The organism is Alphaproteobacteria bacterium LSUCC0684 (genome assembly GCA_041228335.1).
Lineage (GTDB): Bacteria > Pseudomonadota > Alphaproteobacteria > Puniceispirillales > UBA1172.
In genome coordinates this window covers 402,351-517,693 of record CP166130.1, presented here as the reverse complement: position 1 = coordinate 517,693, position 115,343 = coordinate 402,351, and the positions used below count along the sequence as shown (strand labels likewise).

Sequence of the window (115,343 nt, the reverse complement as noted above, 5' to 3'; positions counted from 1 at the left end):
GATCACCCTGATCCGGCGTTAGTTGCCCCGCCCGAGCGGAGCCGTGAATTCGGCAAGCCAGGCCTCCGCCCTTGCATCACCGCGCCGCGCCACAAGGGGGCTGATCTCCCGCCGCACTCTTTCGTGATACGCATCAACCCATTCAGTCTCCGCCTCGCTCATCAGTTCAGGCCGGATCAGGCGCCGGTCAAAAGGCACCAGCGTGAGCGCTTCAAATTCAAGATTGCCGTCGTCGCCCTCGACCACAAGAACAAGATTTTCCGTCCGGATGCCGAAGCCACCCGTCACATAGTAGCCCGGTTCGTTTGACAGCACCATCCCGGGGCGGATCTGGGCGGCGCCTCGCCTGGAAATGCTGGCCGGCCCTTCATGCACGCCGAGGCAGCACCCGACCCCATGACCGGTGCCGTGATCGTAATCCATGCCCTGCTGCCACAGCGGCGCGCGGGTGATGGCATCGAGCTGCATTCCTGTCGTGCCATGGGGGAATCGCGTCCTGTCAAGGGCGATATGCGCGCGCAGAACATGGGTATAGGCCTCCGCCATCTCGTCGCTGGGTGTACCGGTCGCCACCGTCCGGGTGATATCGGTGGTGGCATCACGATACTGGCCGCCGCTGTCAATGAGGCAGAGATTGTCCCTCGGAACAGGCTGGTCCTGCCCCGCTACAGCCCGGTAGTGAACAATCGCGCCATTGGCGCCACCGCCGCAGATACTGGCAAAACTGGGGCTGAGAAAGCCGTCTTCCTGCTGCCTGAATTCGATCAGTTTCTCCGCCACCTCGGTCTCTCTTGGCTGGGCTTGCCGGAGGGTATCGTCAAACCAGGCAAGAAAGCGGATCATCGCCACGGCATCACGTTGATGGGCGGCCCGGAACCCGTCGGCTTCCGCGCTTGTCTTCTCGGCCTTCATCGCCACGATCGGCAGCACCGCTTCGATGGGCGCTGCACCGAGCATCTGCCAGATCGCAACCGGGCAGGTGGATGGATCAACCATGACGCTGCCCTTCTGCCCTGACAAGATCGCCGAAAGCTGGCCAGGTGCGGCAAAGGCAAGATGGTCCTGATCGATCTCATCGAATCGCCCGGCATCGGCAAAGATCGTTACCTCACCTGAAGCGCTGAGAAGGGCAAAGGCCAGGATAACCGGGGTATGGGCAAGGTCGCCCCCCCGGATGTTCAGGAGCCACGCCAGCGACGCCGGATCACTGATGATCATGGCGGCGGCGGCGGGATTCGCCTTCTTCATGGCGTTGATGGTCCGCTCGATTTTCTCGCCCCGGCCAGCCCCGGCAACAGCGGGTGAAAACCCCCAGGCCTTGCTGGCGGGAGGCGGCGGCCGATCTGCCCAGTCAAGATCAATCGGGTTGGCGGAAACCGGCCTGAGACGGATCCCTTCAGGCTTGAGCGCGGTTTCATACATGCGATGCTGGTCCACGGTCATGAGCCAGGGGTCAAACCCCAGCCTGCCGCCCTTGACATGTTCCCTGATCCAGTCCGTCGTCGAGCGTTCCGGCACGGTAAATGTCTGCCAGTCATCGGATGTCTGCACCTGCATCTGGAGCGTATAGCGGCCATCGCTGAAAAGCGCCGCCTGATCTGGGGTGACCACCGCCGTTCCGGCTGAGCCCGTGAACCCGCTGACATGGGCAAGGCGCTCGTCGGAAGCCGGCACTTCCTCGCCGGAAAAACAGTCCCCGCGCGGGATCAGGAACGCATCAAGGCGTTCTTTTTTGAGCCTCTCCCTCAATGTCTTCAGCGTTCTGCTCATCTTGCATTTCTTCCGTGTTCCATCACCAGCGCGGACCAGCCGTGAAAGATCACCTCATCTTTGAGCTCAAGCCCATGCCCGGCATGTGCCTTGATAACCTCTTCTGCCTGATCTTCGAGCAATCCAGAGAGGATCAGCACGCCATCCGCGGCAAGGCATGCCGCCGCATCAGCGGCCATCTCGACAAGCGGGCCCGGCAGGATATTGGCCAGGATCATATCATAAGGGCCTGCCCCCTGCACCAGATCATCCCTGTAGCCATCGGAGACACCTGCCGTGATTACGCCATCCACCGCGTTATCCCGCGCGTTCTGGGCTGCGACCTTCACCGCAACCGGGTCATTATCCACCGCAATGACCGTTGCCCCGGGGCGGAGCTTGGCGGCGGCCACGGCCAGAATCCCGCTGCCGCAGCCGATATCGGCGATGCGCGGGGCATTGCCCGCGGGCAGATGCTTTTCCAGCATGGTGATACAGCCATGGGTGGTTCCATGGGTGCCGGAGCCAAACGCCTGACCGGCATCAAGACAGATCCCGATCTTTCCATCCGGCACCGGCACTGTTATGTGACTGCCATAAATCCAGAAGCAGCCGATATCGAGCGGCGGGAAGGATTTGCGATTCTCGCTCAGCCAGTCTCTTGCCGGCAGTCGGGCAATTTCAAGGGCGCTGGCAGCCTGCCCCGTGATGGCGGCGGCGGCGTCAAGCGCTGCTTGAACTCTCTCTCTTTCCGGTGCTTCGGTAGAGATGATGCAAATCATCCAGGGGTCTTCGTCGCGGGCACGATGAAGGGTCACGGCTTCGGTTTCTGCCGCGGCCTCGACCATTTCGGCAAAAGCATCGGCCTGATCCGACACCGTAAAGCTGATCTGCCACAACGCCGACATCAGCCCCCCTTCCGGACCAGGGTGACAAATCCTGCCACCACCTTTTTATCTCCCGCCTTGTCAAAAGCGATGCTGAGCTTGTCGCCATCCACCGACATGACATCGCCATTGCCGAATTTCTGATGAAAGACGCGGTCACCAGGCTGAAAGGCAGATGCGCCCACAAGACCGGGGCTGTGTTCCGCCGGAGCCCGCGCCGGGGCAAGGCCGTTGCGCTGGCGTTCCTTGAGCCGCGCCCATCCGGGCCCGTATCCCGATGCCGCTGTCGGCGTCAGTTGTGAAAAATCGGTATTGATCGCCGCCCCCGTTGCCGGGATCATGCCCTGTTCGGTCTCCTCGCGGATATTTTCTCCGGGGAGTTCGGCCATAAACCGAGATGGAACAGCGCTTTGCCAGAGCCCGTGCACACGTCTTGAGGACGCATAGGAAATATGCAGCCGGCGCCGCGCCCGGGTGATGCCGACATAGGCAAGGCGACGTTCTTCCTCAAGGCCCGCACCACCTTTCTCGTCGAGGGTGCGCTGGGAAGGAAAGATACCCTCCTCCCACCCGGGCAGGAAGACAACATCGAACTCGAGCCCTTTGGCGGCGTGGAGTGTCATCAGCGTGACCTCGCCTTCGGCACCGGTATTCTCGCCATCCATGACCAGCGAGATATGTTCAAGAAACCCGCCGAGACTGTCAAAACTCTCCATGGCTGAGACAAGTTCCTTCAGGTTTTCGAGTCTGCCTTCGGCTTCGGGGGTTTTCTGGGCCTGCCACATGGCCGTATAGCCGGACTCGTCCAGCACCTTCATCGCAAGCTCGGTATGCGGCAGGGTTTCGGTATCCTTTCTCCAATGCGCGAACATGTTGACGATCAGGGCAAGGTTGCGCCGCGCCGCCGCCTTGAGCTCATCGGTGCCGAGCAGCATTTCCGCCGCCGCCAGCATCGGCATCTGCCGGCTGCGGGCAAGTTGGTGAATGGTCTGGATCGTGGCGGCGCCGATGCCGCGCCGGGGCGTGTTGATGATACGCTCAAAGGCCAGGTCATCCGCGGGCTGCGCAATCACCCGCAGATACGCGACCGCATCACGGATTTCCTGCCGTTCATAGAATTTCGCGCCGACAACGCGATACGGCAGGCCGATCTGGATGAACCGTTCCTCGAATTCCCGTGTCTGGAATCCGGCCCGGACAAGGACAGCCATTTCATCATAGCCGGCCTCACCCTTCCGGATGAGGCTTTCGATCGTATCGGCCACACCGCGGGCTTCGCTCATGCCGTCCCAGTACCCCGATACATCGATCGGCTCGCCTTTCTCGATGCTGGTATATAGAGATTTGCCAAGCCGGGTCTCGTTATTGGCGATGAGGGCAGAAGCCGCTTCGAGAATATGCCCGGTGGATCGGTAATTCTGCTCAAGCCGGATCGTCACCGCTTCCGGGTAGACCTCCCCGAATTTGAGCATGTTGCCGATTTCGGCCCCGCGCCAGCCGTAAATCGACTGATCATCATCACCGACGCAGCAGATATTGCGGTTTTTCTGCGCCAGAAGCCGGATCCACAGATACTGGGCAAGATTGGTATCCTGATACTCATCGACCATCAGATGCGTGATACGGCCGTGATATTCCGCCAGAATATCCGGGTTTTCATTGAAAACCGTCAGATTATGAAGCAGCAGATCACCAAAATCACAGGCATTGAGCTCCAGAAGTCGGCGCTGGCACTGGCGATAGAGATCAATCCCCGTCCCTTCGCCAAGCTCGATTTCTTCCGCCGGGCTGACTTTATCCGGCGTCAGCCCCTTGTCCTTCCAGCGGCTGATCGTGGCCAGCAGCATCCGCGGCGGGAATCGCTTCGGGTCAAGCCCGGCCGCCTCCAGCAGTTGCTTGATCAGGCGAAGCTGGTCATCGGTATCAAGGATGGTGAAATTTGATTTCAGCCCGACGCATTCCGCATGACGCCGGAGAATCCGCGCCGCAAGGGCATGGAATGTGCCGAACCAGACCTGCTCGACCGCCGGGCCAATCATCGCGGCCACGCGCTCCTTCATTTCCCGCGCCGCCTTGTTCGTGAAGGTGACGGCAAGGATATTCCAGGGCTTGGCAGCACCCGTGGCAAGAAGATGGGCAAGCCGGGAGGTCAGGACGCGTGTCTTGCCTGTTCCCGCGCCCGAAAGCACCAGAAGCGGGCCATCAAGATGCTGAATCGCCTCAAGCTGCGCGGGGTTGAGCCCCTGAAGCCAGGGGCGGGATATATCATCGGAGACTGCCGAAAGAACATCTTGAACCATACATGTTATGTAGCACGCCAGGCAGGGTTGGGGTAGCCCTCGAGGAAGCAAATCAGCACAGATAATCTGCCTTTGAAGTTGATTTTGCGGCATTGATTGCATAGGCTATCGACAGATCAGGAGGGCGATGCCGTGCGGCAGATACTTCTCACGCTTATAGCAGGGTTAACCTTGTCTCTGGCTGGTTGCGCCGGAACACCGGACAATCTTGTGAGCGATTCCCGCGACCCTTATGAAGCCACCAACCGCAAGATCTACGCCTTCAACATGGGGGTGGATGACCTGGTGCTTGAACCTGCGGCAAAAGGGTATCGCAAACTGCCTTCCCCGGTGCGCACCGGCCTGACCAACCACGTCACCTGGACATCCTATCCGGGCACGGCGGTGAACTCCGCCTTGCAGGGCAAGGTTGAAAACGCTGCTCTTGCCACTATACATTTCCTCATGAACAGCCTGACCCTCGGCTTTGTCGATCTTGTCGAAGATGACGAACCCGAGCGGGAGGATTTCGGCCAGACTCTCGCCTTTTGGAGCGCCCCTGAAGGCCCGTATATCATGGCCCCCCTGTTCGGCCCGGGCACCGTGCGGAGTCACACAGGTCTGATCGTCGATATCCTGACCAACCCGCTCGGCCAGCTTGGTGAGCCGGCATTGGAGACGGTCCAGCTCATCGGTGCACCCGCCGGCGCGGTGACGTTCCGGGGCAATAATTTTGACCAGATCAATGAGGTCAAATACAACGCCCTTGATCCATACGCAAAGACGCGCTCGATCTTTCTTCAGTTCCGGGAAGGCCAGATCAACGACGGCGATACCTCCGCCCCGAGCGCGGCCGATACCGAATTTGACCAGTTTTTCAGTGATCAGAAAGAATGACAGAGTCGTTTCCAGCAACCAGTCTTTTTCGATTTGGCCGGGTGATCCTGCTGGTGGCCACCGCCCTCTCTTTCTCTGCCATGGCCAGCGCCGATTCCAGGCTGGAAAAAAGCGTGGAACTGGTCGATGCGCTGGTCGGCGATATCATGACGGTGGTGGGATCGGACCCGACCCCGGCGAAAGTCCGGATGGAAACCGAACGCATCATCGACACCTATTTTGATTATGACATCATCGCCCGTTTTGCCGCGGGCAATGCCTGGCGCAGCGCGACCGATGCGGAAAAAACAGCCTATCTCAAGGCATTTCGTGAAATTCTTCTGTCTCTCGCCGAAACCCAGTTCGACTATTTCAACTCTCTTGAATACGCATCCAGGGGCGCGACAGAAAAGGGCAGCAAACTCGTTGTTGTTCACGGGGAGATCCGCGACAAAACCGGTGAACTTCCCAATACGAACGTCTCCTGGCGCATCCGGACACGGCCGGATCAGCCGCCGCGCATCATTGACATCGAAGTTGAAAATATCTCCATGCTGATCACCCAGCAGCAGGAAAATACCGCCATCATCAACAGCAATGGCGGGGCATTTCAGGCCTTGATCGACAGCCTCAACACCCAGGCCATGGAGATCAGGGCCGCCGCCGCTTCAACCCCGAACTAGATCTTATCTGCTGATCGGCTTGTACTTGATCCGGGTGGGTTGATCCGCGCTGGCCCCGAGGCGGCGACGCCGATCTTCCTCATAGGATTGCCAGTTGCCCTCAAACCATTCGACATGGCTGTTGCCCTCAAAAGCCAGAATATGCGTCGCGATCCGGTCAAGGAACCAGCGATCGTGGGTGATCACCACCGCGCATCCGCCGAATTCAAGCAACGCTTCTTCAAGCGCCCTAAGCGTATCGACGTCAAGATCATTGGTCGGCTCGTCAAGAAGCAGCAGATTGCAGCCGGATTTGAGCATCCTTGCGAGATGAACCCGGTTTCGCTCACCGCCGGAAAGCTGCCCGACACGTTTCTGCTGATCGCTGCCCCGGAAATTGAATTGCCCGACATATGCCCTTGAGGCCACCACGCGCTTGCCCAGTTCGATCTCGTCATGGCCATCTGAAATGACTTCCCAGACCGTCTTGCTGCCGTCGAGCGCGTCCCGGGACTGGTCCACATACGCCATCTTGACGGTTTCCCCGACACGCAGCTCGCCCGCATCCGGTTTGTCCTGCCCGGTGAGCATCCGGAAGAGCGTTGTCTTGCCGGCCCCGTTCGGGCCGACCACCCCGACAATCCCCCCGGGCGGCAGGCGGAAATCGAGGTTGTCGATCAGCAGTTTCTCCCCGAATGCCTTGTTGAGGCCGCTGGCCTCGATCACGACATTGCCAAGCCTTGGCCCGGGCGGAATATGGATACGTGCCGCCTCGCCATGGGCTTCATGCTGCTGTTCAAGAAGCTGTTCATAGGCCTGCAGACGTGCCTTGGATTTGGCCTGCCGCGCCCGCGGTGCCGAACGCACCCATTCGAGCTCCCGGGCCAGAACCCGGTTGCGTGCCTCTTCGGTACGGCCTTCCTGTTCGAGCCGTTTCTGTTTCTGCTCAAGCCAGCCTGAATAATTGCCCTGATACGGGATGCCATGGCCGCGATCAAGTTCGAGAATCCAGCCTGCCACCTCATCGAGAAAATACCGGTCATGGGTGATGGTGACCACGGTGCCGGGAAAATCATGGAGGAAACGCTGCAGCCAGGCGACACTCTCGGCATCGAGGTGGTTTGTCGGCTCGTCGAGCAGCAGGATTTCCGGCGCGCTCAGCAGAAGCTGGCAGAGGGCAACACGCCTCTTCTCCCCGCCGGAGAGGTTTTCCACCCCCCAGTCCGATGGCGGCAGCCGCAGGGCATCCATGGCAATCGACGCCTTGCGCTCGAGGTCCCAGGCATCGGCGGCATCGATCTTTTCCTGAAGCTCACCCTGCTCCATGATGAGCGCGTTCATTTCATCATCGCTCATCTCTTCGCCGAAACGGGCGCTGATCTCGTTAAACCGGTCCACCAGCTGCTTTGCCTCGCCCATGCCGAGCATGACGTTTTCAAGCACATTGAGCTCCTTGTCCAGCTCCGGCTCCTGCGGCAGATAGCCGATCTTGATCCCGTCCGCGGCCCAGGCTTCACCCTGATATTCCGTCTCAACCCCGGCCATGATCCTGAGCAGGGTGGATTTCCCCGCCCCGTTGATCCCGAGCACCCCGATCTTTGCCCCGGGCAGAAAAGACAGGGAAATGTCCTTCAGCACTTCCTTGCCCCCGGGCCAGGTCTTGCTCAGGCGGCTCATGGTGTAGACATATTGGGGATTGGCCATGGAAATATTTCCTCCGGGAAAACTGAAAACTGCCTTTAGGTTATAGACCAGTCAGGATGGCTTCGGGAACAAGAATCTCCTTGATTTCCCGGCGAATGCCGATCCATCGCATATGGATGGAGTTGCGAACGATCTCTTCATCCTGCGCCTTGAGCTCATCGGCAATCGGCGCCCAGCGGATCAGGGCATCAGCGCTTGACTGGAACGCATTGGCCCCTTCCGCCATGTCGATCCAGGCGGCGACGCCGGAACGGGCCTTGCCGCGGGCAATCATGGCATCGAACTCCTCCGGCGCGATGTCATCCTGCTCATAGCCCGAAAGTATCCCGACAATGATCCGTTCAGCAAGTTTTTTTGCCTCTTCCGGGCTGGCCTCCCCGCGGCTGACCATCAGCCCGCCATAGAAAATGGCAAGGTCAGCCACCGCCGCCCCGAAAATATGCCAGCGGGCCATTTTCATGGAGACAAGATAGGTTTCATTTTCAAAAAGTTTCGGATACTGCGTCCCGGCCCGGGTTTTGATATAGGTATAGAGCGAAACCTGGGAGACAAACGCCGCCTGCTTTTCGGTATAGGCGACCAATTCGTCCAGCGACCGGAGCGGCGCCGGCGGCGTCAATCCCAGATATCGTTGAATTTTCCTGAAAAGTTCAAAAGCCAACTTGTCCCCCGGGGCCGGTTTTACGCATTTTTCTTGCTATTCCTTCATATGTGTAAGATATTTATCTGATCTGCAATAGCAGAATTCGTCTACATAATCTCTTGGGGGAGAGATCATGCTAGTCTTCCCCTCGGTTTATGTGTTGGTGCCCTCACGGGCGTGTTAACATGGGGGAGGACAATGAGTAAATCATCCTCAAGTGATCGCGAACTCCACTGGCAGAAAACAAAGCTGCTGACCGTGATCACTCTAATCATCTGGTATTTCTTTTCGTTTGAAATCCATCTCTGGGCTGACGCACTGAATACCGCCGGCTTCCCCGGTGGATATTTCATGGCTGGCCAGGGTGCACAGGTTGCCTTTGCTATTCTCGTCTTCTGGTTTGCACGCCAGCAGGACAAGATCGACGCCGAACATGGCGTAGCCGAATAAGGGGGAAACAATGCTGAAACTCGATGGTGGTTTTATCCAAAACCTTGGCCGAGTCTACGGGTTGTATACCCTTGGATTTCTCGGCTTCGTAATCCTGATGGCGATCCTTGAAGTCGCCGGTGTCTCCAATACAGTAATCGGCTGGCTTTTCGTTGCCTTCACCGTGGTCATCTACGCCTTTATCGGCGTCTTGTCGCGGACGATGGAATCAAGCCAGTATTATGTGGCCGGACGTGAAGTCCCTGCCGTATTCAACGGGATGGCAACAGCGGCGGACTGGATGTCCGGTGCGTCGTTCATCGCGATGGCCGGCGGGATCTATCTTAATGGCTATCCCTATATGGCATTCCTGGTGGGCTGGACCGGCGGTTACGTGCTGGTGGCCTCGCTCATCGCGCCATTCCTGCGCAAGTTCGGCTGTTACACCGTGCCGGACTTTATCGGTACACGTTATGGCGGCAACCTTGCCCGTCTCTTCGCCGTGATCATTCTGGTGGTGGCTTCCTTCACCTATGTGACGGCACAGATCACCGGCACCGGGATCGTCGCATCCCGTGCGCTCCAGATTCCATTTGAACTCGGGGTATGGATCGGTCTTGCCGGGATCCTGTTCTGTTCCATGCTTGGCGGTATGCGCGCCGTGACATGGACTCAGGTGGCCCAGTATATCGTGCTGATCATCGCCTATGTCATTCCGGTGTTCTGGATGTCCAACAAGCTTGGCTATGGTCTCATTCCGCATCTGGCCCAGTTTGATGCGGTCAACCGGGTGCAGGAACTCGAAGCCCTGCACAGCGTCAAGACCCTGCTGCCAACAGCTGATGCCCAGGCTCAGGCTGGCGGACTTGCAGCACTGAAGGTCGGGATCAACGATGCCGCAGCAACACCGATGGCCAAATGGAAGTTCTTCACCCTCGTGCTCTGCATGATGGCGGGAACGGCGTCACTGCCTCACGTGCTGATGCGTTACTTCACGACAGCTTCAGTCCGGGCTGCACGTCAGTCCGTGGGCTGGTCGCTTCTCTTCATCTGCCTTCTTTACCTGACGGCACCTGCGCTTGCGACCTTCACCAAACTGTCGCTGCTGGACCCGACTGTTGCAACCAGCATCATCGGCAAATCGGTGGCGGAAGTCTCTAATCTTGAGTGGATCCAGAAATGGAGCAGCGTCGGCTTCCTGAAGATCATTGACGGCAATGGCGATGGCCTGATCCAGATCAATGAATTCTTCATGAAAGGTGATATCGTGGTGCTGGCCACGCCTGAAATGGCAGGTCTGCCTTACGTGATCTCCGGGCTTGTTGCCGCAGGTGGTCTGGCCGCAGCCATGTCCACGGCGGATGGTCTGCTTCTGGCTATCGCCAACGCCCTTTCGCATGATCTCTACTACAAGATCATTGATCCGAAGGCGGAAACCAAGACTCGCCTGCTGGTGGCCCGTGCGCTGCTGCTGGTGGTTGGTGCCGCCGGTGCCTTTGTGGCTTCCATGAAGCTGACAGGTATCCTCGGTGCGGTGGCCTGGGCGTTCTGCTTTGCCAATTCCGGTCTGTTCTTCCCGCTGGTCCTCGGTGTCTGGTGGAAGCGGGCCAACCGTGCCGGTGCGCTGGCCGGGATGATTGGCGGCTTTGGTGCTGGTGCTGCATATCTCTATTATGTGCAGTTCGCCGGCGGCACACCCTGGCTTGGCCTTGATGGTCTGCGCTTCGGGATGATCGGCATGCCGGTCAGCCTGATCCTGATGATCATTGTCAGCCTGATGACCGAAGAGCCGGATGCCGAAACCCAGAAGATGGTTGAAGAAATCCGTGTTCCGGGTGGCAAGACTCTTCTGGACGCCGATCACTAAGCGATCGATTTCATGAATCTGGCCGGGGCAGGAATTTCTTCTTGCCCCGGTTTTTTATTGCCTGCTATCAATTAATCAGAGGGATTACCGGGGGGAGTTGAAGATGGACAGCGTATTTCCTTTATGGCTGATGCTCATGGATTACGCGCTTGGCGCCGTGATGTGGACACTGATAGGCCGTTTCGGCATGTCGATCTTTCTTGCTGAAAACTCCAGCTTCTTCTTCATGCGCATGTTCGTGCTGGCGACGAACCCGATCATCCGTCTGGCCCGGCCGATCACCCCCGCCTTCCTCATTGACCGGGTGGTGCCGCTCTATGTAGCCTGGTTTGTGTTCATGTTCCGGTTTTATGTGCTGCCGCTGATGATGGGGTATAGCGTCATGGGCGTGTTGTCCTTCCCGCTGGAAGGCGATATTGCCAAAATCATCTACGATATCGGTCAGATTTTCCGCTAGATCTAGCGCGCAACGAACCCGTATCCCGGCCCCGGGGTGATGGCAACCCGCCCCGTGATCTTGCGATCCTTGAGGTCAAGCAGCAGAATTTCCCCGTCACCGCCAGCCCCCCTGAACCTGAGAACGAGCTGGCCGTCTTCGCCCATATTGGCTTCCTCAAGCACCATGCCCTCGGGATGCTGGAATCCGGCTTCAACCACGGTATCGGAAAGACGATTGCCGACGCCCGTGGCAAGGCCGTAAGCCAGCAGCGCCAGCCCGAAGACGATGAGAATTGACATCACCACCACCGCCGCCTTGACGGGGCCGACCCAGGCCGGCATCGGCCTGTCTTCTGCCGCCGTGATTTCGGGCTGGCGATCTTCGCCGGGATTGTGCATATTGGCCGCCATGTCCGATCCTTTCATCATCACCTTGAGCGTACCGGCCGAAGCAAGCCCGGATCGTCTCGACCGCTGGCTTGCCCATCAGCTTTCAGCCTCTGCATCTGATAGCCCAGAGCATATCGAAGGGGCAAGGGATTTACCAGTCTTGTCCCGCTCGCGGATCAAGGCGCTTATCCTTGATGGCATGCTCACCCGTGATGGGGAAAGCATGACGGACCCGTCTTCTATGGTCTCCCCCGGGCAGAGTTTTGAGCTCTGTATTCCGGCACCTGCCCCGGCCGCACCGGCGGCGCAGGCCATACCGCTCGATATTCTCTATGAAGATGCGCATATCATCGTGATCGACAAACCCGCCGGGCTGGTTGTTCACCCGGCACCGGGCACGCCGGATGGCACCCTTGTGAACGCCCTCATCGCCCATTGCGGGGATCAGCTCACCGGCATAGGCGGGGAGAAGAGACCCGGCATTGTCCACCGGCTTGACAAGGATACAAGCGGCGTCATGATGGCCGCCAAGACAGATCAGGCGCACCAGCAATTGACCGAAATGTTCGCCGCCCATGATCTTGACCGTGTCTATACCGCCCTCGCCTGGGGTATCCTGCGGGAGCGGGAACAGACGATCGACGCCCCGATAGGACGCAGCAACCGCGACCGCAAGAAAATGTCGGTGACCGAAAAGGGGCGTGAGGCGATCACCCATCTTCACCTCCTCCGCTCCCTGCCACCGCTCGCCAGTGTCGTGGAATGTCGGCTTGAGACCGGACGCACCCATCAGATCCGCGTCCATCTTGCCAGTATCGGCCATGGCATTATCGGCGATGCGTCCTATGGAAGACAGATGCGGTCAGGCCAGATGCCGGATACGGCCATGCGTGATGCGCTGGCAGATCTTCGCGCCTTTCCGAGACAGGCCCTGCATGCAAGCCATCTTGGTTTTGCTCATCCCGTCACCGGTGAGATGATGGAGTTTACCACCCCGCTGCCGGAAGACATGCAGAAACTGATCAGGGATCTCGAAAGCGCCATCCGGGCCCGCGGCCATCTTTAAAACATAATCCGGCACTACTATATCTTATCCATGGACACGAAACTGACCAAATCCCAACTCCCCGCCACCATGCCCAATATCAGTCCTGAGGGCAATCTGGCGCGATATCTTGATGATATCCGGCGCTTTCCCATGTTGTCGGCCGAAGAGGAATACACCCTCGCCAAGGACTGGCGCGATCACGGCAATATCGAAGCCGCGCACAAACTGGTGACCTCCCATCTGCGGCTGGTGGCCAAGATCGCCATGGGCTATCGCGGCTATGGGCTGCCCATGGGGGAACTCATCGCCGAAGGAAATCTCGGCATGATGCACGCCGTCAAGAGGTTCGAGCCTGAAAAAGGCTTCCGGCTTTCCACCTATGCCATGTGGTGGATCAAGGCCAGCATCCAGGAATATATCCTTCGCTCATGGTCGCTGGTCAAGATCGGCACCACCGCCGCCCAGAAAAAGCTTTTCTTCAATCTTCGCCGCATCAAGGGGCAGATCAGGGCAGTTGAGGATGGTGATCTTTCAGCCGAACAGGTGGAACGCATCGCCGATGAGCTGAACGTCCCCGAAGATGAAGTGGTGAGCATGAATCGCCGCATGGCGGGCGGGGATCACTCGCTGAACGCCGCGGTCAGCAGCGACGGGGAGAGCATGGAATGGATGGACTGGCTGGTCGATGACCGGGAGACCCATGACGTCGCCTTTGAGGAAGCCGAGGAATACGATGCCCGCCGCAAACTTCTTGTTGAGGCCATGAAGGATCTGAACGAGCGTGAAATCGCCATCATCCAGGCCCGGAGATTGAGCGATACACCAGAGACGCTTGAAAACCTCTCCCAGCGTTTCGGGATCAGCCGTGAACGTGTCCGCCAGATTGAATCCCGCGCCTTTGAAAAACTTCAGCTTGCCGTACGCAACAGGGCAAGTGAGCAGAAACTGATCGGCTGAACCTGACCTTTACGCGCAGGTGTTATCCCTCGAACGGATCACGCACAAGTATGGTATCGTCACGTTCCGGGCTGGTGGAAACGGTGGCAACGGGAAGAGACGTCAGCTCTTCGAGACGCTTGATATATTTCACCGCCTGCGACGGCAACTCCGCCCAGGAACGCGCGCCCATGGTGCTTTCCTTCCAGCCTTCGATCTCCTCATAAACAGGCTCTACCCTCGCCTGTTCAGCGGATGCGGCGGGGAATCGGTCGATCTTGACGCCATCAAGCTGATACGCCGTGCAGATCTTGAGCGTATCAAACCCGTCCAGCACATCAAGTTTGGTCAGCGCCATGCCATCTATACCGGCAATCTTTCCGGCCTGCCGAACCATCACCGCATCAAACCACCCGCACCGACGCTTGCGGCCGGTAACGGTGCCGAATTCACGCCCGCGCTGGCCAAGGGTTTCGCCATCCTGCCCGAAATCCTCCGTCGGGAACGGGCCTGAGCCGACCCGAGTTGTATAGGCTTTGGTGATGCCCAGCACGTAATTGACCGCACCGGGGCCGGTCCCTGTTCCGGTTGCTGCCTGCCCCGGAACCGTGTTTGATGACGTCACAAAAGGATAGGTGCCGTGATCGATATCAAGCATCACCCCTTGCGCCCCTTCAAAAAGTATACGTCGGCCCTGGCGGCGGGCATCATCGAGGCTGGCCCAGACTTCGCCAAGAAAAGGGATTATCCTTTCGCGCATCTCTTCCATCGAAGCGACTATTCCATCGGCGTCCATGGGGGTTTCACCCGCGGCTTTCAGCCAGATATTGTGGTGCTCGAGCAGCGAATGTGTTTTTTCCCGAAACGAACCCATTTCCAGAAGATCCGCCATCCGGATGCCTCTGCGGGCGACTTTGTCTTCATATGCCGGGCCGATGCCGCGGCCGGTTGTGCCGATCTTTGCCGTTCCGCGCATGACTTCACGCGCGTGATCAACCCGTTGATGCACCGGCAGAATGATCGGGGCGGAAAGAGAGATCATGAGGTTTTCAGGCGTTATCTCAACCCCCTGCCCCATCAGCACATCCATTTCCTTGAGCAGGGCCTCGGGATCAATCACCACCCCGTTGCCGATGATCGACCTTTTGCCCGGCCGGACAATACCCGAAGGCAGAAGGCTGAGCTTGTATTCCTTGCCATCAATAACCAGCGTATGACCGGCATTGTGCCCGCCCTGAAACCGGACAACGATATCGGCTTTCTCCGAAAGCCAGTCAACGATCTTGCCTTTACCCTCATCCCCCCATTGGGAGCCGATCACCGCGACATTAGCCATCGCCAAGCCTCCGTTAAAACCCTGCTATTCATCCAGTAAAATCACTTTGCCGTCACGATATATCCTGCGGCAGGACATTGCTTTTGCTTCTTCGGTGCGGGCGTTGTCATCGCCTGCCTCCGAGGTGCCGAAGCGGCAGGTTTCCCCTTCTTCCACCAGCCGGACGAGCGTCTTAAGACCAGCTGCGTGAGGAACATAAACAGCCATGCTCTCCCGGCTTTGCGGCAAGGCCCGCATCACCCGTTCAAGATAGAGCGTAACGCCGGTTGAATCTTCCCCGCTGCCATTGACCGTTGTTGTGCGATATCTCCCGCCACGGCCAAGCTCGCCACGAATGCCCGGGGCAAAGATCGAAAACCCGATCCCGTGGTGATAATCAAAACCTCGGGACTCGAGCGGGTCCAGCGTAACCGAAACCTTCGGCGCGGCGCTGCGAATAAGGCCCGCGACCTTGAGCAGACCGGCGATCATGTCCGCAGCTTCCGTTGCAAGCCCTTTGCTGCGCTCCCGGGTTTCCTCATCAAGTTTCCCGGGCGAAATCATCGGTATATCAAGAAGGGATGTCAGGATATCTGCAAGCCTGCCCCCATGACGCCGGACAAGGGCGTGATCCTTGGCCGCAACAGCCTGGGCGAGTTTATCATCCGGCTTCTCACCGGCAATCGCTTCAAGAAGGCGGGGCACGCCAAGGTCAATGGTCAGGTGTGCGATACCGGCATGATCAAGCGCATGAAGCGCGGCAACAGCCAGTTCCGCATCATGGTAGGCGTTGCTGGCCCCGATCATTTCCGCCCCGACCTGGGTCAGCTGCCGTTCGGGGTTGAGCGGGTCCGGGCGAATACGAAGAACATCACCGCTATAGCAAAGCCGCAGCGGCCGCGGCATATGATGAAGGCGTGTCTCTGCAATTCTGGCGATCTGGGCCGTCATATCGGCGCGTATCGCCATCATCCGGCTTGAGAGCGGATCCATGACACGGAACGTATCCGCGGCAAGCGCGACCCCTGGTCCATCAGCAAGAAGGGTATCCTCAAATTCCACCAGCGGCGGTTTTACCCGGTCGTAGCCAAAGGCAGCAAAACTCGCCATGATCTTGCCGATGGCTTCGGCCTCGCGCCGGGCATCACCGGGCATGAGATCACTCAACCCGGCTGGCAGGAGTCCTTGAGATCGATTTTCGGGCGCATCTGCCATCTATGAGTTCCGGGGCTGAAGAAAATCTCCCCCATGTCCTACCCCAGCCCCTTGTATTCTGCAATCCCAAAGACGGTTTTACGCCATTATGGAGCAAACCGGAGGCGGTCAGCCCTGACCACTTGGGGCAATTTCCTCAACGCCTCAATGAAGGTATCATCGGCGCCTTCATCAATTTCCACAAGCGCGATGGCTTCGCCGCCGACTTCGCGCCGTCCAAGATGGAACGTGGCGATATTGATGTTGTTTCTGCCGCAGAGTGAGCCCAGATCACCGATGAATCCCGGCTTGTCATAATTTCTGAGATAAAGGAGATGCTCCGGAAAATCACTTTCAACAGCGATATGCTGAACTTCAACAATTCGTGGCATGGTCATTCCGACAAGGGTTCCGGCGATTGTCCGGTTTTTCTCGATGCCATCGCGTCCTTTGTATTTTACCGTGACCCGAAGCTTTGTCTGGTAATCGCATGGGCGCTCATGTCGGATCGCGGCGACATTGATGCCGCGGGAATGGGCCAGCGTAGAGGCGTTGACGATATTCGCCGCCGCCATGATCGGCTCCATCAGTCCAGCCAGCGTCGATGCCATGACAGGTTCGATATTCAGCGCCGAAGCCTGTCCATCAAATTCAACGGCGACCTCGGTGATGCCGGAACGTGTCACCTGGCCAAGAAAGGAGCCAAGTTTGCGGCCAAGATCCATATACGGCATCAGGATAGGGGCCTCCTCGGCGGTGACATTCGGCAGATTAAGCGCGTTCAGCACAGCTCCTTCAAGCAGATAGTCAGCAATCTGATCGGCGATCTGGACCGCCACTTTTTCCTGCGCCTCCGCCGTGCTGGCCCCGAGATGCGGGGTTGCAATCAGATTGGGGGCATCAAAGAGAATGTTCTCTCTTGCAGGTTCAACGGCAAAGACATCTACCGCCGCACCCGCGAGATGGCCGGTTTCAAGGGCGCCACGCAAGGCAACCTCATCAACGAGGCCGCCACGGGCACAGTTGATCAGCCTTGCCCCTTTTTTCATGCGGCTGATCGCATCGGCATTGATGATATTCCGCGTATCATCGGTGAGGGGTGTATGCAGCGAAATATAGTCAGCCCTGGCCAGAAGATCATCAAACTCCACTTTCTCAACACCGATGGATCTCGCCCGATCTTCGGTCAGGAACGGATCATAAGCCATGACCTTCATTTTAAGCCCCTGCGCACGGTCCGCCACGATTGTACCTATATTTCCGCAGCCAATGAGCCCGAGCTTCTTGCCGGTGACCTCGGTACCGACAAAGGCCGACTTTTCCCATTTCCCGGCAATGGTTGAGATATGCGCCGCCGGAATCATCCTCGATGAAGCCAGCATCATCGTGATGGCATGCTCGGCCGTTGTAACCGCATTTCCATGAGGTGTATTCATGACGACTATTCCCGCGGCCGTCGCGGCACTGACATCGATATTATCGACACCGATCCCTGCCCGGCCGACAACCCTGAGCCTGCCACCCCTGATTTTCTCAAGCAAATCCGGTGTCACCCTGGTGGCAGAGCGAATGGCAAGGCCATCATAGTTGCCAAGGATTTTCTCAAGCTCCTCTGGCGAAAGGCCCGGGCGATAATCCACCTCAAGCCCACGGTCTTTCATTATCGAGACGGCGGTCTCACTCAAACTGTCGCTGATCAATACAGATGGCATGGTGCTAATCCTTGGAATTTTCGTGTTGAACTTCATCCCGGACAATGGCCAGCGCCCAATCGATCCAGGGGAACAAGGCTTCAAGATCGCGGGTTTCCACCGTCGGACCTGCCCAGATCCTCAATCCGGGTGGAGCATCACGATAGGAGTCGATATCTCTTGCAACATCTTCCTCATCAAGCAATGCCGTGATCTTTTTCGCCAGCAGCTTCTGTTTGGCGGGTTCCGCCTTCGTGAACCAGTCAGCGGTGATGCGGATGGTGACCGAGGTCGGGGAGATGGTTGCAGGGTCTTCGGCAAGGAACGCCAGATCAGGATGATGCAAAATCCAGGTGCTGATTGCCTTAAAATTGGCCTCAACCCGCTGGAAAAGTGCGTCTCTGCCGCCGATATCCTGCGCCCATTTGAGCGCATCCAGCGCATCCTCAACACAAAGCATCGATGGCGTGTTGATCGTAGCACCGGCAAAAATATCGCGCGCCAGCACGTTGTTTTTGGTGAGCTGGAAAATCTTGGGGACCGGCCAGGCAGGTTGATGGCTTTCAAGTCTTGCCACCGCCCTCGGGGAGAGAACAATCACGCCATGCGCACCTTCACCACCGAGCGATTTCTGCCAGGAGAAGGTGATGACATCGAGTTTTTCAACTGGCATGGGGAAGGCAAATACCGCCGACGTGCTGTCCGCAATGATGAGGCCGTCGCGATCATCAGCAATCCAGTCAGCGTCCGGAACACGAACTCCGGCAGCGGTGCCATTCCATGTCAGGATCACGTCACGATCAGGGCTCGCCATTCCCAGATCAGGAAGTCTGCCATATGGTGCTTCAAATACACGAATATCGGAAAGTTGCAGTTGGTCCACCGCGTCCTTGAGCCAGGTTTTGCCAAAGGCTTCCCAGGCAAATATATCCACCCCCCGCGCGCCAAGCAGCGACCACATCGCCATTTCAACAGCCCCCGTATCAGAGGCTGGAACGATGCCGAGATAATACTCATCCGGCAACCCGAGCAGGTCACGCATCATCGTGATACAGGTGTTGAGTTTTTCTTTGCCTTCGGAAGATCGGTGGGAACGCCCCAGACATGCCTTTTCCAGAGCCTGAAGCGACCATTCCGGTCTCTTGCTGGTGGGGCCACTGGAGAAATGCGTGTTGCGGGGACGCACTAAAGGTCGTGGGAGCGACGTCTTACGGTCAGGTTTCATGAACCCCATCCTTCAATATGTTGCCATCCGTTGGGGGATGACGGCCCGGGTGCATTTCTAGTCGTTTACATGGCATTGTCAAGCCTGTTGTTATGTTGGCTATGCAGGGTAGACTTGGGAAAAAAACAAGAAAGGTCACGATATGACGGAACAGGCAAAACCCCGGCTATATGAACTGATTTCAACCCATGGTCTTGCGCTGAGCCCCTGGTGCTGGCATGTCCGGATGGCTCTGGCCCATAAGGGGATTGAGGCAGAAATTATTCAGGGAAGATTTACTGAAAAAGCCCCGCTCGAAGCTCTTGGTGGCAAAAGCTATCCTCTTTATCAGGAAATGGATGGACAGGTTTTCGCGGATTCAAACGAGATTGTTATGCATCTGGAAGATATCAGGGCTGACCCAACTCTCTTTCCGGGTGGCGATAGCGGAATAGCGCATTATCGTTTTCTGCATAGATACGCGCAGACCATGCTTTTCCCGACACTCGCAAAAATGATTATAAAGGATATTCCTGATCTTCTGGACGGGGAGGACAAGAAATATTTCATCACCTCAAGAGAGGCACGTTTCGGCAAACCTCTTGCCGAGGTTTCTGCCGGCCGGGAAGAAATGCGGTCAACACTGGAACTTCAACTTGATCCGTTCCGCAAAGCCATGGCCGGAGGTGGATTTGTCAATGGTTCAGCCCCTGCAATGTCGGATTATCTTCTGTTTGGCATCCTGCAATGGGCACGTGTTTCATCAGCTTTTCAACTGCTTGATGAAAGTGATTCCATTACACCCTGGATGGAAACGATGCTTGATCTTTTTGAGGGGCTCGGGCGAAGCGTACCAGCACGAAAGAGCCGTTAATTCACCAGATCAGAAATTACACCCGCCAGATTTTCCGCGGTTTTTTCCATCAACCGCTGATCTTCGGCTTCAACCATCACGCGGATAAGCGGCTCTGTTCCTGATGGGCGAATAACAATACGCCCGGTATCGCGAAGCTTCTCCTCGGCATCAGTTACCGCCAATGCCAGATCACCATGGCTTAGGGCTTTCTGAATAGATTCTTGTGAGGTGCAATCAATGTTCACAATTTTTTGTGGCAAGGGCGTGAAGCGGTGGAGGCTTTCGCTTGCCGGGGCATCGCTCATCTTGAGAAACATGAGCATCTTGAGCGCCGCAATAATACCGTCGCCAGATGTGGCATGGTCAGTCAGAATGATATGCCCTGATGGTTCACCTCCGAGATTCAGTCCGGCCTCACGCATCCTTTCAAGGATGTAGCGGTCTCCAACCTTGGTTCGCTCCAGATTTATGCCTTTTGCTGAAAGATACTGGGCCAGCCCGTGATTGGTCATGAGTGTGCCGACAACCGTCCGGCCGGCGAGCTCTCCCTGCGATGCCATCATATCCGCAAGAACAGCAAGACACTGGTCCCCATCGATGATCTGACCCTTTTCATCTGCCATGATGAGCCGGTCGGCATCGCCATCGAGGGAAATGCCAACATCTGCCCCGTTTGCCACCACCGTTTCCGCCATGTATTCAGGATGAACGGCGCCACAACCCGAATTGATATTGATTCCATCAGGGTCAATACCGAGGGGAATTACTTCGGCCCCCAGCTCAAAAAGCACATCAGGCGCGGCGCGGTAGGCTGCACCATTGGCACAATCCACAACCACCTTCAGGCCTTCAAAACGCATAGACCGTGGAATGGCTGATTTGACCTGTTCAATATATCGACTGACGCCATCCAGCATGCGGCGCGCTCGACCAAGTTCCAACGCGTCCGCCAGAGGTATATGGCCAGACATGATCGAACTGATCTCATCTTCTGCTATATCCGGAAGCTTGAATCCATCTGGCCCGAAGAGCTTGATGCCGTTATCTTCATGTGGATTGTGGCTGGCTGAGATCATCACTCCCAGATCCGCCCGCAACGTTCGGGTCAGATACGCAACCCCCGGCGTTGGCAAAGGGCCAAGCAGGCGAGTATCCATACCTATTGAGGCAAAGCCAGCCTGCAAGGCAGCTTCCACCATGTAACCTGAAAGACGGGTATCCTTGCCGATCACCACCAGAGGGTGACGCGATCTTTCAATACCCTTGTTTGAATTGCGGAAATATTTGCCAGCTGCAAGAGCCAGCCTGATTATGTTTTCAGCGGTCATAGGACCTGTATTGATACGAGCCCTTACACCATCCGTTCCAAAAAACCGTGACATGGTAGTGTGTCAGCCTTTATCCAATTCGTGAATAATCTACACCAAGACCATGTTTTGACCTAGTAACAAAACCTAAATATTCAGCATCGCCTCGGCATTGGCTAGCGCCTGCATGGTTTCAGGAACATCATGCACCCTGAAAATCTGGACACCCTGAGCCCGGGCAAGCGCAGCAAGAGCCGTCGATCCGGGTTGCCTTTCCTTGGCAGGTTCATTTTTTGAAAAATGGGCAATGGTTGATTTCCGGCTCACACCAAGAACGATGGGAACACCAAGACCATGATAAAGGGCAAGACCGGACATGATTTCCATATTATGCTGTGGAGTTTTCCCAAAACCAAATCCAGGATCCACGGCCAGATTGTGAATGGGTATTCCATTTTCTGTCGCAGTTTTTATACGTTCTTCTAGCCAGCAAAATACTTCCGTCGGGGCATGGTCATAGCGGGGTGATTGCTGCATCGTACCCGGCTCTCCCTGCATATGCATCAGGATCGCCGGGGCATCTTTCCTGGAAATCAGATCGATGGCTCCGTCTGCTCTAAGGCCGCCAACATCGTTGATCATTGCGGCGCCCGCAGCAAGCGCATCCTCCATAACCGGTGCATGTCTTGTATCGGCAGAAACACAATATCCCTCTCTGGCAAGCGTGCTTATGACCGGCAAGATCCTTCGGCGTTCCTCATCAAGGCTGATCTCCCCGGCACCGGGCCGGGTAGATTCCCCCCCAACATCAAGAATTCGAGCCCCCTCCATGGCCATCCGGCGTGCCGAGGAAATTGCTATATCGGCTTCCGCGTGATCTCCACCATCAGAAAAACTGTCAGGCGTGGCGTTGATGATTCCCATGACATGCCAGGTATTCATCGCAAGTCCGGCAAAATTCTGACGCGGGCTTGTCACTCGTTCCAGCATCTGATGAGCCAGTTCTTCAACTTGCTCACCACCAGCTGATGCTTCCCTCAAGAGATGATCTGCCCTGATTCTGGTAACGGTCATTCGCTCCTGATGTGTTTGCAGCACATCAAAATGAGCAAAGGCAAATGGGCCACCTGCAAGTGGAAGAAATCCTGAATCAAGGCAATTCAATCTTCGCGAAGTTATGCCAACAGGCATAATCCAGGTGCAACTTTTTCCACCTTCACGCCTATCATCATCGAAAGGAGGAAAGGCAAGATTTGCCTGACGCATAAGGGACATAAGGTTTAGGCCGTGGTATCCGGCGACTGATCCTGTGATGGCTTGCGAAGACCGCCGGGAATACCTGTGCGGGATTTAGCTCTTGGCGCCTCGGGAACATCATCCATGTTGCGAACTATTGTGCCACCTTCGATAATTGTCTTGATTTCGTCTCCAGATAATGTCTCATATTCAAGCAGAGCCTTGGCCAGCATTTCAAGTTGATCCGCGTGTTTCTTTAGAATCTTGGTTGCATCTTGATAAGAATTGTCCACGATCGATCGAATTTCACTATCAATGGCAGAGGCTGTTGCATCAGACATGTTTTTCTGCTGTGCCACCGAACGCCCAAGAAAAACCTCTTGTTCATCAGCAGAATAGGCAAGGAATCCAAGCTTTTCTGAAAGTCCCCATTCGGTAACCATCCGGCGGGCAATATCCGAAACCATACGAATATCGCTTGATGCGCCAGTAGTCACCTTTTCAGGACCAAAGATCATTTCCTCGGCGATCCGGCCTCCACACGCCACTCTGAGATCCGCGAAAAGCTTGTCTTTGGCCATCGAGACGCGATCGCCTTCAGGAAGGCGCATCACCATGCCAAGAGCCCGACCACGAGGAATAATCGTCGCTTTATGAATCGGATCGGATTCCGGCTGATGCAGCGCCACAACCGCATGACCTGCTTCATGATAGGCAGTCAGTTTCTTTTCTTCATCGGTCATGACCATGGAGCGCCGTTCAGCCCCCATCATGACCTTGTCTTTTGCTTCTTCAAATTCGGCCATGGATACGGTACGGCGGTTTTTGCGAGCCGCCTGAAGTGCTGCCTCATTCACAAGATTGGCAAGATCTGCGCCCGAAAAACCTGGCGTACCACGTGCAATGATACGGGCTTCGACATCGTTTGCCAGCGGAACCTTGCGCATATGGACTTTGAGGATTTTCTCACGGCCAAGCACATCAGGATTAGGTACCACAACCTGACGGTCAAACCGGCCTGGACGCAAAAGCGCCGGATCAAGAACGTCCGGACGGTTGGTGGCAGCGATCAGGATAACACCTTCATTTGCTTCAAACCCGTCCATTTCAACAAGCATCTGGTTCAGTGTCTGTTCGCGCTCGTCGTTGCCGCCGCCCAACCCGGCGCCACGATGCCGCCCGACTGCATCAATTTCGTCGATAAAGATGATACATGGAGCGTTCTTCTTGCCCTGTTCGAACATATCACGCACACGGCTTGCGCCAACACCAACGAACATCTCAACAAAATCAGAACCTGAAATTGTAAAGAAAGGCACATTGGCTTCACCAGCAATCGCCCGCGCCAGAAGTGTCTTACCTGTACCCGGAGGGCCGACCAGCAGCACACCTTTCGGGATCTTTCCACCAAGACGCTGGAACCGCGAGGGATCACGCAGGAATTCAACAACTTCTTCAAGTTCGGTTTTCGCTTCATCAATCCCTGCGACATCTTCAAATGTCACTCGGCCGTGATGTTCGGTGAGCAGTTTGGCGCGCGATTTACCAAAGCCCATGGCACCATTGCGGCCGCCACCCTGCATCTGCCGCATGAAGAAGATCCACACCCCGATAAACAGCAACATCGGGAACCAGCCAAGCAGGATCGAGAAAAGCCCGGGCGTGTTGCTCTCATCCGGACGCGCCAGAATACGGACATTGTTTTCCTTCAGCACCGTCACCACATCCGTGCCATCGGGCATGTAGGAGTTCACCGGAATATTATTCTGTGTAACGCCATAGAGGTTGCTGCCTTCGATGGTGACCTCGCGCATATCCCCGGCTTCCACCTGTGCGAGGAAATCAGAATAGGCGACAAGCGATGAACGCTGACCGGAGGTGTTGTTCTGGAACATGTTGAACAGCGCCAGAAGCACCACACCGATAACCATCCAGATAATCAGATTACGGGCCATGTTATTCATTGAAAAGCCTTTCTTCCGTGCATCCTGCCGGGAAAATCATCAAGCCATGCCCCCGATGAACCCTGCGTAAAGCCCGGTTTTCCGAAAGCTGTATAAATCGTTTCTCTTGAATATCAGATGGGGAATGATACCGTGATCGTCAAGGGTGAGTAAACCCATATCCGCAGGAATATCAGATATCCCCGTATCCGGGATAAAGACAGGCATGCTCCAGAATGCCCGTGCCGGCACATAATCCTTGTCCGAAAATTCCGGTAGTGCGCGCCGAAGCGCGGCATATCCCTTCGCGCCCAGAGCCTGAACCCGCCCCGGGCATGGCGCGACAACATGCCAGCGCCCATCAAAAATACCGTGACGGGGAGTGCCATTTTCTGACATGAACTCAATGGGTTGAAGCGACCTTTCCGCCTCACGGCAGAGAACGAACCACGCCGTGCCCCATGGTCGCCATTCGCACCCGCCAAGAGTTACGCTATCCCCTTTCATCAGCCGTGCACGCAACCGGGCAAGTTGATCTTCCCTTGGCGGCGTTCCAGCCGCCCTCATTTCGCGGTACATCCTTGCAAGAAAGGCAAGCCCCGCCCGGAAAGGCAAGTCCGATAAAAGATCACGCTGAAACCATCCCCATCCCCCCAACTCCAGACAAGCGCGGCCAGCAATCGCTTGATCAATACTACGCTCGAAGGCCTGATCAATACGGCCAGCCAGCTCACCCAGCCGCTTTAAGGCAGTCGGACCGGCACCTGCATCCTCAAGCGCTTGCATATCCTCGCGAAAACGGACCCGGGTGAATTTCCGGTTACGGTTCGAGGGATCATCCACCACCGGGACTATTCCATCTGCCAATACCTGATGAAGCTCATCTCGCGACACGCTGAGAAAAGGACGCGCAATCCTGAGCCCGTCGACTCTGGTCAGCGGCTTCATTCCGGCAAGACCACGAAGACCCGAGCCTCGTTCAAGCCGCATCGCGACGGTTTCGATCTGGTCGCCTGCGTGATGAGCGGTCATGATCACGGCATCATCAGGAAGGGCATGATTCACCAGTGCCTGATACCGGTGCTTCCTTGCCCATGCCTGGACACCGCCCTTTGGTGGCGTGTCGGTAATCCGGTGGACCTGCGCCTTTATTCCCATGTGGTTGAGCGTTTCGGCCACCATCGCGGCTTCCTGGCTTGATTCCCGGCGCAATCCGTGATCCACCACCATTGCGGCAAGCGGGAGCGATGTTTCGGCGCGCCCATGCCATGCTTTCACCACACGAGCCATGGCCATTGAATCCGGACCGCCCGACACAGCAAGAAGTATCCTGTCTTTTTCAGATTTCAGCCCAAGGGCATCAATCCTGCGCGCAAGGCCAAGGCACGTCTCATCCGGTGCATTCGGATTTGGTTTTGAGTTTTCCAAGACGATCAAAGAAGCTTTCTGTCGGGTTTTCCACCAATGTTGGGAGGGATTCCAGCAAATCGCAGACTTCGCTTTTCGCCGCGAAGGTTGAAATCGCCTCGGCGATCCAGAGTGTTGTTTTCTCCAGTCGTGAATCTGTTGGCCAATTGGTGTTGAATTCGGTGAAGGTCATTGCCGCCGCCTCGTAAGAGCCTTTCATGAATTGAACACGTCCAAGCCAGAAGGTTGCATCCGCCAACCGACTGTGCTCGGCGTTTTTTGCAACAAATTCGCGGAAAGCCTCCTCGGCGGTGTCGAGATCGTTCTGCAAGGCCTTGCCCAGGGCGAAACGATATTGCTCATCGGGGGAGGCGTCGGGCAGCACGGATTTCGGTTCAGCCGCGATTTCGGCTGTAGCCTGTGTTTCGGCTGGTGTTGCTGCTTCATCCTCCCTTGCGAGAGATGCCGTGGTGGTTTCCCCGGAATCGTTTGAGGCGGTTTCATCTGCGGCCGTTTCCTGCATCGCCTCTTCAAGTTTGCTGGCCTCGATTGTCCAGGCAGCCGATGTATCCTGTTCCGCATTGAGGGAGGCTTTCGGCACGTCGCCGGCGCCTGTTCCCGAAGGTGAGGTAGCGGCAGCAAGATCATCCTCGATGCCAAGCCGCATCAGGCTTTCAAGTCTCTTTTCCATGCGCAGCAGGCGGAATTCATTATCGCTCGCCACTTCAAGCGTACGCTCAAGCCTGTTGTTGAGGATGCGTATTTGGTCAACCAGTTTGTCGATCTGGTTTTCAAGCACTTCCATCCTTGCCGGGTCAGCCTCGCCCTTCTTCTCAAGATCCTGCCGAAGCGAACTCAGATCTTCCTCGATCACCCCGCGCACATCCTTGAGCCCTTCTTCCAGCGCCTCGATACGGCTTGCAAAAATCTCGATAGAAACGCTCTGCGCCTGCGCCATGGAGACAAGGCCGCAGATCATGAGCGAAAACACAGCGAGCCGGGAAACCCACCGGCCAGAAAGATAACTCGTATGTAGCAACATTTTATCCATCACCAAATTCAATCTGAAACAAGCTTATATCCTGTTTCGGTCAGAAATGTGGCAAAAAATTTAGTCAGGCCCCTGGCAGAATCCCGAAAGAAACATGGCCGCGAAAGGTAGGGCCATGTCATTCCGGCCCGGGCAGAACCTGCCCCCGGGGCGTGCTGCCCTGATCTATATGAACTCGAAATTGGTAAAGTCAAACTCATAGGCCCCGGTATTATCCATCGTCTGGTCAATAATCATGACCAGTTCCGTATTATTGGCGTTGTTCGGGTCGACCCAGATGATGTGGGTATCATGGAACATTCCATCGTTGGTATCCCGTGTATTCGACTCATATTTGAGCCCGGTATTATCGGTGAAGTTGGTCGATGTAATCTTGGTTGTATCCACCGTATCCGCCACATCAATAACGATCTTGTCTTCACCTGCGGTAAAGGAAATGACCTTGTCGGCGGCACGTTCATTGGTGCCGGTTTCAACGAGGAACCGGTCAACTATACTGCCTCGACCCAACATGTCATCAGCACCGGCGCCACTGTCGTAGAGATCATCTTCTGTCGTCTCTGTTGTATCGGTGCCCACATTGGGTGCTTTAAGATTGCTGTAGACACCGAGATACACATTCTGGCCCGCACTTGTTGCCCCGCCCACGTCAGTGGCTGTCACGGTGAATTCATAATATCCCTTGGTGGGTGTCACACGGTTATCATCTGCTTTCAGCCGGATTGTGTTTCTTTCGCCGATCTCAAAGGAGGCGGCATCGGTACCGGAAAGCGACAGCGTGTGTTTTTCGAACGAATTGGGATCGGTAATTGCCGGCATATAGGCACGTACCCCGGAAGTTTTTTCCTCGATCGTATCCGGTGCCTCCGAAGTGATGATCGGCGCGGTATTCCCCTCAATGGTGATGGTCATATCGATGACACTGCTCAACTCGCCATCATTGATCGTGACCTCATAGGTGGTGGTGAGATTATTTCCTGCGGTGAGGCCTTGCACCGCCGAATTCTCGTTATCAAGCACGAATCTATAGGTGCCATCCGGATCCATGTTCAGGAGGCCGTAGCTTGTCTCACCTGATTTGAGGGAGAACGAATAGGTGAGCGCGTCATCATCGCCATCGGGGTCAATCCCCGGCACTTTGCCCCTCATGATACTGGTATCCCCGGCAACGATCGTCACCCGTGATCCTGCCTCAAGGTTGATCCGCTCGGGATGGGTGTAGCCGGTGTCCGGATCAACCACGGGCCGGAACCTGAACTGCGTGCCCTGGTCGGCGTCGGCATCAAAGCCAGCGGTCACCCGGACATTGGTGATATATTTTGATGCAAGGGCGTCATTGTTGAGGTAATTCGTGAGTTGCTGCAGCGTACGCTCTGTACCCTGGACACTGGCCAAAATGGTGAGCCCTGTGTCATCGTCAAATTCGATCAAGACAGGATCAGAGCCTGTCCCCTGCCTGACGATCAGGGAGGTTTGGGTAGGCTTGACGAGATCAAAGGTCAGCCCGTGAAGGACAAAATCCTCCTCAAAAGTGCCGACGGTCGGGGCTTCCTCACTCCGTCCCTCGATGGTGATGGTGATATCATGGGGGATGGAGTTGCTCTTCAGGACGTCCTCTGCCGTGACGGTATAGGTGGTGGTAAGTGACTGGCCGTCATTGAGCGCCTGCACCGCCGCCACGCTGTTATCAAGGGTAAAGATCCATTCACCGGAGGAGGAGATATCGAACGTACCATAGGACGCCCCGGATTTGAGCGCCGCCGACCAGGTGATGGCATGGTTTTCGGCATCATTGGCAAAGACCCGCCCGCGGATCTCGGAGATGGTGTCTTCCTTCACCGTTGGCGTGGTGTTCTTGCCTTTCAGGGTATAGCTCTCGCTATGGGCGGGAACGGGGTTACTCGCGGTCAGGAACGGGGCATAATTGGTGAACAGCTCAAGATCAATATCGCCTAAGTTGTAGTTGTAATACCCAGGATCGTCGCGGTCCGTATCAAGGTAGATATCGTCATTTGGCGGGGAGGGATTAAGCGATGCCGCCTTGATGAATTCCCCTGCAACCGCATCGGTATTGAGCGCATTCAGCACGGCGTCCCAGGTATCCTCAGCGCCGCGAACAGAGTGGAGCAGCTTGACACGCGAAGCGCCCTGCGCATCTGTCTCTTTCGTTATTGTGACCGGCCCCGTTTCAGAATTAGCGCCTGATCTGTTGGCGACTTCAAACGTGACATCGACATCCTTTTCGGGATAGATGAAGAGCACATCACGGATCGAGAGCGGCAGCACATTTCCTTCGATCATCGGCGCCGTGTTGCCCTCAATCTCAATGTTGAGCACTTCGGTTGTGGTAAGAGCCCCATCCGAGACCGTGACCCTGTAACCCGTCTCGAGGGTATCTCCGACGGCGAGATTTGCAACATCGGTATGCGCGGTATCGACGGTGAAGGTCCAGTTGCCGTTGGCCGTGATGGAGAACGTGCCATAGTTTGCCCCGGAGACAGGCGTGGATTCCGCCGTGAACGTGGGGGTAATACCATTGGAGGTAAAATCCTCGGCGCGGATCGTGCCGGAAATCGCCTCCGTCGTATCATTGCCAATCGCAGGCCGCCCCGGGACTTCTGTTATGAGATTGCTAACTGAGCCATCAGGAAGTCTTAGTCCGTCAAGCCGGTTGTCGATAAAATCCAGAAACCGTGCGGTTTCGTTCACCTGCGCATTGGTGAAATATTTTGTGGCAATGGCGCTGGAATTGAGCGCATCCACCATATCCTGCCAACTCGCCCAGTCACGGTTGTTGAGCCCGTTTGTGGTGGTATCACCCCAGTAGGTGACCGTTATGGTGCGGGTGGCGGCATCCTCCGTGATATCGACAAGCTTCCCGGCGGGTCGGCCGTCTATAAAGACGATGGTGAAATCCTCCCGGGTTATCACCTCGAAGGTCAGCCCCGAGATTGAGACCTGCTGGCCGATATCCCGGAAAGCAGGCGCGCCGTCGGTGCGGCCTTCAATCGTGATGTCGATATCCCTGCTGTCGGTGCGGCCGGACTGGTCCGTCACCGTCACCGTGTAGGTGGTGGCAAGCGTGTCGCCGTTGTTAAGCCCGTTCACCGCCGCGTTGCCATCATCAAGGGCAAAATTCCAGTTGCCGCTGGCATCGATGGTGAAGGTGCCGTATTCCGGCGTCACCGTTGCCTGATCACCATCGTCATCCTTGAGGGCGGCACTGTAGGTGAGCGCCGTGCCGAGCGCGTCATCCTCGGCATCGCTGGCAATGACCTGGCCCCAGGCATCAAAGTTGACTCCGACGGCGAAAGTTGAATGGACGCGATCTTCCTGCACCGGGATGGTCGTGTCGATCCCCGGCACCTGGTGGGTGCGAGGGGTGCTGTCGGGAGCCGGATCGAGCGTGCCGCCGATAAGCGAGTTCGGATCATATCCATCGGACACACGGACATTGGCAATATTGTCCTGGAAGACCGCCTGGCCAGCGTGCCTCAAATTAGTGGAACTTACATTCCTGATGAAATCCACCATTTCCTGCCAGGTGTCGGCCGTGGAGTCGGAAAGATCTCCCTGATAACCAATGGCTGGCCGGACGAGCGCGAAGATGGGTCTGGTAGCGCTTAATGTCCACCAGAACTCGAGATTGAAATCCGTCTCCGAGAGCACATCAAAGGTGAGCCCGTGGAGAATATGCGAGCCGATCCCGGCCCGGTGGACACGGGAGATTTCCGGCGCCTCATTGGTATAACCATGGATGGTGAAGGCCAGATCCTGCGTGACCGGATCCTCGACCTGGGCATCGGTCACCGTCACCGTATAAGTGGTGGTGGCCGTCTCGCCTGTATCGAGATCATGGAGGGCGCTTGAGCGGAGATCGAGGGCGAAATTCCAGTTGCCGCTCGCATCGATGGTGAAAGTGCCGTATTCCGGCGTCACCGTTGCCGAATCACCATCGTCATCCTTGAGGGCGGCGGTGATGACAAGATCGGAAATCCTCGTATCGGCATCTGTTATCTCAAGCTTGCCCTTGGCATTGACACGGCCGGGCAGATACCAGGTCGTGCCCGCCGCATCATTGGCCGGCGCAAGAGGATCAACCGTGACGAAATCCTCTCCAAGGTCACCGGTGCCGACATGTGTCAGATTGTCTATATAGGCATTCTGCCCGGAAATCGCATTGTTCAAGGTAATCGCGCTCTTGATCGCATTAACCAGCTCTTCCCAAAGGGCATCGAACTGACCGAGCTTATCGCCATAACTGATCTTGAACCCGTTCCCGCCGGACAGGGCTTCAGTGCTGACCTCGTCAAGGGAGGGCGTGTAGACCACCTGGATCTCAAAACTGTCATCGGAAACGATAGTGAACCCGAGCCCGTGGACATCTGACGTCTTGATCGTGCCCCGGACAGGGTTAGGGGTCCGGTTGGCGTATTCGTAAAGAGCGGCATTCGTGTTCCCGGCGGTATCGGTGCCGATACCGCTTGAGGTAATCTGGGGCGCGTGGTCCGTTTTCCCGTCAATGGTGATGACAAGATCTTCGGTGGTGATGTTGCCCGAACTGTCGGTCACCTGAATGAGCCAGGTGCTCGTGCCCTGCTCATTGTCATCAAGATCGAAGAAATCAGGCTTCGTATCATCAAGAAAGAAGGTCCAGTTGCCGTTGCTGTCAATCGTCAGATTACCATAGTCTTTCGAGCCGGGTTTCAGTGCCGCCGCATAGGTGAGGGGCGTGTTTGTCGCATCATCCTCGGTATCCGTCGCCGCCACCGTGCCGGTGAGACGTATCGATGCCTGAAGATTTGTCAGGCCCGAGACGGTATCCGTCCCGGCCAGCGTACCTTCGATGACATCCGTTGCCGTGGTACCTGAGGCCACCTCGACATTATCAACATATTTCTGCGCCCGGCTGTCATCATTCAGCAGATTGACAATGTCCTGCCAGGTGGCTTTCCTGTTCTGGTCGTTGTTGGTGTTACCGGAACTGTTGTACCAGATCACCAGGCCGCCATCATTGGCTTTCTCGCTGTTGATCGAGGCGATACCCCCGGTCTGGGGAGCAAACTCGAGGGCAAAATCACCTGCCGCCACCACATCGAAGGTGATGCCGTGGATGGTCTGGCTGGCTATGTTGAGCCCCGCATTTTCGGTGAGTGTTCCCGATGGCTGACCGACACCCGAGATCGCCGGCGCATCCCCGATCTGGAACCGCACATCGACGCTGATCTCATTGCTGAACTGAAGCCCGTCATGCACCTTGACATCGACGCTGAGCCTTCCACCCGTCACCTCGGATTCCGCAACTGTAGCGTCCTTCTTGACCCCGAGCCGCATAACCCCCGGCGATGTTTCCTCAAGATAGAACCGGCTGTCCGATACAATCCCGACAAAGGCATTGTCGGTTCCATCGCCGTCGGTCACCAGAATCTCAAGGCCGGTATCGGTATCTGCCGCCGCCGCCGAGCCTGTCTTCACGACCCCGGATTGCAGGGCCGGGCCTTGGGTGATCACCGGCACCTCATCGTTGAAGGCCAGAACCCGTACCGTCACATCACGGCTTGTTGTCGACACGCCGTCGCTCACCTCGACCGTGATGGCATAGCTCGCCTTGGTCTCCGCGTCGGGATTGCCGGTAAGTGTCAGCGCCCCGGTGGCGGCATTGATGCTGAAATCACCCGCATCATCGCCGCTGAGGCTCCAGGTCAGGGGCAGAAGCGTGGTGCCGTCCGGCCCGGTCCGTTTCGTGCTGGCCAAGAAGGTGGTGAGCACCTGGCCTGCGCCGATTTCCTCAAAGACGACAATCTCATTCGCACCGGAGCGGCTGAAGACATGCTCCCCGTCAAACCTCTTGCCCGAGCCGATAACATCCCGGGCCAGTTTTTCATCTTCACGATAGGTCTGGCGGTCAAGCGCCTCAAGCTTGAGGCCAGTGATATCACGAAGATCACCGAAACTGGTAAGTGCAACTTCCTGACCGCCGCTATTGACGGTGTGGGTTGTCCCGAGGGCCGTGATGATCTTCTGCGGGGAGGCAAATTCTATCGCGCCGAGCCCGCGTGAACTGTTGAATCCGCTAATAGCCAGCGTCTTTTCGGCTTGCTGGACATAGATCCCGAAATTGTTCCCCGAGCCCGTGAACAACCCGAAATCCACCTCATACGGCCCGTCCGTGCCGAAATCCAGTTGATGCTGGTACTGCTGCACATCCACCCCTTCCCCTTCGGTAACGGTGAACTGAAGCCCGTGCACAAAGAGCGTATGCTGCCGTGGCAACTCATCCATGGCCAGGAGCGAGGTGTATACCACCTCAACCACCTCCGTGGTTGACCCGGCCCCGCCGGGGACGCTCCCCCCGCCGGGGACGCTCCCCCCGCCATCAGGCAGTGAACTTTCCGAACTCGCCGTCACCTGCACGAGCAGGTTCTGCTCTTCGGGAAGATTTGCAAACGCACCATCGGCAAAACGCACCTCGCCTGTCGCCGCGTCCACCATGAAGTGCCTGTTGTCGCCCGCCTCCGGATCAAGGCTGTAGCGAACGATATCCGTAGGCGCCTGCCCGGCAACATTGTCCCCGTCCGTCGCCGTCAGGGTAAAGAGGACACTGCCGGTCTCGCCTTCGCCTGCGCTCTGGCTGGCGCTGATCTGGCTGATCCGGCCGTCGCTGCCGGCGCTTTTAAAAACGAGGGTACCGTTGCCATCGTCGCTGACATCGCCAAGGATGAAGAGCTCGCTAGGGAAAAACTCCAGATTGTTGTAGTTTGTCCCGTCAATGGTTTCCCTGCTTTCGTCGAAGGCCATGGCAACGTACTTACCGTTCGCATCAAGGGCAACAACGATCTGCCCTCCATCTGCCACGGTCAGGGCCGTGCCATCGAAGGTGATCCGGTCCTTGCCGGCGGCGTAGATCACCCCGCCCGTGACGGTGGCGCTCGTGCCGCTGATGGTCACCTCCCCGCCGGTATGGTCGAACCGGCCGCTGTTGCCGGTGGAAGCATAAACCGGGGGGAAGAAGGGGGAGACGGTGGTGAGGCCGAATTCGATCCAGCTTGCGCCTGTTGTGCCGTCAATCCCGCCTGGCAGAGGGGTGAATTCCGGCGCGATATCGTCCACATTTGCAAGATTGAAACTGTAATCCTGGATGATCCATTCGTCGCGCGGGGCCGTGATCTGGGTGAAGTCGTGATTGCTCACCGCCTTGGTGTTGTCAACGACCTTGAGCGAGCCTCCCTCTGATACCACCTCCCCGATGATGACGTAATCCACCCCTTCGGTCCCCGTCGGGGTGCCTGATGTCTTCAGTCTCCATCGAGGGAGGCCGTTCTGCGTATGACCTTCATCCTGAAAACGGATGATATCGCCAGCCGACGCGGAGGTGATTTCCTCGTGATGGAAGGTTATCTTCCCTGACCTGCCATGAAGATAGATATCGCCGTTAAATTGTTCCAGTACCACCGAGCCTGTTGAAATATCGACATTGCCGCCAGTGTAATAGACATGGCTGGTATTGGTCTGCCCCGGGTCCACCGCCTCGGAGCCGTCAATGCTGACAACCCGGCCGGTGAACCCCGTCACCGCCGCGGTCGGACTCGCCGCCGAGGTTCCTAAAACGGTGATGTCAAGCGTATCGCCTGCCTCGAAATCCCCCGTATTCTCGCCGGTAAAGGCAAGGCGGTTGATGTTGTTCCCCGACCTCGAGATGGTGAAATCGGCGTTGTTCCCCTTCACCGGGTCATTATTCACCAGCATGAAGAAATTTGAGCCGTCCAGATCGCGGAGCTGCCCGACATACTGCCCGAGCAGCTTATCCGCATCCGGGTTGGGGCCTTCGGGGATCAGCAGCTCATCCGAGCCGGAGAAATAGCGCACATCATCATTGATGATCTCCACCACCTCACCCTCGACAAAGGGGATCAGGGGGCTGATGCTCGTATCAAGATGCGGGGAGTTCTCACGCGCCTCCAGAGGATTGCCCTGCCCCCCGGCGTGGTCCCGGCCGCCCGCCGGCGTGCCCTGGACGCGGATCACTGTCGTATCCAGCGCCCCGAGGACGGCGGAGCCGTCGCTCGCCACCAGCCTGATCTCAAAATCAAGGGCCTCTTCGGCGATCACTTTCTCAAGCGCGGCAACGATATCCTCCATGGTTGCGGCCTTGTCCGCGGTGACCGTGAAGCCGGTGCTGGCGGAATAGCTCGCCTTCACCTCGCCGTTGTTGCTGCGGATCCAGTTCGCCCGGTTGCCCCATGTTGTGGCGGCACCGCCGCCATTGACATTGACAATCACCTTGTCGGCCTCATCAATATTCAAGGCACTGTCATCCATATGTGCGATGATCGCATCCTGGATCTGGCGGCGGTCCACCCGGCCGGATGCCGGCAGGTCGACATAGAGCACATGCTCGATCCCGGTCGTGTCAAGATAGATGGAGAAAACCGCATCCACCCCCGGGGTGCCGGCCTTGCTTTCAATCGTGCGGGTGATGGGCAGGACACCTTCAGGGAAGGTGATCTCGCGGCCCATCCGCACCTCGAGCGCCCGGCCCGGGGTGGCCGGGTAAAACGCCATGTTCTCGTTGGACGAGCTATAGTCCCTGAAAACCATGGAATCGCTGGCACTGGCATCGAGTTTCATGGTGATCTGGATGTTATGGACTTCCGTCTTGCCCGGGTCAGGGATTCCAATCCCCGGACGCCCCGTGAGCTCGAGCACATTCCGGCCGGGATTGCCGAAATCCGGATCGAAGGTGAGGCTGATCGGCTCCGGCGTTGCAAGATGGAACACCTCCATCGGCGTTGCGACAAAGACACTCGTGGTTTGCGTGATTTCCACCTCCCGGGTCAGGCTCAGCCCGCCCTGATCTGTTGCCGTGATCTTGAAATTGTAGGTCTCGCCCGGGTCTTTCAGGTCAAGACTGCCCCGCGCCCAGAGCTCGTTGCCGTTGCGGACCTCAAAGAAATGCCGGTCCGGGAATTCGTTCACCGGATCAAGGCGCACGACCTCGAAAGACATCGCATCTCCCCCGAATCCGTCATCGATCGCCGACAGCGTGCCGATGAGCGCCCCGTTCGATGGAACATCCCGGGCCCCGAGGGTGGCATGATCGAGCAGGATCGCCGTCGGGGCGCTGTTCCCGGTAAGCTCAACCTCCTCATCTTCCACCGTGATGGTGAAATTCTGGGAGACCTTTTTGCTGGGAGCCCCGGATATCTGGCCCTGGGCCGTACTCGACACCACCTCAAGCTTCAGATCAAGGCTTGCGGCCGTCTCATAATCGAACGACCTGTCCGCCAGTTTGACGATCTCGAAATTGTCCTCGAAAAGGCCGAAGACATTACCTTGATGGGCACGGAAAACAACATCATTGCTCCCGAAGACCCGGCCATCGCCCTCTCTTTTGAGACCGAAATCATCATTCACCGTGTCGTCGGCATTCCTGAAGACGATGGTCACATCAACAGGGCTTCCCTGCTCCGGGTCGGACGTGAGGTCAGGATCGTTGACCTCATCCTGAATATTGACGCTGATCCCGACCTCGACCGCATCCGTAACATTCTCCCGCACCACCCCGGAGGTCTGCGAGAGTGTCAGCACCGGCGGGTCTTCATTTGCGTGAACCGGCACCGTAAGCTCAAGGGGGTCACTGGTAACTGCCGGGAATTCCACAAGGTAGCTCCGCACCTCGAGGACATCCTCGTCATTCTTCCACAGCCCCTTGAACCCGTCTCCATCCTTGTCGAGCTCATAGGCCCAGGACCCAACGGAACTGATGGCGAATGTCCCGTAAAGACCCTTGATAAACACCGATGGACCAGTCTCAACCCGGATGTACTCACCGCCCAGGTCCCTGTGCTTCACCTCAAGTCCGGCGGTGAAGCCGCTGATCCCGGTGGAGAAGGTGACCAAAGCACCCGGGGCGAACGTACCGAGGTCCGTCGAACCCGAATCCCCCACGGGATTGGCATTCCCGCCCCCGCCGATGGCCGGGGTTTCCAGACTGTCCCCGATATGGATCTTGTAATCCCGGCTTGAGACAGCACCTTCGCTGTCCTGCGCCGTCAGCGTCAGGGTGATCTGCGATCCCTCAGCCTCGGTGATCGTCTGACCTGCCTTGAGGAAGATATCGTAACTGTCAGAAAGCTCGCCCGTATGCTTGATCTCAAACCGGCCGTCGCTGAGATGAAGACCCGTTGTGCCCGCGCTTGATTGCTGCGCCTGCTCATCGCTCGAAAGCGACACCACGTCATCGGTGATCGTCACCGTGGTGATCAGGGTGCGGGTTGTCTTCACGCTCCCGCTTGTCTGCCCCACCAGCGCCACCACCGTGCCATCGCCATCGGTCCCGCCGCCACCGAAGGAATAATCCCGAATGTATGTCGGCTTGTGAGTTCCATTGGCGCCAGGCTCCAGCGTGGCGACGAAATTCTCCTCAAACGGGCTGACATCATATGTAAAGAAGCCCCCACCTGTCTCCCCCTGTTTGTTCCCGTCCGCATCGCCATGCAGGAAGACAATCAGCTCATCATAGGTCTTGCCGCCGCTGCCCTTATTGATCTGGAGATAGAGACGCGGCACATCCCCCTCATAATTGTTGATAAAATACGCACCGCTGAAGCCGTTTGAGGCATTGAACAGGGTCAGCGTCAGATCGTTATGCTCATCACCGCCATGGCGGGAGGTGATCAGCAGCCCTTCATTGTTATTGTTCTCGTTCCTGATCACAGCAAATGCCTTTGTCTGGCCTTCGGAAATCACCGGCGCGTCGTTGCCATGGGCGCTGCCCGTCACCGTGATGTTGAACTCCGGACGATTGTCGCGGTTTTGCAACCCGTTGAAATAATACACCGTCTCGGTCACCGTCACCCCGTCCCGGATACCTTCCTTCGCCTGGTAGCGGAACTCCCCGCCCCGCTCAAGGGCCAGATACCCGTAGCGGGTCTCGATCATCCCGCCGACGGCGCTGTCATCACGCCCCGTCCCCGAAAAGAAGTGCCGCTCGTCGATCTGCTTGCTCCCGGGGATCGTATAGAACTCATCACGGATGCCATCGCCATCGAAATCAAGGGAGAAATTGCCGTCATTGTAATCATTCTCCGTGATACTGGAAAACCCGTTCGTCAGCACATTCGTCATCTCACCCGAGATGACGCTGGCCGCGTCATTCACGGGGTCCGTATTTCTGTCAAAATCCTCGTAGTCCGGCCGGGGAGCATAGGCGAGCCAGAACGTCTCCTCGCTTTCCAGGCCGTGCCCGTCCACCAGTTTGAACTCATGGGCGAAGAGGACATCTCCATCCCGGTGATACTTGGGCAGGTTAGCTGCCCGGCCAGCACGGCCGATATATTCATCAGGCGCCTTGACATGGATATCCACGAAATCTCTCCAGATATAGACACGATCCTTCTCAAGCGAGGCACCGTTGAACACATACTCCCCAAGATGCGCGTTCATCCTCTCGCCCGTGTACTTGAACCCGTAATAATTCTGATGACTGAAGCCGTGGAGCACCTGAAGTACCGGGCGATCACCCGCAGGCAGGGTATTGATTGCTGCCCAGTCATCATCCACGGGCTGGACGCCATGGAACTTGCCGTAGGTGGAGCCGTCATGCTGCACATTATACGACAGGAAAGTGCCCTCCCGCTGGGCTCCAGCGGTCTGACTCCCCACGTCAAGGTTAAGGGAGATGATATTCGTCTCCCGCGGAAGGCCACTGAAAAGACCGCTGAAGGTCGGCGGATCGTTGCGATCAAGCACATTCACCGTCACCTCAACCGGCGTCGGGAACGCATCCCCGTCCCGCACCGAAACCTCGAAGGTCAGCTGCCCGCCGCTCCGCTCGTAATCCAGCGCAACGCCCTCACGCTTGAAGAGCCGGTAAATCTCCGCGCCATCGTCTTTCCTGATCTCAAACAGATCACCATAGGGGTTGAAATCAAAACTGAACTCATTGCTGCCGGAGCGGCCATCGGGATCAACCAGCTCGAAGATAATGCCCGTATCCACCGCCGCAAGATCATTCTCATAAACATATCCCTTGAAGGTGGACGTGCTCTCACCCAGTATCTCGATCTCCCGGAAATGCTGGTTATCACCGGCAAAGACAAGCTCGACCTTGTTGAATTCCGCCGTCTGGTCGGTGAGCGCAACGCTGATCGCCTTCACCGTCCCGTCCTTCGAATCAAGCTCCAGCTCCTCGATCTTCGTGTCATCCTTGTAGAAAATCACCTTCGAGCCATTAATCCGCTCAAGGGTCTCCTCCGATGCAGCCGTCCGGTTATGGAAGATGAACCCGCCTTGCGTGTAGGTCTCATCAAACTCGAAGGTGATCTTCTTGCCATCCGCCTCCAATGGATGAAACACGAAATCAGGAGAACCGGAATAGGGATAAAGACCCGCATCCCGGGAAGTGGACTCGGAAATGTTGCCATCGGTGATCGCCACCAGCTGGCTGCTGATCGCCGCCGCGAAATTCGCATCGCTCGATTCCACCTTCTCGAAACCGGTATCATCCGCCCCGGTATAGCCGGCATAGGCCGTAATATCCGTGGTGATCGTCGCCAGCGGCGCGATATTGTTCCGCGCATCGAAATAAAGCTGCGGCGGTGCCACCTCACCCATGAGCTCGATCTCAAGAATATGGTTTGGAACAGAAGCATCCGCCGAACTCGCCTTCGGCGGCAGGGTCAGCACCAGCTGGTCGAACTGCAACTCCGAAAGCTTCTTGCCGCCATGGCTCATCTCGCCAAGGTCGATCCGGTGCGCCGAACGCGTCGCCGCATCGCTGGAACCGGTGGCCGCCTGATCCCGGTCAGGAAGATCGATCTTGTCGGTGACCGACCGGCCATCGATGAAAAGCTGGATCTTGGCGCCGTTGATACGCGACAGATCGGCCGCCGTCGCCGAATCCTTGACCCAGATCACCAGCTCATCGGCAAACGCCATCTGGTTGAGGTCAATCCTGATCTCATCCCCGTCGCCATTGCTCCAACTGCCGCCGTAATCATAACTGCCGGCAGAATTCGCCGTCTCGCCATCGGAAATGAAATCAAGAATCCCGCGATAACTCCCCGAATGCGCATCTCCCACCCCGCTGAACGTGATCTGGTCACCGGTATCATTGTAAGAGAGCCGCGTGCCCGAAAGAGTCACCAGATTTTCACGGCTTGCGCCTGATGTACTGGCGCCGGGTACGGCATAGGAAGTGGGAGAGGTATCCGGCGGATCAAAAACACTGCCTACCTTCGCGCTCGCATCCGTCCCCGGAGTCAGGCGCGCATTTGCCCCGAGTTTGGCGAAATCCGCATCCGCATTGAGCTCGTCCACCAGTTTCTGCCAGGTGAACGCATTGTCATTCTCATAATACAGTATCCTGTTGTTTGCCTGATCGAAGACATCGATGGCTTTCGAATATGTCCCGTGATTGCTGAACTCAAGCGTGAAATCATCTTCCGAGACAACATCAAAGACAAGGTTGTGGATCGTCCGGGACTTGTCCTGAAACTCAACCAGCACCGGGGCGTCATCATCCCCGTTGATGGTGATGGTGACATTCCCCTCGTTTGAGACGACCGGATTCTCCGGGGTGCTGTCGGATACATCCTTGATCTTGATCTTGAACGTCTCTTCTTGCGTATCCCCGACATTGAGCGAATTCACCTTCGCGTCGTCAACCTCATAGGACCAGCCGTAAATCCCCGCCACATTGTTCGACACAAGGGTCAGCGTGCCCCATTTCCCCTCAATCTCGGTCGGCGTGCCATCTTCCGCGCTTGTCCACACCTTACCATCGATCTCGATCTCGATCACCAGGGTGTTGCCCGCATCCTCACGATCGATATCAATGATATGGATCGCATCGGTGACAACCGTGCCATCGCTTTCGCCGATCGCCGTGGTAAAGTTGTAGCCCGCCGTATCCTTGGCGGCGTCACGGCGGATTTCGGCGGCGTCATCAACCGGCGTGATATGAAGATAGAACCCGCCTTCGACCCCGGACGTATTGCCATCGGAGATGGTAAACCGGAACACATCCTGCCTGATCTCACCTGAATTCGTCGCCACATCGGTCTGCCGATAGCGCAGCCTGCCATCCCGCGCGCCCGCGCTGTTTGCCAATTCTCCCCAGATATCTGTTTGCGTGAACGTGTCCCCCACCGCAAGCGCATTCCAGACAGCGGTGTTGCCGCTGCCGGCCCTCAGCTCGAGCACGCCATGGGATGGGAGCTGCGTCAGGGTGTAGACCTCGTTATTCGTATCGTAGTCTTCGGTATGGAAATGCGCCGGATGCAGCACCGCCGTGCCCCCCTCCGCCACGTCCTGCCCTCCCCAGGCACCGAATTTGCCCCCCACCTTGCCGTGGAGGTTCTCGCCGCCCGTGATATTGAGGTAATCCCCTTGACGCCAGACCGTATCCACCGACGTTTCCGCCGCCCGGAGATCAAACATCGCGTTGAACAGTTCATGATTGGTATTGACCGTGAGCGGAACCACCCCCGTCGGCAGACTGCCGGCATCGGGCGCCGCCGCAAGATCAGCGATGAGCTGCGCAAAATCGGCATTCCCGTCCGGATCAGCCCCCTCCCGGCTCCGGATAACCACCTCGCGCTTCGACGCATCAAACACCTCGATGAAACCGACATCCGCCCCGTCGGCGGGCTTGAACTCAAACGTCCAGCCAATCAGGCTTTCCCCGGATATGGCGATGAACTCAAGCCCGTGGATGGTGACAATGTCGCCCCGCACCCCCGGCAGGGTGACACGTTCCACCAGGTCACCGCCGCCCGTATAGGTGAGGATCTTGCCATCAGGCCCGTCCTTGTCACTAACCGGATCAAGGACATGACCCACCACCGCATCCGGATCATACCCTTCGGTGACACGAACATCCGTGGCATAGGCCTTGAAAGCCGAACTCGCGTTGATGACATCCACTATCGCCTGCCAGGTCACCGCGGAATCCTTCCCGGAATAGTTGAGCCGATATTTTTGGCTGAAGACCTCCTTTTCGTACTGTAAGTTACCAGTGAAGGTGGCATGGTTGGAGACAATGAGCTCAAACCCATCAAACGAGCTGACCGTGAAACTGAGCCCGTGGATCACCACCACGTTGCGCTCCGGCGTATCCACCTCCTTGAGGGCCATCACCGGCGCATCGTTGAACGACGTCACCTCAAAGAAAAACTCCCGCGGCGCGCTCTCCAGACCGTTCCTGTCAACAACACTCAGCGTCAGGTAGGTCGGGGCGGGATTGCCCGTGTTGATACTCTCATGGATGATGCTGGCCTCGCTGTCATCGTGGACAAACTCCACCAGGCCCGCGCGCAGATCCTGCATCGAGAAGGACGTGGCCACCGCACCCCCCACCTCGACATGCCCTTTCACCGCCCCCTTCACAAGGAAGGTGACACCGTCGGCTGACGCATCACCCGCATCGGGATCGGTGATGCTGAACATCGTCTCGGCCAGTGCAAGCCGGTTATCCGTGGTGGCCGGATTTCCATCATCTTCCCGCACCGTGCCCAGCACATGATGGGGCGAGACAACCTTGTAGACACTGCCTTTAAGATTGAAGAAGGAGGTACGCGAGGACGTCAGCGGCACCGGGAATATCGGCACAAGTTCCCCGTTCTCGAAAACAACATCATCCCCGAACCCTGCCTTTTCCGTGCCAGCATACCCCGGCGCAAGGCTGATATCGAACCTCTTCTGCAGCTCGGTGTAATCATGATATGAGTAGCCAGCCGTCGTCGCAGGACCTTTCAGACCGAAGAAAAAGTTAGCGTCGGTCCCGTATTGCCCACTACCGTTGAGAAATTCATTAAGCGTATAGGGCTGACTCCGGCTTTCTATATTGAGCCGCAAGACCGGATCGCCGTCAATCATCACCGTATGGGCAATAAAACTCGGGGAGGCGGCGCCCACATAAGTTTCAAAAAAGCCGATATAGCCTGAATACTTGTCATCCGGGTCCTTGGCCTCAAAACGAAGACCATGGATATCAAGACGCGGCCGCTCAACCGGCACCGCCGCGCTGTCAAACTCAGGCACCTCATTAACATCCGCAAGACGGATAGTGTAGATTTCCGTCTGTGTCGTACTCCCCCCCGAGCCATCCGGCACCGTCAGATCTATACTTAAGGTCCTAAATGGGTTCGCCTCAAAATTTCCTGAATCCGCACCCGTAAAGGTCAGCACTCCACCCGTAGTGAGGCTGAACAACCCGTTATCCGTATTCGTCGCGCCGCTGGTAAGACTATACGCGGTCGCCCCCACATCACTCCCCAGCGTGCCGATAGTAATCGCCGAGCCGCTGCCATTGGCATTCTCATCCAAAAGGCCCATGCCATCCCCGTCTACCCCGCCCGAATACACTTTGACGCCATTTTCCTCAATGAAGACAACACCTTCAGTGATGATGAACGACTCAACACGGCTCAGCGAGTTGTCGGTCGGGTCCGTCGCCGTCAGCTCAATCTCATAAAACTCACCGTTCGACTTCCGGGTGGCGCCGGATTTGAAACGGAGCTCGATATCACTGCCATTCGCAACAACCTCAAACGTGTTTTGAGACGCCCCGTCCAGCGTGATATTCCCCGCCGTGTAGGTATCCCCCGCATCCTGATCCGTCACCGTGATCGTGCCGACCACCGTATCACTGCTGGACACCGCGGTTGAACTCAGGCTGATATCGGCGGGCGGCTCATCCACATCCGTCACATTCAGGGTGAAGGTCTCTGTCAGCTCCGGGTTGGCGCTCGCCGTCACCGTCACCACATGGCTGGCGGCGCTCTCAAAGTCCAGCACGTTCCCGTCTTTAAGCCACAACTCCTTCATGCCCGCGGTGGCACCGTCACGGATCTCGAACAGCGTTGTGTCACTCACCGTCGCCGTGTTCGCCCCCGCCGTGTCTTCATCCGTGAAACTGATATCCGCAAGCTTCTGTGCCGCCGCGGTTTCCGCCAGCGTCGCCTCACTTTCCGAAAGCGTCATCGCCGTCGGTATATCATCCGCATTCGCAAGATAGATGAGGTAATTCTCCGTGATCTCGTTCCCGTTGCTCGCATCCGTCGACGTGATCCGCACCGTCAGCGTATCACCTGCCTCGTAATTCCCCGAATTCTTCCCCTTGTAATAGAGATTGCCTGAAGAGATCTCAAACTCCAGGTTGTCGTTGCTCGGGGCCGTCGTTGCAAGCGAGAAGACCGTGTTTCCATTGTCATGGGTCAGCGCACCAAGATCGATCCAGACCGCGCTGCCATCGGCATTCTCCGCAAGAAGCCCGTCCACGAAAAGAGAGGTGATATCCGAATACCCCGTCCCTTTCCCGCCAACCTTAAGGCCGCTCGCAGTGACCGTGAAATCCTGGCTGATGGTCAGCGAGCTGTTATCCGGATCCGTCGCCGTAATCCTGATATTGTAACTCGCCGGAGGCTGGGCCGCAGAATTCTCGGCTATTCGCAATATCGTCTCGCCGTTGCCCAGTTCCTCAATGCTGAAGAGCGATGTAATCGTACCGTCAGCCAGCGTCACGCGCAGATCAGAAAGCCCGTAGAAAGCACCCCGACCATCTCCCGCATCCGGGTCCGTCACCGTGATCGTCCCGATCCGGCCACCTGCCTGGGAGAACAAAAGATTGCTCAGGCTGATATCCGTCGGCGCTTCATCCACATCAATCAGCCGGAAGACAACGCTGATATGTTCCGGGTTCTCCAGCACCTCGATCATCTGGGTCGCATCATCCGGGTCTTCAACCATCACCGGCTTGCCCGCTCGCACCACGATGCTGTGCGACGCATGCGCCTCGAAATCAAGCTCCGAGACATACTCCCCGGATACCTCAACCGGCTTCAGGTAGATCGCCCCCGTCGCCGCATCAACACGGAACGGACCCCCGATCTCCTCATTGCCGTCAGCATTCACCAGCTCATACTTGATCCTGTCATTATCCGCGTCGCTCGCCTGAACCTGATACACCAGCGTATCCGTATCCGTCTGGGCCACCGTCCCCTCGGCCAATGTAGTTACAACCGCATAGGTCCCAAGCTCATTGTTGTAGGTCCCTGGTACGGTATCCGCATCGTAGAACCCTTGATCCACATCCTCCTTGGTGACCTTATACGACGTCGCCCCGCCGTTCAGACGCTCAAAGCCGGTCTTGTCCGCGTTGATCTGGATCAGCTCATAATCGGTGATATCCTCCGATGTCGTATACACCGTCACATCATCCGACGGGTCCTGCGTGCCCATGTGATACGTCGTCTCTATATCCGCCGACGCTACCGCTATGCTCCAGTTCCCCTCGATATCCTGGTAAAGATAGAAAATGTCATTCGCATCGTAATCATCCGCCGACAGCGTCAGACCGCTATACCCCACAACATGGCCATTGATTAGATCCGACTTGACATAGCTATCGATTAGATCCAGTTGGACATAGCTTGGGGCATTGATTAGATCCGGATCGACTCCCGTGCCCGTCCGACCCGTGAAAAGGTCTTCACTTGCCGGAAACTCATCGTTAACAGACACAAACCGGTAAATCTCAAACACACCATCCGTGAAGGTCAGCGTACCATCCGGACCCATCGTGATCGAACCCGCAATCTGATAGCTCAAGAACTCCTCGATCTTGACATCGGTCCCCGTCTCTGTATTTGTTACCGGGTCCGTCCACGTTAACGTTACCGTCGTCGGCTCCTTGTGGACGAAATGCTCCCAGACATCCGCCTCCGTCTGATCCGCATTCTGAACCAGATTGGCAGCATCTACCGCAATCAACGGCGCATTGTCGTTAATATTCGCAAGACGGATCACGTAGATTTCCGTCTGCGTCGTCTGCCCCCCTGAGCCATCCGGCACCGTCAAATCTATGCTCAGGGTCTTGATCGGGTTCGTCTCATAATCCCCTGAATCTTCCCCCGTAAAGGTCAGCACTCCACCCGTGGTGAGGCTGAACAACCCGTTATCCGTATTCGTCGCGCTGCTGGTAAGACTATACGCGGTCGCCCCCAAATCATTCCCCAGCGTCCCGACAGTAATCGCCTTGGTGGTGCCATCGGCGTTCTCTTCAAGAAGACCGTCGCCATTCCCGTCCACCCCGCCGGAATAGATCTTGACGCTATTCTTCTCAATAAAGATGTTCCCTTCTTCCGTGATGAAGAATGTCTCAACATGGGTCAGTGAACTGTTATCCGGGTCCGTCGCTGTCAGCGATACTTCATAAACCGAACCGCCCGGCCTCCGAGTGGCGCCAGATTGGAAACGGAGCTCGATATTACTGCCATTCGCAACAATCTCAAACGTGTTTTGAGACGCCAAGTCCAGCGTGATATTCGACGCCGCGTAGGTATCCCCTGCATCCGGGTCCGTCACCGTCACCGTGCCAATCACGGTATCAAGGCGGGAAACCGAGCTTGAACTCAGGCTGATCCCCGTCGGCGCTTCATCAACATCGGTCACATTCACCGTAACCGCCGCCTGGGTGCTATTGCCTGACGTTGCTGGCACCGCCTCCACCGTCAGATCATAGCTCTTGGTTGACCCTTCGAAATCCTCACCTGTGCCCGTATAGGTGATCTCACCTGTGTTCGCATCAATCCGGAAATTCCCGGAAATCTGCGTCCCGTTATCAAAACGATAGGTGAGCGGGCTGTCTCCGGCATCCTCATCAGTCGCACTCACCGTGCCAACCACCACCGGCCCGCTGGCATTCTCCGCAAGCGTGAACGCATAGGATGGAGCACCAAAAACCGGAAGATCATCCACATCCGTCACATTCACCGTAACCGCCGCCGTCCGGGTGCCATTGCCTGACGTTGCTGGCACCGCCTCCACCGTCAGATCATAGCTCTTGGTTGACCCTTCGAAATCCTCACCTGTGCCCGTATAGGTGATCTCACCTGTGTTCGCATCAATCCGGAAATTCCCGGAAGTCCGCGTCCCGTTATCAAAGCGATAGGTGAGCGGGCTGTCTCCGGCATCCTCATCAGTCGCACTCACCGTGCCGACCACCACCGGCCCGCTGGCATTCTCCGCAAGCGTGAACGCATAGGATGGAGCACCAAAAACCGGAAGATCATCCACATCCGTCACATTCACCGTAACCGCCGCCGTCCGGGTGCCATTGCCTGACGTTGCTGGCACCGCCTCCACCGTCAGATCATAGCTCTTGGTTGACCCTTCGAAATCCTCACCTGTGCCCGTATAGGTGATCTCACCTGTGTTCGCATCAATCCGGAAATTCCCGGAAGTCCGCGTCCCGTTATCAAAGCGATAGGTGAGCGGGCTGTCACCGGTATCCTCATCAGTCGCACTCACCGTGCCAACCGCCACCGGCCCGCTGGCATTCTCCGCAAGCGTGAACGCATAGGATGGAGCACCAAAAACCGGAAGATCATCCACATCCGCAAGGCGGATCACGTAATCTTCCGTGATCGCGTTCCCGTTGCTCGAATTCGTCGACGTGATCCTCACCGTCAGCGTATCTCCAGCCTCAAAATCCCCCGAAGGATTGCCCGTGTAATAGAGCGTGCCTGCATCAATCACGAAATCACCGTTGTCCTCCGGGAAATTGTCATTCGCGTCCTTCGCAAGCATGAAAACGGTATTACCACCCTCATGACTCAGCGCCCCGATCGTGATCCTGGATGAACTGCCATTGGCGTTCTCATCCAGCAGGACGGCACCACTTTCATATGTTGTGGCTCCGCCCGCCTCAGTTCTGGTAATGAAAAGTTGGCCACCTGAAGTGAGCGTCACATCTTTGCTAAAAGACAGCGCAGAGTTGGTCGGGTCCGTCGCCGTCAGCGTGATAGTGTAACTTGATTGCTGAACAGGTGTTGCGCCGATATAGTGTAGCTCAAGCGCCCCGGTCCCGGTATTAGCCTGAACTGCAAAATTGGTCTGATCGGATACCGTGATATTCCCTGCCGCGTAACTATCCCCTGCATCCGGGTCTGTAACCGTCACCGTGCCGATAACACCACCATCACCGGGAATAACGGTATCGCTCAATTCAATGTTGCTGGCCGCGTCCTCCACCGCTGCAACATCGATGGTGATGGTGGCCGCATCCGAGGCCCTCTCCCCATCCCAGACCTTGAAACTGACCGTGATCTCCCCGTTGTAATCAGCAGCAGGCTTGATCTCCAGATCTTTGAGATCATTGAACGAGACATAGGCATAGTTAGTCCCCAGCGCACTCGTTAGAGCGTTACTGGCCCCAGAGGGCACACCTGCCAAAAGAGCTTCACCATCTATCTGCACACTCCAATTCGGAATATTTTCAACATCAATGAGAATCGCCGTAAGTTCCGATCTTGCCGCGTCCTTACTATTCCCGCCCGGGTCGAGGAAGCCGAAGAAGGCATCGACCCTGTCCGCGCTGACTTCCCCGCTTTCCGGATCCATCACGTGATCCTTGACGCGAAAGACCGTATCCTCATCAATCTCGTACATGTCACCTGACGCCAGCGGCTTGCCCCCGGCAATCAGCGCGGCCTCACCCTCCCGCGCCGTAACTTTATCCCGCAACCCCTTCAGCTCACTCGAGCCAGAACTATCCAGCACATCAGAAATCACCGATGCCCTATCCGACGCCGTAGCGATACTCTGCTCCCCCGCAAGACTCGAGTTCGCCTCTAACTCCGTCAGCGCAATCGAAGCCCGCGTGATCTGCTGGCTGATATACGCGTCCAGATCCGCCTCATACTCCGCCTGCCTATCCTCCGAAGCATCTGCACCCGGCTTCGTCGGCTTTGACAGATTCTCCCCGGGCTGCACCAGCGTGTAATGTGCCGGATCCGTCACATCCGATACCGTCACCTCGCCTGCACCGAAAATCGTATCCAGAATACCTTGATACTCTTCCGGGTCGCCGCTACTTGCCAGAAGATCCGTCAGGGGTGTTGCGATCAGTTCCTGATCAGAACTCGTCGGCGCCAGCGACCGGAACGTCCCGGTCAGCACCGCGCCTGTCTCAACGTCTACCGCTCCATCCACAACCGCGATGATCGGATACCCCTGATACTCCGCCGGAATATCCGCAAAACCATCTTCCCCCGTCACATAAGGGCCATGCTCACCCGCATCAATCTCGCCATTGCCATTCACATCGACGTAAACCTGCGCGCCACTCACCGCGCCATCAAATACCCCACGTTCAACCGTCGCCCCGACAGTGCCAGCACCGCCACCAGTTCCATCATCGCTACGCTCAACAATACGGGTTCCGCCTGAACACGCCGCCAGCACAAGCCCGCCTGCGGTCCACACGAATACCGATATCATCCCATCTACCGGGGGCCGATGCCGAAAGGCTTCCGGCAATCCTGACCGAAACAGGCGGGACGGGGAGAGGCGGGTGGGGTGGTTCATCTCGTTTGGCATGGTCTTCGTCCTGAATAATGGTGCGTAACGCTGACACCAGAACGGCCATGCCTCCAGCATTGAAAAAGATGCACTGAACCACGATCAAAGCATGCCGTCTCAGCGGCAACTACCTTGGATGCTACACAAAAAACCTTAATTTATAGTTAACAAAACACAATTTTTTCATCGACGGCACCCCCCCCCCGCCTGTATTAGAACACTATAATTAGCACGCTATTCCAACATCATACGAACCCTCCACATACACATATCAACCCATGGCCCAGGGGGTTAATGATGAAAATACGGTGTCGTGAAGCACTTAAACAGACCCCATGACGTTGCAATAGGTTAATTTTTTAGCAAGGTGGGGAAAAATTTATTATCAGGTCATAAAAAAAGCCTGACACCGAAACGGTGTCAGGCTTTCATATCATATGTTCTTGATTTAGCGGATAATACTAACCGCACGCCGGTTCTTTGAGTAGGCGTAAGGGTTGGATCCGATAAATGCGGGACGCTCCTTGCCATAAGAAATGATCTTGATGCGAGCGTTGTTGATCCCCTGGGCTACAAGATAATCTCTTGCTGCCGATGCGCGACGCTCACCAAGGGCGAGGTTGTACTCACGGGTACCGCGTTCATCGCAATGGCCTTCAACCGTAATCCGGACCGAAGGATTAGCTTTCAGGAAAGCTGCCTGAGCGGCAAGGGTTGCCTTGCTTTCATCAGAAAGGGCAGAACTGTCATACTCGAAATACACCTTGTCGCCGATCTTGATCAACTCTTCTGCAGGTGTCATCGCAGCCGATGCAGAAGAAGATGCAGATGATGCGGAACTATCTGATGATGTCGAGGAAACAGAAGTATCACTGGATGAGGAACTCGAAGCACCAGAGCCTGCAGCGTCTGCTGCATCCTTTGGTGCGGTCTCACATGCTGCCAGCAGTGTCAACACAGCCAGGATAGGGAATATGCGGTTAGTCATTTATACACTCCCGTAGTATTGCCGGAGCTGCCGGCGCAGGATATCTATTGGAACTTCGTTCCCTATTTACATAAAACAGCATCACAAAACAACCATTTATCATCAACTAAGTCAAATTTATCCTAAAATTCTTCAAATATCATATCTACTGTGACCGTGATGATCTGTTTTTGCCACGCCTTATATGGAAACAGGGCTTACGGCAGACGCGGTGACCATGCCGGGTCAGAAGCAAAAGACGGCGTCACAATTCTTCTCTCATTAAAGCCTGTGATATCAATTCGGTACAGATATGTTTCCCCGCCAGAGCCGTCATCAGCGGTGGGATTCTGCTTGAAATACATGAGCACTCTTCCGTTGGGCGCCCAGGTCGGGGCTTCCACAAGAAAACCCTTGGCCAGGAGACGTTCACCTGAACCATCGGTATTCATCACTCCGATGTAAAACTGGCCGTTGTACATTTTGGTGAAAGCGATGATATCGCCACGTGGTGACCAGACAGGGGTCGCGTAACGCCCATTGCCGTAACTGATCCGGCGGACATTTCTGCCATTGCTGTCCATGACATAAATCTGCTGGGTGCCGGCCCGATCAGAGTTGAAGACAATCTGCTGTCCATCGGGCGAATAAGATGGGGAGGTATCAATTGAAGGGCTTTTTGTCAACTGGCGCATCTGCTGGGTTGACAGATTCATCTCAAAAATATCTGTCAGGCCGTTCTTGGCCATGCTCATGATCAGCTTCTTGCCATCAAAGGAAAATCGTGGGGCAAACGTCATACCCGGGAAAGTTCCAAGCAACTCGGATTTACCTGAACTTACATCCATCAGGTAGACATTCGGGTTGTCGTTAAAATAATCCAGATAGGCAATTTCCTGTACCTGCGGCGAAAACCTGGGGGTCAGCACCAAGGATTTGCCGTTGGTCAGATATGTGTGGTTATGACCATCCTGATCCATGATCGCCAGCCGCTTTACCCGGCGGTCAACAGGGCCACTTTCTTCAACATACACGATTCGAGTATCGAAATATCCTTTGTCCCCGGTCCAACTCTCAAAGACAAGATCAGCAATCTGATGAGATATCCGCCGGATGCCGCCTGTCGGCGTTTCCCCGTCCCCGGCAACGATTTCACGTTGAGTTACCACATCCCACAGAATAAACACCACTTCTACCATACCGTTGGCATTCCGTGATGCCGACCCGACAAGAAGCGCCTTGACGCCAAGCGGCTCCCATTCCGAGAAATCCGGACGTATAGATGGTGCCGAAGGCGGCGGGATCAGCGCGGCGGATTCCTCATTCCGAAACATCCCGGAATCGGCAAGATCATTGGCAATTATCTCAGCGATTGTTCGCCCCAGATCACTCGGAAGCCCATCCGGGCCAGTAAAATCAGCAATCGCAATAGGGGTTGGCTCGATACTGCCTTCCGTAATGGTGATCTTTTCCGTCTGAGCAACCGCAAGGGTGGCCAGCAGTATCATGGCAAATGTCAGGAAAATTCGTTGAGCAAATACAGCAATCATCTTTCAGCCGTGCACAGGGTCGGGGTTTCAGTTACGCGTAATAAAACGCGGATTGAACTCAAATTGCAATTCTTTCCATATTTCATACTTCTCAAGAGGAAGCGGTAAAGGGCTACATTCAAAAACCGCCCGCATGACGGCATCCGCCGCCGCCTTGAAGGTCTGGTTGCTTTTATAGCGGGCTGTTTCGACGATACCAACATATTCAACCTCCGCCTTTGAATTTAGACGCACAATTATGTCAACAATAAGGGCATCTGCACCTGCCGCCCCGGGCGGCGGGGACCAGCATTCGGCCAGATGACTTCTAAGCTGGTCAATCACAGACATTCCGAGTGGCCCGGATACGGTTTTCGGCGCATTCAGCGCCTGACCTACCAGTTGCGTTACCTTGTCCTTGGTTTCAGCTTTGGCCTCATCCTCTTTCTTCTTGTTCTGCTGTGAAGCGAGGATGTCCTTCAGTTTGTCCTTGGTCTCTTTCTTCTTGTCTTCCTTTTCTTTTTCCTCACGTTGCCGCTGGGATTTGTTCTCAATCAGATTCTGCAGGTTGCTGGCAAGCTGAAGTTGCTGTTCCTTTTTCTTTTTGTAATCCGGCGATTTGGTAACCGGACGTTGAGGTGGTGCCTGAACATCGACAGGTTTGGCCTTGGGCTTGGGCGGGGCGGATTGAGGCGCCTTTTTCGGCTTTGGTTTTGGCGAAGGGAGCGGCACCGCGTCCTCGGCAACAATCTTTGCTTCGGGGGCAGGAGCCGGAGCAGGGGCAGGTGGAGGAGGCGCCGGAGCAGGTGGGGGTGGCGGCGGTGGTGGCGGTGCTTCAGGCTCCTTTACCTCATCTGAGGGCTGGGGTTTGGGTTCAGTTTTCCCTTCAAATCCCTCTTTGAGATTAGTGTCATCAAGTGTCTGGATGATTTCCACGGTCAGAATAGGTTGTTCAGGTGCGATATCACGACTTAGAAGCGGCATACCCAGAAAGAACACCGCCACCACAAGGACATGAAAAGCAATGGACTGACCTATGGCCGAGCCGCGCACCATCATCATGTATCAGTTCTCTTCCGGAAGTTTCGTGATCAATGCAACGCGGCTGAATCCTGCTTCCTGGATACGACCCATGACCTCTATCACTTCCCCATAGGAAACGTTTTGGTCGCCACGAACAAAGACACGGGTTTCTGGTTTGGCCCGGGCAACTGCTTCTAGCCTTGGCAGAAGTTCTTCCAAGCCGATAATCCGGTTCTGCAAGGCAATTTCACCATCAGGCTTGATGGTGACCACCATCGGGGTTTGATCGTCCGAAATCTGGGAAGCCTTTGTCTTTGGCAGATCAACCGGCACACCGACGGTCAGAAGTGGTGCCGTCACCATGAAAACGATAAGCAACACCAGCATCACATCGACAAGAGGCGTAACGTTGATCTCCCCCATAGGACGAAGTTTGCGGCGGCCACGTCGCTGGCCTGAGGATCCAAGCTGAACACCCATTGCCGGCTTACCTTTCGTCTAACTGGCGGCTCAACAAGGTGCTGAATTCACCGCTGAATGTTTCGAGTCGGGACGCAAGGCTTTCGATCTGGCTTGAAAAACGGTTATAGGCAACCACCGCCGGGATTGCTGCCGCCAGACCGAGAGCAGTAGCAAACAAGGCTTCAGCGATACCGGGAGCAACCACTGCAAGCGAGGTATTCTTTGACTGGGCGATGGATTGGAAGGAGTTCATGATACCCCAGACCGTACCAAAGAGACCTACAAAAGGCGCGACAGACCCGACTGATGCGAGAAAGGTCATGCCTTTTTCGAGATGTGTCAGTTCACGCGAAATGGTTACCGACATTGTCCTCTCAATACGCTGGGAAAGAGAATGGATCCCATTCTGGCCATTAACGCCACGGCCATTGGCACGGTGCCATTCCCGCATAGCGGATACAAACACACGTGGCATCACACCATCAGGTTTATCACCAAGATTGTCATAAAGTGTATCTACCTTACCACCAGACCAGAAATCATCTTCGAAATCATCGGCAAAACTATACTCACGCCGTATCGATCTGAGTTTTTCGAAGATGATCGCCCAAGACCATATCGAGGCCAGCACCAGCAGCAACATGACCGCCTTGACAACCAGGTCTGCTGCCAGAAAAAGACCCCAGATACTTAGATCCTGACTGGTCACGGATAATGTCGTTTCGATACCTTCCTGCATGATACCCTCTCGCTATGCTTTATTCATTACCAGAAGTAAATTTATCCATCTTTGCACGAACATCTGCAGGCACCCGCACAGGCCTGCCCCCTGATGCCGAAACAAAAGCGCCCCGGACTTCAAGCGATGCGCGGGTTATTTCATCCGCATCACTGATTACCTGAAGCATGTTCAGGGTTGTCCGCCCCAGCCGGAAGCGACTCGTGCGGACAAAAAGCCGATCACCGATCACCGAAGGTTTCCGGTAATCTATCTCAATGCGGCTGATGACAATGATATCACCACGCTCGATAAGGGCATTCATCTCCACCCCCATACATCGCAACAATGCTGTGCGTGCCCGTTCAGCGTAACTGATATAATTCGCATGATAGACAATGCCTGCAGCATCGGTATCCTCATACTGGACAACCAAGGGGTATAGATGGGTATCTCCTTCAATCCAGCCATCCATCAGCACATCAAGATCAATCCCTTCAGCCTTCATCGACATCCCTCTCCGAAAGCAGATCAAGCTGGGCACCCTTCGGGGGTTCCAAACCAATATATTCCCATCCTGAACGAGACAGACACCGCCCCCGCGGGGTCCGCATAAGCAGTCCGGTCTGCATCAGATACGGCTCAATAACTTCCTCAAGCACATCGCGCTGTTCTGCCAAAACCGCAGCAAGGGTTTCCACCCCGGCAGGACCACCACCATAGTTCTCGGCTAGGCATTCAAGATACCTTCGATCCATCGCATCCATTCCAGACCGGTCGACACCAAGCTTGACAAGTGCGGCATCAGCTTCACCCGCGCCCACCTTTTCATCTCCGGCAACAGCGGTGATATCGCGAACCCGGCGCAAGAGTCGTCCAGCCACCCGCGGCGTGCCTCGTGATCGGCGAGCAACTTCAGCTGCTCCATCGTCGGTCAGTGGCATGCCAAGCTTTCCCGCGAGACGAAGAAGGATGGTTTTCAGTTCATCATGGGTGTAGAACTGCATTCGCATCTGAATTCCAAAACGGTCACGAAGCGGTGTCGTCAACAGCCCTGAACGAGTTGTTGCACCGACCAGCGTAAAGGGAGGCAGATCAATCCGCACCGACCGTGCCGAAGGTCCTTCACCGATAATGAGATCAAGTTGAAAATCTTCCATAGCGGGATATAACACTTCTTCTACGGCAGGATTAAGGCGATGAATCTCATCAATGAACAGCACGTCTCTTGGTTGCAAGTTGGTCAGGAGAGCCGCGAGATCACCGGCGCGTGCAATTACAGGACCTGATGTTGCCCGAAACCCGACGCCAAGTTCATGGGCTATGATCTGGGCAAGAGTTGTCTTGCCAAGCCCAGGCGGCCCGTGAAGCAGAGCATGATCCATCGCATCCCCCCTTCCCCTTGCCGCAGTAATGAATGTTGCGAGGTTACCAAGTCCCTGCCCCTGGCCGATGAAATCATCAAGCCGCCCCGGACGCAGACTGTCATCGCTCCCCTGTAGCGGTGCCGGGCTCACCAGCCTGGTATCATCACTCATTGACCAAGCTCCTTGAGGGCAGCAGGAAGGAGCGCTTCAAGAGAAGCTCCCGCCATCCCCGCCGATACGGCAACAACAGCGGCATGTGCTTCAGCACGTCCATAGCCGAGATTGACAAGAGCCGAGATCGCATCCCGGATCGCTGCCTGATCCGGGCTTGACGGATCTGCAGATCCAGCCTGAGGGCCGAGGGTAAGGCTTGAAACCTTTTCACCAAGCTCATTCACAATACGCTGGGCAAGTTTGGGACCAACACCGTCAGCACGGGTGATCATCGCCTTGTCACCGGCGGATATCGCCAGCATCAGATCATCAGGGCTAAGCGCGGAGAGAATAGAAAGTGCAGCCTTTGACCCAACTCCCTGAACTGTTTGGAGCAGGGTGAAGACATCCTTAACCGCAGCATTTGAGAAACCGGTAAGAATGATCCGATCATCACGGATCTGAGTATCGATGAGTATCATCACTTCGGCGCCAACACCGCCCATTCGGGCAAGACATCGGCTGGTAGCCTGAAACATGTAGCCAACACCACCAGCCATCAAGACCGCATGGCTTTCGCCTATTTCGACCAGAGTTCCGGAAAGTCGTGCAATCATGAGATATTTTCCTTTGCCAGCGCTCGTGCAATCGCCTTGTCCAGTAAGGTACCCTGGTCAGGTTCAGATAAAGAACTGCGGTCATGGCTGGCGGCGATGGCAATGGCGAGCGCGTCTGCCGCATCGGTGGAACTCGGCGTTACGCCAAGCAGACGGGAGACCATGGCCGTGACCTGATTTTTATCAGCACGTCCTGAACCCGTGAGGTTCTGTTTCACCCGGCGGGCAGAAATAGCCTCTACCTTAAGGCCATATTCAGCCAAAGCTATCAACGCTGACCCTCTTGCCATTCCGAGTTTGAGCGCCGATGCCGCGCTTTGGGCAACAAAAATCTCCTCAATCGCAGCCTGCTGAGGTTTGTAGAGGCTCAAGAGCGACGAAAGATCATGGCTGATCACAAGAAGCCGCTCAGCATCAGGTAGTTCAGGATCAGGGCGGATAACACCATCGGCCACCCATTTTAGGCTATTACCATTAATATCAATTATGCCCCAGCCGGTATTTCTTAAGCCCGGATCTATCCCGCAGATGCGCAAATTGCCCCCCTTATTGGGTGTTTTCAGATATAGGCAGGTATCAGCCTGCGAGTTTTGCCATCACGTCATCATCAATATCAAAATTCGACGCAACGCTCTGGACATCGTCAAGATCATCCAGAGCATTCAAAAGTTTCATCAATGTCTGGGCCTGATCTTCATTCACCAGCGTGGTATTCTGCGGCTTCCAGGCAAGACCTGCCTCCTCCGGTGCGCCGAACTGGCTTTCCATCATTTCACGCACGGTATTGAAATCTTCAGGGGCAGTCGTAATTTCATGCCCGCTATCATCACTTTCGACATTGTCGGCTCCGGCTTCAAGCGCTGCCTCAAATATCGCCTCGGCATCGGCGGCATCGGCGAGGTAGATCATCTGCCCCACCCGATCAAACATGAAATTGACGCTACCGGTCTCTCCTAAGTTGCCACCATATTTGTTGAATGTTGCCCGGACTTCGGATGCTGTTCGATTTCGGTTGTCGGTCAGTGCCTCAACGATGAGGGCAACTCCGCCCGGGCCATAGCCCTCATACCGGATCTCATCATAGTTGTCACCATCGCCGCCTTCGGCTTTTTTGAGCACGCGTTCGATATTGTCTTTCGGCATATTGGCAGCTCGGCATGCTGAAAGCGCCGTCCGTAGACGCGGGTTGGATTCCGGATCTATGCCACTTCTCGCCGCCACTGCCAATTCTTTGATAAGCCGGGTGAAAACCTTTGCCCGCTTAGCGTCTTGGGCGCCCTTGCGGTGCATGATATTCTTGAATTTGGAATGCCCTGCCATGGTCTATCCCTGTTGTCATCAGTGTTAGGTCAATATCTAGCAGAAATTTAACAGAAAAGCCGATAAAAACTCAACTGCTGGTATCTTTTTGTGTAGAGGCAAGCACGCCTCCCCGGCGGAAAGGGGAAATCGTTCTGGCAAGTCCTGTGGCATCATCAGTTTCCACCACCACCCCGCAAAGCGTAGCTTCACCCTTTGCAACCTCCAGTCGGCCTTGTGGTTTGCCGATAAAACGGCCCACCGCGGCCTCGGGGTCCATGCCAATGATTGAGGTATAATCGCCACACATCCCGGAGTCGGTCTGGTACGCGGTTCCTTTCGGCAAAATCCGTTGATCCGCTGTAGGAATATGAGTGTGGGTTCCAACAACAAGAGAGACCCGGCCATCAGCAGCAAACCCAATCGCTGATTTTTCCGATGTGGCTTCGCCGTGAACGTCAATCACGATTGCATCCGCGTCCCGGCCAAGGGCGGTGCGGATCAGCACCTTATCCAGCGCGCTGAAGACATTTTCATTTTCAGCCATGAAGAGATTGCAGATCAGATTAGCAACAGCCAGCCGCAACCCTTTGTCATTGACGACGGTGACCATCCCCTTCCCTGGTGTTCCTTCAACCATGTTGAACGGCCGGATCAGCCGATTTTCCTTGTCGATGAAGGGAATGATATCGCGCTTGTCCCAGACATGGTTGCCGGTTGTAAGCACATCCGCCCCGGCATCAAGAAAACCCTGGGCGATCTCCGGGGTGACACCAAAACCGCCAGCAGCGTTTTCGACATTCACAATAATAAAGTCCAGATCAAGCTCATGGCGCAGTGATTTCAGGCTTTCCATTACCTTTTTACGGGCGTTTCGCCCCACCACATCACCTAGGAAAAGTATCCGCATTATCTGCCTTTCCGAAACCCTTTTGTTTCAATTCCAGGATCAGTTTACGCCTTGCTCTGGTAAGACAAAACCCTCCGGTGTCAGCACCGCATCCAGCCTGGCATCGTGCTCGCCGCGGGGCACATGCTGAACGCGCTGGGAGGCGAAAGCAATGCCGACTGCCCTGACCTCCTGCTTGTGCTGGCGCAAAACGGCAAGGCTTCGGTCATAAAAGCCCCCACCATACCCAAGCCGAAAGCAATCATCATCAAAGGCCAACATGGGCACAAGCAGAATATCCGGTGCGCATTGCGGGGAATCCGGGCCAGGTTCTGATGTACCGTATAGACCGTCAATGACTGGATCTCCTTCTCGCCAGAGATGAAAATTAAGCGGTTTGCCCGGCTCAGGTGTTGCTGGAAGTGACGTTACTAATCCTGCCATAGCAAGTTTCTGCATAAGTGGTCTCGGGTCGAGTTCTGTTCGAATTGGCCAGTATCCTGCGACAATTGAATCTGGTTGAGGCTTGAATATTTCCAACAAAGCCGTAGCAAATTCAGCCAGCTCTCCGGCGGCATTCAAATCAAGCGCCGCTTCTTTGCGGATGCCAGACATGGTTTTGCGCAACGCTGCTTTTTGGTCTTCAAGTGATGTGGTTTCCCTATTTGTCATACCGATCCCCTGTCCTCTTCTCCTCTTGAACTTCATGTAATCATCCCAGTAACAGGGGCGAAGCATTAGGACAGTCTCTCCCGGATTGACATTACTTCATCGGGACCACGCCTGTTGCCGACAGCCAGAATGCCGCTGGTATGGACAATCCTCTGTGGCCTGCTTAGCAGGTGGGCGTCACGATACCCGGGCCACAACCCGGACAGAGGCAACTCCCAAGAGATGTCTTATGGCCCCAGGGATACGTTAACCTGGCGCACATTCCAGCTGCGGTAATTCTGATGTAGGCTGTTCAGTCTCTTGATGCAAGCGTTTCGAGACGCATGGCAATCTTTTCAATAACTGATGCTAGGCTATCTTCATCAGGAACATCTGCCTTGTTATGGGTGCTGGTGGTCGTAGCATTTTCAAGTTCAGTCAACTGATCGGTAAGAATAAGCGCTGCCATGACCAAAAGACGTGTCTCGCTGATGGGTCCCGAGACCGAAGAAACCTGGCGAACGACTCCATCGATCCTTTCACCTAAGGCCAGCACCTTGGTTTCCTCGCCAGGTGCGCAGACCATGGGATAATCCTGACCGTTGATATGAACAGAGACGCGGTTTTCAGTCATGGCCGCCCCCTCCAGCATCTGTATCGTGTTTCTTCTCCTCAGCCAAGATCATCAAAGCCTGATCAACCAACTGCCGGATAGCATTGATCTCACCATTTTGCATATTGGGGTTGGCCGCTCCAGGTGAACTTTCCATTTGCCTGGCATCAAGTTCAGCAAACTGTCTCTTCTCCAGAGATTCCACTGCCGCTTCAAGCCGCTGAAATGCTATTTCAAGGCGCGTGGTCATCCCAATGTCCATCCGTTGCTTTGCGTTTCAGGACAATTATCCTGAAAGCCGTTGCGGAAACAATCTGAGTGATTGTCATCTTTCAATGTAATTCTGTGCGGTTAGGCTCATAAGTTACACCAGTATCACAATAGAGAGATTCGCACCTGCCCGTCAATTCAAGAAAAATAACCCCGCCGCCCTTATCATTATCCGTGCTGAACCCGCCTCCGATCAACATCTTTCATAAATGATCCCCACATCAATAGATCAGAAAGGGGGGATTCATATTGACGTCCTAACATCGAATAGCGTAATGCTTGGCCCTGTGGATTAAACCGGTTTCATGGAGCTCCAACGATGAAGATAACACGCACTGTCCGCCGTATCCTTGACAATTATGAATCCGACAGTCCCGGGGTAAAAGCTAACCTCGCCCGGATCCTGATGCAGGGTAAACTGGGCGGTACAGGCAAACTTGTTATCCTTCCCGTTGATCAGGGATTTGAGCATGGGCCTGCACGGAGTTTTGCGCCCAATCCACCAGCTTATGACCCGCATTATCATTATCAGCTAGCCATTGATGCCGGCCTGTCGGCCTATGCTGCCCCTCTTGGCATGCTTGAGGCTGGAGCAGATACCTTTGCCGGCCAGATACCGACTATTCTCAAAGTGAATTCATCCAACTCCCTTGCCCAGGGTGGCCCGGCTCCAAGTCAGGCAATCACGGGGTCGGTCAGCGAGGCGCTTAGATTGGGATGCAGCGCAATTGGTTATACCATCTATCCCGGTTCAGATGCTGCCTTTGACATGATGAGCGAATTTCAGGAAATGACCGCCGAAGCCAAGGCCCTCGGCCTTGCGGTGGTACTGTGGTCCTATCCACGCGGTGGCACTCTTTCCAAAGAAGGTGAAACTGCACTTGATATCGCTGCCTATGCTGCCCATATGGCAGCTCTACTCGGCGCGCATATTATCAAGGTTAAACCCCCGACAGATCATCTTGAAAACACGGACGCCAAAAAAGTCTACGAAAGCCAGAATATTCCTTCGGCAACACTCGCTGAACGGGTTCGCCATATCGTGGATTCGGCTTTCAACGGGCGCCGTCTGGTGGTGTTTTCCGGTGGAGCGGCAAAGGATACCGAAGGTTTGCTGAATGAAATCCGGGCCCTTCGTGATGGTGGGGCTTCCGGCTCGATCATTGGCCGAAATACCTTTCAGCGCCCACGCGAAGAAGCGTTGGCTCTGCTCAACACAGTCATTAACATTTACAAGGGTCGAGACTAGATCGGCTCACCGAAAGCAGGTTTCGAGATGAAGATCAACGGCAACGCCATTCGTCCAGGCAATGTTATAGAACACAACAACAGGCTTTGGGCAGCGGTAAAGATTCAACATGTGAAACCTGGCAAGGGCGGTGCATTTGCCCAGGTTGAACTAAGAGATATCCGAGATGGAACCAAGCTCAACGAACGCTTCCGTTCCTCTGAAACCGTAGAGCGCGTAATTCTGCAGGAAGGCACCTCAACCTATCTCTATGCCGATGGTGATAACCTGATTTTCATGGATAGCGAAACATTTGAGCAGATTGCCGTGCCCTCCTCGCTAGTTGGTGACCAGGCGATTTTCCTTCAGGATGGCATGACCGTTACCGTCAACAGCCATGAAGGAGAGCCGATTTCAATTCAGCTTCCCGATACTGTGGTGGTCGAGGTTCTTGAGGCCGATGCCGTGGTCAAGGGACAAACTGCTTCCTCCAGCTATAAGCCTGCGGTTGTTGAAGGAGGGATCAAGGTCATGGTTCCCCCGCATATCGAAACCGGCACCCGCATCGTTGTCAAACCAGAAGACTGCAGCTACGTCGAACGCGCCAAGGATTAGTTGAAATGAACCAGTCCGCGCTGATCAATGTCATTTTTCGAGCATCGGAAAAGGCAGCCCGAGGACTTGTCCGGGACTTCGGTGAAGTCGAAAACCTCCAGATTTCCCGAAAAGGTGTTGGTGATTTTGTCTCCAATGCCGACACCGATGCCGAAAAAACACTGATGCGCGAACTCAGGCACGCACGGCCAGACTGGGGGTTCATCATGGAAGAAGGTGGCGTGATTCCACCTGCGGAAACCGATGGACCAAGCTGGATTATCGACCCCCTTGACGGCACAACTAACTATATCCACGGCATTCCACATTTCAGCATCTCCATTGCCGCCATCGATAAACCGCTGAACGCTGGAGGCAAAGTCATTGCTGGCGGCATTTTTGATCCGATCCGGAATGAATTTTTCTTCGCTGAGCAGGGAAAGGGTGCGTTTCTTAACGATCGCCGCATGCGTGTTTCAGGCCGCCGCAGCATGCAGGACTGTCTTTTCGCGACAGGCATCCCCTTCATGGGACGTGGAGATGTCAAGGATCACGAAACCTTCCAGCGTGAGCTTGGGGCAGTAATGGGAGAAACTTCCGGAGTTCGCCGCCTTGGTTCGGCAGCGCTGGATCTTGCCTGGGTGGCAGCTGGACGTTACGACGGGTTCTGGGAGCATCAACTCAGCCTCTGGGACATTGCTGCTGGTGTGTTGATCGTTCGGGAAGCGGGGGGATTTGTTTCTGACTTCGCCTCACGCGACCGGGCGCTGACCTCAGGTGATGTCGTGGCTGCAAATGGCATAGTTCATGGCGATTTCCTTAAACTGCTCCGCAAAGGTCGCCTGAACAACTGATACCTGCTTTAATCTCTTTTACATAATTCTGCCAAATTGCCCAGATAGTGATACACTCATTATCGGAGGTTCTGGCCATGACGAATCCACGCCGTTATCTGATCCGCATGATCATTTTCCTGTTGGCAGTCATTGCTGTCTGCACAGGGCTTTTTCAGCCACTTCAATCTGCCTTCATGGGAAATATGGTGATAAACAGCATCATCCTTTTTGCCCTTCTGATTGGCATAGCCTTCATCATCCGCCAGATCCTGCGCCTGATACCGGAACATTACTGGATGCTGGACTTCTCACGAAACACCCCTCGATCAGGTGTTTCGATGCGTCCATCCCTTCTTGCGCCGGTGGCCGTCATCATGGCCGAACAGGATGGCCGGAAAAGCACCTTGTCCGCGCAGAACATGCGCTCGGTATTGGATGGCGTGGCTGTTCGTCTCGATGAAAGCCGTGAGATTTCAAGATATATGATCGGGTTGCTTGTTTTTCTCGGCCTACTCGGAACATTCTGGGGCTTGCTAAGCACGGTTCAGGCTGTAGGTAGTGTGGTGGGCGGCATAGATACTAGTCTTGGTGACATGACTGCCATGATGGCGCAACTGAAAACCGGTCTTGATGCACCCCTTTTGGGAATGGCAACGGCGTTTTCTTCATCCTTGTTCGGGCTGGCCGGCTCGCTCGTGCTCGGTTTCCTTGATCTTCAGCTTGGCCAGGCTTCGGGCCGTTTTTACACCGATGTTGAAGACTGGCTTTCCAAATCGGTTCGCCTAGACAAGGTTACCGACATGCCCTCCATGGGGCCTGAAATGGTTCAGGGGATCTCCGAGGCAGCGGCGGAAAGCATGCTTCATCTTGCCCGGGTGATTGAGACTGGAGAAGCTGAACGCAGCCAGGTTACCGAAAGCTTGCGTGATCTCACCGCCAAACTTGCCCAATATAATGCCCAGGTGAAGAACGATACGCTTCTTTCAGAAAATATATCCAATCTCGAAGCCGCTCTTATCATGCTGGCACGTGAAATGAAGGCAGACCGCAACGAAATGACTTCAACACTGACAACTGAAATCAGGGCGCTGTCCAAAACCATTTCCCTGATGATGAAGAAACCCTGACCCATGGCACTGGCGCGTCATCGTTCAACCCGCGGCGTTGAGGCCTTTATTTGGCCTGGATTTGTTGATGGCCTCGCCACCTTGCTGATGGTCATCATCTTTGTCCTGATGGTGTTTTTTCTCATTCAGATCAATCTTGCCCAGCGGGTATCGGGCCAGGATGCCACCCTGCAACAGCTCCGTGGAGAGATTGCCTCACTTGCGGAATTGCTGAATATGGAAAAAGCTGAAACCAGCCGACTTACATCAACAATCGCACAACTGCAGATTCAGCTGGATGAATCCATCAAAGAAAAGGATGCGTTATCGAGCCGTATCGCCGAACTTGACGCCTCCCTTAATACATCACGGCAGGAAAAAAACACACTTGAAGATACCTTGAGGGCATTAACCGAAAAGTCCAAGGGCATTGAGAATGAACGTGATAGACTGACCCTGGCGCTGGAAGTTCTTACCGCACGGGCAGAAGAGGCTGAAAAGACACGCGATGAGCTTTCGGTATCACTTTCGGAAACGATCAGCCGCGCTGAACTGGCCGAATCTGCCCGCGATAATGCCCTATCTCAACTCGATGAACAGGCACTTGTCATGGCCGCTATCGAGGTCAAACTTGAAGAACTTCGTCTCAAAAATGCAGAACGCGAAGCAGCTCTTGGTGAAAAGGACAAGCAGATTTCCGCAACTCGCCTGGAAATTCAGATCCTGACTCAATCGGTCAATGCCCTCAAAACCAAACTTGGTCAACTCCAGGCTCTGCTGGATGAGAAAGAAGAAGAAGCCCGCAAGGCAAAGGAAGTCAGTGTCAATCTGACCAAACAGTTGAACAACGCGCTGAGCAGCAAAGTAGCTGAACTGCAGCGCTTCCGATCAGAGTTCTTTGGCCGTCTGCGCGAAGTGCTCAAAAACAGGTCCGATATCCGTATTGTCGGCGACCGGTTTGTTTTCCAATCGGAAGTGCTGTTTGAACTCGGCTCTGCAGATATTGGCGAAGACGGCGAAAAGCAACTGATGGAACTCAGCAACGCCTTGCGTGAAATTTCCGATGCAATCCCGACAGATATTGACTGGGTTCTGCAAGTTACCGGGCACACTGATAATCTGCCTATCAGTACCACACGGTTTCGTGACAACTGGGACCTTTCAACTGAACGTGCCCTTTCAGTGGTCCGGTATCTGATTCTGGCGGGCATGGAGCCGGAACGGCTTGCCGCTTCCGGCTTTGGCGAGTTCCAGCCTATTGATAAAGCCGATACCCCCGATGCTCGCGCCAAGAACCGACGCATTGAGTTGAAACTTACCCATCGCTAAAACTCGGTTTATTTAACAGCATCCATGATCAGGACAGCTCACTGCATGTTGCCGGACGTGATGAACTGTAAGGATGCCAGTTCATGATAAAGGCCGCAGGTTGCGAGCAACTCTTCATGCGTGCCTGTTGCTATGACTTGCCCTCTGTCGAGCACGATGATGCGATCAGCGTTGAGCACGGTGGAAAGGCGATGGGCAATCACCACCGTTGTCCTGCCCTTCATGAGCTCTTCTAGCGCATCTTGCACAACCTGCTCGGACTGGGCGTCAAGTGACGAGGTTGCCTCGTCAAGAAGAAGTATGGCTGGGTTGCGCAGTATTGCCCTGGCGATAGCCAGTCGCTGGCGCTGCCCCCCGGATAGCCTTATCCCCTTTTCACCAATTGGCGTATCGTAACCTTGGGGCAGGGTGGCTACGAATTCCTCAACATGGGCGCGGCGGGACGCCTCCCGCATAGCATCAACTCCTGCATCCAAGCGGCCAAAGAGAATATTATCGGCAATTGTTCCAGAAAAAAGTGCTGTCTGCTGGGGTACAAATCCCATGACACCCCTGAGATCCTGGAGCCGTGCCTTTCGAGCGTCAACACCGCCGATCAGCACCCGCCCTTCAACCGGATCAAACAACCGCAGGATAAGACCGATCAGGGTTGACTTGCCGGCACCGCTCGGGCCAACCAGCGCAACACGTTCCGAAGGTCTTATATCAAGGTCAAGTTCAGAAAGAGCAGGCATATCCGGCCGCGTGTTGTAATGAAAAGAGACGTTTTCAAAAGTAATGCCGAGCGCCCCACCCGGTATAGCAACAGGCTCTGATGATTCCAGAAGTGAAGAGTGGTCATCAAGAAGTACAGCAATACGTTCTGATGCACCTGCCGCACGTTGAAGCTCCCCCGCCATATCGGAAAGAGCCCCAACAGAAGATGCCACCAAAGCCGAGTAAAAAACGAATGCCGATAGATCACCCGCCGACATTTTGCCAGCCAGGAGATCCTGTCCCCCAATCCAAAGAATGAACGTGATGGCAGAGAAAACAAGCAGTATAACCACACCACCCATCGCGCCACGGAGAACCAGTCGCTTGAGTGATGTCTCAAAAGTTTTTTCGGTCACGGCATTAAACCTTGCGGCCATTGAGTCTTCACGTCCGAATGCTTGTACCGTTTGAATGGCAGCAAGCGTTTCTTCCGCCTCAACCGAAACGGTGGCCAATGTGTCCTGGACAAGCCTGGACTGTGTTCTTAATCGCCGCCCCAGAACAATCACGGGCACCACCACGACGGGAATAACGGCAGCTATGATGAGCGTGAGTTTGGGTGAGGTCAGGATAATCATGACCACCCCGCCGGCAAGAACGAGCAAGTTACGCATCGCCATGGAGAGTGTTGAAGCCAGCACAGTCTGGATCAGGGTTGTATCCACTGTCAGGGTCGAGATAATGTCCCCTGTCCGGTGATTTTCAAACCAGGCTGTTGAAAGCCCAAGTGTGTGCCTGAAAACGGCTTTTCTAATATCGGCAATGATTCGCTCCGCAACCGTGTTGATCAGCACCGCCCGCAGATAACTTCCAAAGGCTAGCATCACGGTTATGCCAAGACAAATGATCACCGCCCTATCAAGCAGTGCGCTATTCCTCTCCCCAAGGCCGCTATCAACCAGAAAAGCTATTCCACGCCCCAGGGATAGCAATGCGGCAGCAACCAGAACGATAGCCCCCAGAGCCTTGATCACCTCCATTCGATGCGGTTTAATCCAGGGCCAGAGAGTTTTCAGCGGTGTCAGGTTTTTCACCCCTTTCGGAGTGGAAGCAGATAAATTCTTATGCATAGACTGACATTAGCACATCTTCTCTACAACTCCAGAGAGCGTATGACCAAAGAAGAGCCTTTATCCCCCATGACGTATTGGATTAGGGCTTGCATGGTCGACATCAATTCGCTATACCGCATCGGACAAGATTTGGTCACCGTCGGCATGGTGACTCCATGGAGCTTGAACATGAAAAAAGATCTTCACCCGGAATACCACGAAATTACCGTGGTCATGACCGATGGTACCGAATACAAGACCCGCTCCACCTGGGGCAGTGAAGGGGATGTATTGAAGCTGGATATCGACCCGAAATCCCACCCGGCATGGACTGGCCAGCATCGTATTCTTGACAGCGGCGGTCAGGTTGCCCGCTTCAACAAGCGTTTTGGAAATCTGGGAACCAAAAGCTAACCCATTTACATAGTTTTTCTTATAACAGCGCCGCCCTTATGGGCGGCCTTGTATTTTAAGCGCGCCCTTCCCATATACAATATATCAGCGACCATGATGGTGCTGATGGGCAAGTCGCTGGCCATAATGGCAGCATAAAATGCCCTTAACAGATAAATGCATTGCTTCAAAGGAGGATGCGATGAATACTCTTGATCTTACCCCTGTATTCCGGACTGCTATCGGTTTTGACCGAATGGCCAATCTTGTGGATAGCATGATGGCTGGAAATCTGGACAGCCAGTCTAACTGGCCTCCGTATAATATCGAAAAGCACGGCGAAGATACGTACCGAATTTCCATGGCCGTTGCTGGTTTCAGCGAAGACCAGCTTGACGTCACCGTTCATGATCAGATGCTGATCATCCGAGGCACGCAATCCGACAGTGAAAATGAGGGTATTCAATACCTCCATCGTGGCATCGCCGGACGTAACTTCGAACGCCGATTCCAGCTTGCAGATTTTATCGAAATCAGTACTGCCACAATGAAGGATGGATTGCTTCACATTGAACTGGAGCGCGTGATACCCGAAGCCATGAAGCCGCGCAAGATTTCCATCAACGGTAGCGGTGCAACCAAGCCGAAGGTAATCTCAAGCAAAGCAGGCTGAGCACTAGCACCACACACTTTTCAGGAAAAGGCCGGGGTAACCCGGCCTTTGATATTCGTGACGCTGGAAAAACCGGGGGAGGGGGGGGGCCAGGTCTCACGGGATGAGTGTTTCACTGAAATGCGCCACAATATCCGCATTTATACGGCGCTGAAACGCCCGCCGGTCAAAACCTGCCGGATCACGGGCAGGTGCCCCAATCTCATCGACAAGAACTGCCGGGAAAGGTGAGAGAAACGCATAATGATGTGCCTCAGGTTCAAAACTGTAGCGATAGGGCCCGGTCATCAACCCACGAATATGTTCAGCATGAAAAGGAAAACGCAACTGTTTGTCCTGTCCGGCGCGGATAACCCAGACATCAGCCGTAATGGCATCAAGTTCTGAAAACATAACTCCTATGGGAGCGGCAAGCACAACCGACTTCAACCTTGGATCCGGGACAAGTGGCACAACTCCGGGAACAGTTCCAATCCCACCTCTGTCACAAAATTCGGGATCCGCAAGGGCATTGCGGCAATGAGACCTGACAAGATCGAAATCAATCCGGCCACCTGCAGCAGCAAGAATACTTGCACCACCTAGCGAAAACCCAAAACCACCAATGCGGTAGATATCAAGGTGAGTATTGAGGAGCGGGTCCATCAGCACCCTATCAAGAGCAATAGATATCTCCCGTGTTCTTCTGGTATAGCGCTGGGCAACAGCAGGCCCATCATCATGAACAGGAGCGATAACGATAAACCCGGCTTGCGCCAGTTCTTGAGCCAGGCGATGGTGACTTACAGGCATACCGAAAAGTCCATGCGACAACACCACTGCCGGGTACTGACCGGGTGCCGGTGGCGCAGATTCTGCCACCCTCAACTCCCAGAAACCAACGCGAGCATTTTCTGCGGGAGCCATTGAAGGATAGAAAAGCCAAATCTCCGGGCTTAGAGGCGTGCGAGACAATCTTTCAAAGCCTGCGGTAAATCCTGTATCTGCATAACTATCCGTCACAACTAAAGGATTTGCTGGTGTCAGCAGCAACATTCCAGCAAAAAAGATGCACTTAAGACCTTGCGGCAGGCGCATTGTTCTCTCCCTGATGACACAGACGCCGGGCAATCTTCAACCTGCGCGGAGCGGGAAGACTCAACGTCAAAGATCAGGATAACTTAAATAAATTAAGAAAACGTTTATGCGCTGGATTTCATCCGAATGGCAGCCTGGGCCGCGGCGAGTCTTGCTACAGGTACCCGGTAGGGTGAACAGGAAACGTAATCAAGCCCGACCTCTTCGCAGAAATCAATGGAGGCAGGATCCCCACCATGTTCTCCACAAATACCAAGCTTGATATCGGGTCGAACGGATTTTCCCTTTTCCACCCCGATTCGAACCAGCGTGCCTACACCTTCCCTATCCATGGAAACGAACGGATCTATGGGATAGATGTCTGCTTCGGCATATTCCCGAAGGAATTGTCCGGCATCATCACGACTGATACCGAGGGCAGTCTGGGTCAGATCGTTGGTGCCAAAAGAAAAGAATGCAGCTTCTTTGGCAATCTCGTCTGCAACAAGGCATGAGCGCGGCAGTTCGATCATTGTGCCAACCATATATTCAACCGAGATGCCTGATTCCTTTTCAACATTACGGGCAGTACGGTCGATAATCTCCCGACATAGTTCAACCTCACGCGCGGTTGCTGCAAGCGGTACCATGATTTCAGCTGTGACCGGGGCACCGCCTTCCTTTTGCACAAGGCTTGCCGCTTCAAAAATAGCGCGCGCCTGCATGGCGCAGATTTCCGGGTAGGTGATGGCAAGTCGGCAACCCCTATGCCCGAGCATGGGGTTTGTTTCCTTCAGTTTTATGGCCCGCTCCCGTGCAACGCGTACACTGACCCCGGCAGCTTTGGCAACTTCTTCAAGCTCGTCGTTACTGTGCGGGAGAAACTCATGCAGGGGCGGATCAAGAAGACGTATTGTAACAGGTAACCCTTCCATAATCCGGAAGAGTTCAGCAAAATCACCCCGTTGCATTGGCAACAGTTTTGCCAGCGCAGCTTTACGGCCTTCGATATCGGTTGCCATGATCATCTCTCGCATGGCTACGATGCGATCGGCATCAAAGAACATATGTTCAGTTCGGGAAAGACCAATTCCCTCGGCGCCGAACTCTCTCGCGGTGCGGGCATCCAGCGGGGTTTCGGCATTGGCGCGAATCCCAAGTCGCCTAACTTCATCAGCCCAGTTGATCAGGGTGCCGAAAGCACCTGAAAGTTCGGGCATGATTGTCGGCACTTCGCCTTGGAACACTTCACCCGTTCCGCCATCAAGGGTGATCAAATCCCCTTCTTTCAACTGCGCTGAGCCTATGTAAACAGTACCTTCGTCTACATCAATCCGGACTTCGCTAGCCCCGCATACACATGACCGGCCCATCCCGCGGGCAACGACTGCCGCATGGCTGGTCATACCGCCGCGGGCAGTCAAGATACCGGTTGCCGCATGCATGCCATGGATATCCTCCGGACTGGTCTCAAGTCGCACCAGAATGACCTTGTGACCTGCGGCTGCAAGTTCTTCGGCACGATCAGCTGTCAGCACAACTTCACCCGATGATGCGCCAGGTGATGCAGGTAGCCCGCGCGTTAGCAATGTCTTTTCAGCATCCTGATCAAGGGTGGGATGAAGTAGCTGATCAAGAGAGCCTGCATCAATACGCATGATCGCCTCCTCCTGGCTGATCAATCCTTCCTCCGCCATTTCAACTGCCATTCTGAGCGCCGCCTGCGCTGTACGCTTGCCGCTCCGTGTCTGGAGCATGTAGAGTTTGCCCGTCTGGATGGTGAATTCCAGATCCTGCATATCCTTGTAATGGCTCTCAAGAAGCGTCCGGACCTCGGCAAGCTGCGCATATACCTCCGGCATTTGCTCTTCCATTGAAAGCTGTTCATTGCCGCTTTGAAGACGTTCGGCACTGGTCAGGTTACGAGGGGTGCGTATGCCTGCAACAACATCTTCTCCCTGGGCATTGACAAGGAACTCACCATAAAAAACATTTTCCCCGGTCGAGGGATTGCGCGTGAAGGCCACGCCCGTAGCGCAGTCATCGCCCATATTGCCAAACACCATGGACTGCACATTCACCGCAGTACCCCATTCCGCCGGAATGTTATTTAGGCGACGGTAGGTAATAGCACGTGAATTCATCCAGCTGCCGAATACCGCACTGATAGCCCCCCAGAGCTGATCCATAGGGTCAATTGGAAAAGAGGAACCTGTTTCTTCTTTAACGATTTCAAGATACTCTCCTACCAGCATTTCGAGGTCATCCCCGCTTAATTCAACATCATCGACAAAACCTCGGGCTTCTTTCATGTTTTCAAGGGCATCCTCGAAAAGACCATGATCGACTTCAAGCACAACATCCCCATACATCTGAATGAATCGACGGTAAGAATCCCAGGCAAAGCGCTTGTCACTGGTTTTGGCGGCAAGACCAGCAACGACGTCAGGGTTGAGTCCGAGATTAAGAACTGTATCCATCATCCCGGGCATCGAGGCACGGGCCCCCGACCGCACCGAGAGAAGTAGCGGGTTGTCAGGATCGGCAAATCTTAGGCCTGTTTCCTTCTCGATAAGGCTGATCGCCGTGCTCACCTCATCTGCAAGGCTGGAAGGATATTGCCGATCATTATCATAGTAATAGGTGCAAACTTCGGTAGAAATCGTGAATCCGGGTGGGACAGGCAGGCCAATGCTGCTCATCTCGGCAAGATTTGCCCCCTTGCCACCCAGAAGGTTGCGCATCCCTGCATTTCCTTCGGTTATTTCATCACCAAAACTATAGACCCATTTTCTCATTTTCAGGCTCCATTTCCCGGATAGTGCAAATAGGCAGGCGAGTTACGCTAAAATCCTTCAACCTTCTATCTTTGAAAAGTCGGCAATTTCTTGCATGGCCGCGCGAATGCATCCCAACAGATTGAGCCTGTTGATCCGAACAGCCTGATCATCATCATTGACGGTGACTTTCTCAAAAAACATGTCAATCGGTGCTCGTATGCCTCCCAGCGCCCGCATCCGGTCGATATTGTCATCGGTGGAGGAATTAGGCTTGCTGAGAACAGCGCGGATCGTCTGATAAAGCAATATTTCCCCCTCATCTTTCAGAAGATCTTCCTTCACTTTGCCGTCATAGGTTTGCTGATCCTTCTTTTCTTCAGCAGCAAGAATATTACTGGCACGGCGGTACCCGGCCATCAGGCCTTCCCCTTCCTCCCGGGCGATAAATTCTGCCAGCGTTTCCGCCAGCCTGAAAATATGAAGCAGATCATCATGACGAGCATCATTATCGCGGATCAATGCATTTACAACATCATGACCGATACCCCGTTCCCGCAACCAGACCCGGAACCTTTCCTGAAGAAAAGGCAGTAATGCTGCATCAGGTGACTCCTGATCATATTGTTGTGCTGCCGTGATCAGCACCCTGCCAAGGGGCAGATCCAACCTGTTTTCAACAATTATACGGATAACTCCAAGAGCCGCCCGGCGCAGGGCATAAGGATCCTTCGAACCCGTAGGCACCGCACCAACACTGAAAAATCCGACCAGCGTATCAATCTTGTCCGCCAGAGCCACGGCCATACCTTCTGGAGTTTCAGGCAGGCTGTCTTTCGGGCCTTCGGGTTTATATTGAGACCGCACCGCGCTACCAATAGTTTCTGCGATGGATTTATCGACGGAAAACTGCGCCAGATACCCGCCGATAACACCCTGGAGTTCCGGAAATTCACCAACCGTTTCAGATACAAGATCAGCCTTCGCAAGACGTGCTGCCCGGCCGGCAATCTCTTTATCTGCTCCGATTTGCAAGGCTATGCCGGAGGCAAGTTTTTCCAGTCTTTCGGCTTTCCGGCCCATGCTGCCAAGACCTTCAAAAAACGTGATCTCGTCCAGCTGGGGCAAGCGTTGATCAAGAAGGGCCTGCCTATCTTGGTTCCAGAAAAACCGGGCATCCGACAGGCGAGCCGCCAGCACCCTTTCATTCCCATTCCGGATTACCTTATCACGCACCGGATCAGGAGACATATTGGTCACGGTGGCAAAGCATGGCGCAAGCCCTGCGCCATCAAGCTGATCAAAGGCAAAATACTTCTGGTGATTTCGCATCGCGACAATGAGCACTTCAGTAGGCAGATCCATGACATCCTGACCGATCTGGCCCATAATCAGGTGCGGAAACTCCACCAGTCCTGCAACTTCGGCGAGAAGCCCTTCATCTTCACGCCATTTAAGATTCTCTTTTTCGGCTAACTTCATGATAGACTGGCGGATACGTTCTATTCGTTCCTTCCGGTCTACTATGACGAACGCCTTTTCAAGATCAGCGGCATAACTTTTACCGCTTCTGATCTTGATTTCTTCAGGCGCGAGCATCCGATGCCCTTCGGTTTTATCACCAAAGGGAATAGAAAGACCTCCACCAAGATCAAATTCACCAGCAACAGGCGCACCATCAAAAAGGACGGTGATCCGGCTTAGGGGACGCACCCAGCGGGCCCGACTTCGCCCCCATCGCATGCTTTTCGGCCAGGAAAACTCTTCCAGTACAGTGGCGACCAATTCAGGAATAATATCCAGGCTTGCGGCACCTTTTCGCTCAATTACCGCAAAAAGAAAATCTCCCTTGGGTGTTGAGCGGATTTCAGCCTCATCACGTGAAATCCCCGCTGATTTAAGGAATCCCTCAATCGCCGAATCCGGGGCATCAGTACGAGGACCACGCCGCTCTTCGCTAAGGTCGGCCTGCATCTCAGCAACATCATTAATCGCAACGGCAAGGCGACGAGGGCCAGACCATGTTATCGGTGTGCTACCGCCAAGCCCCTTATCCGCAAGAGCACCTGAAATCGCATCAGCCAGTTTGCGCTCTGCTGCTTCCTGCATTCGAGCCGGAATTTCTTCACCAAAAAGCTCCAAGAAAAGTTCTGCCATGATCAGATTTCTTTCCTTTCACCAGCTTCAACCCAGGCCTCGCAGCAAGCTTTTGCAAGTGTCCTGACACGGCCTATATAGCCTTGCCTTTCCGCAACGGAAATCACCCCGCGTGCATCCAGAAGATTAAATAAATGGCTTGCTTTCATACACTGATCATAGGCTGGAAGCGGAAGAGGATTCTCGCTGTTCAGCAGGCTCGCACATTCCGCTTCAGCATCAAGGAAGTGCTGCATCAGCATCTCGGTATCGGCACGTTCAAAATTATGATGCGAATACTGGATTTCCGCTGCGTGAAAAATATCACGGTACACCTTGCCACCCTGATCTTTTGGCACGCCATCCCAATCCAGATCATAGACATTATCCACGCCCTGAATAAACATGACCAGCCGTTCCAGCCCATAGGTCAGTTCCACCGGGACCGGGCTGCATTCGATCCCGCCCACCTGCTGAAAATAGGTAAACTGGGAAACTTCCATGCCATCGCACCAAACTTCCCAGCCAAGGCCGGCCGCCCCAAGGGTCGGGCTTTCCCAATCATCTTCAACAAAACGGATATCATGGGCCAAAGGATCAAGCCCGATGGCCTTGAGTGAGCCCAGATAAAGATCCTGGCTATTGGCCGGTGACGGTTTCATGATCACCTGAAACTGATAGTAGTGCTGAAGACGGTTCGGATTTTCCCCATATCGACCATCAGCCGGACGCCGCGACGGCTGAACATAGGCCGCCCGCCAGACATCATCAGGCCCAAGAGAGCGCAAGGTTGTTGCGGGATGAAAAGTTCCTGCACCAACTTCCATGTCATAAGGTTGCAGAATGACGCAACCCTGATCAGCCCAGTAGCGCTGGAGCGTCAGAATTATGTGCTGAAAACTGGTACTTTTATTAATCATCATGGCGCCCTCGTCCACTTGGTGGCCGCACCATACTTGATTGACGAATGAGCATCAACTGCTGATGGGGCAATCGTCCTTCTTGCAGGATGAATTTACCCAATTTCCACAAAGAGAGCACTGGATGAGGTCCATTGTTTCAGCGGTACTTTTGCCAGATTGCTTCATGACCCGGCTACGCCTCTCAATCACCCGAAACAAAAACCAGACAAATCCCAGAATAAGGAGAAGGATCAATATCTTCTGTGGTGTGAACATGGTGGCTTCAGCCTCCCTATAACCCGAACCGGCTGCGTTCCAGTTTTTCGATCAGCGCATGGTGAAGAGCTTCCACACCTGCATCAGCAAGATTGCCTGAAATCCCAACCCCGGGATTACCGGAGGACATCCCAAAAAGACCCCGCTTTGGTTGCATCAGACGGATATCTACCTGCTTGCCGAACCGTTCTTCGAGCACTTGCCTTAACTCGCCTTCCCTATCCGCGAGGCCGAGAGCAATCCCCTTGCGGCCAGTCCAGAAAGCGCCTGAGAAAAGCAATTCTTCATCTTCATTTAACCTGGAGCCGCGGCGATGCTTTACCATGGCAATGAACTGATCATGAATATCCTTCTGCAACTCACGCAGGTGGATGATATCGTCTTCCTGTTCTGGCTGAAAAGGATCAAGCATGCCCTTGCGGGTGCCAGAAGTATAGACCCGGCGGCTGATCCCGATACGCCCAATAGCTTCATCAAACCCGAAACCAGCCGAAACTACACCGATTGATCCCACAACCGAAGCTCCGTTGACATAAATCTCATCCCCGGCACATGCCAGCCAGTATCCTCCTGATGCCGCGACATCTTCAACGAAACTCAGCACCGGAACATCCTTCTTGCGAGCAAGGTGCCTTATCCGGTCATAAATAAGTGATGACTGCACCGGTGATCCGCCTGGTGAATTGATTACCAGCGCCACTGCGGCAATGCTCTTTTGATCAAAGGCCTTGTCGATAATGGGGGCAAGAGCTGCCATGCTGAGCCCGCGCCTCAACCCGGAAGATGCAGCGATCATGCCCTGCAAACGGATCACGGGAACAACGGGTCTTGATTTTCGAAAAAGTGAAAAGATACGCCTGATCATGGCTTTTCCTACCCTTTATCTGGCCGGGGCGCAAGCCGTGGCTTGCGATATTGACGGCCTGGCGCAGTCATCGAAATCTCATCCCGGTGATGACTGATCGCCTTCATCTTGCCGGTAAGTGTCTCTGCCCCTTCCCGCATGACCAGCGGCGGCAGAATTTCAAGTCGTCCGGCAATCCCCTTACGGGCCCGCACGAGTATCCGGATCGCCGGAAGATGTGCCTCCGCATGCACCATCCTGAGGACGATGGAACCTGTTTTTTCAACCTCAAGCGCCACAAGAATTTCAGGTAGCCGGTCAGCCCGGCTGACAAGAGTTATCTGCCCTCGAGGTACCAGCGCCCTGATGCCCGCCCTGATCCAGCCATTAAGATTCTCCGCTGCCATGGAAGCCTTTCGCCTTTCATCCCCGGAAAGAGTCGAGGCCGCATCGTTGTATGGGGGGTTGAAATAGACATGATCATGCTGTTCACGCCAGGCATATGCGGCTTCATCATTGAAGATATCGGCATGAAGAGCTGAAATCCGGCCGGTGAGCGCATTGGTTTCAATATTACGCCGCAACAATCCTGCCATCAGCGGGTCACGTTCGACGGCTGTAATGCGCATCTCACCGCAGCGCCGCGCGAGGGCGAGTGTCGCCGCCCCGCCACCGGCACCAAGTTCAAGCGCATGGGTGGCCGCACCGTCGACAGCGGCAGCCAGGAGCACGGCATCGGTGGTAGCCCGGAACCCATCCCGCGGCTGCCAAAGGGTGAGACTGCCATCATACCAGCTGTCTCTGGTCAAGGGTGTGGAGGCCATCGCGTCAGCAGGCAAGAGGTCAGGCTTGCATGAGATCGCCTCGATGCGGGGTTTAGCTTCAGTCATCGTACCACTGATCCGCCCCGCGCAGGACACGTTCTGCCTGTCTTGCATCATCTTCATCGACAGCAAGTCGACGGGGAAAGAGACCGTTCTGCATACCGAGGAGATCGGCCATATGACCATCACGAATAGCATAGGCAATACCGGCATCCTTGAGCAATGCCTCGATGAATGAGATCCGCACGGGATCAGTGAGGGTCAGAATATCCTTCATCTGACGAGTTTACACCGGAAGTCTTGAGAAAGGAAACGGTGCAATGCGCTTGACATCACGCGGCGTCTCTTCCATGAGATAAGGCATCGTGACCAGATGACGTGACATTTTGCCGATGACAACCCCATCCCTAAGCCCGTTGCTGTCCATGACCGACGCTGCCATGCGTGAGGTCAATACCATCATTGTTGACCGTATGCAGAGCGAGATTGAGCTGATACCCACCCTTGCCGGGCATCTTGTGGCGTCGGGGGGAAAGCGCATGCGGCCGATGCTGACTCTTGCCGGGGCGATGATGGCAGGCGGGAAAACCGATCTTGCAGCGAAACTTGCGGCGGCGGTCGAGTTTATCCACACCGCCACCTTGCTTCATGATGACGTGATCGATGCATCGGATCTCCGCCGTGGCAAGGCAACGGCGAACGCGATCTGGGGGAATGAGGCAAGCGTGCTGGTGGGAGATTTTCTCTTTGCACGAGCCTTTGAGTTGATGGTCGAAACCGGAAATATTGAAGTGCTGGGGAAACTGGCTGCGGCTTCGGCCCGGATCACCGAAGGCGAGATCAGCCAGATGCTGATTGCCGGAAAACCGGATACGCCGGTGGAAAATTACCTGACGGTGATCATCGGCAAGACCGCCGAGCTTTTCGCGGCGGCGGCAGAAACAGGCGCCATGGTTGCGGGGGGAGATTCCGGGCTTGCCGGCATCATGCGGCAATACGGGATGGAACTGGGCATTGCGTTTCAGATCGCCGATGATGCGCTGGACTATCAGGCCGATCAGTCCGCGCTTGGCAAGACGGTGGGAGATGATTTTGCCGAAGGCAAGACAACGCTGCCGGTGATGATCGCCTATGCCGACGGCACGGCAGAGGAAAAAAAGTTCTGGCAACGCACCATCGGCGAAGGCCGGATCGAGGATGGTGATCTGGCCGAGGCCCAGCGTCTGCTATTGCGCCATGATGCGATCGGGCGGGCGCTAACCCATGCCCGCACCCATGCCGAAAGCGCGGCAAGGCAACTTGAAACCCTGCCCGGATCAGATATCAGGGATGCGCTGATAGAGGCGGCCAGTTTCGCGGCTTCACGCGCCGCCTGATATAATGGCCGGATGATCTGGCGCCGGAATTTCCCCTGGGCCCGCATGGTTTCTGCCCTTTTGATCTGTTGCCATTTCAATATGGGGAATGTCTTCGAAATTCTTCCACATGCCGCCCCAACGGACCGGCGTGCCAAGCTCCTGCCCCGCATCCATGAAGGCGGCGGCAACCTCGATGGCGAGGCCACGGTCAAATCTGCCCTTGCCGGTGGTCGGGTCAAGGGGCACAAAATCGAGCGCTTCACCGCGCAGATGGCGTGAACGAAGGGTTCGCGATTTGCCCATAGCCACCAGCCTGCGTTGTTCGTTGATGGTGCGTCTGGCGCTGATGATGGTGAAATCCACCCGGGTCTTGCGCAAGGCAAGCCTTGCCACCCGGGCAAGATCAGGGTGAAGACTGCGCAGCTGCGCCTCGGATCTTCTGCTGAAAGTGAAATGGCGCTTCATGGCATGCCTCAATGGGCAGAATGTTAAAAAAGGCAAAAAAATAGAGGGCTGGAACCCTCTTAAATTTTTTGCATGTGGCAGGTAGTTTTTATTTCATACTGTCAACACCGCTGACATAGATGACGGCGACGGCGATGCCGAACATTATCAGGAGCACGACACGAATTGCAAAGGTGACTACTGTTTTATAGGCTTCTTTCCGGATGCGGCGCCAACTGACGAGAAGATTGCGGAGATCGCGAATATCCTGCGGGGCGGATGTGTCGTTGAGCCCAAGTTCAGCCAGCGCATTGCGGGCACCACGCCGGGCAGCATGTTCGATCAGTGCTTCAACATCGCCGATGTCAGGATAGATATCCATCGGGTCGGGCTGGTCACCTTTATTTTGCTTTGTCATTGGTTTTTATTTTGCTTTGTCATTGGTTTTTCCCCCTCATTGTTTTAATTTTGGCTCCGCCCCGAGAGTGCCCCGGGGCGGAAATATGGTCAGCCGGTCTCAAGACCGGCTGACCATACCCCTAAAAATTGGCCTGAATCGAGAAACTGGTGATTGTACCTTCGTTTTTCAGGTTTGCATTATTACCTGCCGTGAGTTCGTAACTGTCCAGGCTGACCGCGGCATTAAGCCCCGGGGCGATGGTGTAGGATGCCGTCACCGAACTGGTGCTGAGCTCATCGTCATTGCTGTCATCTTCCGATGAACTGACGGAGAAGCCGAGGGCCAGTTGATCATTGACCGTGTAGCCGACCCCGAAACCGGAAGTGGACACGTCAGCCCCGCCACCTGATTCAGAACTGGCCATGGCCGCCGCCAGGGTGATGGCGTCAAGGCCGATAGTCACGCCATAGGAATTCGACTTTTCTGAATTCGCACCATCTTCGCCATTGTCAAGGGAAGCGGCTGTCAGGGTCAGGTCAACCCCGCCCATCATGTCATCCATCATCCCGATGCCATGGTTGTAGGAAAACCCGAAGGAGATATCTGCTTCGGCATCAGTGCCGTCACCACTGGCCCCATCGGTCCAGGAGGCGCCGAAATTGAACCCGCCCAGCCCCGGCGCCATATAGGTGACTTTGTTATTGTCACCATAATTGGCGTTGATGGCAGCATGAGAGACATTCGTACCCGAAGTACCATCTGAGAAACGATACCCATACTGGTGGTCGTCCTGGCTGAAGGAATTGCGGTGGGTGGGCATCCAGGTCTGGAAACTGTCGCTGGCATAGTCGTTCTGGCCGAGGATCACTTTGCCGAAATCCCCCTTGATATAGAGGGAGGATTCATCCACCTGACGATCCGTAGACGTGTTGGCCTTGCCTTCCAGCTCAAAGGTGGCGCCATATTCCAGCCCGCTGTCGGACGCGGAACTGAAAGAGATATGAACTTCGGAATCCGAGAACATTTTGGAATCGCCACCCATATCATCTCCGTCAACATCATCGGACTGGGAGGCCCAGCCGAATTCGTAATATCCTGACAGCGAGACATCCGCGCCTGCAACTCCTGTCATCGCCACAAGAGCGGTGGTGGCAAGAAGAATCTTTTTCATTTGAAAATCCTTTTGTCGTGGCGGAAACCCGCCGTTGTGTTCTGGGCCACCCCGGCACAACACGACAAAAAGGAAAAACACTAATGGGAACGGCCCGCTTGACCCTGTTATGCTGCTCCAGCCCCGGGATGCCAACCAAAAGCCATATACATTTTTCGGAAAAGTTTTTTATGGTTGTATAAATACAACTTATTAGTTTATTGTAATATTATCTCCGGAAGCCGGAAATCCGACCGGATCGCGGTGGTGGATCAGGATGGTTTCGGCCCGGAATTCACCGATCAGCCGGCTGGCCAGCCGGTGGACATGCCCGGGCATACAGCCCTCATGCACCACCAGCAGTACGAGATCTGCTGCTTGTGCCGGCCGGTCTTCGGCGGTCCACTCCCCCACCACGCCGACATCAAGAATAGTGACAGGTTTTGATTTCCGCCCCCTGGCCCCGGCCGAAGCCCCGGCCAGCGCCGCCTGAAGTGCCCTTACCGCCGAAGTCACCCCGACCCCGGGGCGACTTCCTGCAACGATGACAAGCCCGCCCGGCGGAAGATCATGCATGGCCTCGGTTGCAGGATCAATCATGGATCACCTTTCCTTATCGTCTCTAGTCCAGGGTTGTGCCCGCGATACGCGCCGTAAGGTAGAGCGCATTGATCGGTTTTGCCGTCAGCCCTTCCCCATCGAAATCAAGCAGGAAATCCATCATCAGCCCATCCCCTTCGGTATCCCCCTTGGTGAAGGAGAACTTCGCCCCAAGCACCATGGTAAGAGACAATGAACTGGTATAGGACCGGCCCTTACCGGGCCCGTTCTCCCAGGCGGTGCTGCGGGTGATCAGGATATAACTGCCGGCACGGAACCCGTCCGATTTACTCAGCAGAACGTAATCGGAAAGGGCGTTGGTTTGATGCTTCCAGATATTCTTGCCGCTTAAATCGACGGGGTCGCTTTCGGCGAGAACCCGGCCGCTCTGGGTATAGATTTTGGCTTTCACCCGTGCCTTGGTGACATATTGGCCCCAGGGTTTGCCGGAACGAAAGGTCGATGCCGTTACCTTGATGCCGGGTTCAAGGGCCCAGTATCTCGAATAATAGGCGTTATAGCCGTCGTCGGTATCACCCACCGGATCATCCGCTGCCACCACCACCTTGTGCTTGTCCCCGTAACGGGCGGAATTGCTGTCAATATTGATATCCACCGGCCCCAGCGTCAGGGTGTTGCCCTGTTTCTTGCGCTGATAATAGCGCAAGGGCCGCGGCACATCGAGGGTGATGAACCGCCCCCCTGCCTCGGTCGGGATAGTCTGTGTTGCCGAAACAAGCAGGGAGCTCTCAATGCGCGAGCCCTCCAATACGCCGCGGATATGTGCCGAATAAAACTCCGCCCTGCCCGACGTATCGATCCGATATCCGGATTTACCCTTGCTATAGGCGATGGACTGCATCACCCCTGACGTGATCAGGTTGGCCGGAACATTGGCAAGTGTCAGCTCATCGGTTTTGGCCGTGGCTTTGAGCGTTGTGCCATCAAGCACCAGACGTGAGGCTGGCAGCGTGCCTGCCACTATCTGGTCACCAGCCAGCATCGGCGCGGCAATCTCCCATCCGGAAGTCGAGAAACGTCTTGTCTCTGCCCAGCCAGATGCCCCCGCGGCGGACAAGGTCACCACATCACCGGGGCGCGGGGGATCGCCGGTGATCTGGGTAACTGCCGCCGCCGCCAGATCGGCATTCCATTGAGGCGAGGTAACCTGCGCCGAGGCCATGATCGTGCCTCGGTCTCCATCCTTCGGCTCGGGAAGCGCCAGCGCGGTGCCGCTAAGCATGTCTCCTGCTTCAGAAGCCGTGCCTCCCTTGAGGATGGTTCGCAAGCGGAAATACGCCATCTCCCCCGGAGTTCGGTCCGGCAGGATCAACATCAGGCCGATCACCCGCGAGGTGGATTTAGGGTCAGCCGCGTCCGGGCCGTCGTATTCCAAGACCTCAACCGCCGCGCCATCAGGCAGATCATCGCCGGACCAAATCAATGTCAACTGCCCATATCCCGGCGCAAGCCCTGCCCCTGATGGTGGTGCGGCAGGTTCAGGATCGGCCTTGACCGTCACGCTGGCGAGGGCGGGTTGCCCTTCGCGTCCGGTCCAGTCCACCGCCACCAGTCGGCAGGACCAAGCACCCGGCGCCAGCGAGCGCAAAACCGCAGGGGGCGCTGCAACTTCAGCATTGGCATGCTCACCATCCGGACCGGTTGCATTTATCCGCCAATAGGCGATGCGGGGATCGGAAGGTGGCGTCCATCCGACATGGATATCACGCCCTGTGCCGCCTTCGGGAAGACGGCTTGGCTGAGCGAGCGAAAGTCCTGTAGCCGCCGGTACCGGATCATCAAATCGCGGCAGCCCAATCGCCGCCGTATCATCAAGGACCAGATTTTTCTCCACCCGATCATAGAGGCCGGCATCATAGCGGATGGCGTTGACCTCAAGACGATGATTGTCAAGCTCACGCACCATCAGCACACGATATTCTTGGCCAGCGGCGGAAGCAGAGGTGATCTCATCGTTGTCATCTGCCTGCCGGATTACCACCGCACCTCCCTTGGCAGGGGTCCGGGGCCAGGTTCCGGTATCGGGAATAATCTGGGAAAGAGATTGCCCCTCAACCTTGATATCGCTGCATGTCACCTCGATATCCTCAACCCATGCACCGTTGGCGGCTTCCATGTCCACCACCGCCGATCCCGCCTTGATGTGTTGGTCAAAGACTTGCGCGCCGGAAAGCAGGTTACCGGCATCCGGGATGGCCTGGCGCAAGAAACGCCCTGAGGTCACCCCGGCTTCGGCGCGATTGGCGTCATAGATCCGCACCACATCACCAGGCCTGATCGGATTTTCGGCAAAATGATCAAGGCTGGCGTTCCACGAGATGCTGTGCAGATCAAGCGCGGATACCTCAAGCAGCCAGCGCGCATGACGACGAGCCTGCGACCTCCTCTGGCAGCCAAGCAGGGCAACTTCCTTGGCGGCATACCCAAACCGGGCAAGATGCGATGGCCGGGTCTCTGCTTCCACCGCAATGCCTCCCGGCACATCCTTATCCGTGTAGCTGACCAGCGCATGACTGAACGCGGTATTGGCGCCGGGACTCGTATAGATGAAAGCGCCATCTTCAACATGATGGTTGGTGAGCCAGAGCACCGGCGCGGCCGGTTTATCTACAACAAAGCGAAGACGACCACCTGACCAGAACATCATCACCCGGATTGCCGCGCAGATCTGCTGAATAAGCTGGCTTGCCGGCAGGCGCCGGGCAATCACGGCATCAAAAAGAAAACGTGGCTCCTTGCCACCCTTGCCGTTGTCAACCTCTGCATCGGCATATTGCGCAACAGCGTAGAGATCATAGACCTCAATCATGCTGTCTTTCAGCCCCATACCCCAGTCCCGGTCCGTCAAGAGATCAAGAATCACCCAGGCCGGGTTGTTCGACCAGACCGTCTTGAACGCCCCATTCCACAAGCCGCTTGTCTGCCGCTTGAGCGGATCGTAATTTATCGGCACGCGCAGGAGCCGACCTTTCAGATCCACCGATATTTCCGGCAACCGGCCTGAGGTAGACTCTGCCGAAAGACTGAGCGCAAGCGTGCTGATGCCCGCATAGGTGAGCCGATCACTCCTAAGCCAGGTGGCAGCCACCCAGTCTACCCTGTCCCTGATTGTATCGCCGGTGCTGTCCTCAGTCAGTCTCAGAACGCGAATCGCCGGCTTAAATCCCTGATCGTAACTTCCCTCAAACCTGACGAGATACTGTAACTCGAACAGAGCGGTCTGTTTTTCTGAAATCGTCTCGCTAAGACTTCGCTGCCAACTGCCATCAGGGCGCCTGCGATCAATAGCAACACGAACACTTGCACCAAAAATTCCATTATCCTTGCGCTTGACAAGGCCACCAGGAAAACGGAGGGTGATGCGCACGGCCTCACCATTACCTGATCGCGTCACCGGACTTCCATGGTTGAGTATCCTGCCCACCGATATTGTGGTCTCAACCATGTTGAACCCATTGAGGCCGGGCACATCCTGATCTGACGTACCCTCACGTATTTCCCAGGAGATGCCGGAAAAATTCGCAGTGCCATCCTTTCCCGACACAAGTGGCACCCCATCAAGCCGGATATCGCTTGCTCCACCATCAAGCCCCTCCACCGGCCCAGCAGAAAGCACCATCAGCAGACGAGCCGTCGCTTTGGAGCGAATGGAATTGGGCTGGTCCACAAAAGATGGCTGGGTCTGCCCACCTTTACCGCCGCCCTGACCGGTGATTACTTGATCCGCCACATTAACCCCTTTCTCTGGTCTGCGTAATCAGATTATTCCGTGATCACACTCAGCCCCGATGAAATAACCACCGGCCTCGTAAGGCGAGCATTGCCGTAAACAAGCGGGATCGGGGCACCCTGGCCAGAAACATCCGGAACCGATATAGCCGCCGAAGGCAACACCCCGGCTGGTGATGATGCTTGCGGGGACAGCATTTCAGCCGCACCTGACAACATCAACAGCCCGCCTGCACGCCCGAGTAACGCGCTCCCAAAATGCTGAAATGCCGTCCCGGCCTGTGGGCTGATGAGTGATTGCCCGACTTGGCCAAAGGCCGATCCCATAAACCCGTTCGCACCGGGGATGAAACTTAGTCCGAGCAAGGTAAGTCCAAGCACCGCCTTGCCACGTCCGCGAGCCGATCCGGCAACAACAGGAACAAGGTGCAGATCACGGCACTCCAGCGGAGCTAAAAGGGCAGCACCTGCCAGCAATTTGCCGTGCCTTTTATTTTCAGTGCGCAGGTGAAACCGGCCAATGCGCAGCGTTTCGGCAAATCCGGGACACTGGGCAGCTATCCCCGCCACCGCTTGAAGTGGGTCCTTTGCCATAATCTCATGCAGTGGCCCAAATACTCGCAATGCGCCATGAAGATGTACTCGCAACAAGACACTCTCCTTAAAATATGTATCAGTCGACCAGCCGTGCCCAGGCTTGAATGAATTTCCGCCAACGTTCTGCTGGCTCGCTCATAGGAATACGAGATGGATCAACGGGCTCTCGACCAGCAAGATGATGGGCAATCAATCCATCACCGAGCCAAATACCCGCGTGATTGATAACCGGCGCCCTGACCGAAGCAAGAAACACATCCCCCGACTTTGGCATCTCGGTCAACGGAAGTCGTTCAAAGCCTGCCTTTGCGAGACCTTCGGCATAAAGATCATGGCCATCAAGCCACCATTCCCAGTGGCGAGGAAATTCCGGCAGCGTAACCCCACGATACGCGGCATACCACCCCCTGATCAGCGCATAACAATCACTGACGCCATGGCGATACCCCGCTTTCCAGTCGAGAACAGGGGGATTTTCTCCCCAGATAAAGACATCCTCGCGTATTTCCGATCTAGTCGCCGTAGGGACCGCCGCAATAATCCATGGCAGGGCCGATACCTGCTGCTGACGCATGTCTTCGAGAGATGGAAAGGCCGGACCTCCCGGATGGCTGTGGACGATGGCCTCGATTTTGGCAAATGATCCAATCTGATCTGCATCGAGGCGGAAACTGTGGCAACGATCAGCGGACTGATTTACAAGGGGATGAAATCTTCCTTGAGCAACAAGGCCAGCCATTTCTTCAGGTGGCGACATTGTGGCAAATCGGCGGGCATGGGCGATAATGTCAGCCCTCAATTCAGGTGTCAGCATCAGAACGCTCCCAAGCCGGGAAAACCAAGGTAGGGGAGCTTACCGCTAAATCGTTTCTTGCAACCGCTTTCAAGTCTAAGGCTGCATTCGTCTCTTATGTTTTCCTTGGCCGGATTACCCTCTGCATCAAATACAGCCGCTCCAATATAAGGACATGTAGCCCTCCGGTAATCAAACTTCCCTTCCTGCTCATCCCAGATGCGGTAACGATGCTGGCAGAGATCACGCAGCATCACGCGCTGGGGCAGTAGCCTGTTGTCAAGATTGGCCCCGGGCGCAAGGTCAAAAACCACCGTATGCCTGTCCATTCGGACCAGTCGTTCAATCATCCAGGTTTCCGGCGTGAAAGAACTGCCTCCCCCATCCCCGTGAGGTGGATCACATTCATCCTGTAGCGTCACAATGCGCACAAGCTTTGCCCCGATCATCCCGCCGCTATTGGTCATTGCGGTGAAAATCGAGGAAGAGTTATCGATCTCAAGGGTTGGTGTTACAGGCATGCCGCGGCCATTCCACGAAAACCCGCTCGCTTCTATAGGCATTACCGTATAGCTCTCACCACCGAAGCATATACTTGTTTCACCTTGACCAGTTATGCGGAGAATTTCCTCCGACGGCAGGGTCAACTCAAAAAGATGGATAAGTGTAGCCTGGGTTGAACGAGCTTGCTCCCGGCTCAATTTCTTGGGAGCGGGTGACGGAGACATAGTTGTTTTTCCTCAGATTGCAGAAGGTCTGGAATGGGGTTGGAGAAGGATGGCCTTTACTGCTGGTGGAGCCGTACAAATCGGGCGTCCAGGCGATAATATTCATCGCTGATCGGGGTCAGTTGCCATTCAAGGCATAGAAACCGCTGGGATGAAATTGCTTTCGGAGGCGTCCATAAGAATACACCCACCCCTCCTTGTTCTGTAAAGAATGTATCAAGCTTTCCCGCATCTTCAGCATTGAGCGCTGCCCATACCACCGACCATTCGGTATCAGGTCGGGCTGGACCTTCACGAATATAAGATGCATGCCCACCCCCGAAGCGGATTGTTCTGATGCGATGACTTGCCGTCATCCGGGTGGATTTGGATGGCACCACATCTGGCAAAACAGCAGCAACCATGTCTTATCCCCGCACCAGATAGCGATCAAGCATGCCGCCGGGGCGAAGATGCTGGGCAAGACGGGTATCAATGGCATCGCCCATCGCCTGATCAAGGGCATCGGCCACAGCATCCCGCAGCACTGTATCAGGCACCTTATGTCCGGCTGATAGCCCCGTAAATTCAACCTCATTCTCATGACGTATTGTGATCTCCACCGGCGCAACTTGAGCTGAGGAAGGACCTGTAGCAACAACTCCGAGCCGACCGTCCCGTCCACGCACAAGAGGCAAAACGGCTTCCGGGCCAGCTTCACCCGCACGGGCCACCATATCACGTCCAGAAAGCACACCTCCACGCGCAAACCCAGGCAAAAAAGAGCCAACCAATGAAAGAAGCCCCCCACCGCTTCGACCAGTTGGAGATCCGATCATTCCGATGAGACTGTCTCGAAGAGTTGCCCGCATACTATCTTCAAGCTGTTTCTGACTGCGCCGGACAGCAGTGGAAACAACCTGTTCAAGGCCGCCACGCTCAAAGCGCTGCAACATCTCCTCAAGACGATTGGCTGTCTGCTGGATTTGATTAAGACCATTTGAATCGGATGAAGTTTTTGAAACAGGCATATCGCCTCCATATATAAATTGAAATAGTCAGGACGCATTATCACGTCTGCACGGCACCCACCTTGATCTCGCAAATTCTGCTCATCTCTCATCAAAGAATATCTTGATAAGAGAGGTGCGGGTTTCACTGGTAACCGCTCTGAAATGAAATCTAACCCTGACCGGTCCATCAACCGGGGAGACGGCCCCTTCCACCGCATCGATGAGCACCGATGGAATGATGATGGCGCAGCCGCCTCCTGTTGTATCTTGAAGGGTAAAAGTCAGCCGATATTGTTTTTCCTCATTAAGGGCGGCAAACAGCATGGCATCAGTAATCAACACTTCGATCATGCCATGAACGCTGAGTTGCCCAGAAAGAAGAGCTACCGGCGCAAGATCACCCAGCGCGAATTGAGGTGACATCCCGGCATGATCCACGATAAGACGTAGCCGGGTGAGCACCACGGTATTCAGTGTAAAGCCAGAACTATCATCAAGGTTCTTCAGCTCAAGACGCTGGAGATCAGCCCCCAGCCCGAGGGGTCCACCCACATCCCCGGTTTCATCTTCCGATACTGTTTCTGGCGCAGTTGTTTGTAATTTCATAGAGCGACCAAGGAAGGATGCCGTCACCGCTGGCAGATCCGTTTCTGCAAGGTCAAGAACCAAACGCCGGATCATCATTCCATGAAAAAACATCCAGTCACTGCCTTGCCCATATCGCCGTGCTAACGTCACGGATGAGAGGTTTTTACCTGAATGGAGGCTGGCATGACCTATCGAGATGCTTCCCTCATTTGGCAGAGTTTGTGGCAATCCTCCTATGCGAAGTTCATGCTCACCTCCAGCCGTCGAGGTATCTTTGTCCGGGTCAATAACATCATGGAAGCCGACAACCTTGCCTTTATCACTTTCAATCCAAACAACATCCCCGAATTGCACCTTATCCCGCATGATATCCGGCACTGGAATGGTGCCATCAGCACCAATCTGAGCTGTAGTTACCTTGGCCGAAGCAACAGTTATGGCGCCGCGGAGTGCAAGTGGAAAGAGTTGCCTGAGCAATGAGGCCGACGCCATGGCTTCGAGATCACCTGCAACAAGGGTTTCCGTTGTCACAGGTTCAGCTCTGTTTCTTTGTGAACCAAGATGTGTCGGCTGAAACAACCGTTTTTCCGGTACAATTGTTTCCGTCAAAATCGGCAACGCAATATATGCCCCGTTTGACATCTCGCCCCAGTTAACTTCGGGCGCAAGGAGAATATCAGTTGTATTAGCGATGCTGATCATGAGTTTTCCGTTGAATCACAAGTTGATGCTGGATCAGGTTTTCATGCCTGATTTTATCGGGGTGGTATCACGGCGCTAAAGTCGATATTGAGAGCACGGAGATGAAACCCCTGTTGTCGAACAGGGCTTTGCAGTGTCGCATTGCCGAGATGGATGCTGCTGATGGTGCGGCCGGCAAAAAGAGTCGTGATTTCCATACTCACTGTGTCCATGCCCGCCATACCATGGCCAATCGCAACCGCAACAAGAAACTGGAGATGTCCTCGCTGAAGTAACATTGCTGGCTTGAGTCCGATCGGTGCAATCTGATCAAACTCTACCCGGAACCGAACCCATCCTGCAGCTGGAAGAGGCGACAGTGGCGGCATGTTTTCCCACTCCACCGGCAACTTATGGCTAAAGGAACGGTTAAAGAAGTCAGCCAGCACATGGCGGACACTGTCCTGCCCCTGGCTGAGATCAATGCTGGTTTTCACGAGAGATGATGTCATGGAGCTTCTCCCGAGGTGAGCAATACTGCTTCCACCAGTACAGCATGCCTGTCCTCCATGAGAGGCAGTATGGTCTCAATGGTCCAGATCCGGCTCTCTTGCCGCAGCTGCTCACCGGGGCGAGGCAAAGGCTCTTGCGGGTTTAACTTCAAAACAGCAACTGCTTTCATGCTCCCTGCCGGAAGCCTAGGATTTGTCTCAGCCCGGATATGCTGAATGATGCCAGTTAGTTCCACCCCTGAAGGGCTTTCCATCACCTCAGGTGTCCATGGCATGTCTGCTGCTGCAGGTTGAGGCGGGTAGTGATGTAGTTTCACGCCATGGGCGGAAATCAGCTTGGCAAGGCCATGTGTACGTATGCGCATATCTATCCCCGCCGCAGCAGATGATCATGAGGTTGGCGCCGGAAAGGATGAATAAGGCGTTCAATCCGCGTGAGTTTTGTGTGATCACCTGTTGCAAAACGCAACTCGATTCCACCCGCCTTTTGATGCTGCAACTGTGGACTGATGCCAAGTGCAGCTTCGGCTGTCTCATCATCCTCAAGCAAGGCAAGCGCCAGAGTATAGACGGCCTCAAGCACAGCATCCGGCACGCCAGTCACTGCCCTTCCATCCGGCAAGAAGAGATCAATTCTTGGAAAAGCGCGTGGCTGGGTTGTATCTTCAGGCCTGCCAGCAAAGACAAACATTGTGTCAATCCATTCAGACGCTCTAAGAAGCGCAGCTTCTCTGACCTCTTCATCCGCTTCCAGCCATGTCAAAATAGCACGTTCCATAAACCATGAATCGGCCATTGAAAGGGAAGCGTAGGCATTGGTCATGACAATTCCTCCATCCTGATGGGCTGCGGTGATTCAACAAGAGATTTCATGGTAAATTCAGGTGGAGCGATGAAAGCCCCCTGCCCTTTAAGCCGCCAGTTGCGATACCGGTCTGCTGAATACCGCCTGTACTGCTGAAGAGGTACCAGCACCACCTGATCCGTATAGCGATGCTGGAGTACCAGCATTTCTTCCGGGGTTTTCATTCTTTTGATGCAAGCCGGACAACCAGATCCCGCTGGACCATTGCAATTCCCCAGAGGATGTCAAATTCCCAGACCGTCTGTTTGTACTGGCGGCTTATTTCAAGACGGAGCGAGAGACCGGATTCAGGATCCGTTACCGAAATGATCCGGTTGCCGAGACTATAGTCTTGAGAGGCAGCCGCAAGTGGGCGATTGGCAAATGCGAAAGCATCCCGATGAAACAGAACGCCATTATTATGAGTCCCGCCCGCAAAAAGGTGATCATCTTTGGATATATCCTTATCCAGTGGCATTGCCAGTTTCACTTTTGCGGTGTTATCGTCAGGAGTTTCCAGAATCTCTTCGATTGAACATAAGATAAAATTATTGCCGTCAACGATGATATCTCCAGACTTGAGACCACCACCCTTGAGTTTGGTAAAATTGAGTTCGGTTGCGCCTTTTGTGGCGTCTTTCGTTAACTTGCAATAAGTTTTATGGACTGGCTCATGGGTGATGACCTGATCCGTGCTGTACCAGTGCATCCCGTATTTTCGACCAATCTCACCTTCCATCGGTACCCCGGCATCACTGGTACGCTGGGCATCGGCAATCTCGCTCAACCGCAGTGCTCGAGCTTCATCCTCGTAGGATAGGACAACATATCTTCCGGATTTTGGCGCCTTGTTCCTGTTCAGAATTTGCCGCCCCTTGATCACGGGCGCGGATTTATAACTGTCAGTCAAGCGATCTGTATTCTCTTCAGAAAAGAGATTGCGATTGGGTGAACCGACAATCTGGTGGCATAGATAAGTATCTTCGAAAAAGGACTTGTTGACCTCTTCTGCCAGCGCACTGATGGCTTCCTGCATGCAATGTGGGATAAAGTGTTGATCGGCATCAATCTGCATAAGTTCCTTGTCGGTAAGGCTGAACGCAACCTTCTTCCAGCGATCAAGTTTAAGGCTCCAGGTCTGGACTTCCTTATCCGGGGCGGCTGCAGGAATTGTCCCCGGGGTGACATCTTCCACCGTAATCGTCCCAGGCAGCATGATATCAACCACATCACCTTTTTGGGCAGCTTCTGCCGAATAGGTCATGTTCATAAGTCGTGGCATGAATGCTTTCTCCCGGAAAGAGATCATGCCCCGGGCAAGAATTTTGGGAGCGATGGAATCAAGTGTATTGGTCATTTCATCATCTTTCTGTTGGCTTGAGGGAAATTAGAAGCGCACCCGGACACTTCCCCGGGCAATATCTGCAAGGGCAGAGCCGAGTTTGAGCGGGTTATCGGGATCAAGGACCGTCGGGGAACTCCCCGGAATGATGCTGGCACCGCTACCTGATGCGGCGGAGCCGCTCTCAGTTTCCCGATAGTTGGAGTTTCTGAATGCCCCGGCATAATCGGGGTCCTGCTTTAACCGGGCAATATAAACGGCCAAGGGAATATCGCCCTCACCCTGCCGAGCGACAACAGCGAGTTCATCGCCGTGTCGGGTGAGCCGGAGCACCCCCGTAACATGATGGAGCAGCAAGGTCACATTACCTTCGGCTGAAAGAATAGCTGCGGTCGCCTCGGCTCGGATCAGTTGTTCTTTAAGCTCGGCAATGGATGCAATTTGGTCATCGCTCTGTGGGGGTGGTTTTGAGGTCACGTCCAGGGTTATTTCATCGGCCTGAATGATCCCTGAATCCGGAATAGGATAATGATCTGGCATGGTTTCTCCTTTGCCGTTCGTAAAATATTTTCCGCTACGGCCTGTAAGCTGGAAGCTTCAGGCGTTCAAACATGGTGAGAGAAAGGGTTATGGGTTATGGGGCAAGAGACCCATCCGGTGACGGCAGAATTACTCCACGTCGCTCGATTTCCTGAAGGAACTGCTGCTTGCTGATATCACCTGCCTGTCGCGCGCTGAGCAGTAAATCCGCATCATTGCCGATACGTGCCATTTCGGCGGTGCGCCGTGGCATCACGATCTTTCCGGCATCTTCAGGATCAAGACCAAGCCAGGCGGCGGCCAGACCAAAAGCATTTTCAAGGCTGTTTTTTACAACCCTGGCCAGCACAACAAGCGTTGCATTTTGCCGTGTTTCCTCAATAACTTGGCCGGTTGCGGTCGGGTTTTGTTGACGATCTCGAAGTAAATCAAGCCCAAGAATGGCCATCTTATCTTCAAGATCTATCAGATCCTGACGCCCTGCTTCGATTGCCGCCCCGCTATGTTCGACGAACTTGACTTCCGCCGCCGGATCGTCAGCCACAATCAGTCTGTTGGGCCCAACATCAACCGGCCCGTCCATACTGTTCATCCCGCGAGCGAAAAGAATAGGAACACGGGCAATATGCAGAATATGGCGCTGATCACTTGATGATTGCCAATGTGCCAAGTTAAGCCAGGCCAGATCCATCAATGGTGGACGTATTGTGCTTCCACGTCCCTGGATCATTTCTGCCGCCACAAGAGGGATGATATCAAGCCCCATGTCCCCTTCATCGGCGACAGTCCAATTTCCCTTTTGGTCGTCATCTTCCCAGATTGACCATCGGCCAGGTTCATAGACTCTGATCCGGTCACGCCGGGCATATCCGAATCTGGTTTCCTTCCTCTGGATGGATTCATGCAGCCTTGCCTGAACGAACATTCCACCTGCGGCTGTTTGTGACATCTCATTGTCACGCACGAGCCCGATCATCTGGCTTGCTTCAATCAGGACAAAATAGGGTGCTCCGCCATCGCGCGGCACATCAACCAAAATATAGGCAGCACCATCCCGAAGGATTAGTTGCACCATCAAGGTAGCAAATCCATCAAGAGTCATACCGCAACCATCTATATTATGGCACAGAGACACAATCTGCGGGGCGGCGTCCTTGAGGCTGACCGTTTCCCCAAGCACATGCCCGGCCGTAGCCTGCCAGGTTCGAACAAATCCATTAAAAAGAATGGATCTGTTAAGGCGTTGTCTCCAGGCTTCCCAGCTTTCCGCCGGCTCTTTAGGAAGCCATTTTGCTCCAGCCTCACGCATGGCACGAGTGCCACTCGCAAGATCATGAATAAGGTCAAGATCTTCCATCAGCCGCACCCATTGTTGTGCAGGCCGGGCAACGTCATCAAATCCCATCAAGGTTTCTCCTGAAAAAATACAGGCTTAAAGGTCCAGGTTCTGAACGCGGTGTTGTCGGGGGCTCATCAAGGCCGTCAACGCCCAGACCATGGCATCAAGTCGGTCTGGAGAAGATGAGGGTTTTTCGCCTGGAACGCAGGCGCACATCTGATCTTCAAGCACATCAAACCGTCCTGCGTGAAAAACCTGCCCTTCTGCGTAGGCGGCTGCCACTGGTTCAGCCCGGACAGATTTACCCTGACTGGCCCGCACCGTCTGAATAGGCAAGCGGATGCCCCGTGTTCGCAACACATCCGTAACAAGATTACCCCCTTGATTCACCTCAGCCACCAGGCGGTTGGCGCGCCAGGATCTGCTGATCTGGGATATGCGCCTTGCCCACTGGTTTGGCGGGGCACGCAAGGAGGCGTCTTCCAGCACCCAAAAGCACCCATCTCCATCACGACCGGCAACGATAATACCGGTTTCATCAGCACCACCAATTGCCGGATCAATCCCGACCACAACATGGGTGAGATCTGATCTCTCCGGCGTCGGCTTTCTGATCATGTTCAGGTTTGATCTGTTCCACAGAGCTTCCGGATGCTCCCTGAGAAGGCATCCTTCAAGCTCCTGGCGACCGAGATCAAGAGCACCATAGCGAGCCTTGACGGATTCCAGAAATCCCGGCGCCAGGTTCGGCGCGTTTTCAAAACTACTCCCATAGCTTACCACCACGTCTGGTTGTTGGCTTAGCGAGATCAACCACTGCTTGGGCCGGGGCGTTGTTGTGGCAACAACCCTTGGCATATCTCCAACCCGAAGGCCGAGCATCAGATTGTCCCAGGCGGCATCATATGGCCATTTGGCAATCTCGTCGCACCAGGCAAATTCCATCTCGGGTCCGCGAAGTTGATCCGGCTCACTTGCACTGAAACACCACCCTTTGGCTCCGTTCGGCCAGGCCAGTAGCCGCCTTGACGGATACCAGTCCGGGCGCTCCGATGAGGGTGTTATCGAAAGAATACCTGAAGGACCTTCGATCATCACATGGCGGACATCGTGGCATGTCTCACCGACCAGAGCAAGCTGACCTTCAGGTCTGGCCCAGGCCATGGATCTTATCCATTCCGCGCCTGCCCTTGTCTTGCCAAATCCCCTCCCCGCCATGAGAAGCCACACCCTCCATGGCAAGTCTGGCGGCAATTGTTTTGGCCGAGCCCAAATTTCCCATGCATAGGTCAGATATTCAATTTCTTCAGGTGTCAGTTGATCAATCAGTCGGCGACGATCATCCGGTGTCATCTTCGTGATCAAGCGCTTCCATCTTTTTAATAAGAGATTTTCGTGCTTGGCGGGCATTGTTTCCGGAATTCTTATCTTGACTTAAACTTGGCCCATAAACCGATGGTCGATAAGCTCGCAGCAGGAACATCAGCAACTGGTCCGAATACCTCCGAATTGTTCCCACCGGCTCACCTTGATAGTATTTTACTACCTCTATCCCATCTAAGGCCCGGCGCCGGGCTTCTTGAGCAAGCTTGTCCGTTGCTTCAGTCAGGGCTTCTTCCCAACGCGTGGCAAATTCATGGTCGTGAGATCGCCAGAAATACACCGTGCTTCGCGAAAGGCCACTTTCGCGAACCGCAGCAGAGATATTTCCTGTACCCGCAAGAGACCGGAGAAACCGTTCCATGCGTCGTATTTTGTCGTCGCCGGTCTGGCCCATTGCAAGGACGTCCTGAAACAGCACAGCAAAAAAGCTGACACAACGAGTGCCAGCTTTACTGTAAAAACAATTCCTGATTATGAAGTAGGATATATCCTATTTTATAAATGGTGTCAAGAACAAATTTTATCCTGCCATATTTTATTCCTTACGTAAGGAGTGGCGCTGACTGGCCAGATGCACCATAGCAATTCGCTCAAGACCCAACCGCTCGATCTTTCTGAGCGTTGTGTGACTGCGGCCATCGATTTCCTCAAGACGCCGCCAGGGTATGCGTCCAGCCCGGGCCAGAACAATCCGACGCGGCGCCTCTTCCAGTCCGTCAGCAATTTCAATCCAATACTCCATATGCGAAATTTCTTGCGGCGTAACCTTTCGGCGAATCATTTTCCGGGTACCTCCGCAAACGATCCCTTTACCCTGAGCATAGGCAGGCCAGGATGAACGGTTTTTAGCAGGCAAATCACGATGGGTTACAGGCATAAGCTGGAGCACCGCCATCGCCTTGATTAATTCTTCGCGCACATAGCTGATATGATAATCGGGTGAAAATTCAGTGCTGTGTTTTATGGTCATATCATGTTCCTTTAGGTAAGGGGGTTGAAATGCGAGCGAATAAATAATAGGATTCTTCTTATTTTTTAATCATCCATATTGGTCAATTCGACATGACCTTGTTTCTGATACGTCATGACTTCATCACAGAGTAAAACACTTTGCAGAGGAAGGCAGAATCTGCTTCAGGCAATAGCTTCACACCCTCAGGCGTGGAATCTAAAGCAACTCTCGCTGTCTCTCGGGCGTAACCATGCGTATCTTCAGCAATATGTTCATCGAGGCTCTCCCAAAACACTTCCAGAACAAATCCGATATCAATTGGCTGATCTGCTCAGAATTGATGAAACCAAATTGCGCTCAACCCTTCCATTTCCGGGCACCAAAAATGGACACAAGATCAGATATGACGACATGGGCAGTGATTTAATTACTATCGGGTATGTGGACCATCCTTCCCAGCTCAGGATAGAGACTAAACCCTGGTCGATTCCTGTTTCAGTTTTCAGACGCAATTCAACCTCTTCCTCAGAAAAAGTGAGATTGGCAGTATTAGACGAAAGCACCCCTGATCATTCGTTTCGGCAGGGCGACGTTGTCATACTTGATACAGCCGACACCTCCCCCCTACGGTCCGGTTATTTTGCAATTGATGCAGGGCAACATATACGGGTGCGATATATTGAGCAGAATACAAATGGCTTAACGGCACTACTTCATATAGGCCAGAACGAGCATGCCAGATATGAGATTTCCCCTCCTGATATCAACATTATGGGCAGGGTCATTTTCCATAGCCGTGCAATGGAGATGTGAGCAATGATAAAGAGATCGCTGAGCATCAAAGGGCATCGCACATCGATTTCACTTGAAGAACCCTTCTGGCAAGTGCTCGCGGGGATTGCCCGTCGGGAAGGACTTTCGCTGAGCGCTCTTGTTGCACGCATCGATCTTGAGCGCACTGCCGCGTTGGCACGGGGAGCAAATATGGGTGGTCTTTCAAGTGAAATCCGGATTTACGTGCTGAAAGATGTGCTTTCCCGAATTGATCGCAGGACCGGATCGAAATCCTGTTGATCCCTTCGTTAAGGCGTTTATAGTGAGTTCAGTATCAACCCATTGAGGCTTTGCGTAGGTGACTTGATGATCCGTCTATGCGTATTACAGGCCGGGGAAAACAACCCCAAGATTCCTGACGAAATTCCAAAATATGAAGAAATGTTCCGCACGCTGTTTGCTCCGGCTAGGGAACTCGAACTCAGTTTTGTTCAGGTGCGGCTCGGCAAATTCCCTGAAGATATCGATGCATGGGATGCCTATCTTGTTACCGGTAGTGCGGCAGGCGTCTACGACGATCTGGATTGGATTGCTCCACTGAAAAAACTTATTCGAGAAATCCACGCAAAAAGAAAACCACTGGTAGGGATATGTTTTGGGCATCAGATTATTGCCGAAGCCCTTGGCGGGAAAGCGATCAAGTCACCAAAGGGCTGGGGTGTCGGTGTCCGCAGCATGCCTATGCATAATGTCCCTTCTTACTTTGGTGATCAGAACGAATGCCTGACTTTGCTCTATATGCACCAGGATCAGGTGATAAAAGCCCCGGAAGGTGCTCAAGTTTTTGCCGGTGATGCGTTCTGCCCCATAGGCGGTTTCACCATAGGTGATACTGTTCTCTGCCTACAGGGGCATCCGGAATTCACACCAGAACTGGTGGGGGCAATACTGGATATCCGAAAAGACATCATCGCCAGCGACCGGATTACCGAAGGGCGGGAAAGTCTCCAGCTTCCGCATAATGGTCACCAGATTGGCATCGGCATCGCGCGTTTCATTTCAAAATCTGCCAGAGTTGAAACCTCGTCACCATCCATCCATGCCTGAGGCTTGATCCATGGTATACATACTCGGCCTAGATACCGGTGGCACTTTCACCGATGCGGCAATTATAGATGCTGAAACCGGAGCACTGGTAGCCAAAGCCAAATCGCCCACAACACGAGAGGACCTCTCCATCGGACTTGGTCAAGCGATCATGGCCGCGCTTGAAAAACTACCATCCGGCAAGAAAGGGGAGGTGAAGAGAGTTTGCCTCTCAACCACGCTTGCCACTAACGCTGTCGTAGAAGGAATGGGTGGAAGGGTCGGACTTGTCATGATCGGCTTTGATCAAAACGCACTCGGCCGGAACAATCTTGGAACGGTACTGGGATCCGATCCCGTCACCTGGATCGCCGGGGGGCACAAAACAGACGCAAGACCGCAATCGCCTCTGGATACAGCAGCATTACTTCGCTTTACTGAAAAATATGGCCGGGAAATCAGTGCCATTGCCATCGCCGGTCATTTTGCCGTCAGAAACCCGGAACATGAAATCGAGGCAAGACGGATACTGCGGGAAAAACTTGATCTTCCTGTCACTTGCTCTCATGAGCTGTCCTCCGCGCTAGGTGGGCCAAAACGTGCGCTCACTGCCTTGCTCAATGCCAGGCTGATCGATCTTCTTGATCGCCAGATTACCGCGACAGACGCAATCATGACTTCGGCGGGCCTGGCAGCTGAATTAATGGTTGTCAAAGGTGACGGGTCACTCATCAGCGCAGAATTTGCTCGTCTGCGACCTGTTGAAACTATTCTTTCCGGCCCTGCCGCCAGCCTTTCCGGTGCAGCTCATCTTGTTGGCCGCCGTGATGCACTTGTCGCCGACATTGGCGGGACTACAACAGACATAGCCGTCCTCGAAAATGGTTACCCCCGACTTTCCAAAAGCGGCGCCACCATTGGTGGCTGGTCTACCATGGTTGAGGCGGCGGCAATTCGAACCGGCGGGCTAGGTGGTGACAGTGAAGTTCGGCTTGTTGACCGAGGCACAAAGGGTGGCGTCCGGCTGGGACCTCGTCGCCTTGTGCCACTTGCTGTTCTGGCAAAAGATCATGACCGCGTTGAAGGATGGCTGGATGAGCAGCTCCTCAACCCTGTTCCTTCAGCGCTGGATGGACGATTTGTTTTTCCTCTATTTAGCGGGGAACCCCCATTATGGTTGACAAGGTCCGAGGCTACGATGGCGAGACTATGTGCAGAAAAAGGTCTTCAGCCAGTTGCAGATATAGCCCAGACTCGTCTTGCTCTCGGAGCGATTGACCGGCTGGTGGGACGGGGGCTTCTGGCCATGTCGGGCTTCACCCCGACAGATGCCGCGCTGATCCTTGGGCGTTTCGAAGGCATGGAAAGCGACGCCTCTTTCAAAGGGGCAGAACTGATGGCGCGCCAGAGGACCGGTAGTGGCGTTGCCCAGGCTGAAAACGCCGAAAGATTTGCCGTAATGGTCATGGAACGTCTTACCGTTCAATCCGCCCTTGCCCTTCTTGATGCCGCTTTTGCCCATCAGGACATGGGGGAAAGTGCAGCGAGCGGGAACATGATCCTTGAAGCGCTAATTGTTGATGCCGCAACCAACAAGGCCAAGAGAGATAAAGAACCTCTGGTCCGTACATCTATAGAACTTGAACGCCCACTAATTGCCCTTGGGGCTTCAGCGGCTTGCCATTACCCTCGCATAGCCGAAATACTTGGCGCTGAGTTGATTGTGCCGACAGATGCAGATGTTGCTGGTGCCGTTGGTGCTGCTGCAGGTTCCATCCGCCAGAGGGCGACCATCACCATAACCCAGCCAAGCGATGGCACCTTCCGTGTTCACCTAAACCAAGGGCCTCAGGACTTCCAGTCCATGGATGCGGCGTTGAACTTTGCGGAGGATGCGGCCCTGCAGGAAGCAGAAAAAAAAGCCGCGGCAGCCGGAGCAAAACAGATTAGCCTAAGTTCAGAACGTCAGGTGAACACCGTTCAACTCGGCGGAGACAAGACACTGTTTATAGAAGCGAAGATTCACGGTCTTGCCACGGGTAGTTACTAACGCATATGCCACAACTACCTGCCAATCCCCATAAAAATAAATAGGAAGATGGTGGGCCCGGAGGGACTTGAACCCCCAACAACACCGTTATGAGCGGTGCGTTCTAACCAATTGAACTACAGGCCCTCAACGCCAGAAGCGCTTTCCTAACGCATAGCAGGAAACGGGATCAGCTTTCAAGGAAACTACGCAGTTTTCTTGAACGAGAGGGATGTTTAAGCTTGCGAAGGGCTTTTGCCTCAATCTGGCGTATCCGTTCGCGTGTTACACTGAACTGCTGGCCAACCTCTTCGAGGGTATGATCCGTATTCATACCGATGCCAAATCGCATCCGGAGAACCCGCTCTTCCCTTGCGGTCAAGCTTGCCAGTACCCGGGTGGTTGTTTCCCTCAAATTCGAATGAATAGCGGCATCAAGAGGCTGAACCGCATTCTTGTCTTCGATAAAGTCACCGAGATGGCTATCTTCCTCATCTCCGACAGGCGTTTCAAGACTAATCGGCTCCTTTGCGATCTTGAGCACTTTCCGGACCTTGTCAATCGGCATGGAAAGTTTTTCCGCTAATTCTTCCGGGGTAGGTTCACGTCCTATTTCATGCAGCATATGCCTAGATGTACGGACAAGTTTGTTGATTGTCTCAATCATGTGGACGGGAATACGAATGGTCCTAGCCTGATCTGCAATCGATCGGGTTATTGCCTGACGTATCCACCAAGTGGCATAAGTTGAGAATTTGTATCCTCGCCGATATTCAAATTTGTCGACGGCTTTCATCAAGCCTATATTGCCTTCCTGAATCAAATCGAGAAACTGAAGGCCTCTGTTCGTATATTTCTTGGCAATTGAAATTACCAGCCTGAGATTGGCTTCAACCATTTCCTTCTTGGCGCGGGAAGCTTCGCGCTCGCCACGCTGGATCACTTGTGCAAGCTCTTTGAATTCGGCAACAGTCATGCCGACTTCTGACATCATCTGAATGATTGATTTGCGTATCTCGGCAATTTCATCACCATGCTTGGTCAGAAGCTTTTCCCAAGCACGGGTCGACGCATCTTCACCTGGCCAGGTTGTAACGATTTCCTTGCCTGTCCAATGAAGCAGAAATTGAGGACGCTTGATGCCACATTTTTCCGCCAGCCGAAGCATTTGCCCTTCAAGGGAGGATAAATGTCGGTTAAGCGTGAAAAGTTGTTCCATCAGCGCTTCAATCCGGTTGGCATTTAAAAGAATACCATCCATCTGCTCAATTAGCATGATCCGCAATTCATTATATCGCTGTTCGGTTTTAGCAGAAGGATTGCTGCCTCTCTTGATCGTGGCAAGACGGCGGTCCCGAAGCTGGCTCAATTCCTTGAAGGTCTCTGCCAAGACGTCGATCTTTCCAATCACGTCATCACGAACGGCTTCTTCCATTGCCGCAAGAGACATGCTCAGATCATCACCATCTGCATCAGCCTGATTGCTATCGCGGGTTGACTTGTTTTCTTCATCACCATCATCGTCAGTGTCTGTATCATCATCATCTTCGTCGTCGTCTTCATCGTCGATATCATGAGAGCCGCTTTCGATGACATCACCACTGCCCATGTTTTCAGGTAGTTCACCATCAAGGTCAGCATTTTCAGCTCGGTTGGAAAGCGCGAAGGTCGCATCAAGATCGATCAAGTCACGAAGTAGCACTTCTCCTGTATCGATCATGTCGCGCCATTGTAGTAAAGCACGGATAGTCAGGGGTGATTCGCAAATCCCGCCCATGAGCAGTTCTCGCCCAGCTTCGATTCGCTTGGCAATGGCAATCTCGCCTTCGCGTGTGAGCAATTCGACACTGCCCATCTCACGCAAATACATTCGCACCGGATCATCAGACCCCCGGGCATCATCACTGAGGTTGCCTGAACTTTTCTCCGTTTCTTCGTCGTCGGCCCCATCATCGCTTTCCGCACTATCAACAATATTGACACCGATCGAATTTAGTTCAGACATAAAGTCTTCAATCTGCTCTGAAGTCAACTCACCTTGAGGAAGAGCTTTGTTGAGCTCGTCATGAGTGATGTAACCACGTTCCTTGCCAACCGCCATAAGCGCCTGCATGGCTTCGGTGTTGCCATCAACCATTACACCATCAGATGCACCACTGTCGTTGGCTGCATCGGATGTCTTACTAGTGTCGTCTAGTTTTTTTTGTGCTTTTTGAGCCATCTTTAACTCGTCTCACATCAGCTTGGTTTTCGCAAATCAGCGTGCGATTTGCCAGATTGCACTTTCCGAACTTCCAGCTTTATCACTTCAGATAATCTTGCGCGGGCCTCATCGAGGCTTATTGCTGATGGATCAAATCGAACGCGCGCTTTTATTCCATCAAGCAAGGTATTCCCTCTGATATGTTCAAATCCATATTCACTTAAATGCTGACGAAGGACATTTTCGTCAAGGGTAGAATTCATTATTATAGCATTTATAACAGTTTGACGAAGTTTTTCCATCATTTCGTCATCAAATTTTAACATGCTGATCTGCTCGTAGAAATCCTGCACTAGAACGGGATGTTCGACCAGAAGGCTCAAGATTACGCGAGCTCTGGGATCTGACTGAAGCGTGGGACGCTTAGAAGAACGCATGGCGCGATACCCTGAAAATATAGCGTTTCCCCGACTTTCCTGTCGCATCTCTGCAATGCGGCGTTCAACCTCATCTCCCATGGATGCACGCATTTGCCCATTACCGATTTGGCGAATATGCTGGCGGATATCCTGCCAGAAGGCAGCGCGAGATGCTGGGTCATCAACCTTCCGCCCTTCAAGCAGGCCATTCCAGAGCCCATCCAGAAAGGAAATGGATCCGGCAATCAAGCCCTTGAAAGCATTGATACCCTCCTCGCGAAGAATGTCATCCGGATCGCGGCCGGGCGGTAACAATATCAGGCGAAAACTCTTGCCAGGCTCAAGCAGGGGAAGCGCGCGAATCAGGGCCTTAAGAGCAGCGCCTCGCCCGGCGTTATCCCCGTCAAAACATAGTTGCGGCTGTTCATCCATGCGCCAGAGAAGTTTGATTTGGTCTTCGGTGAGCGCCGTGCCAAGGGGAGCAACCGCCGCGGCTACTCCCGCCTGATGAATGGCGATAACATCCATATAGCCCTCGCAGACAACAAGCGGGAGGTTTTTTCGCGCTGCAACCCGGGCCAGATGCGCACCATAGAGCACCGCCTTTTTATGAAAAAGCTGGCTTTCCCCGGAATTGAGATATTTAGGTTGCTGATCATCACTCAAGGCACGTGCCCCGAAGGCAATGACCCGCCCCCTCATATCGCATATCGGGAACATGACCCTGTTCCTGAAATAGTCATAAATACGCTGATCCCGCTCAGATCGACGCGCAACCCCTGCTTCGATCATTGCTTCAGGGCTGTGACCAAATCTTGCCATAGCGTCCGTAAGTCCACGCGGCTTTGCATAACCCAACCTAAATTCGCGGATCATTTCCTCTCCAATGCCACGTCTTTCAAGATAAGCCTTGGCTGGATTGCCTTCTTCGGCAAGGGCTGACTGATACTGGCGAGCCGTCTCATCAAGGATAACCATCTGGCTGGTACGCTTTTCCGTATTCGCCGCTTCCTCGGGCGTTGATTGCGGCACCGCAAGTCCGGCCATATCCGCGAGAGTACGGACAGCCTCCATGAACCCAAGTCCTTCTTTTTCCCGTAAAAAAGAGATGGCATCACCGCTCACCCCACAACCGAAGCAGTGATAAAAACCTTCATCATCGCGAACATGAAAGGATGGTGTCTTCTCGTTATGGAAAGGGCATAGCCCGATAAGCCTATTTCCACGGCGGTTCAGCTTGACATGACGGCCTACGACGGAAGAAATCGTTGTTCTGCGACGAAGCTCATCCATGAAATGTTGTGGCAGTGCCATGGCATTACTTTCTTATCGCTCGCACAGGTATTAGACCATTTGATGCGTCCGCACAGAAAATCCAATTATGGCACGAAGTCTTCTCTTGGGCGAGAGAACAGCAAACATGCAAAAATAAATTTTGGACTATTCGCCCATGAGCGTGGATTTGATTATGGTGCTGGCGGCAGCAAAATCCATCTGCCCGGCGTAATTCTGCTTAAGAAAGCCCATCACCTTTCCCATATCTTTGATCGATTCGGCTCCGGTTTCCTCAATAGCGGACCGTATAGCCTTAGATACCGCATCATCATCCATCTGCTCGGGCATAAAGCTGCGGATAACGTTTATTTCTGCATCTTCAGCGGCAGCAAGCTCTTCGCGACCACCTTCTCGGTACATCTTTGCGGATTCCTTCCGTTGCTTGATCATGGTTTGAAGCATGGAGAGGATATCTTCATCACTGATGCCGTCTGTTTGGCCCTTGGACCGTGCAGCAATGTCACGATCCTTCAATGCAGCGGTAATCAGCCTTATGGTACCAAGCCTTTTGGTATCGCCCTCTTTGAGCGCATCTTTCATTGCGGTTTTCAACTGGTCTCGCATATTTGGCTCCGATACGATCATCACCTCAATTGAGGGCTCTTTTCTAGACCAGCCATTACAGGCCTTCAAGGTATATGTGATCTTTTTGAAAATTTACAACCAGACGGTCTTGACGCCACTATGAGGATACGCGTAGAAAGACCCCAAGTTTCGGGGCTTCACGATAAGCGGAAGCAGTAGGATACGAATGGCACAAACGGCACTCGACAGACTATCCAAACCCATTAACACCCCGACAGCATTATTGATTCTTGAAGACGGAACGATTTTCGAAGGTGCCGGATATGGTGCCGAAACTATCCATGTGGGCGAGGTGTGTTTCAACACTTCAATGACCGGATATCAGGAAATCATGACGGATCCATCCTATGCTGGACAGATCATCAACTTTACCTTTCCGCATATTGGCAATGTAGGCACCAACAGCATTGATGTTGAAACTGAAATACCTGCTGCGCTCGGCATGATCACCCGCGAACATCCCAGTAATCCGTCAAATTATCGGGCCGATTCATCACTTTCTGACTGGCTTCTTGAAAACGGGCTACCGGGGATCAGCGGTATTGATACTCGTGCCCTTACCCATAGAATTCGCGATAAAGGCGCACCAAACGGGGTTATTGCCGTGAACTTCAGCGGGAGTTTTGATCGTGATGCACTCTTGAAAATGGCACGCTCCTGGCCTGGCTTGAAGGGAATGGACCTGGCCCGCAGCGTTACTCGGGAATCGCACGAAAGCTGGGGTGAGAGTCTGTGGGACAAATCCACCGATACTTACCGGAAAGAAAGCGATACCTCTCTGAAGATCATTGCTCTTGATTATGGCTGCAAACACAACATCCTGCGCTGCCTTAAGGAAGAAGGCTGTTCGATAGAAGTCGTGCCGGCCACAACACGGGCAGAAGACATCATTGCCCTTGAGCCTGATGGTATATTTCTTTCAAACGGCCCTGGTGACCCCGCCGCTACTGCTACTTACGCTGCCGAAGAAATTCATCAATTGGCGGCCGCTGGCCTACCCATATTTGGCATATGTATTGGCCATCAGTTGATTGCTGAAGCCTTTGGAGCTTCAACGTTCAAGATGGAAAGAGGCCATCGCGGCGCCAACCACCCGGTAAAAGATCTCAGCACCGGGCGAATTGAGATCACAAGCCAGAACCACGGGTTTGCTGTTGACCCCGGAAGCCTGCCATCTCACCTCGAAGTGACGCATATTTCGCTTTTTGACGGCAGTATTGAAGGTCTTCGCCATAGAGAACTTCCGGTTTTTTCGGTGCAATATCATCCGGAATCCTCTCCGGGTCCACACGATTCCCGGTATCTCTTTCGCCGCTTTACCGATATGGTCAAAAGGATAGCCCATGCCGCGTCGTGATGATATTTCCTCTATCATGATCATTGGCGCCGGACCAATTATCATCGGCCAGGCCTGTGAGTTTGATTATTCAGGAGCCCAAGCATGCAAGGCTCTACGCGAAGAAGGGTATCGTGTCATTCTGGTAAATTCCAACCCGGCGACAATCATGACCGATCCGGGTATGGCAGATGCAACTTATATTGAACCCATCACCCCTGATACTGTTGCCAGAATTATCGAACAAGAAAAGCCTGATGTATTATTGCCAACCATGGGTGGGCAAACAGCGCTGAATACGGCTCTCGCCCTTGCCAAGGACGGCACGCTGGAGAAACTTGGGGTTGAGTTGATAGGCGCCAGCATTGCCGCAATTGAAAAAGCAGAAGATCGCCAACTGTTCCGATCAGCCATGGACAAGATCGGCCTTGAAAGTCCACGTTCACGTTTGGTCAACACCTTCGAAACTGCTCTTGAGGCTCTTGAATATGTTGGCCTTCCGGCCATTATCAGGCCATCTTTCACCCTTGGCGGTGAAGGTGGCGGCATCGCCTATAATACAAAAGAGTTCGAGGATATCGTTACCGGTGGCCTCCGTCTTTCTCCAGTCCATGAAGTGCTGATTGAAGAATCGGTGCTGGGATGGAAAGAATATGAGATGGAAGTGGTCCGTGACAGAGCGGATAATTGCATCATAATCTGCTCGATTGAAAACATTGACCCGATGGGTGTTCATACCGGCGACAGCATGACCGTCGCGCCAGCCCTGACCTTGACCGATAAAGAATATCAGGAAATGCGCCAGGCATCGATTGCCGTCCTGCGGGAAATCGGTGTTGATACGGGTGGATCAAACGTCCAATTTGCGGTCTGCCCCAGAACTGGCCGACAGTTGGTCATTGAAATGAACCCTCGGGTGAGCCGCTCTTCTGCCCTTGCGTCAAAGGCGACCGGTTTCCCCATTGCCAAGGTTGCAGCAAAACTGGCGGTGGGTTATACGCTGGATGAACTTGATAACGACATCACCAATGGCGCAACGCCAGCTAGTTTTGAGCCAACCATCGATTATGTTGTAACCAAGATTCCGCGCTTTACCTTTGAAAAGTTCCCTGGCGCGGAAACGCGGCTAAGCACGTCGATGAAATCCGTTGGCGAAACCATGGCCGTCGGCAGGTCATTTCAGGAATCCTTTCAGAAAGCACTGAGATCTCTTGAAACAGGTTTGACCGGGCTTAACCCGGTATCCTTGCCAGCGCTTGATGATGGGGCGAATTTGAATGATGCGATTGCTGGCTGGCTGGGTGAGCAGGTTCCTGACCGCTTGCGGCGGATCGTGGCTGTGCTGGCCAAAGGATACACTGTTGATGATGTTGCCGCCTGGACGCATTGGGATCGCTGGTTTCTGGATCAGATTGCCGAACTTGTTGAACTGGAACAAAACTTACAGGATCAGGGCCTGCCGGATGATCCGGCCACGCTTAGGCTACTGAAATCCAAGGGCTTCAGCGATGCCCGCCTCGCCGAATTGACCGGCCTTTCGGAAAGTGAGATTCGCACCCAGCGCAACACTGCCGGCATCCATCCTGTCTATAAGAGGATTGATACCTGCGCGGCGGAATTTGCCTCCGAAACTGCCTACATGTACTCCACCTATGAAGCCACTTCTGGCCGGACCTGTGAGTCCCGTCCCTCAAGCCGTGAGAAGGTTGTAATTCTTGGTGGAGGCCCTAACCGGATCGGACAGGGAATCGAATTTGATTATTGCTGTGTTCATGCCGCCTACGCCCTCAGGGATGCGGGCTATGAAACGATTATGATCAATTGCAATCCGGAAACCGTTTCCACTGATTATGATACTTCTGACCGGCTTTATTTTGAACCCCTGACCGCCGAAGACGTGATTGAAGTAATCAATGCTGAAATGAAAAACGGCACGGTAAAAGGGGTTATCGTTCAACTTGGTGGCCAGACCCCACTAAAAATTTCTGCGGCTCTTGAAGCGGCGGAAATTCCGATACTTGGCACCAGCCCGGATGCTATCGATCTTGCAGAAGACCGGGAACGTTTCCAGCAACTCATCCATAAACTGTCGCTGAAGCAACCACGGAACGGCATCGCCCATTCCCCGGAAGAGGCTCGAGCCATTGTTGAAGACGTCGGTTTGCCTGTGGTTATCAGGCCATCCTACGTTCTGGGCGGAAGGGCCATGGAAGTTGTTCATGCAATGTCGGATCTTGAACGTTACATGAAAGAGGCGGTCGTAGTTTCCGGTGAAAACCCTGTACTTATCGATGGCTTTCTTAGTCATGCAACCGAAGTGGATGTGGATGCGCTTGCAGATGGGAGTGATGTATTCATCGGCGGCATCATGGAGCATATCGAAGAGGCAGGCATTCATTCCGGGGATAGCGCCTGTTCACTCCCCCCTCAGAATTTATCCCAGAATGTGATCTCGGAAATACGTTCGCAGACAAAGGAACTGGCTAAAGCTCTCGGTGTGATTGGCTTGATGAATGTACAATACGCAATCAAGGATGATGAAGTTTTTCTTCTCGAAGTTAATCCCCGTGGATCAAGAACAGTCCCTTTTGTGGCAAAGGCAACAGGAATTCCACTTGCCAAGGTGGCCGCACGAATCATGGCCGGGGAGAAAATTGCCGATCTCAACCTGCAGGAACAGAAACTGAACCATGTCGCGGTCAAGGAAGCTGTGTTCCCCTTCTCGCGGTTCCCGGGCGTTGATATCTTCCTGGGCCCGGAAATGAAATCCACCGGTGAGGTTATGGGTATAGGGCCAGATTTCGCCCATGCCTTTACCAAAAGTCAGCTTGGGGCAAATGTGAATCTTCCGCTTGAAGGTAATGTCTTTATTTCCGTAAAGGACGAAGACAAACCTGCAATGATTTCGATCTGTCGCGATTTGAAGAAAATTGGTTTCAATCTGATCGCAACTTCCGGAACTGCTCAGGCACTCAATGCCGCCGGCATTGAGACCGAAACCGTGAATAAAGTCATGCAGGGCCGCCCTCATGCGGTGGACTATATGGTAGATGGAAAGATTGATCTTGTCTTTAACACTGCCCATGGCGCGGCGGCTATACGCGACAGCTTTTCCCTTCGCCAGACAGCCTTGAGCAATTCCATCCCCTATTACACGACGGTACCGGAAGCCAGGGCATCGGTGATCGCGATCCGGACCATGCAAAGCGGTAAACTTGCTGTTCGCTCAATACAGAACTATCTTTCCTCAAACAAAAAACACTAGATTCTCCCAAGTTTCTACGGTTAACATCTTCTTCGAGTAAACGAAGAGTTAGAACGATGGAAAAGATTCCCTTTACGCATTCAGGCCTTGAAGTTATCAAGGCTGAGTTGTCAAAACTTAAAAGCGAAGATCGCCCTCAGGTTATCAAGGCGATTGCCGAAGCTCGGGAACATGGTGATCTTTCCGAGAATGCTGAATATCACGCCGCCCGAGACCGCCAGTCCTTCATAGAAGGTCGTGTGGCCGAGCTTGAAGACGTGATCAGCCGGGCTGAAGTGATTGATCCTTCCAAACTCTCAGGTGAGACCGTGACTTTTGGCACTCGTGTGGTAGTTGCTGATGAGGAAACCGATCAGGAAAGCACCTATTCCATTGTTGGTCCCTATGAAGCGGATTTGTCCAAAGGGCTTATCTCGACCTCTTCACCCATTGCCAAAGGATTGATTGGCAAACGTATAGGGGACAGTGCTGAAGTTCGCACCCCCGGCGGCATCAAATCCTATGAAGTGGTAAAGATCTCTGTTCTCAAGTCCTGACACTGGAAAACTGGCTTGGCGAACTATTCCTTGCCTATAGAAATAGGAACGCCAGGTTCATCCTTGGTTGAACGTATGGCCAGGGCTGTTTTCACATGACTCACATTCTTGGCTGGAGTCAGTTTACTGGTAAGAAACCGCTGAAAGTCATCCCAGTCATGCGCAACGATCTTAAGCAGAAAATCTGTCTCCCCTACAAGCATATGGCATTCCCGAACCTCAGGCCATTCAGCCACCAGTTTCTCAAAAGCCTGCAGGTCAGTTTCCGCTTGAGACAGAAGTCCTACAAAGGCAAAGACAATAACGGAATATCCAAGTGCTTCTGGCTGAATATCAGCATGATATCCCCGGATGATTTCAGCATCTTCAAGCGCCCGAACACGCCGCAGGCATGGTGGAGCCGAAATCCCGATCCGTTTGGCCAGATCGACATTGGTCATTCGGCCGTTTTCCTGAAGGTCCTTAAGAATACGACGATCAACTTCATCAAGCTTTACACGGGTGGCCATGGTCTTCAGGTCAAATCCTTTCCATCATGCGCTGGCATGCATTTTGGTACATAGGTATATATAAGATGATCATATAGACGAAAGTTTATTACAATATTTCAATTCAGGATATATTTTTATTCCATGGCACCCGCTTTATCCACAACCCGGAACCTGGCACAAGCCCGAACCTGCTGGGTAGTCAGCGACGGAACAAAAGGGATGGAAGTCCAGTCTATTGGCCTCGCCAAAGCGATGGGGCTGGAAATGAAGTACATCCGAATAACTCTCCCTTGGCTGCTCAGGCGACTGCCACGCCTTGCCCTTCTTCCGCGCTGGCCAATGCCTGATGATCTTCTTTTTGCAGCACGAGATGGATGGCCTGATCTTGTGATAACAACCGGCCATCGCATGGCAGGACTTTCGATACTGATACGTCGCAATGCAAAAGGACGAACGCAATCCATCCATATACAGGACCCCCGCTTGCCTGCCACGAAGTTCGATTACCTGATTGTTCCTTCGCATGATCGTATCCGCAGTAAAAATGTTATCATCACTACCGGTTCACTTAATGCCCTGACACCAGAAGTGATCAAGGAAGCCGGGACAACTCTTTCTTCAGATATCGCATCTCTGCCAAAGCCGATTTTTGTTGTCATGACCGGAGGTAGCAACCACCGCTATCGCGTGAGAAGGCCGGACTACTATGACCTGGGCAAATTCATGGCATTGGTTGCGTGTAAAAGAGGGGGAAGCCTTGCCTTTGTGCTTTCACGACGTAGCCAGGATGATGCCGGAGATGCCATCAAGCAAGGGGCTGGCAGTATACCTGCAGATATCCCGATATATATATGGAATGGAGAAGACCCCAACCCCTATCCCGGTATTCTTGATCTGGCTGATGCTGTTATCGTTACCAGTGATTCGGTTAACATGACTTCTGAAGCCTGCCTTACAGGAAAATCTGTCTATACCTATGCTTTCAGGGAGGAAACTGGCCGTATTTCCAAGTTTCACAAGATTATGCAGACCAGTGGCTACACGTCCCCTCTAGAACAACTGCTTGAAGGTGAATTCACCGAAAACAACGGGCGAATTCTTGACGAAACCGCGAGGGTTGCGGCACTCCTGCGCGGCAGGTAATGCAATCAGAACAAAGAATTCCCCCAGTCTAGAAGAATAATGTCCGATCTTGAGGCATGGCCGCATAGAGGGATTCGACCCATGCACCATAGCCATTATATTTCAGGGTATCACGTCGCTCGTTTGTCCCAAGCATGCGTTCAGTTTTCTGGGACCAGCGCGGGTGATTGTATTCAGGATTAACATTGGCCCAGAAACCATATTCACTAGCCTGAAGGTCCTGCCAGAAACTCACCGGTTGCTTATCCGTGAAAGTGATTCGGCGGATCGACTTGATCGACTTGAACCCATATTTCCATGGCAGTACGAGACGGATTGGCGCACCGTTCTGCTTTGGCATGGCCTTGCCATAGAGGCCTGTTGCCAGAAAAGTGAGAGGGTTTGTTGCCTCAGCCAAGGTGATTCCCTCAACATATGGCCAAGGATACCAGCTTTGCCGTTGTCCAGGTGCGATGGATGTGTCTTTGAACGTCTCAAATCGGAGGTATTTTGCCCCTGCATCCGGCCGGGCAAATCTTACCAGACGTTCAAGTGGAATACCTGTCCATGGAACGGCCATGGCCCATGCTTCAACACAGCGGTGGCGGTATAATCTCTCTTCCTGCCCACCAAGCTTTTCCACCAGATCAGTAGCATCAATAGTGATGGTTTCTTCCACCATCCCATCTATGGTGACTGCCCAAGGATCGGTTTCAAGTTTCTGTGCTTTGCGCCAGATATTCTTTGATGACCCGAATTCATAGAAATTCGTATAGGTCGTGGCTTCTTCCTCATCCGTTAATGGTCGGTCCAGGGTGAAGTCAGGATTGCGTGATGCTGGAAAACCGGAAATTGCAGCTAGGGCTGTTTGGGGTATGACTCCAGCACCCAACACAACTCCAGCACCCAACCCCATACCAGCCAGCAATGATCGCCGATTCAGATAGAAATCTTCCGGGGTAATGTCGTTTTCGCTAAGCGACCAGGGTCGATAGGGCTTGATCAGCATCATCTTATCTCCGGAATTGTTTTAGTACAGAGATGGGTAATGCCTAAATATGGGCAGAATGTGGTAAATGAGAACCCTTCTAATCACATTTTCGTGATCAGATCAGCTTCTCCACCGATGTTTTGATCCGTCCGCAGGCATCTTCCAGTGCCGCTGTACTGGTAGCGTAGGAAATGCGGAAATGCGGCTCAAGTCCGAAAGCCACACCTTGCACCGCAGCAACGCCCCCGTCCTCAAGAAGCCAGGTGACGAGATCGCTGTCATTGGTGATGGCATTACCATCAGGGCGCTTGCGGCCGATCAGCCCTTCAATCGACGGAAAGACATAGAATGCACCATCCGGGTCAGGGCAGGAGATCCCCTCAATATTGTTGAGTGCGTCCACCACCAGTTGACGTCGGCTATCAAAAGCCTTGAGGTTGTCAGACATGAAATCCAAAGGTCCGTTGAGCGCGGCCACTGCGGCATACTGGGCAATCGAATTCGGACTTGAGGTCGACTGGGACTGTAATTTCGCCATGGCCTTGATGAGAGCCTGTGGGCCTGTCGCGTATCCGATGCGCCATCCCGTCATGCAGTAAGCTTTGGAAACTCCATTCAGCGTAAGAGTTCTGTCCTGCAAGTCTGGTGCAACTTCGGCCATTGTTGTGAATACGAACCCATTATAGACGAGATGCTCATACATATCATCCGTCAGGACATGCACATGCTCATGGCGCCGCAAGACATCAGCCAGCGCTTTCAATTCTTCTGCCGAATATCCTGCACCGGATGGGTTGGATGGGCTGTTCAGGATAACCCATTTCGTTTTCGGGGTAATTGCCGCTTCCAGTTGATCTGGAGTAAGCTTGAAACTGGCAGAAGCCGGACAGGCCACCATCACAGGCAAACCACCGGCAAGCAAAACCATATCCGGATATGAAACCCAATACGGCGCCGGAATAATAACTTCGTCTTCAGGGTTAAGCGTCACCATCAAGGCATTATAAAGCACCTGTTTTCCACCTGTGCCCACGGAAACCTCAGCCGCCGTGCAGGTGATATTGTTTTCACGCTTGAACTTGGCAACAATTGCTTCCTTCAGTTCAGGGATACCATCGACAGCCGTGTATTTGGTCTTGCCATCGGCAATCGCCTTTCGGGCAGCTTCCTTGACATGCTCCGGGGTATCGAAATCGGGCTCACCTGCTCCAAGGCCAATAACATCACGTCCGGCAGCCTTTAGTTCTGCGGCCTTGGTGGATACAGCAATTGTGGGAGAAGGCTTGATAACAGAAAGGCGGTCAGCAATCAGCGCCATGGTTTTTTCCTTTAGGGTTGGGCGAAATTTATACCTTTCATAAGATCATGCGGTGGACGGACGCAAGAAAAAATTGCATTATTCCAGCTCAGCCCTCTACCGTGATCAAACCACGGGGCTTATATTAACACCATGGAAACCGCATCATCCCTTGCCGATCCGATGAAGCCGCTCTTCGCCAGTGACGCTGAAGAGGTGATCCCCTTCAAGCTGCATAGCGAATTTCACCCATCGGGTGATCAACCCAACGCCATCAAGGAGCTTACCGAAGGGCTCATGCAACAGGAGCGTGATCAGGTCCTGTTAGGTGTAACGGGATCGGGCAAGACCTTCACCATGGCTCATGTCATCGCCACGATGAACAGGCCCTCCCTCATCTTGGCGCCAAATAAAACCCTGGCAGCCCAGCTTTATGGAGAGATGAGATCGCTTTTTCCTGAAAATGCCGTGGAATACTTCGTCTCCTACTACGATTACTACCAGCCTGAAGCGTATGTACCAAGGTCTGATACCTATATCGAAAAAGAAGCCACCATCAATGAGCAGATTGACCGGATGCGGCACAGCGCAACCCGGGCCCTGCTTGAACGCCGGGATGTGATCATTGTTGCTTCGGTATCCTGCATCTATGGCATCGGCTCGGTTGAGACCTATTCAAGCATGGTGATTCGGCTAAAGAAAGGGGAGACGATCGAACGGCAGGCACTTCTCAGGCAGCTTACTGACTTACAATACACCCGCAATGATGCCGGATTTCAGCGTGGATGTTTCCGTGTACGTGGCGATGTAGTTGAAATTTTTCCAGCGCACCTCGAAGATAGCGCCTGGCGCATTTCTCTTTTTGGTGATGAAATTGAAACCATCACTGGCTTTGACCCGTTAACAGGTCATCGGACAGGTGAACTCGAAAGCGTGCGAATCTTTGCCAATTCGCATTACGTCACACCCAAACCGACGCTTCAGCAGGCCAGTAAACTTATCCGACTAGAGTTGAAAGAACGCCTGACTGAACTTGAAGGCGCGGGCCGGTTGCTCGAGGCCCAACGACTTGAGCAACGCACCACATTCGATCTTGAGATGATTGAGGCCACCGGTGTCTGCAATGGGATTGAAAACTATTCTCGGTATCTTTCCGGACGTGGGCCGGGGGAGCCACCACCGACGCTCTTTGAATACCTGCCAGAGGATGCGCTACTTTTTGTTGATGAAAGCCATGTGACCGTGCCGCAAATCGGCGCTATGTTCAAAGGCGACAGAGCACGGAAAAGCACGCTTTCAGAACATGGTTTCCGGCTACCATCCTGCATGGATAACAGGCCGCTTAAATTTGAGGAATGGGAAGCCTTCCGGCCGCAAACTATCTTCATTTCTGCAACACCGGGGTCATGGGAACTGGAACGTACAGGTGGAGTTTTCGCCGAACAGGTGGTGCGTCCGACAGGTCTGATAGACCCGGAATGCATTGTCCGGCCAACAGAAAACCAGGTTGACGATGTGATAGCCGAATGCCTTGAAGCCGCCGCAGCCGGATCACGCGTGTTGATCACGACATTGACAAAGAAAATGGCTGAAGACCTGACGGAGTATATGCATGAGGCCGGGGTGCGAGTGCGGTATCTTCATTCAGATATTGAAACCCTTGAACGAATTGAAATTATTCGGGATCTGCGGCTTGGGGTCTTTGATGTGCTGATCGGAATCAATCTTCTTCGCGAAGGACTCGATATTCCGGAATGTGCATTGGTTGCCATACTTGATGCGGATAAAGAAGGATATCTTCGCTCACGAACTTCACTGGTTCAGACTATTGGCCGTGCCGCCCGGAATGTTAACGGAAGAGTTCTGCTTTATGCGGACACCATCACCGACAGCCTGGATTATGCGATCAGCGAAACCAACAGACGTCGCGCCAAGCAGAAGGAATATAACGCCAAGCACGGTATCACCCCGGAAACCGTCAGCAAGCAGATCGCTGATATTCTCGACAGCGTCTATGAGAGAGGCGACCGGGTTGAGGTTGATGCTGATGGCAAGGGAAGCCAT

The 115,343-nt window shown here is 54.3% G+C and carries 91 protein-coding genes, 1 tRNA gene and 1 other RNA gene (1 of these 93 only partly in view); 25 read left to right on the top strand and 68 right to left on the bottom strand.

All coding sequences use genetic code 11. The features are described 5' to 3' along the window. Window positions 1-18: 18 nt before the first annotated feature. The 3 genes from AB8880_02400 to AB8880_02390 are packed head-to-tail and all read right to left on the bottom strand — an operon-like array spanning window position 19 to window position 4,936. A complete protein-coding gene (locus AB8880_02400) occupies window positions 19-1,770 on the bottom strand; it encodes an aminopeptidase P family protein (protein XDZ66266.1) in 1,752 nt (583 codons plus the stop codon). Further along, a complete protein-coding gene (locus AB8880_02395; protein XDZ66265.1) occupies window positions 1,767-2,657 on the bottom strand; it encodes a 50S ribosomal protein L11 methyltransferase in 891 nt (296 codons plus the stop codon). Before AB8880_02395 ends, AB8880_02400 begins: the two co-directional genes overlap by 4 nt. Continuing rightward, window positions 2,657-4,936, bottom strand: coding sequence for an ATP-dependent helicase (locus AB8880_02390; protein XDZ66264.1), 2,280 nt, complete (start codon window positions 4,934-4,936; stop codon window positions 2,657-2,659). Before AB8880_02390 ends, AB8880_02395 begins: the two co-directional genes overlap by 1 nt. Window positions 4,937-5,068: 132 nt before the next feature. Here AB8880_02390 and AB8880_02385 point away from each other — a divergent pair, with 132 nt between their 5' ends. Continuing rightward, on the top strand, window positions 5,069-5,812 hold the full coding sequence (locus AB8880_02385; protein XDZ66263.1) for a VacJ family lipoprotein: 744 nt from the start codon (window positions 5,069-5,071) through the stop codon (window positions 5,810-5,812). After that, window positions 5,809-6,474 carry a phospholipid-binding protein MlaC gene (locus AB8880_02380; GenBank protein ID XDZ66262.1) on the top strand — a complete coding sequence of 222 codons (666 nt, stop codon included), beginning with the start codon at window positions 5,809-5,811 and terminating at the stop codon, window positions 6,472-6,474. The genes AB8880_02385 and AB8880_02380 overlap by 4 nt, the downstream gene beginning before the upstream one ends. A 3-nt stretch (window positions 6,475-6,477) precedes the next feature. Here the strand turns inward: AB8880_02380 and ettA are convergent, their stop codons facing one another. After that, complete coding sequence (gene ettA, locus AB8880_02375) at window positions 6,478-8,157, bottom strand: energy-dependent translational throttle protein EttA (protein XDZ66261.1); 1,680 nt, start codon at window positions 8,155-8,157, stop codon at window positions 6,478-6,480. A gap of 40 nt (window positions 8,158-8,197) precedes the next feature. Further along, window positions 8,198-8,818: a hypothetical protein gene (locus tag AB8880_02370; protein XDZ66260.1), complete on the bottom strand. Its 621-nt coding sequence runs from the start codon at window positions 8,816-8,818 to the stop codon at window positions 8,198-8,200. A 180-nt stretch (window positions 8,819-8,998) separates the two neighbouring features. Between AB8880_02370 and AB8880_02365 the strand changes: the two genes are divergently transcribed. From AB8880_02365 to AB8880_02355, 3 genes are all read left to right on the top strand, one after another. After that, entirely contained in the window at window positions 8,999-9,250 is a 252-nt protein-coding gene (locus tag AB8880_02365; GenBank protein ID XDZ66259.1) for a DUF4212 domain-containing protein, read from the top strand. Between the two features lie 10 nt (window positions 9,251-9,260). Continuing rightward, window positions 9,261-11,096 (top strand): sodium:solute symporter family protein, encoded by a 1,836-nt coding sequence (locus AB8880_02360; protein ID XDZ66258.1) that lies wholly within the window; start codon window positions 9,261-9,263, stop codon window positions 11,094-11,096. Between the two features lie 103 nt (window positions 11,097-11,199). Next, complete coding sequence (locus AB8880_02355) at window positions 11,200-11,553, top strand: hypothetical protein (GenBank protein XDZ66257.1); 354 nt, start codon at window positions 11,200-11,202, stop codon at window positions 11,551-11,553. Window positions 11,554-11,555: 2 nt separating this feature from the next. Here AB8880_02355 and AB8880_02350 read toward each other — a convergent pair whose 3' ends face one another. After that, complete coding sequence (locus AB8880_02350) at window positions 11,556-11,945, bottom strand: hypothetical protein (protein ID XDZ66256.1); 390 nt, start codon at window positions 11,943-11,945, stop codon at window positions 11,556-11,558. Between AB8880_02350 and AB8880_02345 the strand changes: the two genes are divergently transcribed. Both AB8880_02345 and rpoH read left to right on the top strand, forming a co-directional pair. Further along, complete coding sequence (locus AB8880_02345; GenBank protein ID XDZ66255.1) at window positions 11,944-12,990, top strand: RluA family pseudouridine synthase; 1,047 nt, start codon at window positions 11,944-11,946, stop codon at window positions 12,988-12,990. The genes AB8880_02350 and AB8880_02345 overlap by 2 nt on opposite strands. Before the next feature lie 30 nt (window positions 12,991-13,020). Further along, a complete protein-coding gene (gene rpoH / locus AB8880_02340; protein ID XDZ66254.1) occupies window positions 13,021-13,929 on the top strand; it encodes an RNA polymerase sigma factor RpoH in 909 nt (302 codons plus the stop codon). A gap of 22 nt (window positions 13,930-13,951) precedes the next feature. On the opposite strand, the gene AB8880_02335 is transcribed toward rpoH, so the two are convergent. The 4 genes from AB8880_02335 to AB8880_02320 all read right to left on the bottom strand — a co-directional run bounded on the left by AB8880_02335 (window position 13,952) and on the right by AB8880_02320 (window position 19,333). Further along, the gene (locus AB8880_02335) at window positions 13,952-15,244 is read right to left on the bottom strand and encodes an adenylosuccinate synthase (protein XDZ66253.1); all 1,293 of its coding nucleotides are present in this window, start codon (window positions 15,242-15,244) and stop codon (window positions 13,952-13,954) included. A gap of 24 nt (window positions 15,245-15,268) precedes the next feature. Beyond that, window positions 15,269-16,438 carry an ATP phosphoribosyltransferase regulatory subunit gene (locus tag AB8880_02330; protein ID XDZ66252.1) on the bottom strand — a complete coding sequence of 390 codons (1,170 nt, stop codon included), beginning with the start codon at window positions 16,436-16,438 and terminating at the stop codon, window positions 15,269-15,271. A gap of 86 nt (window positions 16,439-16,524) precedes the next feature. After that, on the bottom strand, window positions 16,525-18,129 hold the full coding sequence (gene serA / locus AB8880_02325) for a phosphoglycerate dehydrogenase (protein ID XDZ66251.1): 1,605 nt from the start codon (window positions 18,127-18,129) through the stop codon (window positions 16,525-16,527). A gap of 4 nt (window positions 18,130-18,133) precedes the next feature. Then, on the bottom strand, window positions 18,134-19,333 hold the full coding sequence (locus tag AB8880_02320) for a phosphoserine transaminase (protein ID XDZ66250.1): 1,200 nt from the start codon (window positions 19,331-19,333) through the stop codon (window positions 18,134-18,136). A gap of 142 nt (window positions 19,334-19,475) precedes the next feature. Here AB8880_02320 and AB8880_02315 point away from each other — a divergent pair, with 142 nt between their 5' ends. Further along, entirely contained in the window at window positions 19,476-20,186 is a 711-nt protein-coding gene (locus tag AB8880_02315; GenBank protein XDZ66249.1) for a glutathione S-transferase N-terminal domain-containing protein, read from the top strand. On the opposite strand, the gene glmM is transcribed toward AB8880_02315, so the two are convergent. The 21 genes from glmM to AB8880_02210 all read right to left on the bottom strand — a co-directional run bounded on the left by glmM (window position 20,183) and on the right by AB8880_02210 (window position 60,015). Beyond that, window positions 20,183-21,550 (bottom strand): phosphoglucosamine mutase, encoded by a 1,368-nt coding sequence (gene glmM, locus AB8880_02310; protein XDZ66248.1) that lies wholly within the window; start codon window positions 21,548-21,550, stop codon window positions 20,183-20,185. The two genes, AB8880_02315 and glmM, sit on opposite strands and share 4 nt — an antisense overlap. Before the next feature lie 72 nt (window positions 21,551-21,622). Continuing rightward, window positions 21,623-22,549, bottom strand: coding sequence for a dihydropteroate synthase (gene folP / locus AB8880_02305; GenBank protein ID XDZ66247.1), 927 nt, complete (start codon window positions 22,547-22,549; stop codon window positions 21,623-21,625). 206 nt (window positions 22,550-22,755) lie between these two features. Beyond that, the gene (gene ftsH / locus AB8880_02300) at window positions 22,756-24,675 is read right to left on the bottom strand and encodes an ATP-dependent zinc metalloprotease FtsH (GenBank protein XDZ66246.1); all 1,920 of its coding nucleotides are present in this window, start codon (window positions 24,673-24,675) and stop codon (window positions 22,756-22,758) included. A 39-nt stretch (window positions 24,676-24,714) separates the two neighbouring features. Further along, the gene (gene tilS / locus AB8880_02295) at window positions 24,715-26,082 is read right to left on the bottom strand and encodes a tRNA lysidine(34) synthetase TilS (protein XDZ66245.1); all 1,368 of its coding nucleotides are present in this window, start codon (window positions 26,080-26,082) and stop codon (window positions 24,715-24,717) included. Continuing rightward, window positions 26,045-27,103 (bottom strand): tetratricopeptide repeat protein, encoded by a 1,059-nt coding sequence (locus tag AB8880_02290; GenBank protein XDZ66244.1) that lies wholly within the window; start codon window positions 27,101-27,103, stop codon window positions 26,045-26,047. The genes tilS and AB8880_02290 overlap by 38 nt, the downstream gene beginning before the upstream one ends. Before the next feature lie 174 nt (window positions 27,104-27,277). Further along, window positions 27,278-49,495 carry a VCBS domain-containing protein gene (locus AB8880_02285; GenBank protein XDZ66243.1) on the bottom strand — a complete coding sequence of 7,406 codons (22,218 nt, stop codon included), beginning with the start codon at window positions 49,493-49,495 and terminating at the stop codon, window positions 27,278-27,280. A 430-nt stretch (window positions 49,496-49,925) separates the two neighbouring features. Continuing rightward, on the bottom strand, window positions 49,926-50,279 hold the full coding sequence (gene pal, locus AB8880_02280) for a peptidoglycan-associated lipoprotein Pal (protein ID XDZ66242.1): 354 nt from the start codon (window positions 50,277-50,279) through the stop codon (window positions 49,926-49,928). Window positions 50,280-50,662: 383 nt separating this feature from the next. Then, a complete protein-coding gene (gene tolB, locus AB8880_02275) occupies window positions 50,663-51,994 on the bottom strand; it encodes a Tol-Pal system beta propeller repeat protein TolB (GenBank protein XDZ66241.1) in 1,332 nt (443 codons plus the stop codon). A gap of 27 nt (window positions 51,995-52,021) precedes the next feature. Further along, window positions 52,022-53,035 (bottom strand): hypothetical protein, encoded by a 1,014-nt coding sequence (locus AB8880_02270; GenBank protein ID XDZ66240.1) that lies wholly within the window; start codon window positions 53,033-53,035, stop codon window positions 52,022-52,024. A 3-nt stretch (window positions 53,036-53,038) separates the two neighbouring features. Further along, window positions 53,039-53,476, bottom strand: coding sequence for a protein TolR (tolR, locus tag AB8880_02265; protein XDZ66239.1), 438 nt, complete (start codon window positions 53,474-53,476; stop codon window positions 53,039-53,041). 7 nt (window positions 53,477-53,483) lie between these two features. Then, window positions 53,484-54,197 carry a protein TolQ gene (tolQ, locus tag AB8880_02260; protein XDZ66238.1) on the bottom strand — a complete coding sequence of 238 codons (714 nt, stop codon included), beginning with the start codon at window positions 54,195-54,197 and terminating at the stop codon, window positions 53,484-53,486. A 19-nt stretch (window positions 54,198-54,216) separates the two neighbouring features. After that, window positions 54,217-54,690: a YbgC/FadM family acyl-CoA thioesterase gene (locus AB8880_02255; protein XDZ66237.1), complete on the bottom strand. Its 474-nt coding sequence runs from the start codon at window positions 54,688-54,690 to the stop codon at window positions 54,217-54,219. Beyond that, window positions 54,674-55,714, bottom strand: coding sequence for a Holliday junction branch migration DNA helicase RuvB (ruvB, locus tag AB8880_02250; protein XDZ66236.1), 1,041 nt, complete (start codon window positions 55,712-55,714; stop codon window positions 54,674-54,676). The genes AB8880_02255 and ruvB overlap by 17 nt, the downstream gene beginning before the upstream one ends. Further along, window positions 55,711-56,313 carry a Holliday junction branch migration protein RuvA gene (gene ruvA, locus AB8880_02245; GenBank protein ID XDZ66235.1) on the bottom strand — a complete coding sequence of 201 codons (603 nt, stop codon included), beginning with the start codon at window positions 56,311-56,313 and terminating at the stop codon, window positions 55,711-55,713. The genes ruvB and ruvA overlap by 4 nt, the downstream gene beginning before the upstream one ends. After that, entirely contained in the window at window positions 56,310-56,849 is a 540-nt protein-coding gene (gene ruvC / locus AB8880_02240; protein ID XDZ66234.1) for a crossover junction endodeoxyribonuclease RuvC, read from the bottom strand. The genes ruvA and ruvC overlap by 4 nt, the downstream gene beginning before the upstream one ends. A gap of 40 nt (window positions 56,850-56,889) precedes the next feature. Beyond that, window positions 56,890-57,633: a YebC/PmpR family DNA-binding transcriptional regulator gene (locus tag AB8880_02235; protein XDZ66233.1), complete on the bottom strand. Its 744-nt coding sequence runs from the start codon at window positions 57,631-57,633 to the stop codon at window positions 56,890-56,892. A 70-nt stretch (window positions 57,634-57,703) separates the two neighbouring features. Next, window positions 57,704-58,522: a TIGR00282 family metallophosphoesterase gene (locus AB8880_02230; GenBank protein ID XDZ66232.1), complete on the bottom strand. Its 819-nt coding sequence runs from the start codon at window positions 58,520-58,522 to the stop codon at window positions 57,704-57,706. Window positions 58,523-58,561: 39 nt separating this feature from the next. Beyond that, window positions 58,562-59,173: a 5-formyltetrahydrofolate cyclo-ligase gene (locus AB8880_02225; protein ID XDZ66231.1), complete on the bottom strand. Its 612-nt coding sequence runs from the start codon at window positions 59,171-59,173 to the stop codon at window positions 58,562-58,564. A gap of 117 nt (window positions 59,174-59,290) precedes the next feature. Then, a non-coding RNA gene (gene ssrS, locus AB8880_02220) (6S RNA) lies at window positions 59,291-59,446 on the bottom strand. A gap of 19 nt (window positions 59,447-59,465) precedes the next feature. Next, a complete protein-coding gene (locus tag AB8880_02215) occupies window positions 59,466-59,786 on the bottom strand; it encodes a cell division protein ZapA (GenBank protein ID XDZ66230.1) in 321 nt (106 codons plus the stop codon). Then, the gene (locus AB8880_02210) at window positions 59,779-60,015 is read right to left on the bottom strand and encodes a hypothetical protein (GenBank protein XDZ66229.1); all 237 of its coding nucleotides are present in this window, start codon (window positions 60,013-60,015) and stop codon (window positions 59,779-59,781) included. Before AB8880_02210 ends, AB8880_02215 begins: the two co-directional genes overlap by 8 nt. Window positions 60,016-60,354: 339 nt before the next feature. Between AB8880_02210 and AB8880_02205 the strand changes: the two genes are divergently transcribed. From AB8880_02205 to AB8880_02185, 5 genes are all read left to right on the top strand, one after another. Then, window positions 60,355-61,284 (top strand): class I fructose-bisphosphate aldolase, encoded by a 930-nt coding sequence (locus AB8880_02205; protein XDZ66228.1) that lies wholly within the window; start codon window positions 60,355-60,357, stop codon window positions 61,282-61,284. A 27-nt stretch (window positions 61,285-61,311) separates the two neighbouring features. Next, on the top strand, window positions 61,312-61,878 hold the full coding sequence (gene efp / locus AB8880_02200) for an elongation factor P (protein XDZ66227.1): 567 nt from the start codon (window positions 61,312-61,314) through the stop codon (window positions 61,876-61,878). A gap of 5 nt (window positions 61,879-61,883) precedes the next feature. Further along, window positions 61,884-62,711, top strand: a complete 828-nt coding sequence (locus AB8880_02195; GenBank protein XDZ66226.1) for an inositol monophosphatase — start codon at window positions 61,884-61,886, stop codon at window positions 62,709-62,711. A 77-nt stretch (window positions 62,712-62,788) separates the two neighbouring features. Further along, window positions 62,789-63,820, top strand: a complete 1,032-nt coding sequence (locus AB8880_02190; GenBank protein XDZ66225.1) for a biopolymer transporter ExbB — start codon at window positions 62,789-62,791, stop codon at window positions 63,818-63,820. 3 nt (window positions 63,821-63,823) lie between these two features. Further along, entirely contained in the window at window positions 63,824-65,128 is a 1,305-nt protein-coding gene (locus AB8880_02185; protein ID XDZ66224.1) for a peptidoglycan-binding protein, read from the top strand. Window positions 65,129-65,166: 38 nt separating this feature from the next. Here AB8880_02185 and AB8880_02180 read toward each other — a convergent pair whose 3' ends face one another. Further along, window positions 65,167-66,864, bottom strand: a complete 1,698-nt coding sequence (locus AB8880_02180; protein ID XDZ66223.1) for an ABC transporter transmembrane domain-containing protein — start codon at window positions 66,862-66,864, stop codon at window positions 65,167-65,169. A 261-nt stretch (window positions 66,865-67,125) separates the two neighbouring features. Here AB8880_02180 and rpmE point away from each other — a divergent pair, with 261 nt between their 5' ends. Beyond that, window positions 67,126-67,350, top strand: a complete 225-nt coding sequence (rpmE, locus tag AB8880_02175; GenBank protein ID XDZ66222.1) for a 50S ribosomal protein L31 — start codon at window positions 67,126-67,128, stop codon at window positions 67,348-67,350. A 181-nt stretch (window positions 67,351-67,531) separates the two neighbouring features. Continuing rightward, window positions 67,532-68,002: an Hsp20 family protein gene (locus AB8880_02170; GenBank protein XDZ66221.1), complete on the top strand. Its 471-nt coding sequence runs from the start codon at window positions 67,532-67,534 to the stop codon at window positions 68,000-68,002. Window positions 68,003-68,098: 96 nt separating this feature from the next. Here AB8880_02170 and AB8880_02165 read toward each other — a convergent pair whose 3' ends face one another. The 8 genes from AB8880_02165 to AB8880_02130 form a co-directional block, all read right to left on the bottom strand. Next, a complete protein-coding gene (locus AB8880_02165) occupies window positions 68,099-68,863 on the bottom strand; it encodes an alpha/beta hydrolase family protein (protein ID XDZ66220.1) in 765 nt (254 codons plus the stop codon). 320 nt (window positions 68,864-69,183) lie between these two features. Further along, window positions 69,184-71,856, bottom strand: coding sequence for a pyruvate, phosphate dikinase (gene ppdK, locus AB8880_02160; GenBank protein ID XDZ66219.1), 2,673 nt, complete (start codon window positions 71,854-71,856; stop codon window positions 69,184-69,186). 57 nt (window positions 71,857-71,913) lie between these two features. Then, complete coding sequence (gene glyS, locus AB8880_02155; GenBank protein XDZ66218.1) at window positions 71,914-73,992, bottom strand: glycine--tRNA ligase subunit beta; 2,079 nt, start codon at window positions 73,990-73,992, stop codon at window positions 71,914-71,916. 2 nt (window positions 73,993-73,994) lie between these two features. Beyond that, on the bottom strand, window positions 73,995-74,894 hold the full coding sequence (locus tag AB8880_02150; protein XDZ66217.1) for a glycine--tRNA ligase subunit alpha: 900 nt from the start codon (window positions 74,892-74,894) through the stop codon (window positions 73,995-73,997). A gap of 271 nt (window positions 74,895-75,165) precedes the next feature. Further along, window positions 75,166-76,014, bottom strand: coding sequence for a S49 family peptidase (locus tag AB8880_02145; GenBank protein XDZ66216.1), 849 nt, complete (start codon window positions 76,012-76,014; stop codon window positions 75,166-75,168). Window positions 76,015-76,022: 8 nt separating this feature from the next. Then, window positions 76,023-76,883: a tRNA1(Val) (adenine(37)-N6)-methyltransferase gene (locus AB8880_02140; protein ID XDZ66215.1), complete on the bottom strand. Its 861-nt coding sequence runs from the start codon at window positions 76,881-76,883 to the stop codon at window positions 76,023-76,025. After that, complete coding sequence (locus AB8880_02135) at window positions 76,876-77,094, bottom strand: DUF2007 domain-containing protein (protein XDZ66214.1); 219 nt, start codon at window positions 77,092-77,094, stop codon at window positions 76,876-76,878. The genes AB8880_02140 and AB8880_02135 overlap by 8 nt, the downstream gene beginning before the upstream one ends. A 9-nt stretch (window positions 77,095-77,103) precedes the next feature. Continuing rightward, window positions 77,104-77,259, bottom strand: a complete 156-nt coding sequence (locus tag AB8880_02130) for a hypothetical protein (GenBank protein ID XDZ66213.1) — start codon at window positions 77,257-77,259, stop codon at window positions 77,104-77,106. On the opposite strand from AB8880_02130, the gene AB8880_02125 reads away from it, so the two are divergent. Further along, window positions 77,243-78,193 (top strand): polyprenyl synthetase family protein, encoded by a 951-nt coding sequence (locus tag AB8880_02125; protein XDZ66212.1) that lies wholly within the window; start codon window positions 77,243-77,245, stop codon window positions 78,191-78,193. The two genes, AB8880_02130 and AB8880_02125, sit on opposite strands and share 17 nt — an antisense overlap. Here the strand turns inward: AB8880_02125 and AB8880_02120 are convergent. The 21 genes from AB8880_02120 to AB8880_02020 all read right to left on the bottom strand — a co-directional run bounded on the left by AB8880_02120 (window position 78,179) and on the right by AB8880_02020 (window position 95,828). Further along, the gene (locus tag AB8880_02120; protein ID XDZ66211.1) at window positions 78,179-78,640 is read right to left on the bottom strand and encodes a M15 family metallopeptidase; all 462 of its coding nucleotides are present in this window, start codon (window positions 78,638-78,640) and stop codon (window positions 78,179-78,181) included. The genes AB8880_02125 and AB8880_02120 overlap by 15 nt on opposite strands. Window positions 78,641-78,728: 88 nt before the next feature. Further along, a complete protein-coding gene (locus AB8880_02115) occupies window positions 78,729-79,037 on the bottom strand; it encodes a DUF6127 family protein (protein XDZ66210.1) in 309 nt (102 codons plus the stop codon). A 121-nt stretch (window positions 79,038-79,158) separates the two neighbouring features. Beyond that, window positions 79,159-80,190, bottom strand: coding sequence for a porin (locus AB8880_02110; protein ID XDZ66209.1), 1,032 nt, complete (start codon window positions 80,188-80,190; stop codon window positions 79,159-79,161). A gap of 192 nt (window positions 80,191-80,382) precedes the next feature. After that, window positions 80,383-80,769 carry a hypothetical protein gene (locus AB8880_02105; protein ID XDZ66208.1) on the bottom strand — a complete coding sequence of 129 codons (387 nt, stop codon included), beginning with the start codon at window positions 80,767-80,769 and terminating at the stop codon, window positions 80,383-80,385. Between the two features lie 22 nt (window positions 80,770-80,791). Continuing rightward, window positions 80,792-84,520, bottom strand: coding sequence for a host specificity protein J (locus tag AB8880_02100; GenBank protein ID XDZ66207.1), 3,729 nt, complete (start codon window positions 84,518-84,520; stop codon window positions 80,792-80,794). Between the two features lie 32 nt (window positions 84,521-84,552). Next, complete coding sequence (locus AB8880_02095; protein ID XDZ66206.1) at window positions 84,553-85,113, bottom strand: hypothetical protein; 561 nt, start codon at window positions 85,111-85,113, stop codon at window positions 84,553-84,555. A 79-nt stretch (window positions 85,114-85,192) separates the two neighbouring features. Next, window positions 85,193-85,930 (bottom strand): Mov34/MPN/PAD-1 family protein, encoded by a 738-nt coding sequence (locus AB8880_02090; protein XDZ66205.1) that lies wholly within the window; start codon window positions 85,928-85,930, stop codon window positions 85,193-85,195. Further along, window positions 85,930-86,637 (bottom strand): phage minor tail protein L, encoded by a 708-nt coding sequence (locus AB8880_02085; protein XDZ66204.1) that lies wholly within the window; start codon window positions 86,635-86,637, stop codon window positions 85,930-85,932. Before AB8880_02085 ends, AB8880_02090 begins: the two co-directional genes overlap by 1 nt. 56 nt (window positions 86,638-86,693) lie before the next feature. Then, the gene (locus AB8880_02080; GenBank protein XDZ66203.1) at window positions 86,694-87,041 is read right to left on the bottom strand and encodes a phage tail protein; all 348 of its coding nucleotides are present in this window, start codon (window positions 87,039-87,041) and stop codon (window positions 86,694-86,696) included. 3 nt (window positions 87,042-87,044) lie between these two features. Beyond that, window positions 87,045-87,647 carry a hypothetical protein gene (locus tag AB8880_02075; GenBank protein XDZ66202.1) on the bottom strand — a complete coding sequence of 201 codons (603 nt, stop codon included), beginning with the start codon at window positions 87,645-87,647 and terminating at the stop codon, window positions 87,045-87,047. Window positions 87,648-87,728: 81 nt separating this feature from the next. Continuing rightward, a complete protein-coding gene (locus AB8880_02070; protein ID XDZ66201.1) occupies window positions 87,729-88,919 on the bottom strand; it encodes a phage tail tube protein in 1,191 nt (396 codons plus the stop codon). Between the two features lie 53 nt (window positions 88,920-88,972). Further along, entirely contained in the window at window positions 88,973-89,410 is a 438-nt protein-coding gene (locus AB8880_02065; protein XDZ66200.1) for a hypothetical protein, read from the bottom strand. Continuing rightward, window positions 89,407-89,775 carry a hypothetical protein gene (locus tag AB8880_02060; GenBank protein ID XDZ66199.1) on the bottom strand — a complete coding sequence of 123 codons (369 nt, stop codon included), beginning with the start codon at window positions 89,773-89,775 and terminating at the stop codon, window positions 89,407-89,409. Before AB8880_02060 ends, AB8880_02065 begins: the two co-directional genes overlap by 4 nt. 2 nt (window positions 89,776-89,777) lie before the next feature. Further along, on the bottom strand, window positions 89,778-90,233 hold the full coding sequence (locus AB8880_02055) for a DnaT-like ssDNA-binding protein (GenBank protein ID XDZ66198.1): 456 nt from the start codon (window positions 90,231-90,233) through the stop codon (window positions 89,778-89,780). Next, the gene (locus AB8880_02050) at window positions 90,230-90,439 is read right to left on the bottom strand and encodes a hypothetical protein (GenBank protein ID XDZ66197.1); all 210 of its coding nucleotides are present in this window, start codon (window positions 90,437-90,439) and stop codon (window positions 90,230-90,232) included. Before AB8880_02050 ends, AB8880_02055 begins: the two co-directional genes overlap by 4 nt. Next, window positions 90,436-91,611 carry a hypothetical protein gene (locus AB8880_02045; protein ID XDZ66196.1) on the bottom strand — a complete coding sequence of 392 codons (1,176 nt, stop codon included), beginning with the start codon at window positions 91,609-91,611 and terminating at the stop codon, window positions 90,436-90,438. The genes AB8880_02050 and AB8880_02045 overlap by 4 nt, the downstream gene beginning before the upstream one ends. Before the next feature lie 30 nt (window positions 91,612-91,641). Continuing rightward, window positions 91,642-92,136: a hypothetical protein gene (locus AB8880_02040; protein ID XDZ66195.1), complete on the bottom strand. Its 495-nt coding sequence runs from the start codon at window positions 92,134-92,136 to the stop codon at window positions 91,642-91,644. Window positions 92,137-92,230: 94 nt separating this feature from the next. Then, on the bottom strand, window positions 92,231-93,541 hold the full coding sequence (locus AB8880_02035; GenBank protein XDZ66194.1) for a DUF4055 domain-containing protein: 1,311 nt from the start codon (window positions 93,539-93,541) through the stop codon (window positions 92,231-92,233). 27 nt (window positions 93,542-93,568) lie between these two features. Then, window positions 93,569-94,828, bottom strand: coding sequence for a DNA-packaging protein (locus AB8880_02030; protein XDZ66193.1), 1,260 nt, complete (start codon window positions 94,826-94,828; stop codon window positions 93,569-93,571). Continuing rightward, window positions 94,815-95,252 carry a hypothetical protein gene (locus tag AB8880_02025; protein ID XDZ66192.1) on the bottom strand — a complete coding sequence of 146 codons (438 nt, stop codon included), beginning with the start codon at window positions 95,250-95,252 and terminating at the stop codon, window positions 94,815-94,817. The genes AB8880_02030 and AB8880_02025 overlap by 14 nt, the downstream gene beginning before the upstream one ends. Before the next feature lie 141 nt (window positions 95,253-95,393). Beyond that, window positions 95,394-95,828: a DUF6362 family protein gene (locus AB8880_02020; protein XDZ66191.1), complete on the bottom strand. Its 435-nt coding sequence runs from the start codon at window positions 95,826-95,828 to the stop codon at window positions 95,394-95,396. 114 nt (window positions 95,829-95,942) lie between these two features. On the opposite strand from AB8880_02020, the gene AB8880_02015 reads away from it, so the two are divergent. From AB8880_02015 to AB8880_02000, 4 genes are all read left to right on the top strand, one after another. Continuing rightward, entirely contained in the window at window positions 95,943-96,623 is a 681-nt protein-coding gene (locus AB8880_02015) for a hypothetical protein (protein ID XDZ66190.1), read from the top strand. Between the two features lie 3 nt (window positions 96,624-96,626). Continuing rightward, entirely contained in the window at window positions 96,627-96,884 is a 258-nt protein-coding gene (locus tag AB8880_02010) for a ribbon-helix-helix domain-containing protein (GenBank protein XDZ66189.1), read from the top strand. Between the two features lie 66 nt (window positions 96,885-96,950). Continuing rightward, window positions 96,951-97,691, top strand: a complete 741-nt coding sequence (locus AB8880_02005; protein XDZ67095.1) for a gamma-glutamyl-gamma-aminobutyrate hydrolase family protein — start codon at window positions 96,951-96,953, stop codon at window positions 97,689-97,691. Between the two features lie 10 nt (window positions 97,692-97,701). Then, the gene (locus tag AB8880_02000; protein ID XDZ66188.1) at window positions 97,702-99,720 is read left to right on the top strand and encodes a hydantoinase/oxoprolinase N-terminal domain-containing protein; all 2,019 of its coding nucleotides are present in this window, start codon (window positions 97,702-97,704) and stop codon (window positions 99,718-99,720) included. Window positions 99,721-99,769: 49 nt separating this feature from the next. Here the strand turns inward: AB8880_02000 and AB8880_01995 are convergent. The 4 genes from AB8880_01995 to AB8880_01980 all read right to left on the bottom strand — a co-directional run bounded on the left by AB8880_01995 (window position 99,770) and on the right by AB8880_01980 (window position 104,220). Then, window positions 99,770-99,846: transfer RNA gene (locus AB8880_01995), tRNA-Met, on the bottom strand. Between the two features lie 43 nt (window positions 99,847-99,889). After that, window positions 99,890-101,920, bottom strand: coding sequence for an RNA polymerase sigma factor RpoD (rpoD, locus tag AB8880_01990; protein ID XDZ66187.1), 2,031 nt, complete (start codon window positions 101,918-101,920; stop codon window positions 99,890-99,892). A 17-nt stretch (window positions 101,921-101,937) separates the two neighbouring features. Beyond that, on the bottom strand, window positions 101,938-103,635 hold the full coding sequence (gene dnaG, locus AB8880_01985; protein ID XDZ66186.1) for a DNA primase: 1,698 nt from the start codon (window positions 103,633-103,635) through the stop codon (window positions 101,938-101,940). Between the two features lie 126 nt (window positions 103,636-103,761). Further along, complete coding sequence (locus AB8880_01980) at window positions 103,762-104,220, bottom strand: GatB/YqeY domain-containing protein (protein XDZ66185.1); 459 nt, start codon at window positions 104,218-104,220, stop codon at window positions 103,762-103,764. Between the two features lie 187 nt (window positions 104,221-104,407). Here AB8880_01980 and carA point away from each other — a divergent pair, with 187 nt between their 5' ends. From carA to greA, 3 genes are read left to right on the top strand one after another with little or no spacing between them, the layout of a single operon-like run. After that, window positions 104,408-105,598 carry a glutamine-hydrolyzing carbamoyl-phosphate synthase small subunit gene (gene carA, locus AB8880_01975; GenBank protein ID XDZ66184.1) on the top strand — a complete coding sequence of 397 codons (1,191 nt, stop codon included), beginning with the start codon at window positions 104,408-104,410 and terminating at the stop codon, window positions 105,596-105,598. Beyond that, entirely contained in the window at window positions 105,585-108,842 is a 3,258-nt protein-coding gene (carB, locus tag AB8880_01970; protein ID XDZ66183.1) for a carbamoyl-phosphate synthase large subunit, read from the top strand. Before carA ends, carB begins: the two co-directional genes overlap by 14 nt. Window positions 108,843-108,898: 56 nt before the next feature. Further along, window positions 108,899-109,378: a transcription elongation factor GreA gene (gene greA, locus AB8880_01965; protein XDZ66182.1), complete on the top strand. Its 480-nt coding sequence runs from the start codon at window positions 108,899-108,901 to the stop codon at window positions 109,376-109,378. Window positions 109,379-109,401: 23 nt separating this feature from the next. Here the strand turns inward: greA and AB8880_01960 are convergent, their stop codons facing one another. Next, complete coding sequence (locus AB8880_01960) at window positions 109,402-109,887, bottom strand: Lrp/AsnC family transcriptional regulator (protein ID XDZ66181.1); 486 nt, start codon at window positions 109,885-109,887, stop codon at window positions 109,402-109,404. Between the two features lie 123 nt (window positions 109,888-110,010). Between AB8880_01960 and AB8880_01955 the strand changes: the two genes are divergently transcribed. Beyond that, complete coding sequence (locus tag AB8880_01955) at window positions 110,011-111,012, top strand: mitochondrial fission ELM1 family protein (protein ID XDZ66180.1); 1,002 nt, start codon at window positions 110,011-110,013, stop codon at window positions 111,010-111,012. 28 nt (window positions 111,013-111,040) lie between these two features. On the opposite strand, the gene msrP is transcribed toward AB8880_01955, so the two are convergent. Both msrP and AB8880_01945 read right to left on the bottom strand, forming a co-directional pair. Beyond that, the gene (msrP, locus tag AB8880_01950) at window positions 111,041-112,000 is read right to left on the bottom strand and encodes a protein-methionine-sulfoxide reductase catalytic subunit MsrP (protein ID XDZ67094.1); all 960 of its coding nucleotides are present in this window, start codon (window positions 111,998-112,000) and stop codon (window positions 111,041-111,043) included. A 97-nt stretch (window positions 112,001-112,097) separates the two neighbouring features. After that, on the bottom strand, window positions 112,098-113,300 hold the full coding sequence (locus AB8880_01945; protein XDZ66179.1) for a pyridoxal phosphate-dependent aminotransferase: 1,203 nt from the start codon (window positions 113,298-113,300) through the stop codon (window positions 112,098-112,100). Window positions 113,301-113,462: 162 nt separating this feature from the next. On the opposite strand from AB8880_01945, the gene uvrB reads away from it, so the two are divergent. Next, a protein-coding gene (gene uvrB, locus AB8880_01940; protein ID XDZ67093.1) for an excinuclease ABC subunit UvrB crosses the window boundary here: on the top strand, window positions 113,463-115,343 show its 5' portion. 207 nt of this gene lie beyond the right edge of the window; 1,881 of the gene's 2,088 nt are visible here — the first part of the coding sequence; the start codon lies at window positions 113,463-113,465; its stop codon lies off the right edge, out of view.

Coding starts and splice junctions, on each gene's coding strand:
- AB8880_02230 (XDZ66232.1), bottom strand. CDS start 58,522: ATGCGGATACTTTTCCTAGGTGATGTGGTGGGGCGAAACGCCCGTAAA.
- folP (XDZ66247.1), bottom strand. CDS start 22,549: ATGACCGTTACCAGAATCAGGGCAGATCATCTCTTGAGGGAAGCATCA.
- carB (XDZ66183.1), top strand. CDS start 105,585: ATGCCGCGTCGTGATGATATTTCCTCTATCATGATCATTGGCGCCGGA.
- carA (XDZ66184.1), top strand. CDS start 104,408: ATGGCACAAACGGCACTCGACAGACTATCCAAACCCATTAACACCCCG.
- AB8880_02015 (XDZ66190.1), top strand. CDS start 95,943: ATGACTTCATCACAGAGTAAAACACTTTGCAGAGGAAGGCAGAATCTG.
- AB8880_02065 (XDZ66200.1), bottom strand. CDS start 89,410: ATGACATCATCTCTCGTGAAAACCAGCATTGATCTCAGCCAGGGGCAG.
- AB8880_02130 (XDZ66213.1), bottom strand. CDS start 77,259: ATGGCAGCGTCGGTCATGGACAGCAACGGGCTTAGGGATGGGGTTGTC.
- AB8880_02045 (XDZ66196.1), bottom strand. CDS start 91,611: ATGACCAATACACTTGATTCCATCGCTCCCAAAATTCTTGCCCGGGGC.
- serA (XDZ66251.1), bottom strand. CDS start 18,129: ATGCCATCTGTATTGATCAGCGACAGTTTGAGTGAGACCGCCGTCTCG.
- AB8880_02315 (XDZ66249.1), top strand. CDS start 19,476: ATGACGGAACAGGCAAAACCCCGGCTATATGAACTGATTTCAACCCAT.
- AB8880_02210 (XDZ66229.1), bottom strand. CDS start 60,015: ATGACCACGCGCCTTGAAATAGCATTTCAGCGGCTTGAAGCGGCAGTG.
- AB8880_01945 (XDZ66179.1), bottom strand. CDS start 113,300: ATGGCGCTGATTGCTGACCGCCTTTCTGTTATCAAGCCTTCTCCCACA.
- AB8880_02085 (XDZ66204.1), bottom strand. CDS start 86,637: ATGTCTCCGTCACCCGCTCCCAAGAAATTGAGCCGGGAGCAAGCTCGT.
- rpoD (XDZ66187.1), bottom strand. CDS start 101,920: ATGGCTCAAAAAGCACAAAAAAAACTAGACGACACTAGTAAGACATCC.
- AB8880_02195 (XDZ66226.1), top strand. CDS start 61,884: ATGAACCAGTCCGCGCTGATCAATGTCATTTTTCGAGCATCGGAAAAG.
- AB8880_02180 (XDZ66223.1), bottom strand. CDS start 66,864: ATGGAGGTGATCAAGGCTCTGGGGGCTATCGTTCTGGTTGCTGCCGCA.
- AB8880_02395 (XDZ66265.1), bottom strand. CDS start 2,657: ATGTCGGCGTTGTGGCAGATCAGCTTTACGGTGTCGGATCAGGCCGAT.
- AB8880_02140 (XDZ66215.1), bottom strand. CDS start 76,883: ATGACTGAAGCTAAACCCCGCATCGAGGCGATCTCATGCAAGCCTGAC.
- AB8880_02330 (XDZ66252.1), bottom strand. CDS start 16,438: ATGGCAGATGCGCCCGAAAATCGATCTCAAGGACTCCTGCCAGCCGGG.
- AB8880_02030 (XDZ66193.1), bottom strand. CDS start 94,828: ATGACACCGGATGATCGTCGCCGACTGATTGATCAACTGACACCTGAA.
- ftsH (XDZ66246.1), bottom strand. CDS start 24,675: ATGAATAACATGGCCCGTAATCTGATTATCTGGATGGTTATCGGTGTG.
- AB8880_02075 (XDZ66202.1), bottom strand. CDS start 87,647: ATGCCTGTTTCAAAAACTTCATCCGATTCAAATGGTCTTAATCAAATC.
- AB8880_02070 (XDZ66201.1), bottom strand. CDS start 88,919: ATGATCAGCATCGCTAATACAACTGATATTCTCCTTGCGCCCGAAGTT.
- AB8880_02105 (XDZ66208.1), bottom strand. CDS start 80,769: ATGATTGATCCTGCAACCGAGGCCATGCATGATCTTCCGCCGGGCGGG.
- dnaG (XDZ66186.1), bottom strand. CDS start 103,635: ATGGCACTGCCACAACATTTCATGGATGAGCTTCGTCGCAGAACAACG.
- AB8880_02035 (XDZ66194.1), bottom strand. CDS start 93,541: ATGGGATTTGATGACGTTGCCCGGCCTGCACAACAATGGGTGCGGCTG.
- AB8880_02120 (XDZ66211.1), bottom strand. CDS start 78,640: ATGAAGCGCCATTTCACTTTCAGCAGAAGATCCGAGGCGCAGCTGCGC.
- efp (XDZ66227.1), top strand. CDS start 61,312: ATGAAGATCAACGGCAACGCCATTCGTCCAGGCAATGTTATAGAACAC.
- AB8880_01960 (XDZ66181.1), bottom strand. CDS start 109,887: ATGGCCACCCGTGTAAAGCTTGATGAAGTTGATCGTCGTATTCTTAAG.
- AB8880_02270 (XDZ66240.1), bottom strand. CDS start 53,035: ATGATGATGGTGCGCGGCTCGGCCATAGGTCAGTCCATTGCTTTTCAT.
- AB8880_02000 (XDZ66188.1), top strand. CDS start 97,702: ATGGTATACATACTCGGCCTAGATACCGGTGGCACTTTCACCGATGCG.
- AB8880_02010 (XDZ66189.1), top strand. CDS start 96,627: ATGATAAAGAGATCGCTGAGCATCAAAGGGCATCGCACATCGATTTCA.
- AB8880_02400 (XDZ66266.1), bottom strand. CDS start 1,770: ATGAGCAGAACGCTGAAGACATTGAGGGAGAGGCTCAAAAAAGAACGC.
- AB8880_02320 (XDZ66250.1), bottom strand. CDS start 19,333: ATGAAACCTGACCGTAAGACGTCGCTCCCACGACCTTTAGTGCGTCCC.
- AB8880_02285 (XDZ66243.1), bottom strand. CDS start 49,495: ATGCCAAACGAGATGAACCACCCCACCCGCCTCTCCCCGTCCCGCCTG.
- AB8880_02150 (XDZ66217.1), bottom strand. CDS start 74,894: ATGATGATTAATAAAAGTACCAGTTTTCAGCACATAATTCTGACGCTC.
- AB8880_02205 (XDZ66228.1), top strand. CDS start 60,355: ATGAAGATAACACGCACTGTCCGCCGTATCCTTGACAATTATGAATCC.
- AB8880_02050 (XDZ66197.1), bottom strand. CDS start 90,439: ATGAAAACCCCGGAAGAAATGCTGGTACTCCAGCATCGCTATACGGAT.
- glmM (XDZ66248.1), bottom strand. CDS start 21,550: ATGTCACGGTTTTTTGGAACGGATGGTGTAAGGGCTCGTATCAATACA.
- AB8880_02125 (XDZ66212.1), top strand. CDS start 77,243: ATGACCGACGCTGCCATGCGTGAGGTCAATACCATCATTGTTGACCGT.
- AB8880_02135 (XDZ66214.1), bottom strand. CDS start 77,094: ATGAAGGATATTCTGACCCTCACTGATCCCGTGCGGATCTCATTCATC.
- AB8880_02115 (XDZ66210.1), bottom strand. CDS start 79,037: ATGACAAAGCAAAATAAAGGTGACCAGCCCGACCCGATGGATATCTAT.
- AB8880_02365 (XDZ66259.1), top strand. CDS start 8,999: ATGAGTAAATCATCCTCAAGTGATCGCGAACTCCACTGGCAGAAAACA.
- AB8880_02185 (XDZ66224.1), top strand. CDS start 63,824: ATGGCACTGGCGCGTCATCGTTCAACCCGCGGCGTTGAGGCCTTTATT.
- AB8880_02005 (XDZ67095.1), top strand. CDS start 96,951: ATGATCCGTCTATGCGTATTACAGGCCGGGGAAAACAACCCCAAGATT.
- AB8880_02055 (XDZ66198.1), bottom strand. CDS start 90,233: ATGACCAATGCCTACGCTTCCCTTTCAATGGCCGATTCATGGTTTATG.
- AB8880_02290 (XDZ66244.1), bottom strand. CDS start 27,103: ATGTTGCTACATACGAGTTATCTTTCTGGCCGGTGGGTTTCCCGGCTC.
- AB8880_02095 (XDZ66206.1), bottom strand. CDS start 85,113: ATGGCAAAGGACCCACTTCAAGCGGTGGCGGGGATAGCTGCCCAGTGT.
- tolB (XDZ66241.1), bottom strand. CDS start 51,994: ATGATTGCTGTATTTGCTCAACGAATTTTCCTGACATTTGCCATGATA.
- AB8880_02345 (XDZ66255.1), top strand. CDS start 11,944: ATGTCCGATCCTTTCATCATCACCTTGAGCGTACCGGCCGAAGCAAGC.
- AB8880_02025 (XDZ66192.1), bottom strand. CDS start 95,252: ATGGGCCAGACCGGCGACGACAAAATACGACGCATGGAACGGTTTCTC.
- AB8880_02145 (XDZ66216.1), bottom strand. CDS start 76,014: ATGATCAGGCGTATCTTTTCACTTTTTCGAAAATCAAGACCCGTTGTT.
- AB8880_02390 (XDZ66264.1), bottom strand. CDS start 4,936: ATGGTTCAAGATGTTCTTTCGGCAGTCTCCGATGATATATCCCGCCCC.
- tolQ (XDZ66238.1), bottom strand. CDS start 54,197: ATGCAGGAAGGTATCGAAACGACATTATCCGTGACCAGTCAGGATCTA.
- AB8880_02020 (XDZ66191.1), bottom strand. CDS start 95,828: ATGACCATAAAACACAGCACTGAATTTTCACCCGATTATCATATCAGC.
- rpoH (XDZ66254.1), top strand. CDS start 13,021: ATGGACACGAAACTGACCAAATCCCAACTCCCCGCCACCATGCCCAAT.
- ruvA (XDZ66235.1), bottom strand. CDS start 56,313: ATGATTGCACGACTTTCCGGAACTCTGGTCGAAATAGGCGAAAGCCAT.
- ettA (XDZ66261.1), bottom strand. CDS start 8,157: ATGGCCAATCCCCAATATGTCTACACCATGAGCCGCCTGAGCAAGACC.
- AB8880_02110 (XDZ66209.1), bottom strand. CDS start 80,190: ATGAAAAAGATTCTTCTTGCCACCACCGCTCTTGTGGCGATGACAGGA.
- AB8880_02090 (XDZ66205.1), bottom strand. CDS start 85,930: ATGCTGACACCTGAATTGAGGGCTGACATTATCGCCCATGCCCGCCGA.
- glyS (XDZ66218.1), bottom strand. CDS start 73,992: ATGGCAGAACTTTTCTTGGAGCTTTTTGGTGAAGAAATTCCGGCTCGA.
- AB8880_02335 (XDZ66253.1), bottom strand. CDS start 15,244: ATGGCTAATGTCGCGGTGATCGGCTCCCAATGGGGGGATGAGGGTAAA.
- AB8880_02190 (XDZ66225.1), top strand. CDS start 62,789: ATGACGAATCCACGCCGTTATCTGATCCGCATGATCATTTTCCTGTTG.
- AB8880_02350 (XDZ66256.1), bottom strand. CDS start 11,945: ATGGCGGCCAATATGCACAATCCCGGCGAAGATCGCCAGCCCGAAATC.
- AB8880_01980 (XDZ66185.1), bottom strand. CDS start 104,220: ATGCGAGACCAGTTGAAAACCGCAATGAAAGATGCGCTCAAAGAGGGC.
- tolR (XDZ66239.1), bottom strand. CDS start 53,476: ATGGGTGTTCAGCTTGGATCCTCAGGCCAGCGACGTGGCCGCCGCAAA.
- pal (XDZ66242.1), bottom strand. CDS start 50,279: ATGACACCTGCAGAAGAGTTGATCAAGATCGGCGACAAGGTGTATTTC.
- msrP (XDZ67094.1), bottom strand. CDS start 112,000: ATGCTGATCAAGCCCTATCGACCCTGGTCGCTTAGCGAAAACGACATT.
- AB8880_02225 (XDZ66231.1), bottom strand. CDS start 59,173: ATGACAAATAGGGAAACCACATCACTTGAAGACCAAAAAGCAGCGTTG.
- ppdK (XDZ66219.1), bottom strand. CDS start 71,856: ATGAGAAAATGGGTCTATAGTTTTGGTGATGAAATAACCGAAGGAAAT.
- AB8880_02380 (XDZ66262.1), top strand. CDS start 5,809: ATGACAGAGTCGTTTCCAGCAACCAGTCTTTTTCGATTTGGCCGGGTG.
- AB8880_02255 (XDZ66237.1), bottom strand. CDS start 54,690: ATGTCGATGAAGGCTGAAGGGATTGATCTTGATGTGCTGATGGATGGC.
- AB8880_02360 (XDZ66258.1), top strand. CDS start 9,261: ATGCTGAAACTCGATGGTGGTTTTATCCAAAACCTTGGCCGAGTCTAC.
- rpmE (XDZ66222.1), top strand. CDS start 67,126: ATGAAAAAAGATCTTCACCCGGAATACCACGAAATTACCGTGGTCATG.
- AB8880_02355 (XDZ66257.1), top strand. CDS start 11,200: ATGGACAGCGTATTTCCTTTATGGCTGATGCTCATGGATTACGCGCTT.
- AB8880_02080 (XDZ66203.1), bottom strand. CDS start 87,041: ATGGTTGCTGCTGTTTTGCCAGATGTGGTGCCATCCAAATCCACCCGG.
- ruvB (XDZ66236.1), bottom strand. CDS start 55,714: ATGAGTGATGATACCAGGCTGGTGAGCCCGGCACCGCTACAGGGGAGC.
- AB8880_02215 (XDZ66230.1), bottom strand. CDS start 59,786: ATGACTGAAAACCGCGTCTCTGTTCATATCAACGGTCAGGATTATCCC.
- AB8880_01955 (XDZ66180.1), top strand. CDS start 110,011: ATGGCACCCGCTTTATCCACAACCCGGAACCTGGCACAAGCCCGAACC.
- greA (XDZ66182.1), top strand. CDS start 108,899: ATGGAAAAGATTCCCTTTACGCATTCAGGCCTTGAAGTTATCAAGGCT.
- AB8880_02060 (XDZ66199.1), bottom strand. CDS start 89,775: ATGCGCATACGTACACATGGCCTTGCCAAGCTGATTTCCGCCCATGGC.
- AB8880_02170 (XDZ66221.1), top strand. CDS start 67,532: ATGAATACTCTTGATCTTACCCCTGTATTCCGGACTGCTATCGGTTTT.
- AB8880_02235 (XDZ66233.1), bottom strand. CDS start 57,633: ATGGCAGGGCATTCCAAATTCAAGAATATCATGCACCGCAAGGGCGCC.
- AB8880_02040 (XDZ66195.1), bottom strand. CDS start 92,136: ATGCCAGATCATTATCCTATTCCGGATTCAGGGATCATTCAGGCCGAT.